This window comes from Bacillus sp. LBG-1-113, from assembly GCF_020708615.1.
GTDB lineage: Bacteria > Bacillota > Bacilli > Bacillales > Bacillaceae > Bacillus > Bacillus mojavensis.
The window spans coordinates 115344-230686 of record NZ_JAJFDG010000004.1; the positions used below are offsets into that span (position 1 = coordinate 115344).

99 protein-coding genes and 6 pseudogenes (2 of these 105 cut by a window edge) are annotated in these 115343 nt (G+C 45.5%); 74 read left to right on the top strand and 31 right to left on the bottom strand.

Going from position 1 to position 115343, the window contains the following annotated elements; all coding sequences use genetic code 11:
* Both LJF29_RS12245 and opuE read right to left on the bottom strand, forming a co-directional pair.
* Nucleotides 1–502, bottom strand: partial view of an MgtC/SapB family protein gene (locus LJF29_RS12245; RefSeq protein ID WP_229148773.1) — the 5' portion only. Its footprint begins 197 nt before the window's first position; the window shows 502 of its 699 coding nt (coding positions 1–502); it begins with the start codon at nt 500–502; its stop codon lies off the left edge, out of view.
* 105 nt (nt 503–607) lie between these two features.
* A complete protein-coding gene (gene opuE, locus LJF29_RS12250; RefSeq protein ID WP_229148774.1) occupies nt 608–2086 on the bottom strand; it encodes a proline transporter OpuE in 1479 nt (492 codons plus the stop codon).
* 412 nt (nt 2087–2498) lie between these two features.
* On the opposite strand from opuE, the gene gatC reads away from it, so the two are divergent.
* From gatC to gatB, 3 genes are read left to right on the top strand one after another with little or no spacing between them, the layout of a single operon-like run.
* Nucleotides 2499–2789: an Asp-tRNA(Asn)/Glu-tRNA(Gln) amidotransferase subunit GatC gene (gatC, locus tag LJF29_RS12255; protein WP_003219442.1), complete on the top strand. Its 291-nt coding sequence runs from the start codon at nt 2499–2501 to the stop codon at nt 2787–2789.
* Between the two features lie 15 nt (nt 2790–2804).
* A complete protein-coding gene (gene gatA / locus LJF29_RS12260; protein WP_229148776.1) occupies nt 2805–4262 on the top strand; it encodes an Asp-tRNA(Asn)/Glu-tRNA(Gln) amidotransferase subunit GatA in 1458 nt (485 codons plus the stop codon).
* Nucleotides 4263–4275: 13 nt separating this feature from the next.
* Nucleotides 4276–5706, top strand: a complete 1431-nt coding sequence (gatB, locus tag LJF29_RS12265; protein ID WP_010333268.1) for an Asp-tRNA(Asn)/Glu-tRNA(Gln) amidotransferase subunit GatB — start codon at nt 4276–4278, stop codon at nt 5704–5706.
* On the opposite strand, the pseudogene LJF29_RS12270 reads toward gatB, so the two are convergent.
* Nucleotides 5693–6602 (bottom strand): annotated as a pseudogene (locus LJF29_RS12270) (TetR/AcrR family transcriptional regulator). The gene gatB and the pseudogene LJF29_RS12270 sit on opposite strands and share 14 nt — an antisense overlap.
* Before the next feature lie 130 nt (nt 6603–6732).
* On the opposite strand from LJF29_RS12270, the gene srfP reads away from it, so the two are divergent.
* From srfP to rlmD, 3 genes are all read left to right on the top strand, one after another.
* Nucleotides 6733–9885: a surfactin resistance protein SrfP gene (srfP, locus tag LJF29_RS12275; protein WP_229148778.1), complete on the top strand. Its 3153-nt coding sequence runs from the start codon at nt 6733–6735 to the stop codon at nt 9883–9885.
* Between the two features lie 152 nt (nt 9886–10037).
* Nucleotides 10038–10949, top strand: a complete 912-nt coding sequence (locus LJF29_RS12280) for a diacylglycerol kinase (RefSeq protein WP_010333270.1) — start codon at nt 10038–10040, stop codon at nt 10947–10949.
* 57 nt (nt 10950–11006) lie between these two features.
* On the top strand, nt 11007–12392 hold the full coding sequence (gene rlmD, locus LJF29_RS12285; protein WP_229148780.1) for a 23S rRNA (uracil(1939)-C(5))-methyltransferase RlmD: 1386 nt from the start codon (nt 11007–11009) through the stop codon (nt 12390–12392).
* A 180-nt stretch (nt 12393–12572) separates the two neighbouring features.
* Here the strand turns inward: rlmD and LJF29_RS12290 are convergent, their stop codons facing one another.
* The 6 genes and pseudogenes from LJF29_RS12290 to LJF29_RS12315 form a co-directional block, all read right to left on the bottom strand.
* A complete protein-coding gene (locus tag LJF29_RS12290) occupies nt 12573–12995 on the bottom strand; it encodes a hypothetical protein (protein WP_229148782.1) in 423 nt (140 codons plus the stop codon).
* 663 nt (nt 12996–13658) lie between these two features.
* Entirely contained in the window at nt 13659–13964 is a 306-nt protein-coding gene (locus tag LJF29_RS12295; RefSeq protein WP_229148784.1) for a hypothetical protein, read from the bottom strand.
* A gap of 177 nt (nt 13965–14141) precedes the next feature.
* A complete protein-coding gene (locus LJF29_RS12300; protein WP_229148787.1) occupies nt 14142–14537 on the bottom strand; it encodes an immunity 22 family protein in 396 nt (131 codons plus the stop codon).
* A gap of 73 nt (nt 14538–14610) precedes the next feature.
* A pseudogene (locus tag LJF29_RS12305) lies at nt 14611–15077 on the bottom strand (antitoxin YezG family protein).
* A 202-nt stretch (nt 15078–15279) separates the two neighbouring features.
* On the bottom strand, nt 15280–15486 hold the full coding sequence (locus tag LJF29_RS12310; protein ID WP_095714359.1) for a bacteriocin immunity protein: 207 nt from the start codon (nt 15484–15486) through the stop codon (nt 15280–15282).
* 24 nt (nt 15487–15510) lie between these two features.
* Complete coding sequence (locus LJF29_RS12315) at nt 15511–17379, bottom strand: T7SS effector LXG polymorphic toxin (RefSeq protein WP_229148788.1); 1869 nt, start codon at nt 17377–17379, stop codon at nt 15511–15513.
* A gap of 179 nt (nt 17380–17558) precedes the next feature.
* On the opposite strand from LJF29_RS12315, the gene LJF29_RS12320 reads away from it, so the two are divergent.
* The 8 genes from LJF29_RS12320 to LJF29_RS12355 all read left to right on the top strand — a co-directional run bounded on the left by LJF29_RS12320 (nt 17559) and on the right by LJF29_RS12355 (nt 23543).
* Entirely contained in the window at nt 17559–18581 is a 1023-nt protein-coding gene (locus LJF29_RS12320) for a hypothetical protein (RefSeq protein ID WP_229148790.1), read from the top strand.
* Nucleotides 18582–18745: 164 nt separating this feature from the next.
* Nucleotides 18746–19888, top strand: a complete 1143-nt coding sequence (locus LJF29_RS12325) for a tetratricopeptide repeat protein (protein ID WP_229148792.1) — start codon at nt 18746–18748, stop codon at nt 19886–19888.
* Nucleotides 19878–20057 (top strand): phosphatase RapH inhibitor, encoded by a 180-nt coding sequence (locus LJF29_RS12330; RefSeq protein WP_106021538.1) that lies wholly within the window; start codon nt 19878–19880, stop codon nt 20055–20057. The genes LJF29_RS12325 and LJF29_RS12330 overlap by 11 nt, the downstream gene beginning before the upstream one ends.
* Nucleotides 20058–20226: 169 nt before the next feature.
* A complete protein-coding gene (locus LJF29_RS12335) occupies nt 20227–20946 on the top strand; it encodes a YebC/PmpR family DNA-binding transcriptional regulator (RefSeq protein WP_010333282.1) in 720 nt (239 codons plus the stop codon).
* Nucleotides 20947–21082: 136 nt separating this feature from the next.
* On the top strand, nt 21083–21472 hold the full coding sequence (locus LJF29_RS12340) for a hypothetical protein (RefSeq protein WP_010333283.1): 390 nt from the start codon (nt 21083–21085) through the stop codon (nt 21470–21472).
* 111 nt (nt 21473–21583) lie between these two features.
* On the top strand, nt 21584–22165 hold the full coding sequence (locus LJF29_RS12345; RefSeq protein ID WP_229148794.1) for a TetR/AcrR family transcriptional regulator: 582 nt from the start codon (nt 21584–21586) through the stop codon (nt 22163–22165).
* Nucleotides 22166–22246: 81 nt separating this feature from the next.
* On the top strand, nt 22247–22771 hold the full coding sequence (locus LJF29_RS12350) for a nuclear transport factor 2 family protein (protein ID WP_229148796.1): 525 nt from the start codon (nt 22247–22249) through the stop codon (nt 22769–22771).
* Complete coding sequence (locus LJF29_RS12355; protein ID WP_229148798.1) at nt 22695–23543, top strand: NAD-dependent epimerase/dehydratase family protein; 849 nt, start codon at nt 22695–22697, stop codon at nt 23541–23543. The genes LJF29_RS12350 and LJF29_RS12355 overlap by 77 nt, the downstream gene beginning before the upstream one ends.
* A gap of 57 nt (nt 23544–23600) precedes the next feature.
* Here the strand turns inward: LJF29_RS12355 and LJF29_RS12360 are convergent, their stop codons facing one another.
* The gene (locus tag LJF29_RS12360; RefSeq protein WP_229148800.1) at nt 23601–24584 is read right to left on the bottom strand and encodes an amidohydrolase family protein; all 984 of its coding nucleotides are present in this window, start codon (nt 24582–24584) and stop codon (nt 23601–23603) included.
* Nucleotides 24585–24832: 248 nt separating this feature from the next.
* Between LJF29_RS12360 and LJF29_RS12365 the strand changes: the two genes are divergently transcribed.
* The 28 genes from LJF29_RS12365 to LJF29_RS12500 all read left to right on the top strand — a co-directional run bounded on the left by LJF29_RS12365 (nt 24833) and on the right by LJF29_RS12500 (nt 55596).
* Complete coding sequence (locus tag LJF29_RS12365) at nt 24833–25462, top strand: TetR/AcrR family transcriptional regulator (protein ID WP_229148802.1); 630 nt, start codon at nt 24833–24835, stop codon at nt 25460–25462.
* A gap of 73 nt (nt 25463–25535) precedes the next feature.
* Entirely contained in the window at nt 25536–25784 is a 249-nt protein-coding gene (gene cotJA, locus LJF29_RS12370; protein ID WP_229148803.1) for a spore coat-associated protein CotJA, read from the top strand.
* Nucleotides 25768–26031, top strand: a complete 264-nt coding sequence (gene cotJB / locus LJF29_RS12375; RefSeq protein WP_229148805.1) for a spore coat protein CotJB — start codon at nt 25768–25770, stop codon at nt 26029–26031. The genes cotJA and cotJB overlap by 17 nt, the downstream gene beginning before the upstream one ends.
* A 14-nt stretch (nt 26032–26045) precedes the next feature.
* The gene (cotJC, locus tag LJF29_RS12380) at nt 26046–26615 is read left to right on the top strand and encodes a spore coat protein CotJC (RefSeq protein ID WP_010333292.1); all 570 of its coding nucleotides are present in this window, start codon (nt 26046–26048) and stop codon (nt 26613–26615) included.
* A gap of 122 nt (nt 26616–26737) precedes the next feature.
* Nucleotides 26738–27283, top strand: coding sequence for a GNAT family N-acetyltransferase (locus tag LJF29_RS12385; protein ID WP_229148807.1), 546 nt, complete (start codon nt 26738–26740; stop codon nt 27281–27283).
* A gap of 52 nt (nt 27284–27335) precedes the next feature.
* Nucleotides 27336–27617 (top strand): YesK-like family protein, encoded by a 282-nt coding sequence (locus tag LJF29_RS12390; protein ID WP_229148808.1) that lies wholly within the window; start codon nt 27336–27338, stop codon nt 27615–27617.
* Nucleotides 27618–27731: 114 nt separating this feature from the next.
* Nucleotides 27732–28361, top strand: a complete 630-nt coding sequence (locus LJF29_RS12395) for a YesL family protein (RefSeq protein WP_229148810.1) — start codon at nt 27732–27734, stop codon at nt 28359–28361.
* A complete protein-coding gene (locus LJF29_RS12400) occupies nt 28358–30091 on the top strand; it encodes a cache domain-containing sensor histidine kinase (protein ID WP_229148811.1) in 1734 nt (577 codons plus the stop codon). Before LJF29_RS12395 ends, LJF29_RS12400 begins: the two co-directional genes overlap by 4 nt.
* Nucleotides 30091–31206, top strand: a complete 1116-nt coding sequence (locus LJF29_RS12405; protein ID WP_229148813.1) for a response regulator transcription factor — start codon at nt 30091–30093, stop codon at nt 31204–31206. Before LJF29_RS12400 ends, LJF29_RS12405 begins: the two co-directional genes overlap by 1 nt.
* A 103-nt stretch (nt 31207–31309) precedes the next feature.
* Complete coding sequence (locus LJF29_RS12410; protein WP_010333298.1) at nt 31310–32593, top strand: ABC transporter substrate-binding protein; 1284 nt, start codon at nt 31310–31312, stop codon at nt 32591–32593.
* A complete protein-coding gene (locus tag LJF29_RS12415; protein WP_168747145.1) occupies nt 32590–33519 on the top strand; it encodes a carbohydrate ABC transporter permease in 930 nt (309 codons plus the stop codon). The genes LJF29_RS12410 and LJF29_RS12415 overlap by 4 nt, the downstream gene beginning before the upstream one ends.
* Nucleotides 33520–33522: 3 nt before the next feature.
* Nucleotides 33523–34413, top strand: a complete 891-nt coding sequence (locus tag LJF29_RS12420) for a carbohydrate ABC transporter permease (protein ID WP_229148815.1) — start codon at nt 33523–33525, stop codon at nt 34411–34413.
* 15 nt (nt 34414–34428) lie between these two features.
* Entirely contained in the window at nt 34429–35463 is a 1035-nt protein-coding gene (yesR, locus tag LJF29_RS12425) for a rhamnogalacturonyl hydrolase YesR (protein ID WP_229148817.1), read from the top strand.
* Between the two features lie 22 nt (nt 35464–35485).
* Nucleotides 35486–37771 (top strand): AraC family transcriptional regulator, encoded by a 2286-nt coding sequence (locus LJF29_RS12430; protein WP_229148819.1) that lies wholly within the window; start codon nt 35486–35488, stop codon nt 37769–37771.
* A gap of 13 nt (nt 37772–37784) precedes the next feature.
* Nucleotides 37785–38483, top strand: coding sequence for a rhamnogalacturonan acetylesterase (locus LJF29_RS12435; protein WP_229148820.1), 699 nt, complete (start codon nt 37785–37787; stop codon nt 38481–38483).
* Entirely contained in the window at nt 38476–39138 is a 663-nt protein-coding gene (locus LJF29_RS12440) for a YesU family protein (protein ID WP_229148821.1), read from the top strand. The genes LJF29_RS12435 and LJF29_RS12440 overlap by 8 nt, the downstream gene beginning before the upstream one ends.
* Nucleotides 39135–39764 carry a YesL family protein gene (locus LJF29_RS12445; protein WP_229148822.1) on the top strand — a complete coding sequence of 210 codons (630 nt, stop codon included), beginning with the start codon at nt 39135–39137 and terminating at the stop codon, nt 39762–39764. The genes LJF29_RS12440 and LJF29_RS12445 overlap by 4 nt, the downstream gene beginning before the upstream one ends.
* 121 nt (nt 39765–39885) lie before the next feature.
* Entirely contained in the window at nt 39886–41748 is a 1863-nt protein-coding gene (locus tag LJF29_RS12450; protein WP_229148823.1) for a rhamnogalacturonan lyase, read from the top strand.
* A gap of 49 nt (nt 41749–41797) precedes the next feature.
* The gene (locus LJF29_RS12455) at nt 41798–43636 is read left to right on the top strand and encodes a rhamnogalacturonan lyase (protein WP_229148824.1); all 1839 of its coding nucleotides are present in this window, start codon (nt 41798–41800) and stop codon (nt 43634–43636) included.
* A 9-nt stretch (nt 43637–43645) separates the two neighbouring features.
* Complete coding sequence (mgrA, locus tag LJF29_RS12460; RefSeq protein ID WP_229148825.1) at nt 43646–44656, top strand: L-glyceraldehyde 3-phosphate reductase; 1011 nt, start codon at nt 43646–43648, stop codon at nt 44654–44656.
* A gap of 3 nt (nt 44657–44659) precedes the next feature.
* The gene (locus LJF29_RS12465; RefSeq protein ID WP_168747155.1) at nt 44660–45313 is read left to right on the top strand and encodes a rhamnogalacturonan acetylesterase; all 654 of its coding nucleotides are present in this window, start codon (nt 44660–44662) and stop codon (nt 45311–45313) included.
* Between the two features lie 5 nt (nt 45314–45318).
* Nucleotides 45319–47313, top strand: coding sequence for a beta-galactosidase (locus LJF29_RS12470; protein ID WP_229148827.1), 1995 nt, complete (start codon nt 45319–45321; stop codon nt 47311–47313).
* Between the two features lie 44 nt (nt 47314–47357).
* Complete coding sequence (locus tag LJF29_RS12475) at nt 47358–49931, top strand: hypothetical protein (protein ID WP_229148828.1); 2574 nt, start codon at nt 47358–47360, stop codon at nt 49929–49931.
* A 121-nt stretch (nt 49932–50052) separates the two neighbouring features.
* Nucleotides 50053–51561 (top strand): extracellular solute-binding protein, encoded by a 1509-nt coding sequence (locus tag LJF29_RS12480; protein WP_229148830.1) that lies wholly within the window; start codon nt 50053–50055, stop codon nt 51559–51561.
* Nucleotides 51562–51615: 54 nt separating this feature from the next.
* Complete coding sequence (locus LJF29_RS12485) at nt 51616–52572, top strand: ABC transporter permease (protein ID WP_010333313.1); 957 nt, start codon at nt 51616–51618, stop codon at nt 52570–52572.
* Nucleotides 52573–52584: 12 nt separating this feature from the next.
* A complete protein-coding gene (locus tag LJF29_RS12490) occupies nt 52585–53472 on the top strand; it encodes a carbohydrate ABC transporter permease (protein WP_010333314.1) in 888 nt (295 codons plus the stop codon).
* Between the two features lie 8 nt (nt 53473–53480).
* Nucleotides 53481–54824: an alpha-galacturonidase LplD gene (gene lplD / locus LJF29_RS12495; protein ID WP_229148835.1), complete on the top strand. Its 1344-nt coding sequence runs from the start codon at nt 53481–53483 to the stop codon at nt 54822–54824.
* Between the two features lie 76 nt (nt 54825–54900).
* Nucleotides 54901–55596, top strand: a complete 696-nt coding sequence (locus LJF29_RS12500; protein ID WP_010333316.1) for a DUF421 domain-containing protein — start codon at nt 54901–54903, stop codon at nt 55594–55596.
* A 38-nt stretch (nt 55597–55634) separates the two neighbouring features.
* Here the strand turns inward: LJF29_RS12500 and hmoA are convergent, their stop codons facing one another.
* The 3 genes and pseudogenes from hmoA to LJF29_RS12515 all read right to left on the bottom strand — a co-directional run bounded on the left by hmoA (nt 55635) and on the right by LJF29_RS12515 (nt 56922).
* Complete coding sequence (hmoA, locus tag LJF29_RS12505) at nt 55635–55958, bottom strand: heme-degrading oxygenase HmoA (protein ID WP_229148837.1); 324 nt, start codon at nt 55956–55958, stop codon at nt 55635–55637.
* A 115-nt stretch (nt 55959–56073) separates the two neighbouring features.
* Nucleotides 56074–56258 (bottom strand): annotated as a pseudogene (locus LJF29_RS21240) (VOC family protein); the annotation flags it as partial.
* A 109-nt stretch (nt 56259–56367) separates the two neighbouring features.
* A complete protein-coding gene (locus LJF29_RS12515; RefSeq protein WP_229148840.1) occupies nt 56368–56922 on the bottom strand; it encodes a hypothetical protein in 555 nt (184 codons plus the stop codon).
* Between the two features lie 196 nt (nt 56923–57118).
* On the opposite strand from LJF29_RS12515, the gene LJF29_RS12520 reads away from it, so the two are divergent.
* From LJF29_RS12520 to LJF29_RS12530, 3 genes are all read left to right on the top strand, one after another.
* Nucleotides 57119–57988, top strand: a complete 870-nt coding sequence (locus LJF29_RS12520; RefSeq protein WP_010333320.1) for an STAS domain-containing protein — start codon at nt 57119–57121, stop codon at nt 57986–57988.
* A gap of 155 nt (nt 57989–58143) precedes the next feature.
* Nucleotides 58144–58311, top strand: a complete 168-nt coding sequence (locus LJF29_RS12525) for a YezD family protein (protein WP_010333321.1) — start codon at nt 58144–58146, stop codon at nt 58309–58311.
* 115 nt (nt 58312–58426) lie between these two features.
* Nucleotides 58427–59071, top strand: coding sequence for a Bax inhibitor-1/YccA family protein (locus LJF29_RS12530; RefSeq protein ID WP_229148842.1), 645 nt, complete (start codon nt 58427–58429; stop codon nt 59069–59071).
* Between the two features lie 178 nt (nt 59072–59249).
* Here LJF29_RS12530 and LJF29_RS12535 read toward each other — a convergent pair whose 3' ends face one another.
* Nucleotides 59250–59753, bottom strand: a complete 504-nt coding sequence (locus LJF29_RS12535; RefSeq protein WP_229148844.1) for a MarR family winged helix-turn-helix transcriptional regulator — start codon at nt 59751–59753, stop codon at nt 59250–59252.
* Nucleotides 59754–59914: 161 nt separating this feature from the next.
* Here LJF29_RS12535 and LJF29_RS12540 point away from each other — a divergent pair, with 161 nt between their 5' ends.
* Nucleotides 59915–61024, top strand: coding sequence for an FAD-dependent oxidoreductase (locus LJF29_RS12540; RefSeq protein ID WP_229148845.1), 1110 nt, complete (start codon nt 59915–59917; stop codon nt 61022–61024).
* 33 nt (nt 61025–61057) lie between these two features.
* Here LJF29_RS12540 and LJF29_RS12545 read toward each other — a convergent pair whose 3' ends face one another.
* On the bottom strand, nt 61058–62128 hold the full coding sequence (locus LJF29_RS12545) for a DUF3900 domain-containing protein (protein ID WP_229148847.1): 1071 nt from the start codon (nt 62126–62128) through the stop codon (nt 61058–61060).
* A gap of 149 nt (nt 62129–62277) precedes the next feature.
* Here LJF29_RS12545 and LJF29_RS12550 point away from each other — a divergent pair, with 149 nt between their 5' ends.
* From LJF29_RS12550 to LJF29_RS12580, 7 genes are all read left to right on the top strand, one after another.
* Nucleotides 62278–65466, top strand: coding sequence for a bifunctional cytochrome P450/NADPH--P450 reductase (locus LJF29_RS12550; protein ID WP_229148849.1), 3189 nt, complete (start codon nt 62278–62280; stop codon nt 65464–65466).
* A 450-nt stretch (nt 65467–65916) separates the two neighbouring features.
* The gene (ltaS1, locus tag LJF29_RS12555; protein WP_024120525.1) at nt 65917–67836 is read left to right on the top strand and encodes a lipoteichoic acid synthase LtaS1; all 1920 of its coding nucleotides are present in this window, start codon (nt 65917–65919) and stop codon (nt 67834–67836) included.
* Nucleotides 67837–68076: 240 nt separating this feature from the next.
* Entirely contained in the window at nt 68077–68841 is a 765-nt protein-coding gene (locus LJF29_RS12560) for a glucose-1-phosphate cytidylyltransferase (protein WP_010333331.1), read from the top strand.
* A gap of 6 nt (nt 68842–68847) precedes the next feature.
* Nucleotides 68848–69816 (top strand): GDP-mannose 4,6-dehydratase, encoded by a 969-nt coding sequence (locus tag LJF29_RS12565; RefSeq protein ID WP_229148851.1) that lies wholly within the window; start codon nt 68848–68850, stop codon nt 69814–69816.
* 22 nt (nt 69817–69838) lie between these two features.
* Nucleotides 69839–70753 carry a putative nucleotide-diphospho-sugar transferase gene (locus LJF29_RS12570; RefSeq protein WP_229148852.1) on the top strand — a complete coding sequence of 305 codons (915 nt, stop codon included), beginning with the start codon at nt 69839–69841 and terminating at the stop codon, nt 70751–70753.
* A 28-nt stretch (nt 70754–70781) separates the two neighbouring features.
* Complete coding sequence (locus LJF29_RS12575) at nt 70782–71945, top strand: glycosyltransferase family 2 protein (protein ID WP_229148854.1); 1164 nt, start codon at nt 70782–70784, stop codon at nt 71943–71945.
* Nucleotides 71946–71959: 14 nt separating this feature from the next.
* Complete coding sequence (locus LJF29_RS12580; protein ID WP_229148855.1) at nt 71960–72895, top strand: putative nucleotide-diphospho-sugar transferase; 936 nt, start codon at nt 71960–71962, stop codon at nt 72893–72895.
* A gap of 29 nt (nt 72896–72924) precedes the next feature.
* Here the strand turns inward: LJF29_RS12580 and LJF29_RS12585 are convergent, their stop codons facing one another.
* The 3 genes from LJF29_RS12585 to LJF29_RS12595 form a co-directional block, all read right to left on the bottom strand.
* Nucleotides 72925–74157 carry an MFS transporter gene (locus LJF29_RS12585; protein WP_229148857.1) on the bottom strand — a complete coding sequence of 411 codons (1233 nt, stop codon included), beginning with the start codon at nt 74155–74157 and terminating at the stop codon, nt 72925–72927.
* 113 nt (nt 74158–74270) lie between these two features.
* Nucleotides 74271–74981: a YjjG family noncanonical pyrimidine nucleotidase gene (locus LJF29_RS12590; RefSeq protein ID WP_229148858.1), complete on the bottom strand. Its 711-nt coding sequence runs from the start codon at nt 74979–74981 to the stop codon at nt 74271–74273.
* Nucleotides 74982–75084: 103 nt separating this feature from the next.
* Nucleotides 75085–76470, bottom strand: coding sequence for an amino acid permease (locus tag LJF29_RS12595; protein ID WP_229148860.1), 1386 nt, complete (start codon nt 76468–76470; stop codon nt 75085–75087).
* Nucleotides 76471–76716: 246 nt separating this feature from the next.
* On the opposite strand from LJF29_RS12595, the gene yfmT reads away from it, so the two are divergent.
* The 9 genes and pseudogenes from yfmT (at nt 76717) to LJF29_RS12640 (ending at nt 86719) form a co-directional block, all read left to right on the top strand.
* The gene (yfmT, locus tag LJF29_RS12600) at nt 76717–78174 is read left to right on the top strand and encodes a benzaldehyde dehydrogenase (protein WP_151174825.1); all 1458 of its coding nucleotides are present in this window, start codon (nt 76717–76719) and stop codon (nt 78172–78174) included.
* 507 nt (nt 78175–78681) lie between these two features.
* A pseudogene (locus LJF29_RS21320) lies at nt 78682–79047 on the top strand (methyl-accepting chemotaxis protein); the annotation flags it as partial.
* A gap of 134 nt (nt 79048–79181) precedes the next feature.
* A pseudogene (locus tag LJF29_RS12610) lies at nt 79182–81070 on the top strand (ABC-F family ATP-binding cassette domain-containing protein).
* Between the two features lie 124 nt (nt 81071–81194).
* Nucleotides 81195–81641 (top strand): YfmQ family protein, encoded by a 447-nt coding sequence (locus LJF29_RS12615; protein WP_229148862.1) that lies wholly within the window; start codon nt 81195–81197, stop codon nt 81639–81641.
* Nucleotides 81642–81765: 124 nt separating this feature from the next.
* A complete protein-coding gene (locus LJF29_RS12620) occupies nt 81766–82188 on the top strand; it encodes a MerR family transcriptional regulator (RefSeq protein WP_229148863.1) in 423 nt (140 codons plus the stop codon).
* Nucleotides 82189–82253: 65 nt separating this feature from the next.
* Nucleotides 82254–83444 carry an MFS transporter gene (locus tag LJF29_RS12625; RefSeq protein WP_229148865.1) on the top strand — a complete coding sequence of 397 codons (1191 nt, stop codon included), beginning with the start codon at nt 82254–82256 and terminating at the stop codon, nt 83442–83444.
* Nucleotides 83445–84264: 820 nt separating this feature from the next.
* Nucleotides 84265–85221, top strand: a complete 957-nt coding sequence (locus LJF29_RS12630; protein WP_229148866.1) for a S8 family peptidase — start codon at nt 84265–84267, stop codon at nt 85219–85221.
* Nucleotides 85221–86153 carry an SAR2788 family putative toxin gene (locus tag LJF29_RS12635; RefSeq protein WP_229148868.1) on the top strand — a complete coding sequence of 311 codons (933 nt, stop codon included), beginning with the start codon at nt 85221–85223 and terminating at the stop codon, nt 86151–86153. Before LJF29_RS12630 ends, LJF29_RS12635 begins: the two co-directional genes overlap by 1 nt.
* Before the next feature lie 14 nt (nt 86154–86167).
* Complete coding sequence (locus LJF29_RS12640; protein WP_229148870.1) at nt 86168–86719, top strand: hypothetical protein; 552 nt, start codon at nt 86168–86170, stop codon at nt 86717–86719.
* A 46-nt stretch (nt 86720–86765) separates the two neighbouring features.
* On the opposite strand, the gene LJF29_RS12645 is transcribed toward LJF29_RS12640, so the two are convergent.
* Complete coding sequence (locus LJF29_RS12645; protein ID WP_229148871.1) at nt 86766–88322, bottom strand: ABC-F family ATP-binding cassette domain-containing protein; 1557 nt, start codon at nt 88320–88322, stop codon at nt 86766–86768.
* 172 nt (nt 88323–88494) lie between these two features.
* Here LJF29_RS12645 and LJF29_RS12650 point away from each other — a divergent pair, with 172 nt between their 5' ends.
* The gene (locus LJF29_RS12650) at nt 88495–89628 is read left to right on the top strand and encodes a DEAD/DEAH box helicase (RefSeq protein ID WP_229148873.1); all 1134 of its coding nucleotides are present in this window, start codon (nt 88495–88497) and stop codon (nt 89626–89628) included.
* Nucleotides 89629–89696: 68 nt separating this feature from the next.
* Complete coding sequence (locus LJF29_RS12655; protein ID WP_229148875.1) at nt 89697–90143, top strand: GNAT family N-acetyltransferase; 447 nt, start codon at nt 89697–89699, stop codon at nt 90141–90143.
* A 48-nt stretch (nt 90144–90191) separates the two neighbouring features.
* Here LJF29_RS12655 and LJF29_RS12660 read toward each other — a convergent pair whose 3' ends face one another.
* Entirely contained in the window at nt 90192–91211 is a 1020-nt protein-coding gene (locus tag LJF29_RS12660) for an NADP-dependent oxidoreductase (RefSeq protein ID WP_229148877.1), read from the bottom strand.
* Between the two features lie 484 nt (nt 91212–91695).
* Nucleotides 91696–92916 (bottom strand): MFS transporter, encoded by a 1221-nt coding sequence (locus tag LJF29_RS12665; RefSeq protein WP_229148883.1) that lies wholly within the window; start codon nt 92914–92916, stop codon nt 91696–91698.
* Nucleotides 92917–93253: 337 nt separating this feature from the next.
* On the opposite strand from LJF29_RS12665, the gene LJF29_RS12670 reads away from it, so the two are divergent.
* Nucleotides 93254–94717, top strand: a complete 1464-nt coding sequence (locus LJF29_RS12670; RefSeq protein ID WP_024120544.1) for a formylglycine-generating enzyme family protein — start codon at nt 93254–93256, stop codon at nt 94715–94717.
* Between the two features lie 600 nt (nt 94718–95317).
* Here LJF29_RS12670 and yfmF read toward each other — a convergent pair.
* The 5 genes from yfmF to LJF29_RS12695 form a co-directional block, all read right to left on the bottom strand.
* Nucleotides 95318–96115: a Fe(3+)-citrate ABC transporter ATP-binding protein YfmF gene (yfmF, locus tag LJF29_RS12675; protein ID WP_010333352.1), complete on the bottom strand. Its 798-nt coding sequence runs from the start codon at nt 96113–96115 to the stop codon at nt 95318–95320.
* A gap of 12 nt (nt 96116–96127) precedes the next feature.
* Nucleotides 96128–97129, bottom strand: coding sequence for a Fe(3+)-citrate ABC transporter permease YfmE (yfmE, locus tag LJF29_RS12680; protein WP_229148884.1), 1002 nt, complete (start codon nt 97127–97129; stop codon nt 96128–96130).
* Nucleotides 97126–98127: a Fe(3+) dicitrate ABC transporter permease FecD gene (gene fecD / locus LJF29_RS12685; protein ID WP_229148886.1), complete on the bottom strand. Its 1002-nt coding sequence runs from the start codon at nt 98125–98127 to the stop codon at nt 97126–97128. Before fecD ends, yfmE begins: the two co-directional genes overlap by 4 nt.
* 71 nt (nt 98128–98198) lie before the next feature.
* A complete protein-coding gene (locus tag LJF29_RS12690) occupies nt 98199–99149 on the bottom strand; it encodes an ABC transporter substrate-binding protein (protein WP_229148888.1) in 951 nt (316 codons plus the stop codon).
* Between the two features lie 118 nt (nt 99150–99267).
* Nucleotides 99268–99636, bottom strand: coding sequence for a DUF3212 family protein (locus LJF29_RS12695; protein ID WP_010333356.1), 369 nt, complete (start codon nt 99634–99636; stop codon nt 99268–99270).
* A gap of 236 nt (nt 99637–99872) precedes the next feature.
* Here LJF29_RS12695 and LJF29_RS12700 point away from each other — a divergent pair, with 236 nt between their 5' ends.
* From LJF29_RS12700 to LJF29_RS12710, 3 genes are all read left to right on the top strand, one after another.
* Nucleotides 99873–100220 (top strand): general stress protein, encoded by a 348-nt coding sequence (locus LJF29_RS12700; protein ID WP_229148889.1) that lies wholly within the window; start codon nt 99873–99875, stop codon nt 100218–100220.
* A 198-nt stretch (nt 100221–100418) separates the two neighbouring features.
* Complete coding sequence (locus LJF29_RS12705; protein WP_229148891.1) at nt 100419–101681, top strand: pectate lyase family protein; 1263 nt, start codon at nt 100419–100421, stop codon at nt 101679–101681.
* 127 nt (nt 101682–101808) lie between these two features.
* Nucleotides 101809–103245 (top strand): anion permease, encoded by a 1437-nt coding sequence (locus LJF29_RS12710; RefSeq protein WP_229148892.1) that lies wholly within the window; start codon nt 101809–101811, stop codon nt 103243–103245.
* Between the two features lie 1023 nt (nt 103246–104268).
* Here the strand turns inward: LJF29_RS12710 and LJF29_RS12715 are convergent.
* Genes LJF29_RS12715 through LJF29_RS12730 form a run of 4 tightly spaced genes read right to left on the bottom strand, consistent with a single transcriptional unit; the run spans nt 104269 to nt 108110 of the window.
* The gene (locus LJF29_RS12715; protein ID WP_229148900.1) at nt 104269–104940 is read right to left on the bottom strand and encodes a glycosyltransferase family protein; all 672 of its coding nucleotides are present in this window, start codon (nt 104938–104940) and stop codon (nt 104269–104271) included.
* Nucleotides 104937–105644: a class I SAM-dependent methyltransferase gene (locus tag LJF29_RS12720; protein WP_229148901.1), complete on the bottom strand. Its 708-nt coding sequence runs from the start codon at nt 105642–105644 to the stop codon at nt 104937–104939. Before LJF29_RS12720 ends, LJF29_RS12715 begins: the two co-directional genes overlap by 4 nt.
* On the bottom strand, nt 105631–106737 hold the full coding sequence (locus LJF29_RS12725) for a glycosyltransferase (RefSeq protein WP_229148903.1): 1107 nt from the start codon (nt 106735–106737) through the stop codon (nt 105631–105633). The genes LJF29_RS12720 and LJF29_RS12725 overlap by 14 nt, the downstream gene beginning before the upstream one ends.
* Nucleotides 106734–108110 (bottom strand): glycosyltransferase family 2 protein, encoded by a 1377-nt coding sequence (locus LJF29_RS12730; RefSeq protein WP_229148905.1) that lies wholly within the window; start codon nt 108108–108110, stop codon nt 106734–106736. The genes LJF29_RS12725 and LJF29_RS12730 overlap by 4 nt, the downstream gene beginning before the upstream one ends.
* 233 nt (nt 108111–108343) lie before the next feature.
* Here LJF29_RS12730 and LJF29_RS12735 point away from each other — a divergent pair.
* From LJF29_RS12735 to nosA, 6 genes and pseudogenes are all read left to right on the top strand, one after another.
* A pseudogene (locus LJF29_RS12735) lies at nt 108344–109976 on the top strand (ATP-binding protein).
* Nucleotides 109948–110628 carry a response regulator gene (locus LJF29_RS12740; RefSeq protein WP_229148906.1) on the top strand — a complete coding sequence of 227 codons (681 nt, stop codon included), beginning with the start codon at nt 109948–109950 and terminating at the stop codon, nt 110626–110628. The pseudogene LJF29_RS12735 and the gene LJF29_RS12740 overlap by 29 nt, the downstream one beginning before the upstream one ends.
* Nucleotides 110629–110630: 2 nt before the next feature.
* Nucleotides 110631–111590, top strand: coding sequence for a tripartite tricarboxylate transporter substrate binding protein (locus LJF29_RS12745; RefSeq protein WP_229148907.1), 960 nt, complete (start codon nt 110631–110633; stop codon nt 111588–111590).
* A 197-nt stretch (nt 111591–111787) separates the two neighbouring features.
* Nucleotides 111788–113089, top strand: a complete 1302-nt coding sequence (gene citM, locus LJF29_RS12750) for a citrate transporter CitM (protein WP_229148909.1) — start codon at nt 111788–111790, stop codon at nt 113087–113089.
* Nucleotides 113090–113144: 55 nt separating this feature from the next.
* Entirely contained in the window at nt 113145–113939 is a 795-nt protein-coding gene (locus LJF29_RS12755; protein ID WP_229148911.1) for an MBL fold metallo-hydrolase, read from the top strand.
* Between the two features lie 119 nt (nt 113940–114058).
* A complete protein-coding gene (nosA, locus tag LJF29_RS12760) occupies nt 114059–115150 on the top strand; it encodes a nitric oxide synthase (RefSeq protein ID WP_229148913.1) in 1092 nt (363 codons plus the stop codon).
* Here nosA and LJF29_RS12765 read toward each other — a convergent pair.
* Nucleotides 115141–115343: the 3' portion of an acylphosphatase gene (locus tag LJF29_RS12765; RefSeq protein WP_010333374.1), read on the bottom strand. Its footprint extends 73 nt past the window's final position; the window shows 203 of its 276 coding nt (coding positions 74–276); the start codon falls outside the window, past its right edge — the gene reads right to left on this strand; it ends in the stop codon at nt 115141–115143. The genes nosA and LJF29_RS12765 overlap by 10 nt on opposite strands.

Sequence of the window (115343 nt, forward strand, 5' to 3'; positions counted from 1 at the left end):
TGTTTTTATCGGAAAGTGACATTCTGATGCGGATATCTTTTTCCTGCAGACGGTCTGGACCGATTTTTCTGACCGCCCACGGCAGAAATTCAACGCTGATCAGGATGAACAGAAGGCTGGCAAAGGCTTCTTTATAAAATCCCGCTCCGGTTGCAAGTCCGAGCCCGGCCGCACCCCAAATCATAGCCGATGTGGTTAAGCCGGAAATAACATCGTTGCTCTTCCGCAAAATAACACCCGCTCCGATAAACCCGACACCGGAGATGATTTGCGCCGGCAAACGCAGCGGATCCATCATGATGCGGTAGTATTTAGGGAAATGATATGCCGCGTTAATACTGACGATCGTCAGCATGCATGAGCTGACGGCGATAACAATGCAGGTTTTTAACCCGAGCGGCTTATTCTTCAGCTCGCGCTCCAGCCCGATGACCATGCCAATTAAAGTGGCAATGCCCAATTTTAATAAAATATCAGGATCAATATACCAGCTCAACAGCAACTTCCCCCTTATCTATGGTGTTTTTAAATAAATATGATTTTCTCACAGTATTTATCGCAAAACAAGGGCACAAAAGCCACCAAGCAGCGCTTGATGGCTTTTTGATTATTTTTTGCGCTTTAACAGTTTTTCCATAACACCGAATAATCGGTAAGAGGCTTTTGCAGGCCGCTTTGTGATCATGCTGACGGTGATGCCGGCAATCATACTGAGGATAAACCCAGGGATGATTTCGTATACGCCGGTTGATTTTGCCAGGCCGGTTGTAATCCAAATCAACACGGTCGCAGCCCCGACAATCATCGCAGCAAGAGCGCCCCATTCGTTCATCCGCTTCCAATACAGGCTGAGCAGAATCGCAGGCCCGAAAGCTGAACCGAAGCCGGCCCACGCGTATCCGACTAAATCAAGAATGGAGCTGCTCGGATTCAATGATAAGAATACCGCAATAATGGCAATCACTAAGACGGACAGACGCCCGACCATTACTAATTCTTTATCGGAAGCTTTTCGTCTGAAAAACGTCCGGTATAAATCCTCTGTTACAGCACTTGCTGTTACCAAGAGCTGTGAGGAGATGGAACTCATGATGGCAGCCAAAATAGCTGACAACAAGAAACCAGTGATTAAAGGGTGGAACAAGATTTTAGAGAAGATAATGAATATCATCTCCGGATCCTTTACAGCAACACCGAATTTATGGGCATAAGCAACACCGATTAAACCGGTCATCACGGAACCGAGCACTGAAATAACCATCCAGCTCATGCCGATTCGGCGTGCAGGCTTTAAATCTTTAATGTTTTTAATCGCCATAAATCGGACGATAATATGAGGCTGGCCGTAGTAACCCAAGCCCCAGGCTAAATAGGAAATAATGCTAATGACGCTCGCGCCTTTAAAGATATCCAACAGATTTGGGTTAACAGCGCTGATTTCATGGAAAGTCGGAGCAACGCCGCCCACATGGGTAAAAGCAACGATCGGCACAAGCACTAGTGCTGCAAACATGATCGCACCCTGCACGAAGTCAGTCAGACTGACAGCAAGGAAACCGCCAAACAGTGTGTACAATACGACAACACCGGTAGTCAGAAGCAAGCCTAATTTGTAATCCGCGCCAAAAGCAGATTCAAACAGCCGCCCGCCAGATACCATACCGGAAGAGGTATACAATGTGAAAAAGATCATAATGACCAAAGCAGATACGATTTTCAGCAGTGATGAAGAATGCTGGAACCGTTTATCAAAGAAATCAGGAATCGTAATCGCGTCATCCGCCGCTTCCGTATAAGCACGCAGCCTTGGAGCCAGCAGCAAGTAGTTTGAGTACGCCCCGATGGTAAGACCTAAAGCAAGCCATAAGGTTGACAGCCCTGTCGCGAACATCGCGCCGGGAACACCCATCAGCATCCATCCGCTCATATCCGCCGCTCCGGCAGACAAAGCAGTAACAAACGGCCCGAGACCTCTTCCTCCAAGCATGTAATCGTTAATATCAGTGGTTTTCTTAAATGCATACCAGCCGATTAACAGCATGGCAATAAAGTAAATTGCTAAAGAAATAATAATTTCAATACTCACGTTTTACCCTCTCTTCATTTCTAATAATTTTGCATCACCTCTCAAATTGATGGTGCCAGTTAAGCAGCCTGGCGCAAGTGCGACACAAAAGACATTCTTTTGCAGGTGCACTTGGTAACTTAACCTAACAAAGTATTCCCACCCATTCAAGCGATGAAACATGGCCGCCCAGCGGGAAATATCGGGGCAAACCAAGAAGGGAATAGAGATTAAAACGCTTTCAAAAATAATTAAAGTAAAAATTTTCAGAAAAATATTTCGTTTCTCCTCCGGCTCTTTTTAGTATAAAATATATAGGGTATTGTCTCGAAAACACAGGCCCGCCCTAAGGCGTTTTGTTGCTTTAAAGGGCTTGTTTTTGATATGATCAGTATTATATGACTTAACGGAGAAATATGTGGAGGTGGATCATATGTCACGAATTTCAATAGAAGAAGTAAAGCACGTTGCGCATCTTGCGAGACTTGCGATTACGGAAGAAGAAGCAAAAATGTTCACTGAACAGCTTGACAGCATCATTTCATTTGCCGAGGAGCTGAACGAGGTCAACACAGACAATGTGGAGCCTACAACTCACGTGCTGAAAATGAAAAATGTCATGAGAGAAGATGAAGCGGGTAAAGGTCTTCCGGTTGAGGATGTCATGAAAAATGCGCCTGACCACAAAGACGGCTATATTCGTGTGCCATCAATTCTGGACTAAAGGAGGGACACAAGAATGTCATTATTTGATCACAAAATCACAGAATTAAAACAGCTCATACATAAAAAAGAGATTAAGATTTCCGACCTGGTCGATGAATCTTATAAACGCATTCAAGCGGTTGATGATAAGGTACAAGCCTTTTTGGCATTAGATGAAGAAAAAGCGCGCGCGTATGCGAAGGAACTCGATGAGGCGGTTGACGGCCGTTCTGAGCATGGTCTTCTCTTTGGGATGCCGATCGGCGTAAAAGATAATATCGTAACAAAAGGGCTGCGCACAACTTGCTCCAGCAAAATTCTCGAAAACTTTGACCCGATCTACGACGCAACTGTCGTTCAGCGCCTTCAAGATGCTGAAGCGGTCACAATCGGAAAATTGAACATGGACGAGTTCGCCATGGGATCATCAACAGAAAACTCAGCTTACAAGCTGACGAAAAACCCTTGGAACTTAGATACGGTTCCCGGCGGTTCAAGCGGCGGATCTGCGGCTGCGGTTGCTGCGGGAGAAGTTCCGTTTTCTCTTGGCTCTGATACAGGAGGTTCCATCCGCCAGCCGGCCTCTTTCTGCGGCGTTGTCGGATTAAAGCCTACATACGGACGCGTATCCCGTTACGGATTGGTCGCATTTGCGTCTTCTTTAGACCAAATTGGGCCGATTACACGTACGGTTGAGGACAACGCATTCTTGCTGCAGGCCATTTCAGGCGTTGATAAAATGGACTCTACAAGCGCAAATGTAGACGTTCCAGATTTTCTTTCTTCATTAACTGGCGATATCAAAGGATTGAAAATCGCTGTTCCAAAAGAATATCTTGGCGAAGGCGTCGGCAAAGAAGCGAGAGAATCTGTTCTTGCAGCGCTCAACGTTCTAGAAGGCCTTGGGGCTACATGGGAAGAAGTATCTCTTCCGCACAGTAAATACGCGCTTGCGACGTATTACCTGCTGTCATCTTCTGAAGCGTCTGCGAACCTTGCACGCTTTGACGGCATCCGCTACGGATACCGCACAGACAACGCGGAAAACCTGATCGACCTATACAAGCAAACGCGCGCTGAAGGCTTCGGAAATGAAGTGAAACGCCGCATCATGCTTGGAACATTCGCTTTAAGCTCAGGCTACTATGACGCGTACTATAAAAAGGCGCAAAAAGTGCGTACTTTAATTAAGAAAGATTTCGAAGACGTATTTGAGAAATATGATGTCATTGTTGGACCAACTACACCGACACCTGCATTTAAAATCGGTGAAAACACGAAAGACCCGCTCACAATGTACGCTAACGATATCCTAACAATTCCGGTCAACCTTGCCGGCGTTCCGGGAATCAGCGTGCCATGCGGATTTGCAGACGGACTTCCGCTCGGCCTGCAAATCATCGGAAAACACTTTGACGAAAGCACTGTATACCGCGTCGCTCATGCATTTGAACAAGCGACAGACCATCATAAAGCAAAACCTGAATTGTAAGGGGTGAAATGAATTGAACTTTGAAACGGTAATCGGACTTGAAGTCCACGTTGAATTAAAAACAAATTCAAAAATTTTCTCAAGCTCTCCGACGCCATTCGGCGCGGAGGCGAATACACAGACAAGCGTCATCGACCTCGGGTATCCGGGTGTCCTGCCTGTACTAAACAAAGAAGCCGTGGAATTCGCAATGAAAGCGGCAATGGCGCTGAACTGTGAAATCGCGACGGATACGAAGTTTGACCGCAAAAACTATTTCTATCCGGACAACCCGAAAGCGTATCAGATTTCTCAATTTGATAAGCCGATCGGCGAAAACGGCTGGATCGAAATTGAAGTCGGCGGAAAAACGAAGCGTATCGGCATCACACGTCTTCACCTTGAAGAAGATGCCGGAAAACTGACGCATACAGGCGACGGCTATTCTCTTGTTGACTTCAACCGCCAGGGAACGCCGCTTGTCGAGATTGTATCAGAGCCGGATATCCGCACGCCGGAAGAAGCGTATGCGTATCTTGAAAAGCTGAAGTCCATCATTCAATATACAGGCGTGTCTGACTGTAAAATGGAAGAAGGTTCACTTCGCTGTGACGCCAATATCTCTCTTCGTCCGATCGGCCAAGAGGAATTCGGCACAAAAACGGAATTGAAAAACTTGAACTCCTTTGCGTTTGTTCAAAAAGGCCTTGAGCATGAAGAAAAACGCCAGGAGCAGGTTCTTCTGTCCGGCGGTGTGATCCAGCAGGAAACTCGCCGTTACGATGAAGCAACGAAGAAAACCATTCTTATGCGTGTCAAAGAGGGTTCTGACGATTATCGTTATTTTCCTGAGCCTGACCTTGTCGAGCTTTACATTGACGATGAATGGAAGCAGCGCGTAAAAGCAAGCATTCCTGAGCTTCCGGATGAACGCCGCAAGCGTTATATCGATGAGCTTGGCTTGCCTGCATATGATGCGATGGTTCTGACACTGACAAAAGAAATGGCAGACTTCTTCGAAGAAACAGTTCAAAAAGGTGCTGAAGCAAAACAAGCATCAAACTGGCTCATGGGTGAGGTGTCAGCTTATCTGAACGCTGAGCAAAAAGAGCTTTCTGATGTGGCGCTGACACCGGAAGGCCTTGCCGGCATGATTCAATTGATTGAAAAAGGAACAATTTCTTCTAAAATCGCGAAGAAAGTGTTCAAGGAATTAATTGAAAAAGGCGGCGACGCTGAGAAGATTGTGAAAGAAAAAGGCCTTGTGCAGATTTCCGACGAAGGTGTGCTTCTGAAGCTTGTCACAGAGGCGCTTGACAACAATCCTCAGTCAATTGAAGACTTTAAAAACGGGAAAGACCGCGCGATCGGCTTCCTTGTCGGACAAATTATGAAAGCGTCCAAAGGACAAGCCAACCCGCCGATGGTTAACAAAATCCTGCTTGAAGAAATTAAAAAACGCTAATGAAAAAGCAGCTCTCCTCATTGCAGAGGGAGCTGCTTTTTTTATGATCAAATAGAAATAAATATAGAGATCAAAGCGCGGAGCTTTTCAACTTCTTCGAAATCACTTCCGGTCAAATTTGACAGCAGGCCTTTGATAATCGGCTTGCGTGGCTTTTCCTGCGACAGCTCCTCCTCGATCACATCGAGCGAAACGATGATGTCCTCAGGCAATGCGCTGTTTTCTTTCACTTTTTGAATGTCCTGAAGGATCTGACCTTTATTCGCGGGCATTAGGCTGTAAATATCTTTTGGCATGAGCGGACTCAGGCTGGAACGGCTTAGCCCCTGTACAAGATCATCCAGTCTTTCCATGATAAATTCAGATATTTTGTCTGCATCAATTTTGATTTCTTCATTAAACACCATCACATTCATATAGGAGTGCACAATGCCTCTTGCCATGATGGAGAGGTCTGAGAGGTAATTCTCAGTTTCCTTGCCATAAGTCGCAAGCAAAGCGTTCCGATACAGTTTATCTGTCTCGGCTGTGACTTTGTAAAAGTATTGCTTCACTTCCTGGTTTTCCGGGATGATATTTTCAGTAAGCAACAGAACAATAAAATCCTTATGATCGCGAAAATCCTCAAACTGAGCGCTGATTTGTTTTTTCAGCACATCCTTAGGCGGCTGTCCGGCGAGATTCTCTTCTATTTGTTGCATTTTTTTCATAGACATGCCAATGTAATATTCACAGGCAGACAATAGCAGCGCTTCTTTTGATTTGAAATGCAGATAAAAAGCGCCTTTTGAGATACCGCATTCGCTGGCGATTTCCTGGATGGTCGTCGAAGCGTATCCTTTTTTCGCAAATAAACGAATGCTTGTTTTTATGATTCTCTCTTTTTTCTCATTCATGATGTGCTTCCCCTTAATCCTTGAAAAATTTAGAAAAATTTTCTGGTATATGAGTTGACGATGTTGCGTTATACCGTTTAGTATTATATAGAATGACCAGTCAGTCAATAAAAACACAATGGAGGATATGATGAATCACGTTATTAATTTCGTTCTGAAAAACAAATTCGCCGTATGGCTGATGACGATTATTGTAACGGCAGCCGGCTTGTACGCGGGTATGAATATGAAGCAAGAATCCATTCCTGATGTAAACATGCCCTACCTGACAATCAGCACGACATATCCGGGAGCGACGCCTAGCCAAGTCGCTGATGAAGTAACAAAACCGGTTGAACAAGCGGTGCAGAATTTGGACGGCGTGAGCGTTGTTACGTCGACGTCCTATGAAAATGCATCGTCGGTTATGATTGAATATGATTATGAGAAAGATATGGACAAAGCGAAAACAGAAGCGGCTGAAGCATTAGAAAACGTCAGCCTGCCTGATGACGCGAAAGACCCGGACATTTCACGCTACAGTTTGAACTCCTTCCCAATTCTGACGCTGAGCGTGTCCAGTGATTCAGATAATCTGCAAAAGCTGACAAAACAAGTGGAGGACAGCCTCGTTTCTAAGCTTGAAGGAATAGAAGGCGTTGCTTCAGTCCAAGTATCAGGCCAGCAGGTGGAAGAGGTTGAATTCTCTTTCAAAGAAGACAAACTGAAAGAATACGGCCTTGATGAAGATACAGTTAAGCAAGTGATTCAGGGGTCAGATGTGACAACGCCGCTTGGATTGTACACATTCGGAAATAAAGAAAAATCTGTCGTCGTCAGCGGCGATATTGAAACCATTAAAGATTTGAAGAATATGAGAATTCCAACGGCATCTGCTTCTAGTGCAGGCAGCAACGCCGCAGCAGCAGCACAAAGTGCACAAGCGGCTCAAAGCCCGCAAGCAGCAGCACAGGCGCAGCAAAGCGTAAGCACAGACGTGCCGACGGTCAAGCTATCTGACATTGCAACGATTAAAGATGTCAAAAAAGCTGAATCAATTTCCCGCACAAATGGAAAAGACAGCATCGGCATCAACATCATCAAAGCAAACGATGCCAACACGGTAGAGGTTGCCGACAATGTCAAAGATGAACTGAAGCAGTTCAAAGAAGACCATAAAGGCTTCAACTACAGCGCAACACTCGACATGGCAGAGCCGATCACACAGTCAGTTGAAACAATGTTAAGCAAAGCCATCTTCGGTGCTATTTTTGCGATTGTGATTATTCTCTTATTCTTAAGAGATATCAAATCAACATTAATTTCAATTATTTCTATTCCATTATCATTGCTGATCGCACTCTTCGTGCTGCAACAGCTTGATATCACACTGAATATCATGACGCTCGGTGCAATGACCGTTGCCATCGGACGGGTTGTTGATGACTCCATTGTTGTGATCGAAAACATTTACCGCCGCATGAGACTGAAAGATGAACCGCTGCGCGGAAAAGCCTTGGTCCGTGAAGCAACGAAGGAAATGTTTAAACCGATCCTGTCATCCACTATTGTGACGATCGCGGTATTCCTGCCGCTCGCACTGGTAGGCGGACAAATTGGTGAATTGTTTATTCCTTTCGCCTTAACGATTGTATTCGCGCTTGCCGCATCCCTGTTGATTTCGATCACGCTCGTGCCAATGCTCGCACACAGCCTGTTCAAAAAATCATTAACGGGAGCGCCTGTAAAAGCGAAAGAACACAAACCTGGCAGACTCGCAAACATCTATAAAAAAGTATTGAACTGGGCGCTGAGCCACAAATGGATCACGTCTATCATCGCCGTTCTGATGCTGCTCGGAAGCTTGTTCCTTGTACCGTTAATCGGTGCCAGCTACCTTCCGTCAGAGGAAGAAAAAACGATGCAGATCACATACAGCCCTGAACCGGGTGAAACGAAAAAAGAAGCGGAAGATGAAGCTGAAAAAGCAGAAAAAATCCTGCTTGACCGCAAGCATGTCGATACGGTTCAGTATTCATTAGGCTCTGGCAGCCCGCTTGCCGGAGGAGATTCAAACAGCGCATTGTTCTATATCAAATATGACAGCGACACGCCGAACTTTGATAAAGAAAAAGACAACGTGCTGAAAGAAATCAAAAAGCAGTCTGACCGCGGAGAATGGAAGTCACAGGACTTCAGCTCTTCAGGCAATAACAATGAATTGACATACTATGTGTATGGCGATTCAGAAAATGACATTAAAGACACTGTCAAAGACATTGAGAAGGTCATGAAGGATGAAAAGGATCTGAAGAACGTAAACTCAGGCCTTTCCAGCACATATGATGAGTACACATTTGTGGCTGACCAAGAAAAGTTGAGCAAACTCGGTTTAACAGCTTCTCAAATTTCTAAGGCCTTAATGTCAGAGACAGCACAGGACCCGCTCACAACCGTGAAAAAAGACGGCAAAGAGCTTGACGTGAACATTAAAACCGAAAAAGACGAGTATAAGAGTGTCAAAGATTTAGAGAACAAAAAGATCACATCAGCGACCGGCAAAGAAGTCAAAATCGGTGATGTGGCAAAAGTAAAAGAAGGCACAACATCTGATACGGTGTCTAAACGTGACGGAAAAGTGTATGCTGATGTCACAGGTGAGGTTACATCAGACAACGTCACAGCTGTATCCGTTGATGTACAGAAGAAAATTGATAAGCTTGACATGCCTGACAATGTAACGATCGATACAGGCGGTGTTTCCGCAGATATCGCGGATTCCTTTACGAAGCTTGGATTAGCGATGCTTGCGGCGATTGCGATCGTCTACCTCGTGCTTGTGATTACATTCGGCGGAGCATTAGCGCCATTTGCGATTCTGTTCTCACTGCCGTTTACAATCATCGGTGCCCTTGTCGGACTTTACGTATCAGGTGAGACAATCAGTCTGAACGCGATGATCGGTATGCTGATGCTGATCGGTATCGTTGTTACAAACGCCATTGTCTTAATTGACCGCGTGATTCATAAGGAAGCGGAAGGACTGTCTACGAGAGAAGCGCTCTTAGAAGCCGGCTCCACACGACTCCGTCCAATCCTGATGACAGCCATCGCGACAATCGGCGCCTTGATTCCATTAGCACTCGGCTTCGAAGGCGGAAGCCAGGTCATTTCAAAAGGACTCGGCGTAACGGTTATCGGCGGTTTAATCAGTTCGACGCTTCTGACACTTTTAATCGTGCCAATCGTATACGAAGTATTGGCGAAGTTCCGCAAGAAAAAACCGGGAACAGAAGAAGAGTAAAAATGACAAAAAGCCTCAGCTATGCTGGGGCTTTTCTGTGTTTCCTTCTGTAAGATTATGTACATTTTGTTGCGATTTTTTTAACTCATAGTATAATTAAAGGTTGTTAGTGTAAAAATGGATCGGATACTCTTAAGTAGGATGATGAGATAATGAAACGTGCACGCATAATATACAATCCGACTTCGGGACGGGAGGTCTTTAAAAAGCATCTTGCCCAGGTCCTGCAAAAATTTGAACAAGCCGGTTATGAAACCTCCACCCATGCCACAACATGCGCGGGAGACGCAACGCACGCTGCCAAGGAAGCGGCATTGCGTGAGTTTGACCTGATCATTGCGGCAGGCGGAGACGGAACGATCAACGAGGTCGTCAACGGGCTTGCCCCATTAGACAATCGTCCGACACTCGGCGTGATTCCTGTCGGCACAACAAATGACTTCGCCAGAGCGCTCGGCATTCCGCGAGAGGATATTTTAAAAGCGGCGGATACGGTGATTAACGGCGTTGCCCGCCCGATCGACATCGGACAGGTCAACGGCCAGTATTTTATCAATATCGCCGGCGGAGGCCGCCTGACGGAGCTGACGTACGACGTCCCAAGCAAACTCAAAACGATGCTCGGCCAGCTTGCTTATTATTTAAAGGGTATGGAAATGCTGCCTTCACTTCGTCCGACAGAAGTCGAGATTGAATATGACGGCAAGCTGTTTCAAGGTGAAATCATGCTGTTTTTGGTCACGCTGACAAATTCCGTCGGCGGGTTCGAAAAACTCGCGCCGGATTCCAGCCTGAATGACGGCATGTTTGATTTGATGATATTAAAGAAAGCAAACCTTGCTGAATTTATCAGAGTCGCATCGATGGCGCTCCGCGGCGAACACATCAACGACCAGCACATTATTTATACAAAAGCGAACCGCGTGAAAGTCAATGTATCAGAAAAGATGCAGCTGAACCTGGACGGCGAGTACGGCGGCATGCTGCCGGGCGAATTCGTGAATCTGTATCGACACATTCACGTTGTCATGCCGAAGGAGAAAGCGGAACAGCTGGATGACTAAAAACTTGGCTTTAATGAGCCAAGTTTTTCTTTCGCTTAAAACAAGAGGTGAACATACATGAAAATGAAACCCCCAGTAGAAAAAAACGAATACTACGACGTGACATTTGAGGATTTGACTCACGAAGGAGCAGGCGTCGCGAAGGTGCAGGGCTTCCCGATCTTCGTGCCGAACGCTCTGCCGGAAGAAAAAGCCCAAATCAAAGTCACACGTGTCAAAAAAGGCTATGCCTTCGGCCGCCTGATTGAGCTAAAAGAAGAAAGCCCGCATAGAACGGACGCTCCATGCCCAATTTACAAGCAATGCGGAGGCTGCCAGCTTCAGCACATGACCTACGAAGGCCAGCTCTTGTTTAAACAAAAACAAGTCAAAGATGTCTTAGAACGGATCGGCAAGCTGGACCTGTCCAACGTCACCGTGCACCCGACACTCGGCATGCAAGACCCTTGGAACTACCGAAACAAAGCACAGGTGCCGGTAGGAGAACGGGAAGGCGGACTCGTCGCCGGATTCTATCAGCAAAGAAGCCATGACATCATCGACATGAGGGCCTGCCTGATCCAGCAATCCAAAAACGACGAAGCCGTCCAAGCCGTCAAAGACATTTGCGCCACATACGGTGTCAAAGCCTACAACGAAGAACGCCACAAAGGCTGGCTCCGCCACATCATGGTCAGATACGGCGTCGTTACAGGTGAAATGATGATCGTCTTCATCACAAGAACAAACGACTTCCCGCACAAAGCGAAGATCATTGAAGACATCACAGCGCAATTCCCGCACGTCAAATCCATCGTGCAAAACATCAACCCAAACAAAACAAACGTCATCTTTGGGAACGAAACAAATGTCATCTGGGGCGAAGAATACATCTACGACCTCATCGGAGACGTCAAATTTGCCATCTCCGCCAGATCGTTTTATCAGGTTAACCCGGAGCAAACAAAAGTGCTCTACGACAAAGCGCTGGAGTACGCGAAGCTTCAAGGGGAAGAAACCGTCATCGACGCCTACTGCGGCATCGGTACAATTTCTCTATTTCTGGCGAAGCAGGCGAAAAAAGTGTACGGTGTAGAGATTGTGCCGGAAGCGATTGAGGATGCGAAGCGAAACGCAGAATTAAACGGCATCACAAACGCAGAGTTCGCGGTCGGAGAAGCGGAAACCGTGATACTAAAATGGTATGAAGAAGGCATCATGGCCGATACGCTAGTCGTCGACCCGCCGAGAAAAGGCTGCGACGAAGCCCTCCTGCGGACGATTGTGGAGATGAAACCGAAGCGGGTGGTGTATGTGTCCTGTAATCCGGGTACGCTTGCGAGAGACTTGCGGGTGCTTGAGGATGGCGGATATGCGACGCGCGAAGTGCAGCCTGTGGATATGTTTCCGCATACGAATCATGTGGAGTGTGTGGCTGTTTTGGAACTTAGAAAAGGCAACTAACCCTTTGGGGCGTAGCCTTTTTATATTTAAAACACTAAAAAGTTAAAACGTATGCTTGTTTTTGTTAATATTTAGATGATGAATACGATCATTCCGAATAAAGAAGGGTTTCAAGGCGCATAACAAATAGGGTTCATTTCTTGGAACCCTATTTTATTATCTATTTTAGAGGAACAGCCTTTAATATACTTTCATATCTTGCTTTTTCTCCTTGCTAATCATTACTTTTTCTAAGTAACTTTTAAGAAATACATTATCTATCCTTTCCGGAATGTAACCCAGCCGTTTATTTAATATATTCTCTAATACGTACATTTTCTTTGTGAAAAATTGATAATTTTCCATTGTAATTTGAACACTCTGTGATTCATTTACCCCTTCTGATTCAACTCGGGCTTTATGTAGCTGATCATATTTCTTTTTGCGTATTTTCCTTGAGAGTCGTAATAAATAAAATAATTCAATTGTTGGCAAAGTCATTAGTTCTGGTGTAGACTTATCCAAATCTAATTCAGAAGTACGCTCACGATATTCTATGATTTCACGTTTTCCATCTTTTTGCACATTATGTATATACATTAAGCAAAAATTACAGTAATACAAATGGTCTTTTTCCTTCTGAATTATACTTGCACAGTAGGGACATGTTTTCATTAGTTATCCTTTCTTAAGTACTAACATAATTTGTATTTCGGTTTTAAATAGAAAATTAGAATAGATGAACAAATATTGAATGACAAATAAATTACATTAATTATTTAAATATTATTCTTATACTTCTTAAAGAGCTATATTCATATCACTAGTTTCTGAAATATGCTATTCAAGTGATGTCATCATTTTGTGGATTTCGAGCAGAAGTTTATCAACATCTTGAACATTGGTAAGATCAATGAGCTTATCTTTTTTAGAAGTTTATCCATTTGTTCTTTGAATTTCAAATTATTCAACAGAAAGTATAAAGTATATTTGTGTGACCATGGTTATTTATCTTTTTTAAGAGGTTTACAATTTCTTTTAATCGGTCAAACATTGCTATCACCTATCTAGTTTTTTAAGTCTTTGATTTTGTTTATTTTGTATTGATAGTTACAATTGTAGACTTTGCTCATTGATTCAAAAGACGCCAGAGCCCCTGTTAGTTAAGCAATGTAAAATGCTTGTTTAAGCCATACAATTTTATTGTGGCAGTTTGGATGTTTCGCGTTATATTTGGTTTTGTGTGGGTTAGTGCAATCTCACTTTTTGAATTTTGGATTGCGGTTATTACGACTGGGCAGTTTCGCCATACTCTTTTAGCAGTTTTTCTGTCTTATGCATTTCTCTGAGCATCGGATTCATGTAGTCGTTAGCTGATTCAAGATATGCTCTTGTCAGAGTATCTAGTTTATTTTTAACTTTAGAGAGACCTTCTTCGAATTGTTCCTCTGATGAATGTTGGATAAATTCTTTTGCCTCTTCGTATCTTTTTAATATGTTTTTAACCATTGTAGTTGAATTCTTTTGATTAGTTGTTTTTATTGATGTAATTGTTAAATTGATTTGTTCTATTAATTTTTTTCTTACTGTCAAGGTGATGCTCCTTTTATAAAGTGAGATGAGATAAATTTAAAACCCTCAAATAAGAGGGCTTTAGATTTATTAAACAGAGCTGAACGAATATGAAATAGTATCTACTACATTATATTTTTTCTAATATTTTTCCTTTTTTTCATCTGTTTAGAAATCTTTTTCTGTTTGAAATTTTACTCAAACATAGGGTACTGCACCAATAAATTTAAATGAATAGTTTCTTTCGTTTATTTCTTTCTCCCTACCATCATATTCAAAATTATATAAAAGAACAGCAGCATTGATTTGTTCAGGAATTATGGTACCTACCATGTTCTCAAATCGAGGTAAGATTGCACTATCGTACGAACAGCCGCCAATTAGTGTAGTTAAATTATTACAACTATTTTCATGTGCGACTTTTTCTATAAAGTCTTCATCTAAATCATCGATATCTATATCAAAGTCAATTAAAAATTGAGAAGGGAGAAAATCGCCTTCATCTTCATTGTATTTTAGGTTAACGTAATCATTTAAAGAGGATGAATTTTTTATGTACCCTATCCAAAGCGATACAAAACTTTGTTTTTCCAATTTTTCACTCCTTACTCAAGCATAATGGTTCAAAAGAGGGTAATGGAAATTGCATCAGATGTAAACGTTATCACTAATTCAGATAGTTCTTTATAAATTCCTCATCCTCTTTGTCCATAGGGGAAATAACCAAGTTAGTGTATTCCCAGATCATTTGTCTTTGGTAGTCGTCTAACGTAGATTCAATAACATTTTCATAATCATAGTCTATTGAAAATTTTCCAGTGTAATCTAGCTTGAGCGTAAGGTTAGTCCACACATCTGAGTTATTCGCTTTCCATTCATCCCTTAGTTCATCAAATAAATCTTGTAGTTCGATTAACAAGTTATCAAAATTTGTGCACTTACTTGATAATATTCGGGAATGTCATGCGAATAAATGAACTCTTCACTATTTTTTGTATTAAAGAAAAAGTATACTTCTCTAGAGTCATCTAAAATCTCTGCGTATAGAGAAACTTTATTCCATTCTGATGGAATCATTTCATTAATTTGTTCCGCTATTTTTTGATATAATACGCCCATTTTTTCTGTTTCCATAAAAGTACCTCTAGAATCAAAAATAGCCCAGTATAGAAGAGCTATCTTGGATTTATAGATCCTCATACCACTGGGCGTTGAGGGTACCTTTTAAGTCCATCGGTATAAGCATAATAATATGAAAACTTTAAAATGTCCCTATTGAGGTTCTAATTGGACAAAACATCTTGATTATTATTGAAGGTTACGGATTATAGTGTGATTACTCTTCTTTATAGTTAAGAGCAATTTCCACAATTTGCTCGGCTGTGTATTCTTCTTCGCTCCAAAAAATTAAATCACTTGGTGCAGGATGAGGGACATTTTCTTCTAATAAATCGATGTATTTACCAATAACCTCATCTTCTAATTCAGGATTCATAATTTTTTTCACCAATGAGACTAATTCTTCTTTTGACATTTTATTCAAGGGTTTATTCTCCTTTTCTTTACTTTAGTTTTTACTTCCTTTTTTTCCGAAATGATAAGCTGGATCTAGTATCTCCTGATGCATTTTTGGAGAAGTAATAATTAGGTTATCTAAATTATACACATCTCCACCTTTATCAATAGGTTGTTTATGGTGTAAAATATATGACTTATGTTTACCATAATGCTCTTTTTTAGGTGCGATAGGGGAGTTCCCATTTTTCATTCTAGCTATATTATTTTTATTAAATTCATTTGCATATTCAGTGTTGGCTACAGATTTCCAGAATTCTTTTCTAAACTCATCAAATGATTTGAACTCCTTCCCAAGAAGTTGTTTGCGTACTTCTTGAGGAATAACCCCTAATTTACCATTATTGTACATCAGTCTTTCTTGAAGCTGCAGCCCTCTACTTGGAGTTACTTTACCAGTTGCTACACCTGGGATGTTTCTTTTGGTGAATAGAATGCTAGATTCTTTAGTTTCTTCTATAATCTTCTTTAATAAGGGGGTATTCTTAACATTGTGAGTATTACCAATGTCTTGCGCTATTCCTATAAGGGCAGGTTCATATTCATTTTTAGGAAAAGAATTGATGTAGTTTTTTCCTTTTTCTATTCCTGTCTTTACATGTTTAGTAGTAGCTTTTTCTCCAGCTTCAAGCACTTTGTCGACTTTGACAGCACCTGCTTTACCAAGCTTGCCTGTTACTTTTACAGCAGAGCCAGCGCCTTTTAGTCCAACTAGGCTTCCGACCGCATAGGTAATATAATGCGATCGTGAGTATGCATCACCATTAACCATTTTATCATTCCATGAATCAGCTATGTTTGTCCATATGATTTTTGCATAGGAAGGTGTGTTTAATATTGTTGAGACAGTTTTGGCGAGCTTTTGTTCATCGGACAGCTGGTAGAAGTCCCATGCGCCAACAGCTAAATCTTTGACGCCTGTTACCGTATCTTTCCCGATATCATAAAGAGCAACTCCGCCCCCTTTTAAAATTTCCCAAGTGGTTTCCCCAACTTTTTCAAGCTGTTTTGCTTGTTCAAGCTGCACCACATACTGTAACTGTGCAGGCTCAAGGTTCTCATACCCAATCTTCTTCGCAATTTCTAAATACTCATCAGGATCAGATACACCATCCGCAAGCTTTTTCTTCAATTCATTGATCTCGCGTTCCTTCGCTTCCTCTTTCTTAATTTTCAAGTAAGCCTCAGTCCGCTTTTCAATGTCGCTTTTTTTCTTATGTATGTCACTCTCACGGTACGCCTTGGCGTTGTAGTGGATGGGTGTGGCGTTTTTGCCTTTGCCCGTTGCTTCTTGGAGCTTTTGGAAGTCGGATTTGATGAATTGTTCGTTTGGTTCTGACAGGGCGTATTCTGTCTTCAGGTCTTCGTCCAAGGCGTCCAATTTTTCCAGTGTTTTTTTGCGTTTGTCGTTGGCATCGGCCAGCTCGTCTTTGAAGGTTTCTGTTGAAAACAGGTCGAGCGGGAGGATGTTGTCGATATCGTTCAAGATGTCTTTCATCGCTTTTTTCTGTTCGGACATAATGGATTTCGATTTTTGGTGGGCGTTTGCCAGCTCGTGTTCCAGAAAGGATTCTTCGATGTATGCGTCAGAGAGGGCTTTATCCTCGACGGCTCCGGCGATGCTGTTGAAAAATGCGATTTTCATGTCGATGTAGTCGATCCATTGGTCGGTGACGCCGACGTGGTCATGGTAGAAGGCTTTGATGTTGCTGGCGCCTTTTCCTGAGAATTCGCTGTCACTGAGATCAGCGACGCTTTTTAAGGCTTTTCTCAAATTGACCATTTGCGTTCTTAGTTCTTTATACTCTTTTGTACGGTCTGTCGCTTCCGAAAGCAGTGTTTTCGCTTCAAGTACTTTCATGACCATTTCCCTTCTTTTGTTCGCTCAATATCAAAATTTTACCACGGCGCGGGATGAGAATGGCTGTGGAAACTTGTTTCGATGGAAAAATGAGTCGTTTGGCATGTGTCTTTATTCACGAAGGGATTGTGTAAACATAGTCGAAATGATTATTGATAGACAGTTAAAGGAGCATTTTGATGAAGAAAAAACGCATTATATTCGGTTTATTAGGGTTTATGATATGCATCATCCTGTTTGCTCTGTATCTTCAGTTACATAATAAAAGCAATATTCCTGTCAAAACTTCCGCCATTCATCCCGAAGAAGACCGCATCTTTTTTATCTATTCCAACCCTCTCATAAAAGAAAGCACGCTGCTTTCAACCTCAACAGGCGAACGGTTTAATAGGCGCACGTTCAAGGTGGCGGATGTGCCGTACATCCAAACGAAGTCTTACGCATCAACAGACATTGTATTATTAGCGGAACATGAGTCCTTTTATTACACGCTGGAGAAGGATGCTATAAAAAAGCATCCGCTATCAAATCCATTTTCGTTTTGGTATGAGGGGAAGGATGTTTTTGTTAAGGCCTATAACGTTGATACGACGGGGAATGACGTGCATATAAATGACAAAAAAACGAAAAAGGAATATAGCCTCACCTTGCCTTCACTTGTCACGATGGGGGCGAGTGACGAGAATAATATTTATGTCATTCAAGGCATGGCTATTTACGTGATCAACAGAAACACAGAGGGAATCATAGAAACCCTGAGCTTAGCCTCATACGCTGATAAATTCGCAGACTCGGAGGAAGTTATTGTCGCAAGCTCGCAGCATGAACTGACTGTGATTGAAAAAGGGACATGGAAGACGAAGTATATTTCTTATCCTGATGATCTTGAATATGCTGATACCGTGTACTATGACAAAGAAAGCGGCAGTTTTTATGTGACGTACGAAGACAAAGAGGGGGAAGCGAACCTGCTTGAGTATGGGAAGGACTTTTCTTTTCACACATACGGCTTAAAATTCCCTTATATGGATGCAAAGTTTAAGGGGAGTCAACTGTATGTTGTTGCTCAGGAAGAGCATAAAAAAGGCATTGGCGGGTATGTGGGTGTGTTTGATATCCATTCCAAGAAGATGCTTTATCAGTTTGATTTGCCTGAGGAACTAGTGAAAGTTCAGGATATTGTTGTGGTTGACAATAAGTGAGTGCGTAAATGAAATAGAATGATATTGGACCCTTGCATAAAGGGTCTTTTTTTTGCCGAGAAAACAAATTGACAGGATGAAAAAACAATTTCTTCCTTTCATATTGTTTTCAAAATTTGGGATTGATAGAATATGACATATCTCACAGAGAAGGAGGGAAGCCGTTGAGTCAAGCCATACCGTCTTCGCGTGTTGGTGTTAAGATTAATGAATGGTACAAGATGATTCGCCAGTTCAGTGTTCCGGATGCTGAGGTTCTCAAAGCGGAGGTGGAGCAGGACATTCAGCAGATGGAAGAGGATCAGGATTTGCTGATCTATTATTCTCTCATGTGTTTTCGGCACCAGCTGATGCTGGATTATTTGGAGCCGGGACAAACATATGGGAATCGCCCTACAGTGACAGAGCTTCTGGAAACGATTGAAACTCCTCAGAAAAAACTCACAGGCCTTTTGAAATACTACTCTTTGTTTTTTCGCGGCATGTATGAATTTGATCAAAAAGAATATGTGGAAGCGATCGGTTTTTATCGCGAGGCGGAGAAGGAACTGCCGTTTTTGTCAGATGAAATTGAGAAAGCCGAATTCCATTTTAAAGTGGCAGAAGCGTATTACCATATGAAGCAAACCCATGTGTCGATGCATCATATCCTTCAAGCCTTAGACATTTATCAAGATCATCCGTTATATAGCATGAGAAGAATACAAAGCTTGTTTGTCATAGCGGGAAATTATGATGACTTCAGATGCTATGATAAAGCGCTCCCGCATTTAAGAAAGGCGCTGGAGCTGGCAATGGATATTCAAAACGACCGGTTCATTGGCATCTCTTTATTGAACATCGCCAACAGTTATGACAGGTCAGGAAGATATGATTTGGCCATTGAGCACTTCCAAAAAGCGGCGAAAGTAAGCAGAGAAACGGTTCCTGATTTGCTGCCGAAAGTCTTGTTTGGGTTAAGCTGGACATTATGCAAAGCTGGACAAAAACAGCAGGCGTTTCAGCTAATAGAAGAAGGATTAGAACATATCACAACCCATCCAAATGCGGGGGCCCATAAATTTTATAAAGAATTGTATCTGTTCTTGCAGGCAGTGTACAAAGAGATTGTTGACGAACGCAAAATTCATGACCTTTTAAGCTATTTCGAAAAAAAGAACTTGCACGCTTACATTGAAGCATGTGCCCGCAGCGCTGCCGCTGTTTTTGAAAGCCGCTGTCATTTTGAGCACGCTGCTGCGTTTTATCGGAAAGTGCTGCAAGCGCAAGAGGATATTCAAAAAGGAGAGTGTTTATATGCTTATTAAGAAAAAAGTGATGATGTGTCTTGCTGTTCCCCTTATTTGCGGAAGTATTGCAGTTCCTTTCTTGACACAGTCCGGCGGTTTTAAGGAATCAACGGATCGAAACACGACGTATATCGATCATTCCCCTCATCATGTCATGACTGATCAGGATAAGAAAGCCCTTAGTTAGGGCTTTTTTTCTTGCTTTATTGGAAGTTTGTGCCGTCTCGTACTTTTAAACTACCGCCTTCCTTCTATTTCTAACGCAAGACACTCGAAACAACCAAACCATTTGAGGTATAATGGTTAAAGTGAATAACAGTATTTAGATTGATATATATGAAAGAGAGTGGAGCATCATGGGCCGTAAGTGGAACAATATTAAAGAAAAGAAGGCGTCTAAGGACGCAAATACGAGTCGGGTTTACGCAAAGTTTGGCCGTGAGATTTACGTGGCGGCGAAGCAGGGCGAGCCTGATCCGGAATCCAACCAGGCGCTGAAGGTTGTGCTTGAGCGCGCGAAGACTTACAGCGTGCCGAAAAATATCATTGAACGTGCGATCGAGAAGGCGAAGGGCGGAGCGGAAGAAAATTATGATGAGCTTCGTTATGAGGGCTTCGGGCCGAACGGATCAATGATTATCGTTGATGCGCTGACGAATAATGTGAACCGTACGGCGCCGGAAGTGCGTGCGGCGTTCGGAAAAAATGGCGGGAACATGGGTGTGAGCGGATCTGTCGCTTATATGTTTGACGCGACGGCTGTTATCGGTGTGGAAGGCAAAACGGCTGATGAAGCGCTTGAAATTCTCATGGAAGCGGATGTCGATGTCCGCGATATTTTAGAAGAGGATGACAGCGTGATCGTCTATGCGGAGCCGGATCAATTCCATGCGGTGCAGGAGGCGTTTAAAAACGCAGGTGTTGAGGAATTTACGGTAGCGGAGCTGACTATGCTTGCACAGAGCGAAGTGACACTTCCTGAGGATGCAAAGGAACAGTTCGAAAAGCTGATTGACGCGTTAGAGGACTTGGAAGACGTTCAGCAGGTGTATCATAACGTAGATCTTGGTGAATAAAAAATGAGCAGACTGTCATGGTCTGCTTTTTTTATTGTCCGGGAAATTGTTTTAGCAGTTTATAGGCGGGTGTCTATACGCGCTGTAAGACCTTCTCATACGCTGGACTGTAACCTATGTGAAGGAGAGATTGGATATGACTGATACAAGACACTTCTGCTGCGGACCCGGCTTTGGCGCTTACCCAGGCTATGGTGCAGGCGGTCCGGGATTCGGCATGTACGGAGGCGCGGGCTATCCGGGCCATGGCATGTATACAGGGATGGGCCATCCAGGTTATGGAGGCGCAGGCAGCCCGGGTTATGGCATGTCTGGAGGATTCGGCGGCTACCCAAGCGGAGGCTATCCGAGCTCAATGGGTTATCCGAGCTACGGAATGCATTATGATAATGATGGACATCACCACCATTACCCTGATGGACATTACGGACACCATCAGGATGGAAATTATGGCCATCATGATGGTAATAACTACGGACACCATCACCACCAAATGGGACACTGGGGAAAAGACGGCCATAAATAAAAAGCGTGAAGAACGGACACTCTTGCTGATCAAGGGTGTTTTTTTGTTTTTCTTTTTCTTGACTGTTCAGTCTGGAAAAGGTAATATCTTCTTGTAGGAGGTGATATTCGTTTGGGTAGAAATAAAGAATTCGATACCGCGCTTGTTTTGCACAGAGCGATAGAGGTTTTTGGAGAGTATGGCTACGAAGGCACGTCGCTGCAAGAGCTGCTTTCTCATTTAGGCATTGCGCGCCAGAGTTTGTATGATACGTATGGAACAAAGCGGGATTTGTTTTTGTCCGCTGTGAAAACGTATCTTGAAGGAAAAAACGCGGCTGTTGTGGAAAGGCTCGAGACGCCGGGATCTGTCAAAGAAGCCATTCGTGATATTTTTCAGGAGGGTGTGAATGCCCTGAAAGATCCTGAACGTTCAAAGGCGTGTTTTATCATCAACAGCGCTATTGAACAAATCCCGCATGATTCAGACCTTGCCCAGTACTTTGAAGGGCAGACGAAACAGCTTGAGGCGGCCTTTTATCAGGCACTGAGAAGGGCACAGACTGAAGGAGAATTGAAGGAACATCTTGATATATCGGCGCTTGCCCGATATTTAAACCAGAGCAGGCTGTCTCTGACGTTTATCGCTAAGGTTTCTGCTGATTTTGACCAGCTTCAGGATTATGTTGAAGTGAGTTTATCTGTCCTTGATTGACTTTTTTTGATAAAGGGTGCTTAGCCCTTTGACGCATTTTCTGGACTGAATGGTCTAAAATAAAATACGAGGTGATGATCCATGATGATGACGGAATACGAAAAAGCATGTGACACACTGAATAAATTTATGCAATATATGCTTGAAAAGGATATGGAGAGCTGGACAGAGCTGTGGGATGAACATGCCGTATTGGAGTTTCCCTATGCGCCAGAGGGATTTCCGGAAAGAATTGAGGGGAAGGCGGCCATTTACGATTATATTAAGGATTTTCCTGATAACATTCATATTTCTGCGTTTACTGCTCCGACAGTGTATCGTTCGGCTGATACAAACACGATCATTGCGGAGTTTCAATGTGAAGGCTATGCGATTGCGACTGGGCTACCTTACCGGCAAACCTATATCAGTGTGATTGAAACGAAGGACGGCAGCATTTTGCATTATAAGGATTATTGGAATCCGCTTGTCGTCAATAAGACGTTTGGAGAAACCATTGAAACATTTATACAAACAGAGGAGGAGGAAAATGTTGAGTCACGATCAGATTCTGATTACGGGAGGAACCGGCACGACAGGAAGCCGGATTGCGCAACGGTTAATTGAGCAGGGTTACAGCGTTCGCATCGCGAGCAGAAATAAGGGCAAAATGAGCAAGGCGGAGTATGTATATTTTGATTGGAAGGATGAGTCCAGCTTTACGCCTGCTTTGGAGCGGGTGAAGCGGATTTACCTCGTTGCGCCGGTTGGTGTGTTTGACCCGTCTCCTTATGTGCTTCCATTTTTAAAGGAAGCGAAGCGGCTCGGTGCTGAACGTGTGGTGATGCTCAGTGCGTCCGCTGTTCCTGAGGATGGTCCTGTGTTTGGCGCATTGCATCGTGCAGTACACGGGTTTCCGGAATGGGCGGTGCTGCGGCCGTCATACTTCATGCAAAACTTCAGCAATGTCCAGCATCGCATGTCCATTCAAACTGAGGGGCACATTATCACGGCGGCGGGTGAGGGAAAACTTGGTTTTATTGATGCCGATGATATTGCGGAAACAGCAGTGCGTGCTTTGATTGACATTGTGCCTCATAATACTCATCATATTCTGACGGGACCTGAGGTGCTGAATTACGCTGAGGCGGCGGAGATCATCGGAGCCATGGCGGGACGTCCGGTGACGCATGTCAGCATTTCTTCTTCCGAGCTGAAAAATAGGATGGAAACAGCGGGTTTGCCTGCGGATTACGCGCGCTTTATGGCGGAATTAGATGAAGCGATCAGCCATGGTGCGGAACATCGGGTAACGGATACAGTAAAGCGTGTGACAGGAAAAGAACCCCGTTCGCTGACTGAGTTTGCGGCTGCTCATGCTGCATACTGGAAACGCTGATCTTATTTTGGACTGATCGATCTAGAAAGACCTTCGGCTCTGCCGAAGGTCTTCTTTTTAGCTATTGAGTTTAAAAAGGCTTGCCGCGTTTTCGGTGCCGATTTTCATTCGGTCCGTTTCACTGATTGGACACTGGTCAAACCAGGAAGAGATTTCTTCCATCGATTCATACGGATAGTCCACCGAGAATAAGATGCGGTCTGAGCCGACCTCTAACAATGTATCAATTAATGCCTGTGTTCTGAATACGCCGCTTGTTGTGAGATAAAAGTTTTTGCGAAGGTATTCAGTCGGCGCTTTTTTATGGTTTCCATGGGTCTCAGGACGCTGATGGCGCAGTCTGTGCTCGACACGCGGCAGCGTAAACGGCAGACCCTCGCCTAAGTGTCCGAGAATTACGGTCAAATCAGGATATTCGTCAAACAGGCCGCTGAGAATCAGGCGGATGGCGTGTGTTCCTGTTTCAACGCCAAAGCCCCATGCTGAGCCGAGGAGGCCTTCGTAGCCTTCATAGATACGCTGCTGATTTGGCAGCGGAATACGCGGATGCAGATAGACGGGAACCTGAAGTTGTGCAGCTTTCTCCCAGAAAGGGCGTACCTGTGGCTCGTCTAAATATTGAGCGGTATTTTCGTCTCCGATATTACTGTAGCCGTTGACCAGGGCACCGACAAAACCGAGTTCTTTTACAGCCCGCTCCAGCTCCTTCGCTGCTTCTTCAGGATCTTGAAGCGGAACCGCCGCAAATGCTTTAAAACGGTCTGGATGTTTGGAAACGAAGAATTCCGCAGCGTGATCGTTCATTTGCTTTGCGAGTTTTACAGCTCTGTCAGGATCGGTGATTCCTTCAATCCCCGGCTGGGTTAATGAGAGAATCGACGTTTGGATGCCGTTTTTATCCATGTCTTCGATCCGTTTTTCGAATTCCTGCAAGCGTTGTTGGACAGCGCTGAAATATTCATCGTCAGTAAAATTGTGACTTCCTGTTGCCGGAAAATCAGGAGATTCCCAGTGCTCTTCTAATGCGATTTTTCCATTCATGTCAAAGGCTCCTCTCTATCATGTCTGGTGTAGATCAGATGGAGTGCACTCATTTTACGTCACGAAGCTTCGTTTCAATAGGTAATGAACAAAGTGTTTATTACTTTACATCGTGTACAAGATGTAAGTTCATGGTACAGTAGATTTTGGGAAAAGGTCAATAAACAGAGAACGTGCAAACGTTTAGAAGAAGACATCAGCAGATGATTTGTCCAGAAGAAAATAAAAGTTAGACAAGGAGGTAAAAAATGTCTAAAAAAAATAAAGTAGATCCGAGAGTCAAAAGAACGAACAAATTTTTAAGAGACGCATTGATCGCACTGTTGAAAGAAAAAGAAGCCAATTCGATTACGATTCAGGAAATTACTGAAAAAGCGGATCTGACCCGCGGCACTTTTTATTTGCACTATCGGGATAAACAGGATTTTCTGTTTCAAAGCATGACGGAGGTTCTCGATGATTTAATTCGGCAGGTTAAACCAGAGACGCCGGTGGAACCGGTCATTATTAATGAGGATCATCCGCCTGTTTCATTTGTGAAGCTCTTTGAGTACATTCATGAACACGCCGAGTACTTTCAAGTGATGCTGAGTGACAGAGGGCTTCCTCAATTCAGAAGTTTGATGGCGGAATTCGTTCAGAAACGAATTTACGAGGAATTGCTTTCATCTATTGAAGAATCTGAGAAACAGCTTCAGATCCCGAAAGAGATACTGGTCAGCTATATCACTTCCGCCCATATCGGGGTGATTTGTTCCTGGCTGGAGAGCGGCATGAAGTACAGTCCTTTATTTATGGCGAATCAATTAACACGTTTAACGCTCTTGGGACCGCTCCGGATAGCGGGGATAGATAAACAAATCAAGCTTCCTTATTAAGAATGACAGTCATAATGACGCCTCCTGCCTCATACCTATTAAGGTCATTGTTATTGAGAAAGGAGGAGCCAGAATGAAGGAGATGCAGCCATTTACACCTGTTAAATCATACACGCCCTTTCACAGCCGTTTTGATCCCTGTCCGCCCATAGGGAAGAAATATTACAGAACGCCCCCTAACCTCTATATGACCTTTCAGCCTGAGCATATGGAGCAGTTTTCGCCGATGGAGGCTTTAAGGAAAGGCACCCTTTGGAAGGATCTCTATGATTTTTATGAAAATCCTTATCGAGGGGGAGACACACATGACAAAAAAGGTTGATGCGGAATATTACCGCCAGCTTGAGCAGATTCAAGCAGCGGATTTTGTGCTTGTTGAGCTGAGCCTGTATTTAGATACACATCCTGATGATGAAGACGCGCTGAAGCAATTCAATCAATATTCCGGCTATGCAAGGCACTTAAAAAGGCAATTCGAATCATCTTACGGACCGCTTTTGCAGTACGGCAAAAGCCCCGCGGGCGAGGAGTGGGATTGGAATCAAGGGCCTTGGCCGTGGCAAGTATAAGGAGGAATGCCTGAATGTGGGTGTATGAAAAGAAGCTGCAATATCCTGTCAAGGTCAGCACGTGCAATCCGACACTGGCGAAATATTTGATTGAACAGTATGGCGGAGCGGACGGCGAGCTGGCCGCGGCTCTCCGGTATTTGAACCAGCGGTATACCATTCCTGATAAGGTCATCGGCCTTTTAACAGATATCGGCACGGAGGAGTTTGCCCATCTGGAAATGATTGCGACGATGGTGTATAAGCTGACGAAAGATGCGACGCCGGAGCAGCTGCGAGAAGCCGGGCTTGGTGATCATTACGCGAATCATGATGGCGCGCTTTTTTATCATAATGCGGCGGGGGTGCCTTTTACGGCAAGCTATATTCAGGCGAAGGGCGATCCGATTGCGGATTTGTATGAAGATATCGCAGCAGAAGAAAAAGCAAGGGCGACGTATCAGTGGCTGATTGATATTTCGGATGATCCTGATTTGAACGATTCCCTGCGGTTTTTGCGTGAACGTGAAATTATACATTCTATGCGCTTTAGGGAAGCGGTTGAGATTTTAAAAGAAGAACGGGATAAGAAGAAACTCTTTTAACAGCAGCGGGGGCTCCCTTTCATGCGTCCTTTTACATACAGACAAAATATTCTGTTTTTTTGTCGTTTGCTTGCATTATAATGGAGGTATGCATGTAAGTTAGTTTTGATCGGGGGGCCTTTATGTCATCTTTTAAGATTACGAAAGAAACAGTTGCAAATGAATTTTACGCCGGCCTGGCAGACCGTGAGGATGCAGAGCAAATAACGGGACTGCTCGTCCGTACGGCTGAATGGCTGCGGGACCGGGGCTCTGACCAGTGGAGCGGGCTGCTGGAGGGACATGACTCACATGATATTGTTGGCTCGATTGAAAGCGGACATGTGTTTGTTTTTCAGAAAGATCAAGAGTTGGCCGGTGTAGTGATGCTTCTGCCTGAGCCAAGCGAATGGGACAGAACGCTTTGGGGAGACGAGGGGCACGAAGAGTCCATTTATTTGCACCGTCTGGCGGTCAGCCGCCGGTTTGCGGGAAATGGGCTTGGGGCCGAGATTCTCACATGGACGGAGACGGGTGTTGAGTATCCGGGGAAGAAGCGGATTCGTCTTGATTGTGTTGCTGATAACGACGCCTTGCATTCCTTTTACAGGCGAATGGGATATGAATTCAAGGGATCAGATGCCTCGGGGTTTCATTTGTTTGAGAAAGAACTGAACAAGTCAGAATAAGCGTCCTTTTTAGGGGGCTTTTTTGCCTTTTTGAAAAGGGAGGACAGGGCGGATGTTCTTTTTTTATGTGATGGCCATTGCGACGGCTTGTATTTCTGCTTGTGTATCTATTTTTCTGCGCTTGAGGATGCCGCAAAGAAAATGGCCGGAATGCATACTGGCCGTGCTGATTGTTCTCGGTGTGATCACAATTTGGTGCAGCATCTTTTTTGTCGGCGGCTGGGATGGCATGGCGCTGGGCATGCTTGGGATTCATGTGATAGTCGGAGCGTTTGCCGGGTACTTGATCGAGACGGTGTTCCGGCTGTTGAAAAGACAAATTAGGAGAAGGTAAGGCATTTGCCGTCTCAAATGATGTCGAATTTTTTACGGGGCGGCAGGAATTTTCTTTTGAGTGGAGAAATACATATTACTTTACAATGAAAGCGTTTTCTGTAGTAGGAAGGTGATGTCGATGATACATAGCCTGACAAATGGGCTGAATCGTTTTTGTACATGGGTGATGAGACTGGCTTATGTCAATGTGCTGTGGATCTTGTTTTCTCTTGCCGGGCTCGTTGTGTTTGGGTTGATGCCTGCTACGGCCGCGATGTTTTCGGTGGCGAGAGAGTGGGCGAAGGGGAACACGGATGTCCCAGTGTTTTCTGTGTTTATCCGGACGTTTAAGAAGGAGTGGGGGGCAGCTCAGCTGTTGGGGCTCATTCTGGTGACGGCCGGCTTGTTTTTGTTTGCGGATATACGGATTGCCGCTCAGATGAATCAGCCTGTGCTGGTGAATGTGTTTATGAGCATCGGATTGATTTTCGCGTTTGTGCTGTTATATGTGTTTCCGGTCTTTTCGCATTTTGACGTAAAGCTCAGACAGGTGCTGAGCATCAGCTTTTTGATTGCCTTCAGCCGGCCATTGGTGACGCTGATGATGGCAGCGGGTGCAGTCGGAATGTTGTTTCTTGTGCTGTTTCATGTGACGTTTTTGCTGTTTTTCAGCGGCAGTGCGCTGAGCTTGTTGTTAACGAAGCTGTCCTTTAAAGCATTTATGTCAATAGATCAGCGTCAGGAGAAAGAAAAGGCGGCATGAAAGGAAGAGTCGCGGGCTGGTACAGGCGGATGAAGATTAAGGATAAGCTGTTTGTGTTTCTGTCATTGATTATGGCCGTGTCCTTTTTGTTTGTATACAGCGGGGTGCAGTACGCTTTTCATGTCTATGATGAACAGATTTACCGCAAATCCTCGGAGGTGCTGCGGATGTCTTCTGAACGGATTGAAGACGAGCTGAAGAAAATTGAAGATGTATCGTATGAAATCATTACCGATGAACACATTCAGCGCATTCTCAGCATGCAAAACCGTGATGATACGTATGACCAGTATCAAATGAAGCAGGAGCTGTGGGATCAGCTTGCGCAATATGCCGGCGATGAAAAGTACATTGATTCGATTCATTTGATTGATGCCCGCGGCTCAGAGTATTCCGCCGGAAGCAGTTCATCGGACCTTATGAAGCAGCAGCAGGAAGAGGTATTTGAACGGGCGAAAGCGCAAAAAGGCAGAAATCTTTGGATGACCCTAGGCAGTTCAGATCCTGTCCTGATTTCAGCGCGGCAAATCAGATCGTTTCATCAGCTGAGTTTAAATGGCTTGGGGATGGTGCTGATTCAAGTGAATGTGAAACAGATGATTCGTGATTTGCCGAAGGATTGGGGCGATTCGGTCGGAGATATGATGATCGCAGACAAGGACGGCAATCTGGTATATTCGGCCCGTGCATCGGTGCTTACGCCTGAGATGACAAAGCAGACGCTGCGGCATCCTGGTTATGACTTGGTAAAAAAGAATGGCAAACGTTATTTTATTTCTTTCCTTCAATCATCCTATCAAAACTGGAGCTACTACAATGTCATCCCCTTTGATCAGATGTTCGCGAAAATTTCCTTTATGAAAACGGTGATCGGTACGTGCTTTCTTTTGTTTTTCAGTGTGGTTTTGCTTTTCGGGCGGAAGATTGCCAACAGCATCACAGAGCCGATCGAGCAGCTTGTATCCGCAATGAAATCGGTGCAGCACGGCGGGATTGAGGCGGGCGTGTCGCTGTCACTGCCGGAACACACACAGGATGAGGCGGGAACGCTGAACCGTCATTTTACCGTAATGATGAAGCGGATCAATGAGCTGATGGAAGAAAATGTGGAAAAGCAGCTTATTATTAAAGAAACAGAATTGAAGGCGCTGCAAGCCCAGATTAACCCGCATTTTTTGTATAACACGCTTGAGTCCATCAATTGGCTGGCGAAAGCGAATCAGCAGAAGCAAATTTCTCGAATGGTAGAGTCGCTCGGTTTTCTCCTGCGAAACAGCATTCATATCAAAGAAGTTACAGTGACCCTTCAGGAGGAGGCGGATATTGTGCTTCACTATATGACGATTCAGCGGTTCCGGTTTGAAGAGCGCTTGAACTTCACACTGGACATCGCCGAAGAGGTAAAGCATTGCCGAATTCCGAAGCTGACACTCCAGCCGCTGGCGGAGAATGCGATTCAGTACGCGCTTGAGCCTTTTACTCGGCCATGCGCCATCCGCATTCAAGCGAAAAAAACGGAGGACTGCGTCTGTATTACTGTCGAAGATAACGGGCCTGGCATGAACGAACGTATTCTTGAAAAAACGGGCGGAAGAGGGATCGGGCTCTGGAATATTCATGAACGCATCCGACTGATGTTCGGGGAGCCGTATGGCTTACGCATTCAAAGTGAGAAAGGGAAGGGAACGGCGATTTTGCTGACAATACCGTGTCGAAATGAGGTGGTGTGATGTACAAAATACTGCTTGCTGATGATGAGAGGATCATTCTTGACGGAATGGCAGGGATCATTGAGTGGGAGGCGCTTGGCGCTTCTTTAGTCGGCAAAGCGCAGAACGGAATTGAAGCGTATGAGAAGATCGTAAACAAGCAGCCGCATATCGTTATCACTGATGTAAAAATGCCCGGTATGGACGGACTTGAGCTGATCAAAAAGGTGTCAGCCGTCTGCCCGTCTGTGCAATTTATCGTCCTGTCTGGTTTTGGGGAGTTTGAGTACGCGAAGGAAGCGATGAAATACGGGGTAAGGCATTATTTGCTGAAGCCCTGCAATGAACAGCAGATTATCCGTTCATTAGAGGAGATCATCGCCGAACTGAAGCTGCATGATGTGCGGAAGAAGAAAGCCGCCCACCTGAAACATGAGCTGAATCATATCCGGTCCTTTGCAGCTGATCAATACCTGGAAGGTTTGATAGCCGGTGTCACCCAACTGTCTCCGCCGCCTTCGCTTGCAGGAAAGATGATTCGCCTTATCATCGCGGAGACCACTCAGCCTGGAGATTCTGCCGCCAGAGAGGCGTTTGGTTCCGCGCTGACAGCTTTTTGCTGCAGCGGAGGACGTGCGGTGTTTGCCGTGGAGGAGGGCACGCCCGATCTGGAGAAAAAGGCCGAAGACGGCTTGGCAGGCTGCCGGGTGATCATAAGCCGGACGGGGGAGCTGCGGGACGCAGGACAGCTGTTCCGGGAAGCAACTGAAACGGCCGGTGACCAAAAGCGGAGTGATTTGATTTCTAAAATCACCAGGCTTGTCGCCGACGAGCTCGGCAATCCGAATCTCTCTCTGAAATGGGCAGCAAAAGATATGCTGTTTATGAACCCTGATTATTTGGGGAAAATCTTTAAGCAGGAGACAGGGGAAAAGTTTTCCCGGTATGTTACGCGGGTGCGTCTTGAGCATGCGATGAAGCAGATGAAGCTGAGGCGTGATGTGAGTGTATCAGAAATCGCGGAAGAAATCGGATTCGGTGATAATCCGAAGTATTTCAGTCTTGTCTTTAAAAAATATACCGGTCTGACACCGTCAGAATTCAGAAGAAAACAGGGAGGCGCTTCCGCAGGATAGCCATCTCTGTTTTTTTTACTTTCGCCACTGTTTTTTGAGTGTTTCGCCCCGTCACAACCCTTTAAAATAAAATGTAAGCACTTACATTAAAGGGGGGATTGATTTGAAGAAGGTTTATTACGTGCTGCTGTCACTTGTATGCGTCTTTTTCTTCAGCGGATGTTCTGCGGGTGAAGAGGCGTCAGGGAAAAATGAGGACATGACGCTCAGAATCGCATGGTGGGGCGGACAGCCGCGGCATGACTATACAACAAAGGTCATTGAATTATATGAGAAAAAGAATCCGCATGTCCATATTGAAGCGGAATTTGCGAACTGGGATGACTATTGGAAGAAGCTTGCGCCAATGTCTGCCGCGGGCCAGCTGCCTGATGTCATTCAAATGGATACGGCATATTTGGCGCAATACGGAAAGAAAAATCAGCTTGAGGATTTAACGCCATATATGAAGGACGGAACAATTGACGTCAGTTCAATCGATGAGAATATGCTGTCCGGCGGAAAGATTGACGGAAAGCTTTACGGATTTACACTAGGGGTCAACGTGCTTTCAGTAATTGCGAATGAGGATCTGCTGAAGAAAGCCGGTGTTTCAATTCATCAGGAAAACTGGACGTGGAAGGATTATGAGAAGCTGGCGTATGAGCTGCAGGAAAAAGCCGGCGTATACGGATCTAACGGAATGCATCCGCCTGATATTTTCTTCCCGTATTATTTGCGCACGAAGGGTGAGCGTTTTTATAAAGAGGACGGCACGGGCCTTGCGTATCAGGATGACAAGCTGTTTGTCGACTATTTTGAGCGGCAGCTGAGGCTGGTCAAAGCAAAAACATCGCCAACGCCGGACGAAAGCGCCCAAATTAAAGGGATGGAAGATGACTTTATTGTCAAAGGCAAATCAGCCATTACATGGAACTACTCCAATCAATATTTGGGCTTTGCCCGGCTGACAGACTCACCGCTGTCTCTCTATCTGCCGCCTGAACAAATGAAGGAAAAGGCACTGACGCTGAAGCCGAGTATGCTGTTTTCCATTCCGAAAAGCTCTGAGCATAAAAAAGAGGCCGCGAAGTTCATAGATTTCTTCGTGAATAATAAAGAAGCGAACCAGCTGATTAAAGGCGAGCGGGGCGTTCCGGTATCCGACAAGGTGGCAGATGCGATAAAACCGGAGCTGAATGAGGAAGAGGCCAACATTGTGGAATATGTGGAAGCCGCGTCGAAAAACATCAGCAAAGCCGATCCGCCGGAGCCGGTGGGAAGCGCTGAGGTTATTAAGCTGCTGAAGGATACGTCTGATCAGATTCTGTATCAGAAGGTATCGCCGGAAAAAGCCGCCAAAACGTTCCGGAAGCAGGCCAACGACATTTTAGAGAGGAATAATTGACGGGAAATGGGGCTGACAGAATGAAAATAAGCCGGAGTAAGAGAAAAGACAATCTGGCGGGATATGCTTTTATTTCTCCGTTTATTATCGGCTTTTTCTGTTTTACGGTGATTCCAATGGGCGCGTCTCTGTTTCTGTCCTTTACAAGCTACGACCTGTTTACGGCGCCGAAGTGGATCGGGCTCGATAACTATAAGGAAATGTTTACGGGTGACGAAAAGTATTGGCAGTCGCTGAAGGTCACTTTCACGTATGTGCTTGCCGGGGTTCCGCTCCGCCTCGGCTTCGCGCTTTTTATTGCCGTCATTTTAAACAACGCGGCAAAGGGAACAGCCATCTACAGGACGCTGTTTTATCTGCCTTCGATCATCGGCGGAAGTGTGGCTGTTGCCATTATGTGGCGCAATATTTTCGGCAATGACGGGGTCATCAATGCGCTGCTGTTTTTTGTCGGGATCGATCAAAAAATTCTCTGGTACCAGGACCCGACAAGCGCGTTATGGACGCTGATTCTCTTGTCTGTCTGGCAGTTCGGGTCATCCATGCTGATTTTTCTGGCCGGGCTGAAAAACATTCCGGCATCGTATTTGGAGGCGGCCAGCGTGGACGGCGCAAACCGCGTGCAGCGCTTCTTTAAGATCACGCTGCCGATGCTGACGCCGATTATTTTCTTTAACCTGGTCATGCAGACGATTTCTGCTTTTATGACCTTTACCCCAGCCTATATCATCTCAAAAGGCGAGGGCGGGCCGCTTGACGGAACGCTATTGTATTCACTCTATTTGTTCCAGCGGGCGTTTAACTATTTTCAAATGGGCTACGCCTCGGCGATGGCGTGGATCATGCTGATCATTGTCGGGCTGATTACGCTGATTTTATTTAAAACATCATCATATTGGGTTCACTACGAATCAAAGGAGGAATAACGGATGGAGCCGGTCAACCAGCCTGTCAGGCAAGCCCCGGTGTTTGAAGGGAAAAAAGCCGGGCGCATTAAGCCAAAACGCATTCTGTTCCATGTTCTTACGGCGTCACTGGCGGTGTTATTGCTGTATCCCGTCATTTGGCTGTTTGTCAGTTCTTTTAAAGAAAGCTCCAGTATTTTCACAACCTCTCATTCTCTCATTCCAGATCCTTTTATTCTCAGCAACTATGCTGAAGGGTGGAAAGGCATTGCGGGTCAGCCGTTTTTGACCTTTATTAAAAACTCGGCGATCATTGTCGGGCTGTCTACAATCGGCGCCGTTCTGTCATCGGCTGTCATTGCCTACGGCTTCGCGCGCATCCCGTTTAAAGGAAAAGCATTTTGGTTCGCCTGCATGATGGGGACGTTAATGCTGCCGCATGAAGTGCTGATGATTCCGCAGTACATTATGTTTGCGAAATTAGACTGGCTGAATTCTTTTAAACCGATTGTCGTTCCGCAATTTTTCGGGCATGCGTTTTTTATCTTTCTGATGATCCAGTTTATCCGGTCGATCCCTGAGGAGCTGGATGAAGCAGCGAGAATCGACGGGTGCGGGCGCTTTGCCTGTTTTTGGCGGATCATTCTGCCGCTCATTGCACCGGCGCTTGCAACGTCTGCGATTTTTTCTTTCTATTGGAAGTGGGAGGAGCTGATTCAGCCGCTGCTCTATTTGAACAAGCCGGAGCTTTATCCTGTTTCTCTTGCGCTGAAGCTTTTCCTGGACACGGAATCAGCTTCAAACTGGGGCGCGATGTTTGCCATGTCGGCCGTCTCTTTACTGCCTGTGATTCTCGTATTCTTTCTGTTTCAAAAATATATCGTTCAGGGCATCAGTACGACCGGATTAAAATAAAAAGGAGTGTTGCAGATGGCACAGCTTATCTTTGATGAAGAAAAGGTCACATCCGTTATGGACAGAATTGTGAAACGGACATTTCAAATGGATTTTGCGTGGGATTGGCCGGGCGGCGTCGCGTTTTACGGCGTGGCAGAGGCGTATGAAGCGACGGAAAACGAGGAGTATATCAAACTGTTAAAAACGTGGGTGGATGAACAGCTTGAGGATGGGCTGCCGCCGCTGTCGATCAACGGTGTATCGATCGGGCATACGCTTTTGTTTCTGCATCAGGTGACGGGAGATAACGTCTATTTGGAAACGGCTGGCGAGATGGCGGAATATGTGCTGCATAAAGCGCCGCGCTTTGGAGAGGGCATTCTTCAGCATACGGTTAATTCGGCAGAGTACGTGTTTCCTGAGCAGGCATGGGCGGATACGCTGATGATGGCGGGATTGTTTATGCTGAGAATCGGCCGTGTGATGGAGCGGGAGGATTACTTTGAGGACGGCCTGCGCCAGTTTCATGGACATGAGGACGTGCTGCAGGACCCCGTGACCAATCTGTATTACCATGCCTGGGACAATAAAGCGCAAAACCACCTGTCGGGGATTTATTGGGGACGGGCGAATGGCTGGGCTGCGCTCACGATGGCAAAAGCGCTCCCGCTCATCGAGGTGACGCATCCTTCTTTTATGATCATTGACGGATCACTCAGAGACCAGTTAAGCGCGCTTGTCCGGCTGCAGGACGATTCAGGGCTGTGGCATACCATTTTGGATGATCCGGATTCGTATTTGGAGGTTTCCGCATCGGCGGGCATTGCCTCTGCTTTGCTGTCGAGCGGGAAGCTCTATACAAAATACGCGCAGAAATCACTTGCCGCCATTTTGGATGCGGTGGAAGAGGACGGTCGGGTCAGCAAAGTATCCGCGGGCACAGCCGTCATGAAAAATGCGGAAGGATACAAACAAGTGCCTTACAAACGAATACAAGGCTGGGGACAGGGACTTGCACTCACATTTCTCGCTGATGTGCTGAGAACGAAAAAACGCGTGTATCAGTAAAGACGGCGGCGGGGGGAAAGGGATGAAAAAACAGCCTCAACAGAAAGAACGGGTTTCACGCTGGAAGGGAACGTATTTCAAAAGAAACTTTGTTTTCATTTTGCTGATTGCCTGTATTCCCGGACTGCTGACAGGCGGGGCCATCTACTTTTTGTCTATCGATAAGGTGGAGAAAGAACTGCAAAAGTCGCATGAAACACAGGTGGCGCGTGAAGTCAGCCGGATGGATGAGAAGCTGGAAGGGCTTGAGCTGACGCTTGCCCAAATGGCATACGATTCCTCGCTGATGAACGGATTGGCCGAGAAGGATTTGGAGAAAGACTTTCCATTCTCCTATCAAATAACGAAGAAGCTGTTTCTTTTGCGGGATCAACAGCCGCTGATTCAGCAGGCTTCTATCTTTCTGAACAGCCCCCGGCCTCTTGTGCTGAGCCCCGAATACAGCGCACTGACAGAACAGGATATGCTTCACAAATACCGCTCGCTTCTCGACTCCGATCGGAGTATTTATTGGAGCCGATCGGGAAAAGACGCCGCGCTGATTCAGCTCATTCCGGGTGCGGCTGAGAAACCGTTTGGCGCGATCATGCTGACGGTAGATCCGAAAGAAATAGAGGCGCTCCTGCAAAGTTTGTCTCCTTACCCTGAAGGCAGCGCGCTACTTCTTGATCAAAAGCGGGAGGTGCTTTTCCATGGAGGAGAAAAGGATTTTGAAAATGCTTTAATGAATGAGGTGAAAAAACAGCCTCGCCAGAAAGGCCATTTTCAGATGGATTGGAACGGCACGGTGTATTCCGTCTCCTATGGAGAAATGAAGCGAATGCACCAGAAGTGGACCTTTGTTTCTGCGGCGCCTCTTTCAGCTATCACAGCGCCGATGGTGTTTTTATCAAAGGTGATTATTGTGATGCTTGTCGTTTGTATCGGCTTGGCTGTGTGCATGACGTGGTACGCTTCGAGGAAAATCTATCGCCCGATTCAGCATCTGCTCGGACTGTTTACGGGAGGAGAGAAACAAGCATGGCAGGCGTCAGGTCAGGACGAATTTAAGTGGATTGAAAAGAGATGGAATGATCTTTCCCTTGAGAGCCGGAGGCTTCATGAGCAGCTGCTCCGGCAGACGCCCCATATGAAAAAGAGTTTTTTGCAGCACCTGCTTCAGGGTGACTTTTACTATGACACAGAGGACAGCCTCAGATCGCGGATGGAGGATGCGGGATGGGACATCGGGGAAAACGTATTTCACGTGCTTGATCTTCAGGTGACAGGGCTTCGCTGTGATAATAGCATGTTCTATGCCGACGATGAACAGCTTGCTGTGTTTACACTGACCAATTTACATGAGGAGCTCGCGGCAAACCGGCGTTTTCAACCTTTAATTCTTGATATTGGCCGCCTTTCCGTCACCGTGCTTGTGATGAAAACGAGCGGCTCGGATCTGAAGGCCTATGTTTCAGAGCTGGCCCACATATTTGGTGCTGTCACGGGACTAAGCCTGACCGGGACAATGAGCAGGCAATCGGCCCGTATTAAGGATATCCCATCTTTGTTTAAGGATGTGAAAAGCGGCAAGTCCCGCAGATGTTTTGCCAATCGCCATCAGATCATCGATTTGCAGGATGATGTTTTTCAGGCTGAGCCATCCGCACCCTACTATCCTTTTGAACTTGAAAAACAAATCGTTCAGGCCATTCGGCTGGAAAGAAAAGCGGAAGCAGAGGAGCTGATTCGTTTATGTATGAATGAAATGGCTGAAAAGGCGGTCAGCGACAGACAAGTGCATTCTGCGCTGATACAGCTGTTTTCCCGCATCCAGGAGGATATTCTGCATTCCGGCCTTCACCCGAGCGAGCTGTTCGGCAACAGGGATATGCTTCGCGAAATATCTGAGCTGCATGAGCCTGTCCAAGCGGCTGCCTGGCTGATGGATGCGGTTGTCACCCCGTACCTCGCCAAGCTTGAAGGCAGGAAAAACAAACAGCAAAAACAGGTGGCGGAACGTGTGATTGCGATGATTCATGAGCAGTATATGGCGGATCTTTCTCTTGAAAGCTGCGCGGATGCGCTGGGCATGAATTCTTACACCTTGAGCAAGGCCTTTAAACAAGTGACGGGCGTTAATTTTATTGATTATGTGACCCGCATCAGAATCGAAAAAGCAAAAGAACTGCTGGTCAATACAAATAAAAAAATTCATGATGTGTCAGAAGAAGTCGGCTATCGCCACAATTATTTCAACCGGATTTTTAAAAAGCAGGTCGGCATGCCGCCGGGAGTCTTCAGGCAAATGTATCAGGAAACGCCGTGAAAGGAGAGGACATGTGATGGAAAGTACGATTCAGGTATTTTTAGCAGGGGATTCCACCGTAAGCGACTGCCCGCCGCATGAAGCGCCGATGGCAGGCTGGGGGCAGGTTTTCGGTCAATTGTTCACTGAACAGGTGAAGGTGTGCAATCACGCCAAAGGGGGAGCAAGCACCAATTCATTTGTTGAGGAAGGAAGGCTTCAGACGATTGCTGAGCATATATCCCAAGGCGATTATTTGTTTATCCAATTCGGCCACAATGACCAGAAACCGCGGGGAACGAAACCATACTCGACGTATCAGCAATTTCTCACTTTGTTTGCGGACACAGCGCGTGAAAAAGGCGCGCAGCCTGTGTTCGTTACATCGGTGCAGCGGCGCCGCTTTGATCAAAACGGAAGGATTGAGCACACGCTCGGTGAGTATCCTGATGCGATGAAAGCGTTAGCGAAGGAGCTTGATGTGCCGGTCATTGATTTGCTAACGAAAACGAAGGCGCTTTATGAAGCATACGGCCCGGAGGAGTCAAAGCGTTTGTTCATGTGGTTTCAGCCGGATGAACATCCGAATTATCCAGACGGCATTGAGGATAATACGCATTTTTCAGAAGAAGGGGCCATGGAGGTTGCGAAGCTCGTTGCCGAGGGCATCGAAGAAATCGGCTTTCCGCTGAAGGATCATCTCGTAAGCCGGGAGGGGAAAAAACATGTATAAAGAAGGCGCGTGCCTGTACCGCAATCCGCTCCGTTCAGCAAGCGATGTGAAAGACTGGCGGATGGAGGGAGGCGGGCACATTTCATTCGAAGAGCACCGTATGCACCTGTCACATGTAGAGGACGAAGCGCACTTTGTTTATTGGTGCCCGGAAACATTTCCCGACGGCATCATTGTGAAGTGGGATTTTTACCCGATTGAACAGCCGGGGCTGTGTATGCTGTTTTTCGCGGCTGCCGGCATCGGAGGCGAGGACTTATTTGACTCGCGACTCAAGAAAAGAACAGGAAAGTACCCCGAATACCATTCCGGAGACATCAATGCGCTCCATCTGTCGTATTTCCGCAGAAAATACCCGGAGGAAAGAGCGTTTCGCACCTGCAATCTAAGAAAAAGCCGCGGTTTCCACCTCGCTGCACTGGGAGCTGATCCGCTGCCTTCTCCGGACGACGCTGTTTCCCCGTATCATATGAAGCTCATTAAGGATAAAGGATATGTGCATTTTTCCATCAATGATCTGCCCATTCTGGAGTGGCAGGATGACGGAAGCACATTAGGGCCTGTGTTAACGAAAGGAAAAATCGGGCTGAGGCAAATGGCGCCGATGAAAGCCGCTTATCGTGATTTGTCTGTGCACCAAGCGGTGAGAGGATGAAGACGACTGTGACGGATGCGCTTTATGCAGGCTGTGAAGCGGTTGTGAAAATCGCGTGGCTGAACGGGCTGTGGCTGTTGTTTACGCTTTTGGGCGGCGTTCTTTTCGGATGGGCGCCGAGCACAGCCGCGATGTGTGCCGTCATACGGAAATGGCTGATGGGGCATAAAGATGTCCCGGTATTTGCGTTATTTCTGGATACCTACAAAAAAGAGTTTCTGAAGGTTAATGTAATTGGACTTGCGTTTATTGCTCTTTTGCTTATGTTGTCCGCCAATTATTATTATTTTTCGGCAAGTGCGGATTGGCTGTCCTTTACTGTGACGAGCTGCACACTCTTGGCGGGGCTTTTGTACACTGTCGCGCTCATGTATGTGTTTCCTCTTTATGTGCATTACGAGCTTCCGCTTCGCCAATATATTCCGCAAGCGCTGCTGTTCGGCGCCATGCGGCCGCTGACCACCGGCTGCATGCTGATCGGCTGCGGATTTGTGCTTTACTTGCTGTATACGCTTCCGGGACTGATCCCATTTTACGGCCCAAGTTTATTTGGGCTCGTGTCGATGTTTTTTGCTTACAGAGGGTTTCAAAAAACAGAGGCCCAGAACCGTCATCAGGCCGGGTAAACAAAAAAATGACAAACCGGCAAAAAAGTGCAGCCAACCAAAAACGTTTATGCAAAAAAGTGACATTGAAGACAGCTTCTTAAGCGCATAAAATCCAATTTAAGTAAGCGCTTACAGATCAATGATAAGGAGCTGTCTGATGATTAGACGAAGAAAAAGCATGTTTACCACTCTCACACTGTTGGTGTTGTTGATGATGGGGGGTTCTGTGTTTCCTGTCAAAGCAGAAGGAGCGGCGCGGCAGATGGAAGCGCTGAACCGGGGCCTTGTGGCAGTCAAGACGGAAGGCGGCATTTTTGTCAGCTGGCGGTTTCTTGGGACAGAAAACGCATCCGTGGCGTTTAATGTGTACAGAGACGGACAAAAGCTGAATGCTTCGCCTGTCAAATCCACGAATTATATCGATAAAAACGGATCTGCGGGCTCAACGTATTCCATTCGGGCTGTTGTAAACGGTACCGAGCAGGCAGCTTCTGAAAAAGCCTCTGTATGGGCACAGCCGTATCACTCCGTTCCACTTGATAAACCGGCTGGCGGCACGACGCCAAAGGGCGAAGCCTATACCTACAGTGCCAATGATGCCAGTACGGGTGATGTGGATGGCGATGGGCAGTATGAGCTGATTCTCAAATGGGACCCGTCCAATTCAAAGGATAATTCACAGGACGGCTATACGGGTGAAGTGTTTATTGATGCGTATAAGCTGGACGGAACAAGATTATGGCGAATCGGTCTCGGCAAAAACATCAGAGCAGGCGCACACTACACTCAGTTTATGGTGTATGACCTGGATGGTGACGGAAAAGCGGAAGTGGCGATGAAGACCGCTGACGGAACAAAAGACGGCACGGGAAAAGTGATCGGAAATGCGAATGCCGATTACAGAAATGAGCAGGGGCGTGTGCTTTCTGGTCCTGAGTACCTGACTGTCTTTCAAGGTGAAACGGGGAAAGAGCTTGTCACTTCAAACTTTGAACCGGCACGAGGGAACGTATCGGATTGGGGCGACAGCTACGGCAACCGGGTCGATCGTTTTCTTGCGGGCATTGCGTATCTCGACGGGCAGCGGCCGAGTCTGATTATGACTAGAGGCTATTATGCCAAAACCATGCTTGTTGCGTATAACTTCAGAGACGGAAAATTGTCAAAACTCTGGACGCTGGATTCCTCTAAGTCGGGCAATCAAGCGTTCGCCGGACAGGGCAATCACAATCTAAGCATTGCGGATGTTGACGGAGACGGAAAGGATGAAATCATCTTCGGCTCAATGGCTGTTGACCATGACGGAAAAGGCATGTACTCGACAGGCTTAGGCCACGGAGACGCGCTGCATGCCGGGGATCTTGATCCGAGCCGGCCGGGTCTTGAGGTGTTTCAAGTTCATGAGGACAAAAACGCGCAATATGGCTTATCCTTCCGGGATGCCGCGACAGGAAAAATCATTTGGGGTGTTCACGCCGGCAAGGATGTAGGCCGGGGGATGGCCGCTGATATTGATCCGCGTTATCCGGGACAGGAGGTTTGGGCGAACGGTTCTCTTTACACATCGAAAGGCGCCAAAATCGGCAGCAGTGTGCCGTCGTCAACCAATTTCGGCATCTGGTGGGACGGTGACCTGCTGCGGGAACAGCTGGACAGCAACCGAATTGATAAGTGGGATTATCAAAACGGCGCATCGAGAAATATGCTGACTGCTTCAGGCGTGGCCGCCAACAATGGCACAAAAGCAACACCGGCGCTTCAGGCTGATCTGCTCGGTGACTGGCGGGAGGAGGCTGTGTGGAGAACCGAGGACAGCAGTGCGCTCCGCATCTACACCACCACCATCCCGACCGAGCACAGGCTGTATACGCTGATGCATGATCCTGTGTACCGGCTCGGCATCGCCTGGCAAAATGTCGCGTATAATCAGCCGCCGCATACAAGCTTCTTTTTAGGAGACGGCATGGCGGCACAGTCTAAACCGAATATGTATACGCCTTAACAGAAGGGGGGAAGGAACGGGCCGCACGCTTGGCCCGTTCCCATTTAAAATGAAACCAAAAAAGAGGCAGATGGAGTACTTGACCAGAGGCTTAATTGCGGTCAAGACGGAGCAGGGCGTGTTTGTCAGCTGGCGTTTTCTCGGAACGGATCATGAGACTGTAGCTTTTCATATTTATCGGGACGGAGATCGGATCACTGGCAAACCGATTGCAGACAGTACCAATTTTCTGGATGAAAAGGGAACGGAGGACTCTCTCTATCAAGTGGCGGCTGTTTATAAAGGCCGTGAAGAAAGGCTTTCGAAGGAAGCCCCCGTTTGGCGGGAAAACGTTCTCGAGATCCCGCTTAACAAACCGGAAGGCGGCGTGACGCCGGACGGAAAACCGTATACCTACAGTGCCAATGATGCGAGCGTCGGAGATGTGGATGGGGACGGAGAATATGAAATCATCCTGAAATGGGACCCGTCCAACTCAAAAGACAACGCTCACCATGGATATACCGGAGACGTTCTCATTGACGCCTATAAACTGGACGGCACTTTTCTGTGGCGCATCAACCTCGGCAGAAACATCAGAGCGGGTGCCCATTATACGCAGTTTATGGTCTACGACTTAGACGGTGACGGAAAAGCAGAAATCGCTATGAAAACAGCCGACGGCACAATAGACGGCAAAGGAAACATCATCGGTGACGAGCATGCAGATTTCAGAAATGAGCAGGGCCGAATCCTGTCAGGTCCGGAATATTTGACAGTGTTTAAAGGGGAAACCGGTGAAGCGCTCACGACTGTCGATTATGAACCGCCCCGGGGAAAACTGGAGGATTGGGGAGACGGCTACGGCAACCGCATGGACCGTTTTCTCGCCGGAATCGCTTATTTGGATGGAGAGCGGCCGAGCCTGGTGATGGCACGGGGCTATTATACGAGAACAGTACTCGTCGCTTATGATTTCCGGAACGGCAGGCTGAAAAAACGCTGGACGTTTGATTCAAATCAGCCGGGGCATGAAGCATACGCGGGACAGGGAAACCACAGCTTGAGCGTTGCCGATGTTGATGGAGATGGAAAAGATGAAATTATTTACGGCGCCATGGCGGTCGATCATGACGGAACCGGTCTGTACACGACGGAACTCGGACACGGAGACGCCATGCACGTCGGCGATCTTGATCCGTCACGCAAAGGGCTTGAAGTGTTTCAGGTTCATGAGGACGCAAGCAAGCCGTATGGGTTGTCGCTGCGTGATGCCGGAACGGGTGAGGTGTTATGGGGCGTCCATGCCGGGACAGATGTCGGCAGAGGAATGGCTGCTCATATTGACCCTCGGTATAAGGGATCGCTTGTCTGGGGAATCGATCCGCCGGGCAATGATGGAATGTCATATGGGCTCTATACGAGCAAAGGAGAAAAAATCAGCAATAAAGCGCCTGCTTCAGCCAATTTCGCCATCTGGTGGGACGGAGACTTAGTCAGGGAGCTTTTGGATCATGAATGGAACGGAACGTTCGGCAAACCAAAGATTGAAAAGTGGGATACTGAAAACCGCTGTTTAAAAACGATTTTTCAGCCGGAAGGTGTGCTGTCCAACAACGGGACAAAAGGAAACCCGGTTCTTCAGGCCAACCTGTTCGGAGACTGGCGGGAAGAGGTCATTTGGAGAACCGAAGACAGCAGCGCGCTCCGTATCTATACAACGACACATTTTACCCATCACCGTATTTACACTCTGATGCACGATCCGATTTACAGGCTTGGGATCGCTTGGCAGAATACCGCGTACAACCAGCCGCCGCACACAAGCTTTTATCTCGGAACAGGGATGAAAAAACCGCCGAAGCCCGCTCTGTACATAGCGGGAAACAAAGCGGAGACGCCGCTTTAGGAGGAATGTATGGGATACGAAGCAAAGGCTGAACGCTATGACAAAATGACCTATCACAAAGCCGGGCGAAGCGGATTAAGACTTCCCACTATTTCTCTCGGCCTCTGGCATCAGTTCGGCGATGCCTATTCTCCGGAAAACGCGCGGTCCATGCTGAGAGCTGCATTTGATGCAGGCATTGTCCATTTTGATCTGGCCAACAATTACGGCCCACCGCCCGGCTCCGCTGAGGAGATGCTCGGGCGCATGCTGAAAACGGATTTTGCGCCTTACCGTGATGAACTCATCATCAGCACTAAAGCCGGCTATGACATGTGGAAAGGGCCGTACGGTAATGGCGGATCGAAAAAACATTTGACTGCCAGTTTGAATCAAAGCTTAAAGCGGCTGGGGCTTGATTATGTGGATCTCTTCTATTCGCACCGTCCTGATCCTGAAACGCCGCTTGAGGAAACGATGGAGACGCTGGCGGGCTTTGTGCGTCAAGGAAAAGCTTTGTATGTCGGACTGTCAAACTACAGCCCGCAAGAGACAGAGCGAGCAGCCGATCTTTTACAACAACTCGGCGTTCGGCTCGCCATTCATCAGACGCAATATTCAATGTTTCACCGCGATCCGGAAAAAGGGCTGCTTGATGTGCTGGACAAAAAGGGAGCCGGCTGCATCGCGTTTGCGCCGCTTGCTCAAGGGCTTCTCACGACAAAGTACGTTTCAGGCATCCCGGAAACATCAAGAGCTAAAGATGCGAACAGCCCTTTCCTGCAGACGGAGCACATAACCGAAAGGGCGGTCAATAAGGCGCAAAGGCTGAATAAGATTGCGAAAGAACGGGGACAATCGCTCCCGCAAATGGCGCTCTCATGGCTTTTAAAGGATGCCCGGATGACCTCTGTTTTAATTGGAGCAAGCCGGCCGCAACAAATAGAGGAAAACGTTCAAGCCTTGCAATCAGCGGACTTTTCAAACGAAGAGCTTTCTGCCATTGAGTTTATATTAAGTGAAAAAAACGAGGGGGAATGAGACATGGCAAATCATATTTATCTTGCTGGTGATTCGACTGTCCAAACGTATGGAGAAAGGACAAATCAAGGGGGCTGGGGGCAGTTTCTCGGTTCGCATCTGCCGGAGCATATTCAGGTGATCAATAAAGCGATCGGCGGCAGAAGCTCAAAAACCTTTGTGGAGGAAGGCAGGCTTCAGGCGATCCTTGATGTGATCGAGCCGGATGATTGGCTGTTTGTGCAGATGGGCCATAATGACGCGTCGAAAAACAAACCTGAGCGCTACACTGAGCCCTATACCACCTATAAACAATATTTAAAGCAATATATCGCAGGCGCGCGGGAAAAAGGCGCGCATCCGCTTCTCATTACCCCAGTAGCCCGCTTTCATTATGAAAACGGTGTGTTTTTGAACGACTTTCCTGATTATTGCATTGCCATGAAGCAGACGGCTGCTGAGGAGAATGTCCAGCTTATTGATCTAATGGAAAAAAGCCTCGCTTTCTTTACTGAGAAGGGCGAAGAAAAAGTATACACCTATTTTATGGTTTCTGAGGGGATTGACGATTACACGCACTTTACAAAAAAAGGCGCAAATGAAATGGCAAAACTCGTAGCGAAAGGCATGAAGGAGCTCGGCCTGCCATTAACAGAATCTATCGTCAAAGAAGGGTGAAGGACTTGGGGAAAAAACTATATCACGGCGCATGCTATTATCCGGAATTATGGGATGAAGACACGATTCAGCAGGACATTGACAGGATGCGGGAGGTCGGCATCAATGTTGTGCGAATTGGTGAATTCGCCTGGTCTGTGATCGAGCCGGAAGAAGGAAACATTGACGTGAGCTTTTTTAAGGAAATGATCAAAAGGATGTATGATAACGGCATCGAAACGATTATGTGCACACCGACGCCGACACCGCCTATTTGGCTCTCGCACGGACGGCCGGAGCGAATGCACATTAACGAAAAAAGAGAGGTGATGGGGCACGGCTCCCGTCAGCATGCGTGTACAAATAACCCATATTTCCGAAAAAGAGCCGCCATCATCACCACAAGCATCGCCAAAGAGCTGGGACACCTGCCGGGGCTGATCGGCTGGCAGCTCGATAATGAATTTAAATGTCATGTGGCTGAATGCATGTGTGAGACGTGCCTAAGCTTATGGCATGAATGGCTCAGAAACCGTTACGGTGTGATTGAACGGTTAAATGAAGCGTGGGGGACCGATGTGTGGAGCGAAACCTATCAAACCTTTGAGCAGGTGCCGCAGCCGGGTCCGGCCCCGTTTTTGCATCACGCTTCATTGCGCACGATGTATCAGCTGTTTTCGATGGAGATGATCGCTCATTTTGCGGATGAACAGGCGAAAATCATTCGCAGTTATTCGGATGCGCCGATCACTCATAACGGCTCGGTCATGTTCAGCACAGACAATGAGCGGATGTTTCAGAATCTCGATTTTGCTTCCTATGATACGTACGCTTCCCAGGATAATGCATCTGCATTTTTATTAAATTGTGATATTTGGAGGCATTTCAAAAAAGACCGCCCGTTTTGGATTCTGGAAACTAGTCCGTCGTATGCAGCCTCTCTCGAAAGCTGTGCCATGCCGCACGCCGATGGGTATTTACAAGCTGAAGCCGTGTCTTCTTACGCCTTGGGGAGCGAGGGATTTTGCTACTGGCTGTGGCGCCAGCAGCGTTCCGGCAGCGAGATTTCACATGGTTCCGTCCTTAGTGCATGGGGAGAGCCGACGATCGGTTATCAAAACGTTTTGGCGGTTGAGCGGGCAAGAAAGAAAATCGAACCGATCATTCTTTCTACTGTGCCCGTGCAGGCTGATGTTGCGATGACCTATTCCGACAGGGCGAAAGCGTTTCTGAAAACAGAACCTCACCGGGGACTCCAGCACCGAACGCTTATCACACACTTTTACGAGCGCATCCTCAACACGGGCATTCATCGTGATCTCGTTCCGGAAGGCTTTCCGCTGGAGGGCTATCGTGTGCTGTTTACGCCATTTGTGCCTTATCTGTCCTCTGCTTTTATCAAAAAAGCTTCCGCATTTGCTGAAGAGGGCGGCATATGGATTGCCGGGCCGCTGACGGGAGGGCGTACGGGCGAGCATACGGTTCATACCGATTATGGCCTTGGAGAACTGGAGAAAACAGCCGGAATCAAAACACTGTTCACGTTCCCGATGAACGAGGATGCACATACAGGAAAAGCGTTTGGCATGACGGCGCCGCTCGGACTGTGGAGCGCGGTGTTTGATGCAGGCAGCGGAAATACTCTCGGCACAGTTGAATCCGGGCCTGGTGCCGGCCATGCCTTTCTGTCAGAACGAGAGCACGGCAAAGGGAAAATCGTCTTGCTCGGCTCGCTTCCATCAGGCAAAAAAGGAGATGCGATGCTGGAAGCACTCGTCAGGCATTATGCGGGAGAAGCAGCAGTTTCTGTCAGATCCGATGTCACCCCCGGCACGATTGTTGCCCCGAGAAAAGGAGAAAACGGCCTCGTATGGGTCATCGTTAATATGAATGGAAAAGGCGGAAGTGTGACGCTTCCAAAAGAGGGGACCGACCTTTTGGCCAATCGTTCAGTCGGAGCCGGGAGACTGTCAGTCGGACCACACGAATACCATGTGATTCAGTTTGATAATCGCAGCTGATTCTTTGCATTGAATCAGCTTTTTTATATGGAAGGAGAGAACCGATGAAAAAGATCAAATGGCTATCAGAACAGCCTCAGCTGAAAAGCGGTGTAACGTGGGGGGTGCCTTGGAAAAAAGGAGAATTGAAAAAGGGAGACTGTTTGGCGCTTATCAATGCAAAGGGTGAAAGCGGCTATGTGCAAAGCGAGCCGTCGGCCTATTGGCCGGACGGGAGCATCAAATGGACGAAGCACGCGGCTGTGTTCAGTCAACAAACCGATACAAGCTTTACCCTGCAAAAAGAAGAGACCCAGCCGCCAGCGAAAAAGCTCATGATCCACGAGTCAAAGGATGCAATCCAAGTGGATACCGGAGCGCTTGTCTGCACTGTGAATAAAACGGGCTCCGACATCATTCAATCGCTGGTGATGAACGGGAAGCCGATCGCCGCAGGCGGGCGGCTGATCGCAATAAAGGAAACGAGAAAGGAGATGGCGGCAGAAAAGGTTTTTTTTCATGAAACATCGGTCAGTCTTATCAAACGTGTGGTCATTGAACAGAGAGGTCCTATAAAAGCAGTCATCAAGATGGAGGGGGTTCATGTACTCCGAAAGACAAAAGAAGAGTGGCTGCCCTTTATCATCAGATTCACATTTTATGCCGGGCTTTCAGAGATGAATATCATGCACACTCAGCTGATCGACAGGAATTTCAAACGAGAGTTCATCAAAGGGCTTGGCATGCAGTTTGACCTCTTTTTACAGGGAGAGCCGTACAACCGCCATTTCCGTTTTGCGGGGAACAAAAGCGTTTATAAAGAACCCGCCCAGCTGTTTGGCACCCGCAAATGGAGTGAACGGTATCCTCTTTATCAGCGGCACATCAATGGCGAACCGATTTCTCCAAGTGAAGAGCACAAGGAATGGTTCGCACACGGCGTGCAGAACGCAGTTTGGAATGATATGAAACTCGTTCAGGACTCCAGCGATCATTACCGTCTGGCAAAACGGACCGGCAAGGAATATTCGTGGGTTGACATGCTTCATGGCAAGCGGGCGAAGGGGCTTTGCTATGCGGGCGGCGAAAATGGAGGGGTAGCGCTCGGTCTGCGGTATTTTTTTGAAAAATATCCGTCATCACTTGAGATAACAGGTCTTGCCGGTGATCAACCGAACATGACCGTCTGGCTCTGGCCGCCAGACGCGGAAGCAATGGATTTCAGGCATTATACAGGGAACACCCATGTCGTCAGCGCGTACGAAGGGTTTGATGAGATGCGTTCTGATCCGACAGGCATTGCCAACACAAATGACATCAGCTTGTCATGCTTCTCTCAGATGCCGTCAGATGACGTGCTGAATGCGTTAGCGGACAAATGGCAGGCACCGCCATTGCTCATTTGTGAGCCGGACGTTTATTACGAGTCAAAAGCGCTTGGCGTTTGGAGTGTGATCGATACGGCCGATCCGGTCAAAAAAGAGCTGGAAGAACAGCTGGACGCCGCCTTCTTGTTTTATCAAAAAGAAGTGGAGCAGCGCAGATGGTACGGGTTCTGGAACTATGGGGACGTCATGCATACGTATGACCCGATCCGGCATATGTGGCGGTATGATCTCGGCGGATACGCGTGGCAAAATAATGAACTCGTTCCGACCTTGTGGCTGTGGCAGGCGTTTTTCCGCTCCGGCAGAGAAGATCTGTTCCGAATGGCTGAAGCAATGACCCGCCATACAAGTGAAACCGACTGTTTTCATCTCGGAGAATATGCGGGGCTTGGCTCCCGGCATAACGTGGTGCACTGGGGATGCGGCTGCAAGGAAGCGAGAATCAGCATGGCCGGCCTTTATAAATTCTACTATTATCTGACGGGAGATGAGCGCACGGGAGATCTTTTGACAGAAGTGAAGGACGCCGATGCCGCCCTAGTGAACACCGATCCGATGCGTGCCTTCTACGAGAAAGGAGAGCACCCGACTCACGTCAGAACGGGGCCGGATTGGGCGGCGTTTTGCTCGAACTGGCTGGCGGAATGGGAGCGGACTGAGAATCCTGAATATCTGAGGAAAATCCAAACGGGCATCAGCTGTCTGAAACGCCTGCCGCTTCGTTTATTATCAGGTCCGACGTTTGAATATGATCCGGCGACGTCTATGCTTCATCACATGGGAGACGGCATCGCGGGCGGTTATCATATGATCATTGCGTTTGGCGCGCCGCAAGTGTGGATGGAGCTGGCTGAGCTTCTCGATGACCGCGAATGGGAGGAAATGCTGAGTGAATTTGGCGAGTTTTACACATTCAGTGATGAAGAAAAACGCAAAAAAAGCGGAGGTGTGCTCCATGACGGGCACTTTCACTGGCCAATGTTTGCGGCTGGTATGACAGCCTATGCTGCGAGAAAAAAACAAGACCATCATCTCGCCGAAAAAGCGTGGAATCTTTTGCTCGACCATAAACTGAGCCATACGCCGCTTCCGATCAAACCCGTGCCAATCGAGACATGGACTCAGCTTGAAGAGCTTCCGTGGGTAACGACAAACACTATATCTCAATGGTGTTTAAATGTCATTGCGGCACTTGAATTAATAGGTGAATACCTCCCTGCAAAAAAAGATACATCCTGCAAAAAAGGATAACAGCCTTCATTCTATAGGAAAAATGATGCAAAAAATGAAGATTGCAGGAATTTATGTAAGCGCTTTATATTAGGGGTGGCAAAGGTGAAATGAAAAGGAGAAAAAGGGGGACTGACGCATCATGAAAAAAAGAATACGAAAAAAATGGCTCGCTCTACCGCTCGCTGCCATGATGATAGCCGGGTGCAGCAATTCAGAAACATCCAATTCAGCGAGCGATTCAAAAAACACGATCAACATCATGGCGCCGCTGCTGTCACCGGAAAGCCCGAGTGATAAAAGCCCATCATTAAAAGCGTTAGAGAAATACACAGGCAAAAATATTAAGGTCACATGGGTGCCTGATTCATCCTACAACGATAAATTTAACATCGTCATGGCCTCTGGAGAGATGCCTCATGCGATTGTGATTAAAGATAAGTCAGCCGGCTTTATCAAGTCTGTCAAAGCGGGCGCTTTTTGGGAGCTGTCTCCTTATTTAAAAGACTACAAGAATGTAAGCCAGGCTGATGAAAAGATACTTAAGAACAGCTCAATAAATGGCGAGGTCTACGGGGTTTACAGATCGAGAGACTTGATCAGAGCCTGTATGATCATCAGAACCGACTGGCTTAAAAACGTCGGGCTCGATATGCCGGAAACGCTTGATGATTTTTATGAAGTGCTGAAAGCCTTTAAGGAAAAAGATCCTGACGGAAACGGCAAGGACGATACGTACGGCATGGTCGTGCCGAAATGGATGGGGCTTGGCAACGGAAGCCCGTGGGATGTTCTGCAAATTTGGTTCGGCGCCCCGAATCGCTACGGCGTTGAAAACGGGAAGCTCGTGCCTGATTTTACAACGAAGGAATATATGGAGGCGCTCACCTTCTTTAATAAGCTGTATGATGAAGGGTTGATCAACAAGGATTTTGCTGTTATGGATTCGGCGAAGTGGAATGACCCGGTTGTAAAAGGAAAAGCGGGTGTCATCGTTGATACAGGCTCCAGAGCGTCGCAAATTCAAAGTGCCATGGAAGAAGCGGATGAGTCGAACAAGGATGTCATTGATATCGTCGGCACAGTAGAAGGACCAAAAGGCAAGCGCACCTTCCCGACATCAGGATATTCAGGCATGATTGCGATACCAAAATCAAGCGTGAAAACGGAAAAAGAGCTGAAAGAGGTACTGTCCTTCCTTGATAGGCTGAACGATAAGGAAGCACAGATTCTGACCAACAACGGAGTGGAGGACCGAAATTATGAGCTGAAGGACGGCGTATTCACCTCTCTTGAAAAAAACAACAAATCCCTCCTGTATGAGCATGAAGGCTTAGCCCAGTTCAGCATGTCCATCCCGAAAAGCGAGTACTACATCGAAGATCAGAAAACAAAGCTCTTCCAGCATCGCAAGGACATCATCACGAAAGGAGAAAAAATAGCCGTCTTTAACCCGGCGGAGTCGCTTGTCTCCGATGTCTATACCCAAAAAGGAGCCCAGCTTGACAACATCATTCTTGATGCGAGAACGCAATTTATTATCGGAGAAATCGATGAAAAAGGCTTCAAGGATGCGGTGAAGCTTTGGGAAAACAGCGGCGGCAATGAACTGATGAAGGACTTAAACAAATTGTATCAAACGTCAAAATAAACCGATGCGCCTGCCGTTCGGCGGGCGCGCCGGTATCACGAAAGGAGAACAGATATGGAAACGGTGCCGAAGAAGGGAAACGCACCTGTTCTCACTGCTGAGAAAGGCATCAGCTGGATGGCTGCGCTCAAAAGAGACAAATGGCTTTATCTTCTTCTTATTCCCGGTCTGCTTTATTTTTTGGTTTTCAAATACCTGCCGATGTGGGGCGTTCTCATTGCATTTAAGGATTATTCGCCATATCTAGGCTTCTGGAAAAGCGAATGGGTCGGTCTTGATTATTTTAAGGACTTTTTTATGAATCCGGATTTTTTCCGGCTGCTGCGCAACACGCTCATGCTGGCAAGCCTTGATCTGCTCTTTGCCTTTCCCGCGCCGCTCATTTTGGCTTTGCTGTTGAATGAGCTGAGGAAGGCTGTGTATAAAAGGTGCGTTCAGACCCTTATTTACGTGCCCCATTTTGTCTCATGGACAATCGTGGTCAGCATTACCTTTGTTTTCTTTACAGTCGATACAGGCGTCATCAACAAAATGGTCATGAGCCTGACGGGGAATCAGGTCTCTTTCTTATCAGACGCTGACTGGTTCCGGCCGATGATTGTCATGCAAAGCATCTGGAAGGAGACAGGCTGGGGAACGATTTTATTTCTCGCCGCTTTGGCAACGGTGGATCAGGAGCAATATGAAGCGGCGATCATGGATGGGGCCGGCCGGTTCAGGCGGATGTGGCATATTACGCTGCCGGCAATCAGGAGCACCATCATTGTACTTTTAATTTTACGGATTGGAAGCTTTTTAAATATCGGTTTTGAACAGGTGTATTTGATGACAAACTCGCTCAACCGCAGCGTGGCTGACATTTTTGACACGTATGTATACATGATGGGGATTACCCAAGGCGCGTACAGCTACAGCACGGCTGTCGGTTTGTTTAAATCGGTTGTCGGGATTATCTTAATTTTCGGTGCCAACTACATCGCGAAAAAGTTTGATCAGGAAGGATTGTTTTAGAGGAGGGAGAGTATGGCTGACATACACACGATGCACAACACAAAAGCCGGACGGGTATTTGACGTCTGCAACATTCTGTTTCTCGGCGGCGTCGGCGCGATTACCATTTTGCCGTTTTTGTATATTATCGCAGGTTCCTTTGCGACAGAAGCTGAGCTGGCTCAGCGCAGTTTCTTTATTTTCCCGGAAACCTTTACCCTTGACGCTTATCGGTACGTGTTTTCGACACCGACGTTTATCAGAAGTATGGGCGTATCCATCTTCATCACTGTTGTCGGGACAGCCGTGCAATTGTTTTTCACTTTTACGATGGCGTATCCGCTGGCGAAGCGGCATGTGAAGGGGCGGAATCTGCTGTTGAACCTGGTGATTTTCTCGATGCTGTTTTCCGGTGGGATGATTCCGACGTACCTTGTCGTCAAATCACTTGGGTTGCTGGATTCCTATTGGGCGCTGATTCTGCCGATGGCGATCAATCCGTTTAACCTCATAATTATCAAAAACTTCTTTCAGCAGCTGCCGCGGGAGCTTGAGGAATCAGCAAAAATTGACGGCTGTTCGGAAATCGGCGTCTTTTGGCGGATCGCCTTGCCGCTGTCAAAGCCGGTCATTGCCACTTTTGCGCTGTTTTATGCGGTCGGGATTTGGAATGATTTCTTCCATGCTCTCTTATATATCAATGACAGTGCAAAATGGCCGCTGCAAATGGTGCTTCGCCAGGTCACGATTTTATCGGACTTAACGGCGACCAATGGCGATACGATGCAAAATACAATTCCGCCGGAGCAGGGCATTAAGCTTGCTGTCATCGTCATCGCGACCATACCGATACTGGCGGTTTATCCATTTTTACAAAAACATTTTGCCAAAGGCATGCTGATCGGTTCTGTGAAAGGCTGAGAAAGGGAGTGTTTCATATCAGTACGTTAGATCAGGTCAAAATCGCGTATATCGGCGGAGGTTCCCAAGGCTGGGTCCGAAGCTTGATGAGCGATTTGTCCCTTGATGAACGAATGTCAGGCACGGTGGCGCTCTATGATCTGAATTTTGAAGCGGCAAAGAAAAATGAAATCATCGGCAATCACAGCGGAGACGGCAGATGGAGGTATGAGGCGGTTTCTACTTTGAAAAAGGTATTATCCGGTGCAGATATCATCATTATTTCGATTTTGCCGGGTACCTTGGATGACATGGAAACGGACGTTCATCTGCCTGAGCGATACGGCATCTATCAATCGGTTGGTGATACTGTCGGACCTGGGGGAATCATGAGAGGTTTGCGGGCCGTTCCGATGTTTGCAGAAATTGCCCGGGCAATAAGAGACTATGCCCCCGAATCATGGGTCATCAATTATACAAACCCAATGTCTGTGTGCACGAGAACGCTGTATAAAGTGTTTCCCGGTATAAAAGCGTTCGGCTGCTGCCACGAAGTATTCGGCACGCAAAAACTGCTGGCGGAGATGGTTACAAATAGGCTTGGACTAGAGGTGAAGCGGCGTGAAGACATTCATGTTCATGTGCTGGGCATTAACCATTTTACATGGGTGACAGCAGCTTCTTACCGGCATATTGATCTGCTGCCTGTTTTCCATGATTTCTGTGCGCATTATGCCGAATCCGGCTATGAGCTGGAGGGGGAAAGCTGGAAGGACAGCGTATTTCGCTCTGCACACCGTATTGCATTTGATTTATTTGAAACGTACGGTGCCATCCCCGCTGCGGGTGACAGGCATCTGGCTGAGTTTTTCCCCGGTTGTTATCTCAAACAGCCTGAGACATGGAAGTTTCACCTCACACCCATATCCTTCAGAAAACAGGACAGAGACCTGAAACAAAAAGAAACGGATTACATGGCACAGCAAAAACGAGGTGTTGAGAGGAAAGCATCAGGAGAAGAGGGCGTGAACATCATGGCGGCACTCCTCGGGCTGGGCGAACTTGTAACAAATGTGAATCTGCCGAATCAAGGCCAGGTCGCTCATCTGCCATTAGATGCGATCGTGGAAACAAACGCATTTATTACCCGCAACCGTGTCCAGCCGATTGTTTCCGGAGCGCTGCCGAAGGGTGTGGAACTGCTGGCTGCACGACACGTATCCAATCAGGAGGCAGTGGCGGAAGCGGGACTAACAAAGGACCGCGGCCTCGCTTTTCAAGCGTTTCTCAATGACCCGCTTGTCACACTCGACCGCCAGGATGCGGAGCAGCTTTTTGACGACATGCTGTCAAAGCACCAGGCGTTTTTATAATAGCGAACAGTGACCGTTTAGAAATAATGCAGTTGACCATAATGATAGTAGCTTTTAAGAAGTAGGTGCTATCAACATGGGAGATTATCTCAGTGTAGCGGCAGAATTAGTTTGCGGTTTGGGTATTTTATTTGTCATTTTGAAGTTTCTCGGAAAAACCCAATTCTCTCAAATCACTCCGTTTGACTTTATTTCTGCTTTGATTTTAGGGGAACTGGTCGGAAATGCAGTGTATGATCATGAAATTAAGATCAAAGAGATCATTTTTGCTTCGCTGCTGTGGGGATTGCTGATTTATCTGATTGAATTCATTACCCAAAAAATAAAGGGCTCCAGAAAGTTCCTGGAAGGCGAACCGAGTATCGTTATTCATAGAGGAAAGCTGAAATATGAGATGCTGAAGAAAAACAAGCTCGACATTAATCAGCTGCAGAGCCTTTTAAGGCAGGCAGGCTGCTTTTCCATACAGGAAGTGGAATATGCCATATTAGAAACAAACGGGATGGTCAGCGTTCTTCAGAAATCCGATTTTGGCAATCCGACGAGAAAAGATATGAATCTTCCGCCGCAAGATGTGTCTTTGCCCACCACGTTAATTCTTGATGGAGAGATTGTGTATGACAACCTGCAAGAAGCGGGGGTAGACGAACAATGGCTGCGGCAAACGCTGAAAAAGCAGGGAATTGAAAAGACTGAGGATGTGTTATTTGCTGAATGGCATGCTAATAAACCGCTGTACGCCGTCACATTTGAAGAAAGCAGATTTTCATGAAAAAAAGAGCTTGCGGCACAGCCCAAGCTCTTTTTCCGTTATTGATGAGTCCCTTGTTTGACAGCTCTCACGTGATACATGCTCACTTCAGTGCTAATCATATAGTCAGGCTTTGGCTTGCCTTTGTTCGCTTTATGTCCGGCGATATGCGCATCGCTTTTTTCCCACTGCTTCCAGTGATCCTCGGATTCCCAGCGAATCATAACAACGACTTCCTCATCGCCGCGGCGGACGTTTTTCTCAAGCACGGTCACATCAATTAAGCCTTCCTGTTTTTCAATGATTCCTTCAGCGCTGAAACGTTCAATCACCTGATCAGCATGGCCCTCTTTTACCGTCATTTTTCTCAACTGAACAAACATTTATCTCTCCCCAATCACACTCATATATATCCGTTATTGTAAATGAAATTCATTCTCAATGTCAAAAAAAGAGCACGGCGGAGCATTTTCTCCGCCGCCGCACTTATGCTTTCAATCAAAACTCATTGCCGTCCTCGTCCTGAATTTGAACTAAGGTGCTCCACTCCATTTGGTTCGGCTCACTGAGAAATTCTACATCGTTTGCCTTCATTCTATCATATATACTAAAGATCTTTTCACACTCAAAGAGACCTCCAGCCAGCTTGCGTTTGGTCCCATCGGTTGGTCCGCCACAATGTCAATTTGTTTGATCATAGGGAGACCTCCAATTCAATAGATATGTATATCTTAACCTGTTAAAGCTAAAGGAACACAGAAAAATCAGCCGGAAGAACCGGCTGATTGACCATTAATATGAACAGCTTACGACATCTATATGTTTTGTGTCCAAGGCGTAATAAAACCAGCGATGGTGTGAGGCATCCCAATAAAAGCCGCCGACGGATTCTCTTCCAAGAATGATTGGGAAGAACCAAAATGAGCTGCCGTTGGTTAACCAAACATAGGTAAATCGGAAGAGACAAGGCTGAATGAGAACGGGTTCAACTAAATAAGCTGCCCCATGCAAGCCCTGAGGCTTTTTCGGTTTTGCCGGCTTTTTATGAGGCGGAGGCCCTTGCGGCGCTCCTCCGCCAACACCTGGCACGGCGCCTCCGCCGATACCAGGCACGGCACCTCCGCCAATTCCCGGCACGGCGCCTCCGCCGATACCAGGAACAGCACCTCCGCCAATTCCCGGCACGGCGCCTCCGCCGATACCAGGAACAGCACCTCCGCCAAATCCAGGTACGGCGCCTCCGCCAATACTAGGCCCTGGATATCCAACTGGGTAGCGGTAATCATATTCTACTGGGGACCATGGATCATAGATCGGCCCATCATACATATATGGATCATAATACATATCATAACGTCCTTTCTCAAGTAAACTGTACATTTGACAGGATATGAAAGTGGGCTTATATTGGTGAATCTGCCTATGGATATAATTGGCATGCGCTCAGTGTGCAGAATCAATCTATTTTTCCCTAGTCCCATTCACAATTTCGATTTATAATTTTATAATATAAGAGCTTCTATTACGAAAAAGGAGACAGACCGTGAATATCGATCAAAAACTATATCAATATATCATAGACCATACGGCTGACATTACTGAGAAATGGTTCAGTTTACGGAGACAGCTGCAGGGCGAATTATATTCCGCCGAGCATTTAAGTGAAGATACGAAAAAGCTTTTGACTGAGCAACATACGTTTACTAATATAACAATCGCAAGTGCATTCCTGGAGGAACAAACTGAATTTCAAGACAATATGGCAAAATGGGCGCTGAATGTTGCGAAAAAAAGAGTAGAGCAAGATGTTCCGGTGCATGAGGTCGTTGAAGCCATATCAAATTCAAGAATTGCATTCTGGGATGCTGTTGTTACGTTTATAAAAGAGCATCGGGATATCGTCACAAATGAGGATGCTGACCGCTGGAACCGTATTGTGAATCAGTCTTTCGATAAGCTGATTATTGAGTTTTCCGAGCAGTATCAAAAATTTATGCTGATGAGGCTCACTTCTCAGCAGGAATTAATCAGTGAATTAGGCTGTCCGGTGATTTCCATTGCGGATGGAATCGGCATATTGCCGCTGATTGGCTCTGTCGACACAAAACGTGCGCAGGTGATTTTAGAGACAGTGCCGGTACGATGCATTGAGAGAAAAATTACAAGCCTTGTAGTCGATCTTTCCGGCGTCCCGATTGTGGATACAATGGTTGCGCAGCAATTGTACAACCTGTCGAAAACACTTTTCTTACTTGGCGTCAAAGCCGTTTTTTCAGGTATTCGGCCGGATGTCGCCCAAACATCAATTCAATTAGGGCTTGATTTCAGTGAATATGAAACATACGGCTCGTTGAAGCAGGCGCTTGAAAACATGGGCGTCCGCTGTATTGTTGAGGAATTGGAAGAAAACTAAGATGAAATCTGATGAGGCATATGACCGTCCCTTGATTGGGTGATCATATGCCTTTTTGATTTGAATGGAAATCACCATTGATTTATTGGAAAAAACATAATATTATAATTCTTATAAGAATACTATGAATTAAAACTGAACAGGGGGGAAGGTCATTGCTTTCAAAAACAACCGTTGATCCGAAAGTGATTGAAAAAATCATCAGCTCGTTGGAAACACTGGATTTCGGCACCGTTCAAATCACCGTACATGATTCCCAGGTCACCCAGATTGAGAAGGTGGAAAAACACCGTTTCTCACTGAAAAGCAAAGAATCGAAGTAAAAGAGGTGTTTTAAAGGTTTTTGTTCGACATTAAATTCTCCTTAAAACATATACATATTTCATCCATTTTTTATATAATAGACCTTTAAGATCATTTCTTAGGAGGATTTTTGACATGCAAGCTACAGTTCATGAGAGTAAGCATTCGATCATGCAGCGCATTTTGACAGTGTTTATCTTTACACTGCTGATCGCAACCGTCGGGCTGTACATCGGCCAGTATATTCCTGTCGCTTTGATGCTGCCGCTTTCGATCCTTGAAGTGGCGATGATCATTATCGCCTTCTGGATGCGCAGAAGAAAAGCGGTCGGGTATGCGTTTGTTTATACATTCGCCTTCGTTTCCGGCATTACCCTATTTCCGATTGTCAGCCACTACGCTTCCATTGCCGGTGCCTATGTGGTACTTGAAGCGTTCGGATCTACATTTTTAATTTTTGCCGTGCTCGGTACAATCGGCGCAAAAATGAAGAAGGATTTATCGTTCCTGTCATCGTTTCTGCTCGTAGCGCTCATCGCACTAATTGCGGTTGGCATTTTCAGCATCTTCAGCCCGCTGAATTCCGCGGCGATGATGGCGTATTCCGTTATTGGAACCATCGTCTTTTCCCTTTACATCTTGTATGATTTGAACCAAATCAAACACCGCGATATTACGGAGGACTTAATTCCGGTTATGGCATTATCGCTGTACCTTGACTTTATCAACTTGTTCATCAACCTGCTTCGCTTCTTTGGCATTTTAAGCAGTGATGATTAATCAGAAAGCGCCTGTCATTGAGATAGGCGCTTTTTGTGACGGTTGGCGTTTTATTATGTACCAGTGGTGTCCGGCATTTTTACATCTGTTCTGAGCAGCATTGTGTTTGTGATCAGCGGCATATTTGTCACCGTGCTTAAAAAAAAGTACTGTAGCCTGTCCAGATCGGACGGGTTTTTTAGTCTTTAAACACGCTTAGCTTTTCAAACATATCACTCAGCATATTTACGAACATGTCTTTTTCCTCATTGCTGTAGTTCTCCATTACTGCGGAAATCCTGCTGAAATGGCCGGGCAGAAATTGCTCCAGCCGTTCTTTGCCTTCCTTTGTCAGCTCAATGCTGATTTTTCGTTTATCCTCGTTGTGATGCCTGCGGCGGACAAATCCGTCCCTCGTCAGTCCGTCAATCAGGCCGGTAATCGTTGCCTTCGTGACGTTTGATTGCTTGGCGAGCTCCGTCGGGCTTAACATGTGGTCCTTTGCGTCGAACAAAAGCATCAGGATTTTAAATTTTCCTTCAGACAATCCGCGTCTGGCGAAATAATGCTCCATCACATGATTCATTTTTTTCGAGATATCAAACAAAGATAAAAACAATTCAAGAGAGCCGGCGTCCACGTTGGAATACGTCTCGGCGTGTTCTGTTATATGTTTGTATTTCGGTAAATGTTTTAATTCCATCACAATATGCTCCCGTACGTTTGTCGTGACACGATTATAATGGAGGGAAAATCAGAACGCAACCTGTGTTGGAGGTGATTGACAGCTGTTTGCCGGACATAGTAAGGTAATGTAGTTAGGTGCCTAACTACATACAGCGAACTGAAAAGGTGGTTATCAACATGAAACATATACTGATAGCGGGAGGCGGAATTGGCGGGCTGTCGGCAGCCATTTCTCTCAGGAAAGCAGGTTTTTCCGTCACCTTATGTGAAGCGGCTGCAGAAAACCGCAAGACCGGCGCGGGGATTCTCCAGCCGCAAAACGCACTGGCGGTGTTAAAGGAGCTGGGCGTATTTGAAGAGTGCTGCGAGCATGGATTTCAAACAGCGTGGTTTAAAACATTCGATAAGCAGGGGAATCTGTTATTCAAAGTCAGTGAGTCTTTCTTAGATGATAAGCTTCCGGGCCGCAATAATATCCTGCGAAAAACGTTAAATGACATTCTCATCAAGCATGCCGAAGCTTCGGGTGCAAGGATTTTGTGGGGGAAAAAGATTGTGGCTTATGAAGAAACGCCTGATGCGGTTACTGCCGTATGTAATGATGGAGAAAAGATGCAGGTTGACATTCTGGCGGGCTTTGACGGCATTCATTCCATTGTACGGGATGCCATGTTGCAAAAAGAAATAGAAAAAGAGTTCCTCGGCATGGGGGCGTGGCGCTTTTATATCGAGCTTCCCGATTACACATTTGAGGACGCGACATTGATGTACAGAAGCGGAGAGACACAAATTGGCGTCGTGCCATTGGCGGAACACGCCGGCTATGTCTTCGTCCTCCAGCCTTGCACGAGCGATTACTGGGATGAGGAAGAGACCCGGTTTGATAGAGTCAAAGAGATCCTCTCAGGCTTCCCGGGGCTTGATTTTGTCACAAAGCATATGTCAAAAGAACACCCCGTCATTTTTAATAAACTGGAGCAGGTCGCCGTGCAGGAGCCATGGTACAAAGGCCGCGTCGTCATCGGGGGAGACGCCGCCCACGCCGGAGCGCCGACCTTGGCGCAAGGAGCGGCCATGGCCATTGAAGATGCGATTGTGCTTTCCGAAGAGCTCAAAAAGCATGACGACCTCGAAACCGCGTTTCAGGCATACGACGAAAGAAGAGCACCAAGAGCGCTCAAAGTGCAGGACTTATCTTCAGAAATCGTCCGCCGCGGGCTGAAAGGAGAGCCGGGAGCGGAAGAGCTTATTGGGGAGTGCTATGCGGTGTTGAGGGAAGGGTATTAAAAAGGAAAAGTCCAGAATTGAATTCTGGACTTTTTATTCTTGCTCTGTTTTATTCCGTATCCGCTCAATCACCTCATGCAGCCCCTCAGGCTTATAAAACTCCACCGGCGAACTGCCCTTCTCAAACGAAATCGTCTCCGCTTCAATCAGCGCGACATAGCGCCCGTTCACCTTCGCGAGATGAATCGATTCGCCAAAATCAGCTAGCAATCCTTTAATCTCGGTTTCTCCGACTTTCATTTTCAGCTCGGCTTCCGGCGTGTGCTCAATGATCTGGGCGGAGGCTTCGATCACTTGATGTGTGTCGAGGCGTTCTTGGATTTCCCGCTTTTCGCTCGCTTCCCAGATTTCGATGTCTTGTTCAAACTGCTTGAGCTCTTCGCTGTTGTCCTCAAATGTCTCATAGACGTGTTCCTGCACCATGTTCATGACCTGGGTTTTCATGATTTCCGGCATTGATTCACCGTACTCAACGAATTTCAGGAAATCCTCGAAATAGCGGGCGTGCGAGGCCTGGTGGATTTTCAGCTCGCCTTCCTCGATCATTCCTTCCTCCGGCATGAACGGGTATTGGATGCTCTTCATGTTTTTTGTCGTGATGGCCATTTCGACTTTTTTAATGAGGGAAGACGCGTCTGAGATGCGGGCGACCTTCGGCTCAAAATCACATTTCATAATGAAGACAAATGACTCATCGAAGTATTTTCTCGGCACAGCGGAAGCGACTAAGAACACACCGCCGCGGACCGCGCTCGTGTCGAGGTACGTGCGGACGAACTGTTCGCTCAGCTCGTTAAAGTCCTCTTTTGTTTCCGCCAAGCGTGCGCGATTGAACAAGTTGTAGTTCGGGTTGGAATCCAGCTCGTGGCCGGGCTCGACGATAAAATGGCCGATTTTCGTCGGCACCTGCTCGGATGGCGGATGGCGGTCGGCTTTCCGTTTGACGATTTTTTTCAGCTCTCCGTCAAGAAAGTCCTTCAGCTCGCTTTCTTCAAACTCCTCTGTATCAAGGGTCTGGAAGTGCTTGAATTGCTTGTTTGCCTGCTCATCCTTGCCTTCCACCTGTATGACATAAAAGGATAAAAATCGAATTTCAAAATCCATATGTGAACTCACCTTATTTGCGTATTGTACAGCTTCTCAAGTATAGAAAAAACAACGATCAGGCGTCAATCAGAGAAATGGAATAATCGTCACCATGAAAGGGAAATGTAGTCAGATAGAAAGCATTACATACGGAAAGGAATGGTTCGATGAAGGAAACAAGTCCGATTCCTCAGCCGAAGACGTTTGGACCGCTCGGCAATCTTCCTTTAATTGATAAAGATAAACCGACTCTGTCACTGATCAAATTGGCGGAAGAGCAAGGCCCCATTTTTCAAATTCACACACCGGCGGGTACGACAATTGTGGTGTCCGGCCATGAATTCGTGAAAGAAGTTTGTGATGAAGAGCGTTTCGATAAAAGCATTGAAGGCGCTTTGGAAAAGGTTCGCGCGTTTTCGGGTGACGGATTGTTTACAAGCTGGACGCATGAGCCCAACTGGAGAAAAGCGCACAACATTCTCATGCCGACGTTCAGCCAGCGGGCCATGAAGGATTATCATGAAAAAATGGTTGACATCGCTGTTCAGCTGATTCAGAAGTGGGCCAGGCTCAATCCGAATGAAGCAGTCGATGTCCCCGCTGATATGACCCGGCTGACATTGGACACGATTGGGTTATGCGGATTTAACTATCGTTTTAACAGCTACTACAGAGAAACGCCTCATCCGTTTATCAACAGCATGGTGCGCGCGCTGGATGAAGCGATGCACCAGATGCAGCGGCTCGATGTTCAAGATAAACTCATGGTCAGAACAAAGCGTCAATTCCACCACGATATTCAAACGATGTTTTCGTTAGTCGACAGCATTATTGCGGAGCGCAAGGCGGATGGAGATCAGGATGAAAAAGATTTGCTTGCACGGATGCTGAAGGTGGAAGATCCGGAGACCGGGGAGAAGCTTGATGATGAAAATATCCGTTTTCAGATCATTACATTTTTAATTGCCGGGCATGAAACAACGAGCGGCCTGCTGTCGTTTGCGATCTACTTTTTATTGAAGCATCCTGACAAACTGAAAAAGGCGTATGAAGAGGTCGACCGGGTGCTGACGGGTGCAGCGCCGACCTATAAACAAGTGCTCGAGCTGAAATACATACGGATGATTTTAAATGAATCACTGCGCTTATGGCCGACGGCTCCAGCTTTCAGTCTTTATCCGAAGGAAGATACGGTCATTGGCGGAAAATATCCGATCACAACCAAGGACAGAATTTCTGTCTTGATTCCGCAGCTTCACCGCGATCAAGACGCATGGGGTGAGGATGCTGAAGAATTTCGTCCAGAACGGTTCGAACATCAGGACCAAGTGCCTCATCATGCCTACAAGCCGTTCGGGAATGGACAGAGAGCCTGTATTGGCATGCAGTTTGCCCTGCATGAAGCTACACTTGTGCTGGGCATGGTATTAAAATATTTCACTTTGATTGATCACGAGAATTATGAGCTTGATATCAAACAAACGCTGACACTTAAGCCCGGTGATTTTCACATCCGAGTTCAAACGCGAAATCAGGAAGCGATTCATGCCGGCGTTCCGTCGGAGGAAAAAGCGGCGCGCGATGATGAACAAAAGAGCAAACAGGAAAAGAAGAGTGCTTCGGTTATCGGTCTCAACAACCGGCCGTTACTCGTACTGTATGGCTCTGATACCGGCACCGCGGAAGGCGTCGCCCGGGAGCTTGCCGATACAGCGAGTCTTCACGGCGTAAGGACTGAGGTGGCGCCCTTGAACGATCAGATTGGAAAGCTGCCGAAAGAGGGAGCCGTTGTGATCGTCACCTCTTCCTATAATGGAAAACCGCCAAGCAATGCGGGTCAGTTTGTGCAGTGGCTTGACGAAATACAGCCAGGTGAGCTGGAGGGTTTCCATTATGCGGTGTTTGGCTGTGGAGATCATAACTGGGCAAGCACGTATCAGTACGTTCCGCGAACCATTGACGAGCAGCTAGCGGAAAAAGGGGCGACCCGTTTTTCTGCACGCGGAGAGGGCGATGTCAGCGGTGATTTTGAAGGACAGCTTGACCAGTGGAAAAAAAGCATGTGGTCGGACGCCATCAAAGCCTTCGGACTCGAGCTTAATGAAAACGCTGATAAGGAGCGAAGCACGCTGAGCCTTCAGTTTGTCAGGGGGCTGGGAGAATCCCCATTAGCCCGGTCGTATGAAGCGGTTCACGCATCCATTGCGGAAAATCGAGAACTCCAGTCCGCAGACAGTGGCCGCAGCACCCGCCATATCGAAATTGCGCTGCCTTCTGGCGTCGAATATCGGGAGGGCGATCACCTTGGCATTCTTCCAAGGAACAGCCGGACAAATGTCAGCCGGATTCTTCACAGATTCGGCTTAAAAGGAACGGACCAAGTTACACTGACGGCAAGCGGGCGCAGTTCCGGGCACCTGCCTTTGGATCGGCCTGTCAGCCTGCATGATCTGCTCAGCTACAGCGTTGAGGTGCAGGAAGCGGCAACCAGGGCGCAAATACGCGAGCTGGCCGCATTTACCGTCTGTCCGCCTCATAAACGTGAATTGGAAGATATGACGGAAGAGGGCGTTTATCAGGAACAAATTTTGAAAAAACGGATTTCCATGCTGGATCTGCTTGAACAATATGAATCATGTGAAATGCCGTTTGAACGGTTTTTAGAGCTTTTACGCCCGTTAAAACCGCGGTATTATTCGATTTCAAGCTCCCCGCGGGTGAATCCGGAACAAGCCTCGATAACTGTAGGCGTTGTGCGCGGGCCGGCTTGGAGCGGCCGCGGCGAATATCGCGGAGTGGCATCGAATGACTTGGCGGAGCGGAAGGCGGGAGATGATGTCGTGATGTTTGTCCGCACGCCGGAATCCCGATTTCAGCTTCCGGAAGACCCTGAAACACCAATCATCATGGTGGGGCCGGGAACAGGAGTTGCGCCATTCCGCGGATTCCTGCAAGCCCGGTCAGCTTTAAAACGCGAGGGAAAAACGCTCGGCGAAGCCCATCTTTATTTTGGCTGCAGAAACGATCGCGATTTTATTTACCGAGATGAGCTTAAGCAGTTTGAACAAGACGGAATTGTTGCTGTGCACACGGCTTTTTCCCGTAAAGAAGGCATACCGAAAACGTACGTTCAGCACCTTATGGAGGAGCATGCGGAAACCTTAATTTCGATCCTCGACCGCGGCGGCCGTCTTTATGTATGTGGTGACGGCAGCAGGATGGCGCCTGATGTGGAGGCCGCGCTGCAAAACGCGTATCAATCTGTTCATGGCACCAGTGAAGAAGAAGCGCAAAACTGGCTCAGACATCTGCAGGAAACAGGCATGTATGCAAAGGATGTCTGGTCGGGGATTTGATTATTTTTACACAGGACTGGAGAGATCCAGTCCTTTTGTTATGTCCTTTTTAAAAAATGTGATCTCGCTAAACGTCTGTGCATACAATAACCACAGTCCGCCTGAAGGGCGGGCTGTCCTTAAGACCTATTTTTCGTTTTTGCTAGTTTATGTTATTCTTATACTCGGTATCTATTTCTTTTTTTCCAAAAGCGGGCAGGACAAAAGAAACCTTTTTTATTTCCGAGAAAAAAGTGAAACGAATTGAGGGCTTCTTTCGTCCAGTGTTTGGTTTGAAATAGGTGTAATAGAAATGGTATGTGCAAAACGTAAATATCCCGGTATAGCGCGGTATATTTATTTGTTGTGTGATGCCTTGATTTTGTTTGGAAAGAAGGAATTGGAAGACAGGATAAAAGAGAAAGTAAAAGTAAATAAAGACTTAACGTGTTTAAGAAAGTAGAGGTTGCCATGAAGAAACTTTTTTCTTACAAACTTAGCTTTTTTGTGTTGGCTGTTATACTGTTTTGGGCAAAAACGTATTTATCCTACAAAACAGAGTTTAACCTTGGGGTAAAAGGCACAACCCAAGAAATCCTTTTGGTGTTTAACCCGTTCTCAAGCGCCGTCTTCTTTTTAGGACTGGCATTGCTTGCGAAAGGGCGAAAATCGGCTATTATCATGCTGATTATTGATTTTGTGATGACGTTCATTTTATATGCAAATATTTTATTCTATCGTTTCTTTGATGATTTCTTAACGTTCCCGAACATTAAACAGTCCGGCAACGTCGGAAACATGGGCGACGGTATTTTCAGCATCATGGCCGGTCATGATATTTTCTATTTCTTAGATATTATCATCTTGATTGCGGTATTGATCTGGAGACCTGAATTCAAAGGATTCAAAATGAAAAAACGTTTTGCGTCTTTGGTGATTCTTTCCGGGGTCGCACTGTTTTTCATCAACCTGCATTTTGCGGAAAAAGACCGCCCGCAGCTGCTGACAAGAACGTTTGACCGCAATTATATCGTAAAATACTTAGGTCTTTACAATTACACCATTTATGACGGTGTGCAGACGGCTCAAACAGAAACGCAAAGAGCGTATGCAAGCAGCGATGATCTGACAAGTGTCGAGAATTACACGACGTCTCATTACGCGAAGCCGAACGCTGAGTACTTTGGTTCTGCCAAAGGCAAAAACATCATTAAGATTCACCTGGAAAGCTTCCAGTCGTTCCTGATTGATTACAAGCTGAACGGTGAAGAAGTTACGCCATTCTTAAATAAACTGGCCCACGGCGGCGAAGACGTCACGTACTTCGATAACTTCTTCCATCAGACAGGACAGGGGAAAACATCTGATGCCGAGCTGACAATGGATAACTCGATCTTCGGTCTTCCAGAAGGCTCCGCATTTGTAACAAAAGGCGAAAACACATACCAGTCGCTTCCTGCGATTTTGGATCAGAAGGAAGGCTATACTAGCGCCGTCCTGCATGGTGACTACAAATCGTTCTGGAACCGCGACCAGATTTACAAACATATCGGCTATGACAAATTTTTCGACGCAAGCACGTATGACATGTCAGAAGAAAACATCATTAATATGGGGCTCAAGGATAAGCCGTTCTTTACAGAATCAATTCCAAAACTTGAATCTCTGAAAAAGCCGTTTTACGCACATTTGATTACCTTGACAAACCATTATCCGTTTAACTTGGATGAAAAAGACGCGACGATTAAGAAAGCGACGACTGGCGATAATACAGTCGACAGCTATTTCCAGACTGCCCGTTACCTTGACGAGTCCCTTGAGCAATTCTTCAAGGAACTGAAGGAAGCAGGTCTGTATGACAACTCAGTCATCATGATTTACGGTGACCACAATGGTATCTCTGAAAACCATAACCGCGCGATGAAAGAAATTCTCGGAAAAGAGATCACAGATTATCAAAACGCGCAAAACCAGCGCGTGCCTCTGATGATCCGCATCCCTGGCAAAAAAGGCGGAGTGAACCATACGTATGGCGGCGAAATTGACGTCATGCCGACACTTCTTCACTTGCAAGGTATTGATTCTGAGAAATATATCAACTTCGGTACCGATTTATTCTCTAAAGACCACGACGACACAGTGGCGTTTAGAAACGGCGACTTTGTAACGCCGAAGTACACATCTGTCGACAATATCATCTATGATACGAAGACAGGTAAAGAAGTAAAAGCGAATGAAGATACGAAGAACCTGAAAACAAGAGTGACACAGCAGCTGAAGCTTTCTGACAGTGTCCTTTACAAAGACCTGCTGAGATTCCACAAACTCAGTGACTTTAAAGCCGTTGATCCGTCTGATTATCATTACGGCAAGGAAAAAGATATCGAATAAGACAAAGAAGAGCCTTGAGCGGGCGTATTGCCGCGCTCAGGGCTCTTTTTTTGTGTGGTTACATAACCAAGTTGAAAAAATAGATTCCATTTGGTCACCAAGGCCGCCTCTCTCTCATATCATTACAGTAGATTTTGAAACCGGTATTGGAATCGGACAAATTATCGGGGAAATGCCTTGATAGATTGTAAGGAGGTACCAAGGTTTCGAACTCAATATTCATAGAGATGAGGGGTAGAGATGAAAGCGGTCATTCTCTGCGGCGGAAAAGGAACGAGAATGAGTGAGGTCACGAATGAACTTCCTAAACCGCTCGCCATGATAGGCGGAAAACCGATTCTATGGCATATTATGAAAATCTATCAGTACTACGGAGTGAACGAGTTTATTCTGCTTTTAGGCTACAAAGGAGAAAAAATCAAAGAATATTTTCTGAATTACGAATGGAAGCACAACAGCCTCACGCTCGACAGCTCTACAGGAGAGGTGCAGATGCTGGGACAGCCTGAAACGTGGAAAATTACGTTTTTGGAGACAGGGGAAGATACGCTGACAGCCGGAAGAATCTTGCAGGCGAAGGACTATATCGGCAATGAAACGTTTATGCTCACCTATGGGGACGGGCTGGCCAATATCAATCTTTTTCATCTCATCAGCTATCATCAGACAAAAGGTGCTGCTGCGACTGTCACCGGCATTGATAAAGTCTCGCAGTTCGGCACCTTGACGGTTGAGGATGGCATAGCGAAAACATTTTCTGAAAAGACATCGAGTGACGGCATCATCAATGGCGGATTTTTCGTTCTCGATCCAAAGGTTTTCGATTATTTGCCGAAGGACGGGAACGCCATGTTCGAAGATGAACCGCTGAAAAACCTTGCGAAAGACGGTGAACTTGCCGTGTATCGCCATTACGGATTTTGGACGGCAATCGATACGTATAAAAATCTTTTGGAAGTCAACAAGATGTGGGATCAAGGACAACATGTATGGAAGGTATGGTGAACTGATTTGAGTTTCTGGAAAAATAAAAACGTATTTGTCACGGGTTGTACAGGTCTTTTAGGAAGCTATTTGGTGAAAGAGCTGATCGAACAGGGCGCAAACGTGACGGGGCTTGTCAGAGATCATGTGCCTCAGTCCAATCTTTATCAGGGAGAACATGTGAAGAAAATGAACATCGTGCAGGGCGCTCTTGAAGATTTGCCCGTGATTGAACGCGCGCTTGGAGAGTATGAAATCGATACGGTGTTTCACCTCGCTGCACAAGCGATTGTCGGCGTTGCGAACCGCAACCCGGTTTCCACCTTTGAGGCGAATATTCTCGGCACGTGGAATGTTCTTGAGGCCTGCCGGAAGCACCCGTTAATCAAGCGTGTCATTGTCGCGTCAAGCGATAAGGCATACGGCGATCAAGAAAACCTTCCGTACGATGAAGATATGCCGCTGCAAGGCAAGCATCCGTACGACGTATCGAAAAGCTGCGCGGATCTGATCAGCCATACGTATTTTCACACCTATGGCCTGCCGGTCTGTATTACGCGCTGCGGAAATCTATACGGCGGAGGAGATTTGAACTTCAACCGCATCATTCCGCAGACGATTCAGCTTGTGCTGAACGGGGAAGCTCCCGAAATCCGCAGCGACGGCACCTTTGTCCGCGACTATTTCTATATTGAAGATGCCGTTCAGGCTTACCTGCTTCTGGCGGAGAAAATGGAGGAACTCAATCTCGCCGGGGAAGCCTTTAACTTCAGCAATGAGATTCAGCTGACTGTGCTTGAATTAGTCGAAAAAATATTAAAGAAAATGAACAGCAATCTGAAGCCAAAGGTGCTGAACCAGGGAAGCAATGAAATCAAACACCAATATTTATCCGCGGAAAAAGCGAGAAAGCTGCTGAATTGGACACCTGCTTACACCATTGATGAAGGACTTGAAAAAACCATTGGGTGGTATACAGAATTCTTCAAAAAGTAACGCGAAATGAGGTGAACATACCATGACGAGCGCCTATTGCACCGTTTTATCAAAAGGAAGATTATATCAGGCAGTCGCCTTATTTAAGTCTTTAGCGCAAGTCGATCAAGACAGCCCCATTTTTACGCTTTGTATGGATGATGACACGCACCGCGTATTGCAGAAATTGAATATGAAGCAGCTGACTCTTGTGCCGGTGGCAGCGCTTGAAAATGAAACGCTCCTGAAGCTGAAGGATACACGGGATCAAAGCGAGTACTGCTGGACGATGAAGCCGATCTTCTTGCAAGCTGTGCTGAACAGCAATCCCGAGCTGGAACGGGTGACGTATATTGACGGAGATTTATTTTTCTACACCGATCCGTCACCGATATTTACGAATCAGCCGGACTGCTCGGTGCTGCTTTCCCGGGGCGATATCATTATCCCTTCGTTTGAAAGAGAGCAAATTGATATGCTGCAGCGTCTGTTAGGCAGATATAACTCGGGCTTTATCAGCTTTAAACATGATAAAGCAGGGACGGATTGTTTGGAGTGGTGGAAGGAGCGCTGTCTTGAGGAATGTAAAAATGCGCCGGGTGAAGGGAAATTCGGGGATCAGGGCTATTTGGATTATATGTCTGAGCTGTTTCCGAAGAATGTGTGTGACATTACGACACCAGGTGTGAACATCGGCCATTGGAATTACGGACAGCACACCTTTTCCTGGAAGGATGGCCGGATTGTATTGGAAGATGGAAACCCGCTGATCTTCTATCATTTCAGCGGATATCGAATCGTCAGCATCAATGAAATCAAACAGATTCACGAAACAACACGCACAGACCTGCCGTTTGTGCATGAGCTGTACCAGCAGACCCTGCCGCATATCATTCAGCATATCAAAGCGCTAGACCCTGAATTTAACGGTTTTGCTTCAAAAGATGATAACAAATAAATGATTAAATACAGGAAGTGAAAATGAAGTGAAAGCAAGCGTTATTATTCCTGCATATAATTCAAAGGAGCGCCTCTATAACAGTCTTCTGTCCTTAAACCAGCAGGAGTGCGATGAAGAGTTTGAGGTCATCGTAGCGGATAATGGCTCTGAGGACGGGACACTCTCGATGCTCAAATCGTTTCAAGCGGACTTTCCGCTGATTTTTGTACGGATTAAAGAAAACAGGGGCATTGCCTACGGAAGAAATCAGGCAGTCCGCAATGCCAGAGGAGATATTCTGATATTCCATGACAGCGATATGCTTGCTGCCAAGGATCTTGTGGCAAAGCATATCAAAGCCCATGAAAACGAAGAGAATCTTGTCGTGTGCGGTTTGTTTTGGAAAAGGATCTACAGCTATTATTATGAGCGCTTTGAAGATGAACATAAGAAGCAGCTCGCAAAGTTATATGATGAAATGCCGAAAAAAGACAAACAAAAGCTTCTGTCAGAGGCGGATATCAAAAACGAAAGCTTCCTAAATCAAAGCTTTGACCTTGATACCGATTTTATTGACGTGCTGAAGCGGATACTGGATGAATACGGCGATGACTTAAAGGGCTACCATATGCCGTGGCGTTTTTTTATCACAAACAATTCATCAGTAAAACGAAAGCATGTGGCTGATCTCGGTTTGTTTGACGAAGGCATTGTACGGTACGGGTTCGAGGATTATGATCTTGGGATCAGGCTCCATCAGGCCGGACTGACGTTCAGACTGCATCGCGATATTGTCAGCGTTCATCAGGAGCACCCAAGCAATTGTCAGTCAGTAGACGATATCAGAACAAACATTGCCTATATGTGCGACAAATATAACAACATTCAGTCATTAGATGTTCATCTTGCCTTTAACGGCCCATTCCCTCCAGACATGACCAACAGGATCATGTCTGATATACACAAGCTGCTGGACTCGAAGAAATACGACATGCTGCTGCATCTGTTTCTTGAGCTGCTCCATGTCGTGAAGGATCGCAATCTGGACCCTGATTGGCAGAAAAAAACACCGAGGGTGACTGCGAAAAACTTTGATTTGCAAGCCGTTAAAAAGCTTCTGCCAAAAGCGAAGAAGAAGCTTGGCGTGAACGATTTTTCTAATGCACTGTATGCGCTTGTCAATGATTTACTGCACGTGGATCTTAGATAAATGGATGTGGTATGGTGAGTCAATTTCATTTTTCAACAATAGTGTCAAGGACGCACATCTTTAAACTGATGCCTATGATTCATTCCCTCCATGAGCATTGTGATGATTTTCATTTATATGTGCTATGTGTTGATCAGAAGGCATATGAATTGCTTCAGCACGTGCCATGGGAGTATGTCACCTTTGTGCAGCTTCATGAAATGGAAGATCCGGAGCTATTGGAAGCGAAAAGCAACAGAACGTTCCATGAGTATTGCTGGACACTGAAGCCCGCATTTTTGTTCCATGTCATGAGCCAGTGGGATGACGCCGAATATTATGCCCATATGGATACCGATTTGTTTTTCTTTTCTGATCCAGCGCGTATTTTTGCCGAAAACCCGGCGGCTGCTCTGTATTTGACCGATCACCGCAACTCGCCGCGGTTCATGTCTTATTATGAGCGGACCGGACGTTTTAACACAGGCTTTGTCGGCGCCCGGAATACAGAAGAAGCTTATAAAGCGGTATGGCAATGGAGACAGGAATGCATTGAATATTGCACGGTGGAAATGAATACGGAAAGAAAGACGTACGGAGATCAAAGGTATGTGGAGAAGTGGCCGGCGCAGTATCAGGGTGTGCATGTTGTCAAATCAACCGGAGTCAATACGGCGCTTTGGAATATAGAAAATTATAAGGTGACTCAAAAGAACGGCAGTGTTTATCTAGATGAAACGCCGCTGATTTTCTATCATTTCTCCGGGTTTACGTTGGTGACGGAGAACGAATTTAATCTTTGCTGGTATTACCGCATTGAAGACGAAGCGGCCATTGAAATGATTTATATGCCGTATGTGTTAAATCTGAAAAGGTGGATTGACGAAATACAGACGGCATTTCCGGACTTTGCAGACGGCTTTATCCCGAAACACGCGGTGCCGGACACTCATTTTATACAGCTTGATTAAAAAACCCCTGCCGCCCGGCAGGGGTTTTTTCAGCTATGCCATTCTCTCAGTTTCTGGTCACTCGGCAAAAGAAACGCGAGGATGCCAAGAATCGGGAGAAACGCGATGGCAATCATGGTCGGGGTCAGTCCCGCGGCGTCAATTAGAGCACCAAGCGCCACAGCGCCGATTGCTCCCATACCGAAGGCAAGGCCGACGGTTAAACCGGACATCGTGCCGATTTTTCCGGGGACAAGTTCCTGTGCATACACAACCGTTACGGAAAAGCTCGACATGAGAACCAAGCCGATCAAAGCGAGAACGCCATAGGCCAGAACCGGGCCGGCAAATGGAAGCAGAATCGCCAGAGGCACAGAGCACAGCAGCGAGCAGAGAATGACGAATCGTTTTCCGAAACGGTCTGCGAGCGGGCCGCCGAGAAAGGTTCCGACAGCGCCAAACAGCAAAAAGACGAAAATATAGCTCTGTGCCTGCTGAATGCTTACGTGATATGTATTCATCGCATAAAACGTGTAAAAGTTGCCGATCGCACTCGTATACCAAGAACGCGCGAAAATCAAAAAGATAATAATAATAAGAGCAGATATAACGGACTTGGTGACAGACGAGTTTTGTACAGCGGCTCTCTTTTGGGTGCCCTGCTTCTGTGCAAGACTGCCGAGCCGAGCGGCGTACCATTTTGCAATATAAAGCAGAAACATAACTGCGAGCGCGGCAACAAGTGTAAACCAGACAGCACCGAATTGTCCGAGCGGAACAAGGATCAGCGCGGTAATCAGGGGCGCCATCGCTTGGCCTGAGTTTCCTCCGACCTGATAAATGGACTGGGCAAGCCCGCGTTTTGTGCCGGCGGCCATATAAGCCACACGGGAGCCTTCCGGGTGAAAAATAGCGGAGCCTAATCCGATGAAAAACACACAGCACAAGATCGTCACAAATGACGGGGCAAATGCAAGGCCCAATATGCCGAGCATGCTGGCAGTCAGGCCGATCGGCAGGGCGTACGGCCGCGGCCGTTTATCCGTATACCAGCCGACAACAGGCTGCATGACGGATGACACCATGTTTAACGTGAAAGCGATGATGCCGAGCTGTGTGAACGTCAAGCTCATGGAGCGTTCCAATATCGGAAACATGGCCGGAATCACAGCTTGCAGCGAATCGTTGAGCATGTGGCAGATTCCGATGATCATCAAGATCGGATACACGGTGGTGCCGGGTTTTTGAACAGGTTTTTCTTTAAGCGGGGCGGCAATAGCCAAATGATTCTCCTCCTAACATATATAACCAGTGCATACCACCATATTATTCATAAGGTGAAGGATTTATCAACAGGAAAAAAGACTCCTTCTGGAAGGGAAGCAGCACTTGCCGCTTAACAGTTGATGATTGTGTTTTCGATTTTTAGAATATGATATAGCTCTTCAAGCTTACGGATGTGATACGTCGGCACAACCTCTGTTTCATTGACATTCATGCCAGGGTTAAGCCAGCACGTATCAATTCCGGCGAGCTGTCCGCCTTTGATGTCCGCTGTCAGCGAATCGCCGATGAGTAAGGTGTGCTCCGCTGAAAAATGGGGAATCCGTTCGAACACATAGTCGAAGTACTCTTTCATCGGTTTTTGAAAACCTGTGTCTTCAGAAACGAAAATGTCCTTGAAGAACGGAAATAATCCTGAATCTCTGAGACGCTTATATTGAGTTCTGGAAACGCCGTTTGTCACGATATACAAATCAAAATGCTGTTCCAGTTTTGCGATGAGATCAAAGGCCCCGTCCATAAGCTGGTGCCCTTCTTCAAGAAAGCTGCGATATTTCTGGTCTAGCAGCACTCCGTCTGCTTCATAGCCATATTCCTTGAACAAAGCGGAAAAGCGGGTGGTCATCACTTCATCGCGAGTCATGTTTCCTCCTTCAAAGGCTCTCCAGAGGCCTTGATTAATTGTTCGATAACGGGACTCCATTTCATCGGTAAGAGGAATGTTCTGATCTTCAAACAGCAGGCGCAGCGCTGATTTTTCTGCTGCTGTAAAATCCAAAATGGTATTATCTACATCAAATAATAAAGTGCGGTATGGTTTCAAGGCTTGTCTTCCTTTCTGTATGTGTACTCAAAGTATAGCACACGCCAAAACGAAAAAAGCCGGCGGATTGGACGTTTAAAATGTCCGCACCGACGGCTTATAATTATTTGTTTAATAAGCTGTGTTTTTTTGCATAAAGGAAATAAACGAGCGTTCCGACGGCGATCCAGATAACAAATGAAAGCCATGTGATGCCTGGAAGGCTGTACATAAACCAAAGGCATATTCCAGCACTGATGATCGGCACAACCGGAACGAACGGCACCCTGAAGGAGGCTTTGATTTCCGGATGTTTCTTTCTTAACACAATAACAGCGATCGAAATGACTGTAAATGCCGCAAGCGTCCCCATGTTTACAAGGTGCGCAAGTGTGCCGAGATTAATGAACCCTGCAATTCCCGCCGCGACGATTCCTGTCAGCCATGTGTTTCGGAACGGCGTTTTGAATGACGGATGAATTTTTGCGAACAAACCCGGCAATAGACCGTCTCTGCTCATGGCAAAGGTTAAACGGACCTGGGCGTACAGCAATGCGAGCATCACTGTTGTAATTCCGATGATGGCACCGACAGAAATAATTCCCGCAACCGCATCCTGGCCGACGAATTTAAGCGCAAAGGAAACCGGATCACCGACATTTAATTTGGCATAAGGCATCATCCCTGTCAAAACAAGCGATACTGTGATGTACAAAATGGTACAGACGGCCAGAGCTGAAATAATACCGATCGGCATGTTTTTTTGCGGATGCTTCACTTCTTCTGAAGCGTTGGAAACCGCGTCAAAACCGAGATACGCGAAGAAAACCGTTGCCGCGCTGACAATGACGCCTTTCATTCCAAACGGCATAAAAGGCGTCCAGTTATCAGGTTTGACATAACCGAAGCCGACAATAATGAACAATAAAATGATTCCAATTTTCATCAGCACAATCACGTTGTTGAAGCGTGTGCTTTCTTTGACGCCTCTGCTGACAATTGCAGTGATGATGAGAATAATGACCGCAGCCGGAAGGTTAAACACGGCACCCGGCGTACTTCCCGGAGCTCCTGCCAGCGCAGCCGGAATATCATAGTTGAAGCCGGCGAGCAGCGATTGAAAGTATGACGACCAGCCCGTGGCAACCGCCGACAGCGCAATGACATATTCAAGCATGAGATCCCAACCGATCAAAAAGGCGAGCAGCTCTCCAAGTGTGATATAGGAGTATGAGTACACGCTTCCCGAGATTGGTATCGAAGACGAAAACTCAGCATAACAGAAGGCGGCAAGCGCACAGGCAAGACCCGCTAAAATAAACGATAAGATCAGGGCGGGACCGGCACCGGTCGCGGCCACTGTTCCTGTAATAACGAAGATCCCAGTGCCGATGACACACCCGATACCGAGAAGTGTTAAATCAAATGCGCTTAAAGTACGAGCGAGGCTGTTGGATTGGCTCTGCGCATTTAATGTTTCAAGCGGTTTTTTTCTAAATAATGAACTCATGAAAAGTTCCTCCTGAAGATTTCAAAATATTCTAATCATTATATACATTTCTTGTTGTATTATATTGTCGAAATTTGACACAGTCAATCATATATTTTTCTGCTTTAAACGATAGAAGCTAAAAAGCGTTGTCGTATCATAATATAGTAATTTTTACAAAGAGATATTGAATTTTGCTGATGGTGAACCGATAGAAATGATAGATTGGCCATATTTTGATTTGCTGGTAAAAAGGAGATGCTGACCATGTTTCAATATGAAGAATTAAACAAACAATTTATTGGCGGAAAATGGCAGGAGGGCAGCAGCCCAAATGTATTGGAAAACAAAAATCCTTATACTCAAAAAACAATCACATCCTTTCAAAAAGCGACTGCTGATGATGTAGATGAAGCGTACCGGGCGGCGGCTTTGGCAAAGAAAAAATGGGATGCGGTCAACCCATTCGAGAAAAGAGCAATCTTAGAAAAAGCCGTTACGTATATTGAAGAGAATGAAGAAGCCATCATTTATTTGATTATGGAAGAGCTGGGCGGAACAAGGCTGAAAGCAGCTTTTGAAATCGGACTCGTGAAAAACATCATCAAAGAAGCGGCGACGTTCCCTGTCCGCATGGAAGGAAAAATCCTTCCTTCTACAATAGACGGCAAGGAAAACAGATTATATCGCGTGCCGGCAGGCGTTGTCGGTGTCATCAGTCCTTTTAACTTCCCATTCTTTTTATCTATGAAATCAGTAGCCCCGGCACTCGGAGCAGGCAATGGCGTCGTTTTGAAGCCGCACGAAGAAACACCGATTTGCGGCGGTACGCTGATTGCGAAGATTTTTGAAAATGCGGGCGTTCCGGAAGGACTGCTGAATGTTGTTGTCACTGACATCGCAGAAATCGGTGACAGCTTTGTCGAACACCCGGTGCCGCGGATCATCTCATTTACAGGCTCTACGAAAGTGGGCAGCTACATCGGCCAGCTTGCGATGAAGCACTTTAAAAAGCCGCTTCTTGAGCTGGGCGGAAACAGCGCCTTTATCGTGCTTGAAGATGCGGATATCGAATATGCAGTCAATGCGGCAGTGTTCAGCAGATTTACCCATCAAGGACAGATCTGTATGTCAGCCAATCGCGTACTGGTTCACTCATCAATTTATGATCAATTCCTTGAGCTGTATCAGGCAAAAGTGGAATCGCTGAAAGTCGGCGATCCGATGGACCCTGATACGATTATCGGACCTTTAATCAACAGCAGGCAGACTGACGGTTTAATGAAATCTGTTGAGAAAGCGATTGAAGAAGGGGCTGTTCCGGTGAAGCTAGGCGGATTTAACGGAACGATCGTGGAGCCGACCATCTTAAAAGACGTGAAACCGTTTATGAGCATTGCCAAGGAAGAGCTGTTCGGGCCAGTCGTCTCCTTCATGACATTTGATTCAGAAGACGAAGCGGTGGATATTGCAAACGATACCCCGTTTGGCTTAAGCGGAGCCGTACATACCTCCAACCTTGAACGCGGTGTGGCTTTTGCGAAACGCATTGAAACAGGCATGATTCACGTGAATGACACGACGATTAATGATGAACCGAATGTGGCATTCGGCGGTGAAAAGCAATCTGGCCTCGGCCGATTAAATGGCGAATGGAGTCTTGAAGAATTTACGACACTGAAATGGATTTCAGTTCAGCACGAAAAACGCAGCTTCCCTTACTAATAAAAGGAGTGATTGGAATTGAGCATAAGAACGGAAAATGAAACAGCAGATCTTCTAGACGCATTTGTAAAAGTAGCCCCTTATTTAAACAGCCTGGTTCAGGATGATATTACAATCGGCATTTATGATACGGAGAAATTGCTGGTCAATATTCCGGCAAAAACCTTCTCCCTTAACGTAAAAGCCGGAGATCCGCTGCAAGAAGGAGATATCATCACAGACGCGATCCGCAGCAATCAGAAAAAAACGAGCATGGTGCCGAAGGAATTGTTCGGTTTCCCATTGATCGCACGCGCCATCCCGCTTCATGACCAGAACGGAAGAGTGATTGGAGGAGTGGGCCTCGGCACGAGCCTTGAGGAGTCCTCTAAGCTTCATGATGTAGCGGAAAGCTTATCGGCTGTCGTTGAACAAACGGCTGCGGCCATTTCCGATATTTCTGACTCCATTAACGGATTCTCATCGCAAATGTCGGGCATTTCCTCACAAGCGAAAAAGGTAAGCGAAAGCGCGGGAGAAATCGCCGATATTTCAGTAACCGTGAAAGGCATTTCTGATCAGAGCAATCTTCTCGGTTTAAATGCTGCGATTGAAGCGGCACGAGCGGGAGAGTCCGGAAAAGGCTTTTCTGTCGTAGCAGATGAAATCAGAAAGCTTGCGACGCATTCGAAAGAAAATGTCGGCCAGATCGATCAGATCACGAAAAAAATCCACAGCCTGTTAAAAGGGCTAGAAGAATCGATTGAATCGATTAATCAGCATACTGACGGACAAGCTGCGGCTGTTGAACAGATTTCCGCCACGATGCAGGAGATCTCAGGCAGTGCGCAGCATCTCGCTAAAATGGCAGAAAAAGCGCTTGAAGAAGAGTAAGAGACTGGGGACAGAGTCCCCGGTCTTTTTTTCTGTCCGGTATTTCCATGAAATTTGTCTGCTCTTTTACTAGTTTTATTCCAACGGCTGATTTAAAATGTACACATGAACTTACGTGAGGATTGATAGGAACCATGAGCATATTAAAAGCGGAGAACCTTTACAAAACATACGGAGATAAGACGTTATTTGACCATATCTCCTTTCATATTGAAGAGAATGAGAGAATCGGATTAATCGGGCCGAACGGCACCGGAAAATCAACGCTGCTGAAAGTGATTGCCGGCTTGGAATCTGTTGAAGAAGGCGACATCGCCAAATCCGGCAGCGTGCATGTTGAATTTCTTCATCAGGACCCGCAGCTGCCTGCTGGACAAACTATTCTGGAGCATATTTATTCCGGCGAATCGGCTGTCATGAGAACGCTCCGTGAATACGAAAAGGCGCTCTATGAGCTGGGAGAAGACCCGGAAGATGAAAAACGCCAGAAACACCTGCTGGCGGCGCAGGCGAAAATGGATGCAAACAACGCGTGGGATGCGATACCTTGGCGAAAACGGTGTTATCGAAGCTGGGAGTAACTGACGTGACAAAGCCTGTGAACGAGCTCTCAGGCGGACAGAAAAAACGGGTGGCGATTGCGAAAAACTTAATTCAACCCGCTGATCTTCTGATTTTAGACGAGCCGACGAACCATTTGGATAATGAAACGATTGAATGGCTTGAAGGGTATTTGGCGCAATATCCAGGCGCCGTCATGCTGGTAACGCACGACAGGTACTTCTTAAACCGCGTGACAAACCGCATTTATGAGCTTGAACGGGGCAGTCTTTATACCTACAAAGGCAACTATGAAGTCTTTTTGGAAAAGCGCGCGGAACGGGAAGCGCAGGCTGAGCAAAAAGAAACGAAGCGGCAAAATCTGCTGCGCCGTGAACTGGCCTGGCTCAGACGCGGAGCGAAAGCACGCTCCACAAAACAAAAGGCGAGAATCGGCAGGGTAGAGTCGCTTAAGGAGCAGAAAGGCCCTCAGTCAGCCGGATCGCTCGACTTTGCGATTGGCTCCCACCGCCTTGGAAAGCAAGTAATCGAAGCGGAGAACGTGATGATCGCTTACGGAGGAAACGTACTCGTCGATCGATTCAATGAACTGGTCATACCGGGTGAACGAATTGGGATCATCGGGCCGAACGGCATCGGAAAAACAACGCTGTTAAACAGCCTTGCCGGACGAATCACTCCTGACGGCGGCCATATTACGATCGGCCAGACAGTACGAATCGGCTACTATACCCAGGATCACAGTGAAATGAACGGTGAGCTGAAGGTGATTGAATATATGAAAGAAACAGCGGAAGTCGTGAAAACAGAGGACGGCGATATCGTCACCGCTGAACAAATGCTTGAGCGCTTCCTCTTCCCGCGCTCCATGCAGCAAACCTATATCCGCAAGCTGTCCGGCGGAGAAAAGCGGCGCTTATACTTGCTTCAGGTTCTAATGCAGGAGCCGAATGTGCTGTTTCTCGATGAGCCGACAAACGACTTGGATACAGAAACGTTAAGCGTGCTTGAGGATTATATTGAACAGTTCCCTGGCGTTGTCATCACCGTATCCCATGACCGCTACTTCCTTGACCGCGTCGTAGACCGTTTGATTGTATTTGAAGGGAATGGTGTGATTTCTCGCTTCCAAGGCTCCTACAGTGACTATATGGAGCAGGCCAAAGCAAGAAAAATGGCTGAAAAACCCGCAGCTGAAGTCAAAACAGCTGAAGCGGAACCGAAGAAAAAACGGAAAAAGCTTTCTTACAAAGATCAGCTTGAGTGGGACGGCATTGAAGATAAAATTGCCGAGCTTGAAGAAAAGCATGAACAGCTCGAAGCGGATATCGCCGCGGCGGGCAGTGATTTCGAGAAAATTCAAGAGCTGATGGCCGAGCAGGCAAAAACAGCGGAAGAGCTTGAGGCAGCGATGGATCGCTGGACAGAATTGTCCCTTATGATAGAAGAGCTGGAAAGCTAAAAAAGTGCGGCCTGCTGCAGGCCGCACTTTTTTTCACATAATGTACAAAAACGAAACGGCCAGCTTATGATAGGATGGAATTGTGTGTCAGCGGCACATGGAAAACTAATGGAGATGATGAAGTATGACATGGGCTATCGTGATGTTAATCCTCATGAGTCTGGTGAAAATCGTATTAACCTGCCTTCCAACAGGCGTCATAGAATGGCTGCTCAGCAAATTCGAAGTTCACGCCAAGCTGAACGACGAAGATGCTGTTCTCTCTATAGATGGAAAACGTCTCGAGGGTGAAGAAAAAAGGAACATGATTGATCAATTTAACGAAGCTGTCTTCCTGGAAAAATATTATATTTATCCAGGCGACGAAGAGCGTTATTTATACCCTGAAAACGGCGGAACACCTCTCGTGATAGATACGAAAAAAGGCAAAAAAGATGTAAAGCTGTTTGTGTACAGCTACGATGACCACATCGATGTCGTGAAACAGTACAAGAATAAGGTTATCGCGTATCGACTGCTTTCTGAAAGCATGCAAAAGCAGTCTTTGTCAGTGACAGGGAGCTTAGCTTAAAATAGGCTAATGAAGGACGGGTGCTTTACGTACTCGTCTTTTTTATTGCATTTCAAAACTTAACGTTTACGTTAAGGTGTAAAAGGTGTATAATGGTTACAGAAACGGCGAAGGGGGATTTACCTTGGAATGGATGAAGATTGATCAAGTTGCCAAAAGAAGCGGGCTGACAAAGCGGACCATTCGGTTTTATGAAGAAATCGGCTTAATTCCAGCGCCGAAACGGACGGAAGGCGGCGTTAGACTTTATTCAGAGGATGATATGGAGGAGCTTGAGAAAGTGATCAGCACAAAGGAAGTGCTTGGCTTTTCCCTTCAGGAGCTTCAGCATTTCATGGAAACCAGCCGCCAGCTAGAGTTAAACAAAGAGGGGTATTTGTTGTCACTGGATCCAAAGGAACGGAAAGAGAAACTGGAGGAAATTCAGGAAACGCTGAATCACCAGCTGAATTTGATTGATGAAAAAATCCGCACATTCCAAAGCTTTAAGGAACGTCTGCACGGCATGAAAGATAAAGCGGAGCGTGCCATTCAATCAATCGAATGAAAAGTTTGCCAAACGCTATTTTTGTAGCGTTTCTTTTAATGGAATAAAGATGGAGGTCAGGTCAAATGGATAAGACAAAACAAGTAAATCAGAAAACGGGCTTGCTCAGTCAGCCGAAAGCTGTATGGGCTGTCGCGTTTGCCTGTGTGATTTCCTTTATGGGAATCGGGCTGGTCGATCCTATTCTTCCGGCGATTGCCGCACAATTACATGCTTCACCTAGTGAAGTATCACTCTTATTTACAAGTTATTTGCTCGTTACCGGATTTATGATGTTTTTCTCAGGAGCCATTTCCAGCAGGATCGGCGCAAAATGGACGTTAATTCTCGGACTTATTTTTATTATTATCTTTGCAGCGCTTGGCGGAAGTTCAAGCTCAATTGCTCAGCTTGTTGGCTATCGCGGCGGCTGGGGACTAGGTAATGCTTTATTTATTTCAACAGCGCTTGCGGTCATTGTCGGCGTTTCTGTCGGCGGCAGCGCTCAAGCAATTATTTTGTATGAGGCAGCGCTCGGACTCGGGATTTCAGTCGGACCGCTTGCAGGCGGAGAGCTTGGAAGCATCTCATGGCGCGCGCCGTTCTTCGGGGTATCGGTCCTGATGTTTATTGCGTTAATCGCGATTTCTTTCATGCTGCCGAAATTGCCGAAACCGGCGAAACGCGTTGGGGTATTTGACGCCATGAAGGCACTCAAATATAAAGGCCTGCTGACAATGGCGGTATCGGCTTTCTTATACAACTTTGGATTTTTTATTTTGCTCGCTTATTCTCCGTTCGTTTTGGATTTAGATGAGCACGGCCTTGGATATGTCTTCTTCGGCTGGGGCCTTCTGCTGGCCATTACATCAGTCTTTACCGCGCCGCTCGTGCACAAAGCGCTGGGCACAGTGCATTCCTTGGTTGTTCTCTTTATCGCCTTTGCGGTCATTCTCATCATCATGGGGATCTGGACAGACCATCAGACTTTGATTATTACATGTATCGTTGTCGCTGGTGCTGTCCTTGGTATGGTCAACACGATCATGACAACCGCTGTGATGGGGGCTGCGCCTGTTGAACGATCAATCGCGTCTTCAGCCTACAGCTCAGTCCGCTTCATCGGCGGCGCGCTCGCTCCATGGATTGCGGGAATGCTGTCAGAACACTTCACCGCAAGCACGCCGTATACAGTTGGCGGGATCGTCGTTTTTGTCGGCATGCTTGTCCTTCTCATGGGACGTAAACATCTTGCTGGAATTAAGGCGGGGCATTAAAAAGGAATAGTTATTCCTGTCAAGTAGACAGGAATAAAAAGGTTTTAAACGACCTGAGTCCTATATGTACATGGGCTCAGGTTATTTAATTTCTATTGGGATCACGATATTATAGAAACGAAAGTACCTTTTACACGTCTGAAACTATTGCTTCCTTTCAGTTTCCGAGGGCATCGTTCAGGATATTTTTAATCCTGGTCTTCTCCGAAAAGGCATTCCAATCTTTCTGCCGCTTATAAAAGCCACCTCTTGAGATTTTCGACCTCGCATATTCCCCAGCGGCCATCTCTTGTATAATGCTAAAATCTCACACCCTCCAGTATCGTCTCCATTCCCCCGTTTACTGTTTAATAGCTTTTTTAAGGCTTGATCTTTTCCCATGGAACTTCAGGATTTACCTACAGGTCTTGCCTTAGGGGATCCTTGGCTTACCTCTTCTTTCCTCTAAAGCAACTTTTACCTAACACAGCCCATGGAGGCATTGAATTCCTGCGACGATGTTTGTACCTTTCTCTTCATTCAAAATCTCTGTGCTAATCTTTCTCTTAAACGATGATTTTCACCATAAGGTTATATCCTTTTTATTAAAAACACATTAAAAGATTTTTAAATCAATCTATCTGAAGAAGAGAATTATATCGATCGTGAGGTTCTTTTTAAATTTTATAACAAGAGAACGTTTTGTTGGTTTAATGAGTCTATTTGACTATTTTCTTCTTTTGTTTTTTTATATTTATGGGAAATATATATTGAGGGAGATTACATTTTGTAGTAGAATACTATTGGAAAAAGGAGGTGTAATTAACTGAAAAGATATATCTTGATTTTTATTTCCATATTATCCATTATAATATTACTTTTTTTCGTTGATTTAAATCAATCCCAAGGGAGTAAAGAGCTAAGAAAAAAGGGGCAAGAATCAAAAGAATATAAGACTCACCAAGTCGAGTCTTGGGGATTAAGGCTAATTGGGAAGAATAAAAAAATAGAGAAAAAATCCAACATATCTATAGCCATTCTTGATAGTGGAATAGATTCAAATCATGAAGATTTAAAAGGTGTAGTAAAGAAAGAATATAATGCTCTTGAACCTAGTGAAGGTGTTATCGAGGATAAGTTTGGCCACGGAACTGCAGTAGCTGGAATCATAGCTTCTAATGATAATAAGATTGGTACATTAGGAATAGCTCCCTATGCAGATATTTATTCGGTCAAAGTATTGGATGATAAAGGACGAGGTAGCGCTGAGTCTATTGTTAAAGGGATTGAATGGTCAATAGATAATAATGTAGATATTGTTAACATTAGTGTTGGATTGAAAAAAAGTGATCAAAATTTAAAAAGAGTTATAGATGAGGCTAACGAAAAGGGAGTTATTGTAGTAGCTGCTGCTGGAAATAATTATGGATTAAATGCTGATTATCCTGCAAGATATCAAAATGTAATTTCAGTTGGAGCTATAAATAAAAAAATGAAAAGAGCAAAATACTCTGCAAGGGGAAAAATAGATTTTGTTGCTCCAGGTGAAGATTTACATACAACTTCTCCTAAAAATAAATATACTAATGTTAGTGGCACTTCTATGGCAACTCCATTTGTTAGTGGAACTGTTGCAAACATAATAATGGAGGAGCCAGATAAATATAACAAAAATAAAAGTAGATATTCTAGGATTTATAATAAATTAAAAGAGTACTCAACATATAATTTTTCTAAATATTCAGATATAAAATCCTTAGGAAATGGAGTTATAAGTTTTAAAGAAGGAGATAAATAATGAAAAAATCATTAAAAATAATAGCTGTTTTACTAGTCTTTGCTATAATTATATCAATCATTCCAGAGAAGAATGTTGCAAGTGCGAATGATGAGAATGCAATTGAGGTTACTAATGAGGACTTACAAAAAGCTTTAGAAAACGATGGAGATATTGTTGATCCTGATTCAGTTGAGATAGTTGAAAATAACAAGGATACTATCAAAGCAGAAGTCAAAGTGCAATCAGACGAATTTGAAATAGATGAAGACATGGTTGGAAGTGATACAGAATCATTAACTGATGAAGATTTAGAAGAAAGTTATTCTGAAACAGTAACTGCAGAAGTTGATAAAGAGGATGCTACAGCTATTGTAACTTCTGTAGAAAAAGATGAAAATGGCAAAGATATCGAAAAAAAATATGAAGTGGATATCGAAGAGGCCAACGGCAACGATATTGTGGCTACTTTCAGAGATATTGATACTGATCAGGTTTATAATGTAAATACTAAAGAAGCACAAGCATCTTTTGCTTTTTTAGCACCTATTGCAGTTGTAGTAGGCGGAGCTTTAGTTGAGCATTTAGTAGCAGCATCCCTGGCAATGGTTATAGCAGGAGTTACTTATACTGTTTATTCTGAAGTATCCAAAAAAATCAAAAAACAAAAGAAGTATTATCATTATGCCGCAACATTAAATAAAGGGAATGGTAAATTATATATAGGTCCTGCACTTTCACAAACTCAAGCAGTAAAAAGACTCAAATCAGGTGATGTTTACTCACTCTCAAAATCTAAGGCTTACACTGTTGCTAAGAAAGCTGGACATGGAAAAAAGCCGGTAGGACCGGAGAATCATCGTATCAATCCAAAAACGGGAAAGAAAAGAAAAGGAGATTATTATTGGCATTATCATGCCTATAAAAGAAAGGGCGGACACTCATTTTATTAAATTGAGGTGTAAGTATGAAAGAACTTGATAAAAAAAGGTATGAAAGTTTACATAAAAGGTTTATAAAGAGGAACTTTCCCTTATCACATACACTTGAAGAAATATGTACTGTCTTAAAACAAAAATATAATGCTTGTGAATTTGATAAAGTAAAGGTATCTGATTTAAGAAATGATCCAATGGTTCATTATAAAAGCATATCAAAGTGCTTAGAGATAACCGACTTAAATGTGTTAAGAGATTTGAGAACAAGAGAAGAACAGATAGAATTAGAAGAAATGCTGCCGATTCTTGAAGAAGACCCTGTAGAAAGAAATCTTTATGACAGTGAAGAGGAATATCAAACAGCTTTATTATGGGATGATATCCAAAAAGGAGAAAGAGTTCATATTATACTAGAGAGTAAGAATGGTAAAGAAATCAGTAATATTACATTTCAAGGAATGTACGAGAGGTTAGAAAAGGAATTGTCTGTTTTAATAGGTGTCAAAAAGAAGGATGCATCGATTGAAAAAGAAGATTTTCGTGACTTCTTGGATCTATTGGCAGAATTACAATACATCTAAATACATTTAAAAACCCGCCTGGTGAAGGGCGGGTTTTTTCGTAACATTAAAGCACTTTCGTCGTCCAAGACTCGCAGTTCCATGTTTCTGTCGCGATGTCCATATAGAAATCAGACTCGTGAGAAATAAGAAGAATGGAGCCTTTGTATTCTTTGAGGGCGCGCTTGAGTTCTTCCTTGGCGTCAACATCCAAGTGGTTTGTCGGCTCATCGAGCACCAGCAGGTTGGTTTCCGAATTGATTAGCTTGCACAGTCTGACCTTCGCTTTTTCGCCTCCGCTTAAGACAGAGACGCGGCTTTCGATATGCTTTGTCGTCAGTCCGCATTTTGCCAAAGCGGCGCGGATTTCATACTGGGTATACGAAGGGAATTCGCTCCAAACTTCTTCAATACACGTATTGTTGTTTGTTTCCTTGACCTCTTGCTCGAAATAGCCGGTAAAGAGGTGCTCGCCTCGCTCAACAGAGCCTTCGAGCGGCTGAATCTCACCAAGCAGGCTTTTCAGCAATGTCGTTTTCCCAATCCCGTTTGCGCCGTAGAGGGCAATTTTTTGGCCGCGCTCCATGCGGAGGTTCAGCGGACGGGAGAGCGGGGAATCGTAACCGATCACGAGATCCTTCGTTTCGAAAATCAGCTTGCCTGACGTTCTCGCCGGCTTGAAGTGGAATTCCGGTTTTGGCTTTTCTGCCGCAAGCTCGATCATATCCATCTTATCGAGTTTCTTTTGGCGGGACATCGCCATGTTTCTCGTGCTGACGCGGGCTTTGTTGCGGGCAACAAAATCCTTCAGCTCTGCGACTTCCTGCTGCTGCTTTTTGTAGGCCGCTTCAAGCTGCTGTTTCTTCACCTCGTAGACTTCCATAAACTGATGATAGTCACCAACGTAGCGTGTCAGCTCCTGATTTTCTACATGATAAATCAGGTTGATGACACTGTTTAAGAACGGAATGTCATGGGAAATCAAGATGAACGCATTCTCGTACTCCTGAAGGTAGCGTTTCAGCCATTCGATATGCTGCTCATCAAGGTAGTTGGTCGGCTCATCGAGAAGCAGGATTTCCGGTTTTTCCAGAAGCAGCTTGGCGAGAAGCACTTTTGTGCGCTGCCCCCCGCTCAGATCAGTAACGTCACGGTCAAGTCCAATATCACTCAAGCCAAGTCCGCGGGCGATTTCTTCTACCTTGGAATCAATCACATAAAAATCATTATTTGTCAGCGCGTCTTGAATCACACCGACGTCTTCAAGAAGCTTTTCAAGCTCGTCAGGATCAGCTTCACCCATTTTGTTATAAATCTCATTCATTTCTTCTTCCATTGCAAATAAGTAATGGAATGCGTCTTTCAGCACATCACGGATGGATTTTCCTTTTTCCAGCACGGTATGCTGATCCAGATAGCCGACACGGACATTTTTTGACCATTCGACTTTTCCTTCATCAGGTTCAAGCTTTCCGGTAATAATATTCATGAAGGTCGATTTTCCTTCACCGTTTGCGCCGATCAGACCGACGTGCTCGCCTTTTAAAAGACGGAAAGATACATTATTAAAAATGGCCCGGTCACCGAAGCCGTGGCTTAAGTCCTTTACAGATAAAATACTCATGTTTACACCTCTATCGTTATCAAACACGCACAATCGGCGTGTAATATTCACCCTTTTGATTATAAAGGAGGAAGGCGATTGTTGAAAGGCATAGGAAAGAAAAAGAAAAATTGCGTTCCGCGCGCTGTTTTGAGATACTATGGAATAGATTTTAAGAATCGAGGAGAACAAAATGACGCAAACTTGGCCATTTTTACATAATGCACAATCATTTATCAAAGAAAATTGGAACGCTTCAGGCTTCCAAGAGCCGACTCCTGTACAGGAGCAGGCAGCCGAACTCATCATGGAAGGTAAGGATGTCATCGCTGAATCGCCGACAGGAACGGGGAAGACGCTTGCCTACGCACTGCCGGTATTGGAGCGCATCAAACCTGATCAGAAGCATCCGCAGGCTGTGATTTTAGCACCTTCACGTGAGCTGGTGATGCAGATTTTTCAGGTGATCCAGGACTGGAAAATGGGATCAGAATTACGTGCAGTTTCCTTAATCGGCGGGGCGAATGTGAAGAAGCAGGTCGAAAAGCTGAAGAAAAATCATCCGCATTTGATCGTCGGGACGCCGGGCAGGGTGTTTGAGCTGATTCAAGCGAAAAAGCTCAAGATGCATGAAGTAAAAACGATCGTACTTGATGAAACCGATCAGCTTGTTCTGCCGGAGCATCGTGAAACGATCAAGCAAATCATTAAAACGACATTAAGAGACCGCCAGCTTCTTTGTTTTTCTGCCACACTGAAGAAAGAAACAGAAGATGTGCTCCGCGACATGACGAAAGAGCCTGAGGTTCTGAAGGTAGAACGCAGCAAGGCGGAAGCGGGAAAAGTGAAGCATCAATACATCATCTGTGACCAGCGCGACAAAGTGAAGCTGCTGCAAAAGCTTTCAAGGCTTCAAGGCATGCAGGCGCTTGTGTTTGTGAGAGATATCGGCAACCTGAGTGTGTACGCGGAAAAGCTGGCGTACCATCATGTCGACCTTGGCATCCTTCACAGTGAGGCGAAAAAAATGGAGCGTGCGAAAATCATTAAAGCGTTTGAGCAGGGCGAGTTCCCGCTGCTTTTGGCAACTGACATTGCCGCGCGCGGTTTGGATATTGAAAACCTGCCGTATGTGATCCACGCCGATATTCCTGATGAAGACAGCTATGTTCACAGATCAGGGAGAACAGGCCGTGCCGGAAAAGAGGGCAACGTGCTGAGTCTCGTTACAAAACTGGAGGAATCAAAGCTGAAGAAAATGGCGAAGAAGCTTGGCGTGGAGGTGAGTGAAGCTGTGTATGCCGGCGGAAAATTGAAGACGAAATAAAAAGGAGGGCAAAAGCCCTTCTTTTTTGTTGTAAAATAATAGAAAAGGTTTCGCGCGGGGGTGGGAAGATGGTTTCAATAGACAGATTTCAAGTAGTGAAGGAGCCAGAGCTGAAAATCCTTGAACACTGGTTTGAACATGAAGATACCAGGCGGAGAATGGATGGCATGCTGCCATTAGATGAGTGGTATGCACGGGTAAATAAAGATGAACAGGATACTGTCATCATGGCATATGATGGACAGCTGCCAGCAGGGATGGCCGTTATTGAGTTCGGGGAGGAGCGGACGTATATTGGATTGATCGTTAATCCTATGTACCGGCTTCAAGGGTACGGAAAACGGATATTGCAAAAACTGCTGACCGAACCTGATTTTACTAGCGTGCGGGAATGGGTGGCATGCATTGAAGAAGACAATCAAATCAGTTTAGCTTGCTTTCAAGCAGCAGGTTTCACTTTGGAGGATACGGAACCAGATGAAGATGGTTTTCTTACGCTAATTTTTCGTAGCTGACCTCATATAAACCCAAAAGGAGGGCAAAAAGCCCTCCCATTTTCATCTTCAGCTCGGATCGCTGACCTTGATCAGCTGTTTTCCTTTATTTTCTCCCTTAAATAAGCCGAGAAACGCGTCAGGAATGTTTTCGAAGCCTTCAGTGATGGTTTCCTCATAATGTAGCTTTCCATCTCTCAGCCATTCCGCCAGCTGTTTTGCGCCTTCAGGAAAACGGTCGGCGTAGTCGCTTACGATAAACCCTTGCATCAGCGCCTTCGTTTTGATTAGCTTGGATTGGACGCGAGGGCCCATGTCATCCGCTTCGTTTTCCGCGTTGTAGGAAGAAATGGCACCGCACACCGGAATGCGTGCAAACTCATTAAGGAGGTTCATGACAGCGTCTGAAATCGGTCCGCCTACATTGTCAAAATACACATCGACACCGTCAGGACAAGCGTCAGCGAGCGCTTTTTGAATATCATCTGCGGTTTTGTAATTAATCGCTTCGTCAAAATGCAGTTCATTCTTTAAGTAGTCAATTTTATCATCAGAGCCTGCGATACCGACGACGTGTGCGCCTTTGATTTTGGCGATCTGTCCGACAGCGGAACCGACAGCCCCTGCAGCTCCGGAGACAACCACGGTTTCGCCTTCCTTCGGGCGGCCGATGTCCAGCAATCCAAAGTATGCCGTCAAGCCGGTCATTCCCAAAATGCCGAGATAGGCCGAAGCGGGAGCAAGGCTTGTATCAATTTTTCGTAAGGCAGACTCGCTTACCGCAGAAAATTCTTGCCAGCTGAGGTTTCCGATGACGATATCGCCTTTTTTCAGATGATTCCCGGCTGATATAACTTCAGCGATGACCCCGCCAGAAAGCGCTTCATTCAAGGCGAACGGCTCAACATATGACTTCGTATCCTGCATACGGCCGCGCATATAAGGGTCAACCGATACATAAAGCGTTTTGACAAGCACTTCCCCTTGCTTCGGTTCAGGAACCGGAATGGTTTCAAAGCGAAAGTCTTCATGAACGGGAACACCTTGCGGACGTCTTGCTAATTGAATTTGCTGCTGAGATGCTTTCATTTTCATCCTCCTATCACTTGGTTGACACCACTGTAACATGGACAGAAGAGGAATTACAAAAGGTATGCTGGCATACAAAAAAGGTTATAGAGGAACTTATGCTTTCTACAAGCTCTTTTGTTTTTAAAAAGTTGTCTTTAGTCATTTATCATTATTAGAAAACAGAACAGAAAAAGAGCTTGTGTACACCTAGCTAAGATTAGCTAGTGTGTATGTCGATTCTTCTTCATATTCTTGCAAGCATCTGCGAGGGGGGAGCTTAGTCGTTCACATTTTGCTTTCCCATCAATCTGCCATAGCAAAGTCTATGCAATTGTTTTGCTTCTGCAAAGCTTTTCTCAATTTTTTCACTTTTATGCTGAGTTTTTCTGAAACAGACAATCGATTGTAATCGACCATTTTCTTTTGGGCAATTAAGTAATGTTTACTTTTTAATAAAACCGCGAAAAAGCAAACGAAAACATAATTAAATTTTAGATATTTATTAAAAGCTAATATGTTTATTTACCTTTTTCTTGAATTGCAATTGAGAAAATCCATATATTGCGGACACTAATAAAAGAATACCTGCTGAAACATAAACTAAACGAACTCCAAGGAAATCTGAAATAGCCCCTATAGCCAGAATTGAAAACATAAAAATGAACTGTACTAAAGAAGACCTTGCAGACATTATATTAATTCGAGTTTGCTCGGTTGTTATGTTCTGAATAAATGTTTCTTGTGTAAGATCTCTTAATATATAAGCCGGCCCCATAAAGAGAACCAATATTAGAGCTAAGTACGAATTACTTATAAATCCATATATTAAAGTTAAACTTCCATATGAGACAGCACCAATTAACATAAAATTAATTAACTTATTTTGAAATCTCTCCGACAGCTTATATATTATAAATCCCCCTATCATCGAACCTAAATAGTATGCTCCATTAATAAATCCCCACCATGATTCTCCTTTATGCAAGACTTCGTTAACGAAAGCTAAAGAGACAGAACCTATCCAAATCATTCCTGCCCATGACTCAATTAAATCCATAATAATAATTGTTCTAAGTTTCTTTTGGCTAAATAAATACCGCCAATCACTTACTATACTCTTATTGGGAGAATTTTTTTCGCGTATGACAGGATTAGCGTGGCCGTGTGGTAGACAAAATAAAAGAGAAATAAGAGATGTAAACAACAAAAAGGTAGTAAGTATAATGGTATATCCCTCACCTAAAAATGCAATTATGAGACCACCTAAAGACCAGCCTACAAATTGAAAAGTTTGGTCCACTGTAGATAATAATCCATTTGCCTTTACTCTTTTATCAGGAGAGATTATTTCCCCTATAATTGCACTTTTTAAAGGTGAGAACCATCCATTAAAAAAGGAAATACAGCTAATAATAATAAAGACTAAAATGAGAGTTTGATTAGAGTAAGTTCTTAATAAAGAAAAGAACAAACATATTAACAACAGCATTTGTATCAATTGAGAAATAATTATTGTAAGATGCAGTTTTAATCGAATTGTTATTAACGGTAATATAGCACTTCCAAAAATACGAAAAATAATACTTATTAATGTCACCATAGAGGCGATGGTTGTCGAATTGGTCATTTTAAACAAAAACGAAATCACTACCATAGTATATAGAGAAAAACCTAAATTTGTAGTGGTCTGGCTAAATAAAATAGAATAATAACCTTTACTCATATGTATCCTCCCTTGGAATAACTTTTCTCGGTAAAGAGCTTAAACATATTTAAACACCTTAAAACAACAAAAGTAAAGAAAAAATCTCCTTGTAAACTATTTACTTTTATTCTATTTATTGTTATTGTTTATTTAAGTTCTCTGACTATTCTATCAATAGGGTGGGGAACCACATATCTTATTAAAGGGGGGGATACCATGAAAAAATTAAGAAAAAACTGGAGAAAATCGATTGTTAGCCCGGTTCTTTATACTAATGAAAAATGGTAAACACTTAGGGAATAGCATTTAAATGCTATTCCTTATTTCAACAAACAAATCGGGAGGTTATCGTAAATTGACACTATTAATGCAAGATCATAAATCAATTTACAATAAAGATATAGAAATATTAATTGAAGTTGAAGAACTTATTACTTCTGTTCCAGAAAATAAAAAAAATGATTTTAAGAGTTTAATCGATAATAGAATTATGACTCTACTAAATAAAATTCAACACCCTGTAGCAGCTGAAAATGTGTTTGGTATGTGTATTGCTTACCCGAATACTTACATAAGGTATAGATTAATTGATTTCGTTGAAAAATGGGTACCTTATTTCTCTGCTGTAGAAACTATAATCAATCTAACCCAGGATCCGGATGATTTAGTTTCTTTTAAAGCTATGGATGTGTGTGCAAATCATAAAATTGAAGAATCGTTAGCATATTTGTCTTCAATCATTGATGATGTCCGGGAGAGTATAAGCTACCCTAAAAAACCTGTGGGACTAGGGGCCCAAAAAGTATTATCTACATTATTAGATATATTCGGTGTTGAAAAATATGAAGAGCTAGTAATGCTAAAAAATTATTTTGATCAAAATGGTATCCTTCCTAATAACTTTGACTTTGAAGAAAAAATTCCTCAAAGTCTAATAGAGGAATTCGAAAAAACAGAAGAAGATGGGATGATATTAATTCCGGGTGGCTTTTTTGAATTCGGTTTAAATGAAAATGAAATTCCTGACAAAACATTTAATTGGAAAGATGCTGTTCCTAGACAAAAAGTATGGTTACCTCCCTTTTTTATTGATAAGTATCCTGTTACAAATAAAGATTATGATATCTTTACCGAGTTCACAGAGGAAAATGGGCATATATTCTGTCATCCTAATGAACCACAGAATAAACAACATAGAAGAAATACATATTGGGATGATAGGTATTTAGATAATCATCCCGTTACAGGTATAGATTTTTATGATGCATTTGCTTACGCAAGATATAAGGGGAAAGAATTGCCAACCGAGTTTCAATGGGAAAAAGCTGCTCGAGGCGAAAAAGGTAATATCTGGCCTTGGGGAGATAAATTTGATCCTGCAAAGGTTCAATATGCTGGAAGTCTTTATAATGAACCCATTACTTCTTTAAAGTCCTGGAGAGAAAATTTATTAAAAGCTCATGCTGATAAAGAATTAAATCATTTAACAAGTGATATTTTTGAACAAAATGGTGAAAGTCCCTATGGAGTATGCGGTATGATCGGCGGAACATGGGAGTGGACTAGAAGTGAGCTTAAAACAAAGAGAGCTTTCCACCCTATTTTTGAGAATGTACCATTTAATAGTGTTAACTCATTTGCCGTTCTTAAAGGAGGATCATTCTTCTCTCATCCAGGCTTAATGTTCCCTTCCTTTAGAGCAAAAGATATTCCTTTCTGTCGACACAATGAAATGGGAATTAGGTGCGTAAAGAATATTCCAGTATATAAAATTAGAGAATCAATTAATGGGCCAATTACTAATAAAGCAATTTATTAATCATTCTAGATTAGAGACTTGATAAAAGTATACTAACATTGTGTGATAATGTTCGGCTTGTACAAAAAACAATGTTTTTTCTGCAAGCTTTTATTTTAAATGTTTTTAATAATTATCAGGATTGAGAATCAGAAAAAGAGACATTAAGCCCAAGCTCCGTTGAATATTTAAATCTTCAATATATTTTTGTGATAAATATATATTATTCTGTCAATTTGCATTTCGATTTTTAATTGAACCTGCAATAGCAAAGCCCCTTACCACTGTTTTGATTCTTTCTTTTTCTGATACACAATCTAATTTTGTCACTTTTTTTGGTCTTTCCACACATTTCGAGGGATGACTTACTATAATTCTTTCGGTCTTTTCTATGTATGAGATAAAGTTTATGTCTTGTTGAGAATCGAAGAGATATACAACTTTAACAAGTTGGTCAATAAGAACAAATTTAACTTTATATTAAGAGTTTCTCGTGTGGAACATGAGAAGAATAACATGTTTTTTTAGTTAAACATCAATTAAATGTGAGAATGAAATATTATAAGGGAAAATGAAGGCTGTCAAGTTTCTCGACAGCCTAGGGTATCCTCTCCTTTTTCATCACGTCCGTAGTTTCGGGCACAGTCCCATCGGCAGGCACATCGGCTTCTGGTCGATCGGGCTTCTCATGATGCAGCATTCCAAGCCGAAGACTTCCCGGAAAAACGGCTGGGTAAAGACGTCTTCCGGTGTTCCGGCATTGTAGATTTTTCCGTCCAGTACGCTGATCAGATAGTCAGCATATTGAGCGGCTTGGTTTAAGTCGTGAAGCACCATGACAACTGTTCGTCCATGATCCCGGTTCAGCTTTTTCAGCAGCTCCAGCACTTCAATTTGGTGAGAAATGTCCAAGTAAGTGGTCGGTTCATCGAGCAAAAGCAAATCAGTGCCTTGTGCAAGCGCCATGGAAATCCAGGCTCTTTGTCTTTGACCACCTGAAAGGGCATCAAGTGTCCGATCCTTCAGTTCATTCATCCCGGTTGCGTCAAGCGCCCACTCTACCATATCGTGATCCTCTTGCGTATGCTTGGATAACAGTTTTTTATGAGGATGTCTGCCGAAATAGCATAGTTCCTGTACCGTCAATCCTTCTGGCGCCTGAGGAGACTGAGGAAGAATCGCCAGCTTTTTAGCCACTTCTTTGGACGGCTGGCGATGAATATCTTTTCCTTCTAATAGAACCGTGCCGCTTTTTGGAGCCATCAGCCTGGCAAGCGATTTGAGGATTGTTGATTTTCCGCAGCCGTTGGCGCCGATGAGCACAGTGATCTTTCCTTCTTCAATCTTTAAATCGACTCCGTCAATAATCACTGTGCTGTCATATGAAAGAGTGAGCTGGTCTGCAGCCAGTTTTCCCATGGTATCCTCTCCCTACTGTTTCCTCGCTTCGAATTTCAATAAATATAAAAAATAAGGCGCGCCGATCACAGCTGTCAATATGCCGGCTGGTATCTCAACCGGAGGCATGATGCCGCGTCCTAATGTATCTGCGATTAGTAATATAATAGCACCGATTAATGCCGATGCAGGCAGTAAATATTTAGCTTTTTCTCCGGCAAGCCTTCTGGCGATATGCGGAGCGAGCAGCCCGATAAAACCGATTGATCCGACGACGGCTACACAGCTCCCAGCCAGCGCAACTGCGGTGAAAATCAGAATGAATCTCAGCCTGTTTGCGTTTTCGCCGAGACCCTGCGCTAGCTCATCTCCGAGTGACATCAGATCCAGCTTCGGAATGAGGATGCAGACAATCGGCAAAAGGACAAGAAGCCATGGCGCAAGGAGCTTGACTTCTTCCCAGTTTCTCCCCCAGAGGCTGCCTGTCAGCCAAATGAGCGCTGCATTGACGTCCCCCGGAAATTTGACCATCATATATTGCATGCCGGCGTGGCAGACCGCGCCTAAGGCAATGCCTGATAAAGCCAAGGAAGAAGGCTGAATGCTTTTTTTGCGGGCTATCATTAATAATATTACCGCAATAATGGCTGCTCCGGCAAATGCGGAGAACGGCAGCACGTAGACCGGAGACTCAGGAAAAATGAGAATCACGGCCATGGCAGCCAGTCCGGACCCTTTTGAAATTCCGACAACGTCCGGAGACGCAAGGGGATTTCGGATGACACCCTGCAAAATGGCTCCGGCAGCGGCCAGTCCGGCGCCTGCCAAAATCGCCAGTATAATGCGGGGGAGCCGGTACTGCTGAATAATAAACTCGAAGGAATGATCCATCCCTAACAGATTCGTAACCACCGCATCAGGTGAAATATACAATGCCCCGAAGCCGATGCTGATCACGGACAGCACTAGCAAGATGACAGCCAATATGAGGATGGCCAGCAAGGGGCGTTTTTGTTTTCTGGTTGATTTCTTCATTTCAGATTTCGCCCTTTCCTTGCTAAATATAAGAAAAATGGTGTGCCGATAATGGCGGTGACAATGCCGACCGGGGATTCATAAGGGAATGCAATCCATCTGGCCAGGACATCTGCGTACACCAATAAGATGGCGCCGAACAGCGCCGAAAACGGCAGCACATATTTGTAATTTTCTCCGATCAGCTTGCGGACGATATGCGGGACGAGCAGCCCGACAAAGCCGATTGGGCCGGCAACCGCCACAGAAGCGCCGGAAAGAAGTAAAATGATAAAGCTGATCAGAATCCGCATGCCGTTCATGTTTTGCCCGAGTCCTTTTGCCGTTTCATCACCGAGTCCGAGAACAGAAACGGGACCTGAAAACACAAGGGCAAGCCCGATGCCGATGACAGATAACGGGGCAATGGTCATGACGTCCTGCCAGTTGCTGCCGTCAATCGCACCCGTCATCCAATACAGCACATCCTCTCCCGACTCATTTAAAATAATAATCGCCTGTGTCATGGAGGACAGGAACAAATGCACCGCCATTCCTGACAACGCCAGTTTGACAGGTGTCATTCCACCGGAAGAGGCAATCATATACACAATTGCGCCGCCTGCCGCCGCACCTGCAAAAGCAAACACAACCGATGAGTAGGACGACGCCGGCAGAATGACGAGAGAAGCAACGACAAACAGCGATGCACCCGCATTCACACCGAAAATTTGAGGTGAAGCCAGAGGGTTTCTTGTCATGGCCTGCATCAGCGCCCCAGCTACAGCCAGGCTGGCGCCGACGAAAACACCGATTAATGTGCGGGGGAGGCGAAGAGTAGAGATGATAAGCTGTTCTTTTGATCCGTCCCATACAAAAAGATATGTCAAAGCATCAATGATGCCGATGTCTGAGGCGCCTACTGAGAGATTCAGCCCAAGCCCGAAAATAAGGATGATCAGTGCAATGATAAAAACCATTAATCTTGATGATGAGCGCCGTTTGGCTGAGTAATACAACAGTCTCACTTCCTTACTGCGTCTGTTTGCAAAAACGAAGAAGCAAGGATTCTCCTCGCTTCTCTTTTGTCCTACTTATTATACACTTTTTTGAGCACGTCTTTGGCGCTTGTTTCACTGGATTTGATTCCTCTGAATCTTGTCCAAATGTCGCGGTCTGCATCGTAGATTTGTCCGTTTTTCACCGCTTTTAGGTTTTTCCAGAGCGGATTCTTTTTCCACTCATCTACGATTGTTTTACCCTCGTTGGCTGAAATAAACAAAATATCAGGATCGATTTTGCTTAACTGCTCGAGGCTGACCTCTTGATACGCGTTATCTGACTTCACGGCGTGCGTAAAGCCGAGCATGCTGAAGATTTCTCCGTCATAAGAAGATGACGTATGAAGCTGGAAGGAATCGGCTCTTGCCACTCCGAGAACGATGCTGCGGTCTTCATCTTTCGGAAGCTCCGCTTTCAGACCGTTAATGACCTTTGTATGATCGGCGAGTTTTTCTTTTCCTTCTTTTTCTTTATTTAATGCTTTAGAAATGGTTTTGAAGCTGTCCATTGTTTCATCATAAGTCGCTTCCCGGCTTTTTAATTCAACGGTCGGCGCAATTTGTTTCAGCTGTTTGTAAATGTTTTTATGGCGTTCAGCGTCAGCGATGATTAAATCAGGCTTCAAGGAGCTGATGACCTCAAGATTCGGTTCGCTTCGCGTGCCTACTGATGTATAATCAATCGAGCTGCCAACCAGCTTTTGAATCATGTCTTTTTTGTTGTCATCGGCGATGCCGACCGGCGTGATGCCGAGATTGTAGACAGCATCCAGGAATGAAAGCTCAAGCACAACGACTCTTTTAGGTGTGCCGGTCACTGTTGTTTTCCCGTCTTCGTGCTGAATGACTCTTGAATCCTTAGATTTGCTTCCGGCTTTGCTGCCGCTGTTATCCTGACTTGATGAACAGCCGGATATAAGGAAACAAGCGATTAATAAAACACTGATGATGGCAATAAACTTATTAGGATAGGTGCGCATTTGTTTTCTTCCTTTTTTTCTGAATTTAATAATGAGAATCATTATCACAAATAAACACTATAATAGTATGGCTTTCTATGTCAATATTTTTTAAATAAAGAAACAGAAGCCCTCTGTTTTATGTTTTTTTGATGTAAGCGTCATCTGGCACAAATAAATCGTACACAGCATCGCCATGTCTGTGGGATAAAAACGAACTGGCGTTGGCTTTAGAGGCTTCAAGCATATCTCTGCTGACATGGGGAAGGAGAACGCTGAGATAGCCGGACAATTTTTTTTCTATTTCTTCAGAGATCGCAAATTCAATGTCTCCGATATTCATAACAATAGAGAAAACAAAGTCAATATCGATGTGAAATGTTTTCTCGGCGAAGATGGCAAGCTGATGAATGCCTGCTGAATAGCCGACACGCTGATGGAAGACCTGTTTTACTAAATCACTCACAACCCACGCATTGTATTGCTGTTTTGGTGAAAAGTATTGCATTGGACATACCTCCTGCTTGTACGGATAAAGATGGCGATTCAAAATCGGACACTCCGTGCAGCGGTTTTGATTTAAGACTATTCTGAAAATACTATGTTCCTATCACTTTACCATGATCAGAAAATAAATATCTACTACCATTCTTCCTGTTTTTATGCCTAATGCTCTGGATGCTGTTTCATAGAAACAGGATCGGGTATAACCATAACATAGAAATGATGAAGGAGGAATTAGAAATGAAACCAGTTGTAAGAGAATATACAAACGACGAACAGCTCATGAAGGATGTAGAAAAACTACAGCAAATGGGTGTCGCAAAAGAGGATGTATACGTCTTAACTCACGACGATGACAGAACGGAACGACTGGCAGACAACACCAATGCCAACACGATCGGAGCCAAAGAAACAGGTTTCAAACACGCGGTAGGGAACATGTTTAACAAAAAAGGGGACGAGCTTCGCAATAAAATTCATGAAATCGGTTTTTCAGAAGACGAAGCGGCTCAGTTTGAAAAACGGCTCGATGAAGGGAAAGTCCTTCTCTTTGTGACAGACAACGAAAAAGTAAAATCTTGGGTGTGACGCAGGATTGTAACCCCAAAAGGCGATTATCGTCCTTTTGGGGTTTTTTATTTTTGCGGTCTTTGCGGTGTTTTTTTGCAGGATACCGCAATAATAGGCGGTACATTTTCGGTTATGGATGTCCATGAATTTGCTATTATATTTTTGTGAGAAAATGGAACAAATTCTCATAAAATAGAAAATGGGGGTTCATACTGAATGAAAAAAGTGATGTTAGCTACGGCTTTGCTATTAGGCTTGACTCCGGTTGGGGCGAACGCAGCGGATTTGGGCCATCAGACGTTAGGATCGAATGATGGCTGGGGAGCCTACTCGACCGGCACAACAGGCGGATCAAAAGCCTCGTCATCCCACGTATATACAGTCAGCAACAGGAATCAGCTCGTTTCGGCTTTGGGCAAGGACACAAACACAACGCGAAAAATCATTTATATCAAGGGAACGATTGACATGAATGTTGATGACAATTTGAAGCCGCTTGGTCTGAATGATTATAAAGATCCAGAGTACGATCTGAACAAATATTTGAAGGCTTATGACCCAGGCACATGGGGCAAAAAAGAACCATCCGGAGCACAGGAAGAGGCCAGAGCACGCTCACAGAAAAACCAAAAAGCACGCGTGATGGTGGATATCCCTGCAAATACGACGATCGTCGGTTCAGGGTCAAATGCTAAAATTCTGGGCGGAAACTTCCAGATCAAGAGCGATAACGTCATTATCCGCAATATCGAATTCCAAGACGCATATGACTATTTTCCGCAATGGGATCCGACTGACGGAAGTTCAGGAAACTGGAACTCACAATATGACAACATCACAATAAACGGCGGTACACATGTATGGGTCGATCACTGTACATTTAATGACGGTTCCCGTCCAGACAGCACCTCTCCAAAATATTTTGGAAGAGAATATCAGCACCATGACGGCCAAACTGATGCCTCTAACGGCGCTAACTACATTACAATGTCTTATAACTTCTATCATGATCATGATAAAAGCTCCATTTTTGGATCAAGCGACAGCAAAACTTCTGATGACGGCAAATTAAAAATCACACTGCATCACAACCGCTACAAAAATATCGTTCAGCGCGCACCGAGAGTCCGTTTTGGACAGGTACACGTTTACAACAACTATTATGAAGGCAGTACAAGCTCTTCCAGTTATGCTTTCAGCTATGCCTGGGGAATTGGAAAATCATCTAAAATTTACGCACAAAACAATGCCATTGACGTTCCGGGATTGACCGCTGCTAAAACGATCAGCGTATTCAGCGGAGGAACGGCCTTATATGATTCCGGCACATTGCTGAACGGTACGCAGATCAACGCATCGGCTGCAAACGGGCTGAGCTCCTCTGTCGGATGGACGCCATCTCTGCACGGAACAATTGATGCTTCCGCGAATGTGAAATCGAATGTTACATCTCAAGCGGGCGCGGGTAAACTAAATTAAGTAGAAAAAAACACAAAGGGTGCTCACCTTTGTGTTTTTTTTAATTAATTAAAATGTTTATTAACTTAGTTAAGGAGTAGAATGGGAAAGGGGATCGGAAAACAAGTATATAGGAGGAGACCTATTTATGGCTTCAGAAAAAGACGCAGGAAAACAGTCATCAGTAAAGCTTGTTCCATTGCTTATTACTGTCGCTGTGGGACTAATCATCTGGTTTATTCCCGCTCCGTCCGGACTTGAACCTAAAGCATGGCATTTGTTTGCGATTTTCGTCGCGACAATTATCGGCTTTATCTCCAAGCCCTTGCCAATGGGTGCAATTGCAATTTTTGCATTGGCGGTTACTGCACTAACTGGAACATTATCAATTGAGGATACATTAAGCGGATTCGGGAATAAGACCATCTGGCTTATCGTCATCGCATTCTTTATTTCCCGGGGATTTATCAAGACCGGGCTAGGTGCGAGAATTTCGTATGTATTCGTTCAGAAATTCGGGAAGAAAACCCTTGGACTTTCTTATTCACTGCTGTTCAGTGATTTAATATTATCACCTGCTATTCCAAGTAATACGGCGCGTGCAGGAGGCATTATATTTCCTATTATCAGATCATTATCCGAAACATTCGGATCAAGCCCGGCAGATGGAACAGAAAGAAAAATCGGTGCTTTCTTATTAAAAACCGGTTTTCAGGGAAACTTGATTACATCTGCTATGTTCCTGACGGCGATGGCGGCAAACCCGCTGATTGCCAAGCTGGCCCATGATGTCGCAGGGGTGGACTTAACATGGACAAGCTGGGCAATTGCCGCGATTGTTCCGGGACTTGTAAGTTTAATCATCACGCCGCTTGTGATTTACAAGCTGTATCCGCCGGAAATTAAAGAAACACCGGACGCAGCGAAAATCGCAACCGAAAAACTGAAAGAAATGGGACCATTTAAAAAATCAGAGCTTTCCATGGTTATTGTGTTTCTTTTAGTGCTTGTTCTTTGGATTTTTGGCGGCAGCTTCAACATCGACGCAACTACAACCGCATTGATTGGGTTGTCAGTTCTTTTATTATCACAGGTTCTGACTTGGGATGATATCAAGAAAGAACAGGGCGCTTGGGATACGCTCACTTGGTTTGCGGCGCTCGTTATGCTGGCCAACTTCCTGAATGAATTAGGCATGGTTTCTTGGTTCAGCAACGCCATGAAATCATCTGTATCAGGATTCTCTTGGATTGTGGCATTTTTAATTTTAATTGTTGTGTATTATTACTCTCACTACTTCTTTGCAAGTGCGACGGCTCACATCAGTGCGATGTATTCAGCATTTTTGGCTGTGGTCGTGGCAGCGGGCGCACCGCCACTTTTAGCAGCGCTGAGCCTCGCATTCTTCAGCAATCTGTTCGGGTCAACAACCCACTATGGTTCTGGAGCGGCTCCGGTCTTCTTCGGAGCAGGCTACATTTCGCAAGGCAAATGGTGGTCTATCGGATTTATCCTGTCGATCGTTCATATTGTCACCTGGCTTGTGATCGGCGGGTTATGGTGGAAATTATTAGGAATATGGTAAAGTCTAAACTTGAAGAGAAGAATATAGTTTCTCTTCAAGTTTTTTATTATGAAACAAAAAATAACAGAATATTTACAAAAATATTAAAAAAGAGAAATTTAAAGTATTTACCCAGATTTCAACTCATGATATTATTTACTCAATTAGTTCACATAAACCTTTGTTGTAATTTTATAGAAGGGTTCTAGTAGAGTTATTATCTTGAAATATCGCTTTTCAAATTAAGTAAACAATGAAAAAAATTAATAATATTTATTTGAATATTCCGTGTATTTGAAGGAGGTGATTTTATGTTGGAATTTCTTTTGGACTTGTTTGTCTCTATCTCAATTGGTTAATGGCATTAAAACATGATTTGTTAATGCATGAAAGGAGGAGATAACATGTTGGAACTTCTTTTAGACTTGTTTGTCTCTATCTCAATTGGTTAATTGCATTAAAACGATTTCATTAATGCATGAAAGGAGGAGATAACATGTTGGAACTTCTTTTAGACTTGTTTGTCTCTATCTCAATTGGTTAATTGCATTAAAACGATTTCATTAATGCATGAAAGGAGGAGATAACATGTTGGAGCTTCTTTTAGACTTGTTTGTCTCTATCTCAATTGGTTAATTGCATTAAAACGATTTCATTAATGCATGAAAGGAGGAGATAACATGTTGGAACTTCTTTTAAATCTACTTATCTCAATTAACTAAACCCTTAATTGATTACATAATGGCTTCAATTTACACTGATAAAAGTTAGAATTCCTATGCACCAAGGCGCAATAGAACTTATTTTTATTAATATTATTAGCAGAAAAATTTAGCAACCCAAAAAGGTAATAGGCCTCACAAAGATTGTAGAAAAAACACTTATTTTCTACAATCTTTTTTCATTTTGAAGGTTTCCTAAGTAGCCTATTTGGGCTTGAAATCGAAAAAAAACCACTTAAAAACTTTTCACTAACTTCGGCTTTTTCAATTGCAAAAGCTAAATGAGACCAGCAGCGCATTGGATGTGCCTATTAAAGCCTCCTCATGATTTAAAATACTCCCTCAAAAATTTTTCAAGGTAATCAGAATACTGGTCAGAATCAAACTCATTGCCGCATGCATGTATGACCCATGGCTCTTTCTGATGGGGGATGCCGACCAAATACCCCTTTTTTCTGAACTCAAAGCATTGCGAAGTATCATACAAATGCCAGCCGTCAAAGATCTCTTTCCGCCACGGGAGATCGTACTGGGTGGCCAGCAATAAACCGTCTAATGCTTCAACTGTTTTCACGGTTCCGTCTATCTCATCAAACGACAAATAGCTATACGTACTGCGGTATTCAATGACTTTTCCCGCTTTTTTAGATGCCTCCCACCAAATCCCGCTTTGCGGCACTTCTTCAGCTCCTATGACGCCTATCATGCCAAGCGCATCGTTCTGCTGAAAGACATGCAGGATATCGTAAATAAATGAACGATTGATGATAAATGTATCCTGATGTACATACACTTTATATTTTGCGTCTGACTGATGCATTGCCGCCTGGTAGCCGGAGGCCATACTGTCAGCCTTTCGGATATCGATTAACTCAACCTCCATATGAGGCGGCACTGAAAGAGACTGGATATGCCTCAGGCAGAGGTCATAAAGGGTGTCATCATTGACACATGTAATGAAGCAAATGGAATTTTCATTTACATGCTGTTTCATCTTTTTTGCGCCTTTATGACATATTGATAGGCCCTAGCTTCCTCCTCAAAATTTGCATGGTGAATCCCCATGTTTGCTCTGACATGTCCCAGTCCGCTGATCATTTTTTCATAATAGTGAGTCGTAAAGGAAATAGGCTCAATTTGGCTGACCTTGTAACCCGTTTCATGAAACATTTTCTTCATTTCCTGCAAGGTGAAGAAACGGAAGTGTGTTTTATCGAGCAGCCCAGCCTGTGTATACGTCCATTTGCCGGACAGCAGACTTTCAAAAATTGAGATATGCCCGATATTCGGAATGCTTGCCAAAATGCTCCCTGTTTCGTTTACGTAAGGCTTCATGTTAGCTAACACTGCCCAAGGGTCTATTAAGTGCTCCAATACATCCCCGAAGATGACGTGATCAAATGTGTTTTTTTCAAAAGGCAGCTTAAGTGTTTCGATGTCTCCTGTTATCACTTCGTCAATGTGATGAGCGGCTTTTTCGGCAGCGGGCGGATATGATTCAATCCCATAATAGGAGCATTTCGTTTTTTTCTTAACAGCTGCGCCAAACAGGCCTTCAGCACAACCGACTTCAAGAATGGTTTTCGCATGGGGTTCTACCAGGTCAAACAGCTGCCGGTTGATGCCTTTGTAATATTCTTTATCTTTTCGCTCATATTCTTTCATAGAATCAGCAAGTGACCTTTTATTGATTTCCATGATGTTCACCTCCGGAGCCAGCCTGCTGCTGCAGGACCTCTTCAATGTATGTTTTGTTGGCAAGCATTCTTGAATCATGAGGACGGTATTGTAAAGCCGATTCATTATGCTGATAGGCAAGCTGATGCTGGCCAAGCTTATCGTAGCAGACAGCTAATTGTAAATGAGGCAGCCAGGTGGCGCAGGCGCGGTTTTGAAAAGCCAAGCTTTCTGAGCCTCTATTTTCAATTGCTTTTTCATACCAATAGACCGCGCTTTGGACATCGTTTTTTTCTAAAAAAGAGAACCCCAATCTGCAGCACGTTTCCGCTCTGGGAGGCCCGTAAACGAGCGTGTGGAGCACCCAGCTTAATTCTTTTTCCTTCAATCCCAATGAATGATAGCAATCTGCTAATTTATTGCATGCTCTGATATTATCCTCGACCCACCCCTGCTTGGTTTTCAAAAAACGCAAATAGTATTCTATCGCTTTTTCTATTTTTCCGTGATCACACAGCTCGTTTGCATAGTAAAATAAATCTCTTGGCGAAAAATCCTTCCCTGACGAGGCCATGTTTTCATAAATCCGCAGATTTCGGTCAGCGTCATGGCTAAGCGGCACATGAGAAACCGCTGCGTCACTGTGTTGGAGATTTCCGTACACCTCTAAATATTCATGGACCGCGCCGATCCACTTAAAGCCCCTTTCCCGTTTTACGAGCCGGTATCTTCGTAAGCTGGATGTGACGTTGCCTTCTTCATCAAACGCCAGGTGATAGTTCATTGATACCGCGTCAATATGCGGATCAAGCGTTCTTTTTACATCCAAGAACAGTTCTTGATCCTTCTCGGTAAACACATCATCGGCATCAAGCCATAAAATATAGTCAGCTGTTGCCTGCTGAAACGAAAAATTTCGAGCGGCCGCAAAATCGTCTATCCATTCAAAATCAAAGATGCGGTCTGTATAGCGGGCAGCGATGTCTTTCGTCTGATCAACTGAGCCGGTATCCACGATGTTCATTTCATCAGCAATCCCCTGCACAGAATCTAAGCAGCGGCCGATGACGGCTTCCTCATTTTTCACGATCATACATAGACTGATAGAAATCAAATCGCCACCTCCGCTTCAGGCTGTTTTTTCTTCATTGCATGGACAAACATGTAATCAATCTGAGCATGTTCTGACAAGTGATCCAAAGACAAACCAAATTGCCCGGCAAGATATTCGGCTTCTTGTATAAATAGCTGTATGTTCGATTCAGGAACGGCTGAATGAGAGGTGGTTGATTTTATGTCATAAAGGTGTTCGGGAAATAGTGTGTTTACGTTTTGAGGCGTGATGAAATGTGTGTGTGCCGGTGTTCCGCATAATAATGAGAAAAGCGTGTCTGCATAAGCTGTATTCGGGATGCTGCAAACCAATGAGCCTGAAGGCTTTAGATAAAGGGCAAGAGCCTCAATCGTTCGCGGGGGACACATCGCGCAGTTCAAAAGGTCTCCTATCAAAATGGCATCGAAAAAAGCTTCAGGATAAGGAAGGCGGCATGTTTCGGTATCGGCAGAAGTGACTTTTTCATAATAGGCGCTTGCTATTGTACGTAGCAATGTATCTTCTTCAATGCCGTGCAATGTACAGGTTTGCCGGTTCAACAGCTCTGCACCCGCAGCTCCTGCGCCGCAGCCGACATGCAGGATGGAGCGGGCTTTTGAAGGCACAAGGGCTGTCAGCTCTGGCTGGGGATCAATAAAAGCCGTCACATCCTGCTTCCATTTATCTACGAAGGCTTGGCGGTTGACCTGATATAGTCGGCTGATACTTACATCCGGATTGCCGGAAAACGTGGCATGCCCGTGATGATGCACGAACGAATCAAGGGCGATTTTCAGCTGATAACCGGCCTGCAGAGCGCGAAGGCACAAATCATCGTCCTCAAATGAACCGCCTCCAAAACGCTCGTCAAAGCCGCCGATTTTGTCCAGCACCTCTTTTTTGACAAGAAGGCAAAATCCGACCAGCCTTAAAACGCTTCTTGATTTGCCCCGGTGCCGCATGCAATGGCGCTGAGAAAAATCTTCAATTCCTTCTAAACTGGTGTAATCAACTGAAATTTGCTGAGGCCCGCTCACATAATTGCTTACAGGCCCGACCATGCCGATTTTATCATTATGATAAAGCAGCTTGATCATCGGCTCCAGCCAATGATTCGTCACAACAGTATCATTGTTTAAAAAAAGAACATTGTCTCCAGAAGCGGCCTCAAGGCCTTGATTGCAGGCTTTCGCGAACCCCTTGTTTGTTTCATTAAAAATCGTTTTGATTGCAGGAATCTGTTTGAGGTAGTCCTGTGTCCCGTCATGAGAGCCGTTATCTACAACAATCACTTCTATACAGTCATCATCGGTATGCGTCCATATGCTCTCCAAGCATTGTTTTGTCAGCGCCAATTGATTATAAGTCAGCACAATAATACTCGTTTTCACCATAACCACCGCCCTTCACCAAATCAATCAGATACTATATATATATCGAAATGTTCAGATGGAATGATTCCTTCCTGAAAAAAGGAGTGTTCAGCAAAACAGGCTGCTGGAAATCTGGAGAGGAAAAATCTTGATCTGAATCATAAACTCTGATCATCGATGAAATGGATTTTGAAAAATAAGAAAATTCGCGGGAGAAAAATGGTATGATCTAGGTAGAAAGGACGGCTGGTGCTGTGGTGAAAAAGCGTTTCCATTTTTCTCTGCAAACGAAAATAATGGGGTTGATTGCGGCGCTGCTGATCTTTGTGATTGGCGTGCTGACGGTCACGTTTGCCGTTCAGCAAACAAAAGAAGGGCGAAAACAGGCAGAGCAGCTGGCGGTGCAGACGGCAAGAACGATTTCCTATATGCCGCCGGCAAAGGGACTCATCGTGACGAAAGACGGGCAAGCTGCCGAGGCGCAGGAGGTCATTGAACAAATGAAAGAACAGACCGGCGCTTATGCTATTTATGTGCTTGATGAAAAAGGAATGGTCCGAATCGCCTCGGACAATAGCGAAAATAAGCATCTGACGAGAAGCAGAGAAATCCTGTTTGGAGGCTCTCACGTCTCAGAGACAAAAGCGGATGGACAAAGGGTGATTCGTGGCAGCGCACCGATTATCGAGGAACAAAAGGGGCGCAGCCAAGTGATCGGCAGCGTGTCCGTTGATTTTCTGCAAACGAAGACAGAGCAAGGCATTAAGAGACATCTGCGAGACTTAAGCTTCATGGCTGTACTCGTGCTGCTGCTTGGATTTGCCGGTGCCGCCGCGCTTGCCAAAAGCATCAGAAAGGATACGCTTGGCCTTGAGCCCCACGAAATTGCATCTCTTTATCGAGAGCGGAATGCGATGCTGCGGGCGATTAAGGAAGGGATCATCGCCACCAACCGTGAAGGCATTGTGACGATGATGAACGTATCAGCGGCTGAGATGCTTAAGCTTTCCGAGCCTGTGATGAACGTGCCTATTGATGACGTGATGCCGGGAGCAGAACTGATGTCTGTGCTTGAGCAGGAAGAAATGCAATCGAATCAGGAGGTATGTGTCAACGACCAAGTCTTTATTATCAATACAAAAGTCATGATACAAGGCGGACAGAGGTACGGAATCGTTATCAGCTTCAGAGAAAAAACAGAACTGAAAAAGCTGATTGACACGCTGACAGAGGTGCGGAAATACTCAGAGGACCTGCGCGCCCAGACTCATGAATTTTCCAATAAGCTCTACGCGATTTTAGGGCTGCTTGAGCTTGGCGAATACGAGGAAGCGATTGAACTGATTAAAGAGGAATACGCCATCCAAAATGAACAGCATGATATTTTATTCCAAAACATTCATTCGCAGCAGGTGCAGGCGATTTTGTTAGGAAAGATGAGCAAAGCATCGGAAAAAAAGGTGAAGCTGTCGATCGATGACAACAGCACACTAGGACCTCTTCCTCCTCATGTCGGCTTGTCTCATCTCATTACGATTATAGGCAACTTAATTGATAACGCTTTCGAAGCTGTAGCAGATCAAAGCGTACAGGAGGTCTCATGTTTTATTACAGATATCGGACGGGATGTTGTTATCGAAGTATCTGATACAGGGGCGGGAGTGCCGCCCGATAAGATGGAAGCGGTGTTTGAAAGAGGCTACTCTTCAAAGGGGATGAAGAGAGGCTACGGGCTCGCCAACGTAAAAGAGTCAGTGCGTGAGCTGGGAGGCTGGATCGAACTGACAAATCAAAAAAGCGGGGGAGCGGTATTTACTGTTTTTATACCGAAGGAGAAACAGACAAAGGGGGAATCCATTTGATTCACATCGTGATTGCGGAGGATGATTTTCGGGTTGCGCAAATCCATGAGAGATTGATTCAGCAGCTAGATGGATTCAGCATTATCGGCAAAGCGGGCAATGCCAAAGAGACAATGTTGCTTTTAAAGAGACACAAAACGGATTTGCTGTTATTGGATATTTATATGCCGGACGAGCTCGGAACAGCATTGATTCCAGAGATACGGAGACGGTTTCCGGACGTTGATATTATGATCATTACAGCCGCAACGGAAACCCGCCACTTACAGGAAGCGCTGCGGGCGGGAATCGCAAACTATTTGATAAAGCCCGTAACGGCTGATAAGTTCAAGCAGGTGCTGCTCCAGTATAAAGAAAAAAGGCAGGTGCTGCTGTCTCAGCCGGAGGTCAGCCAATCCATGATTGACCATATTTTCGGGGGCGCCCCTAAGGAAGCTGTCACTGCGGAGAATTTGCCGACAGGCATCAATCCGATCACACTGAAAAAAATCAAAGAGGCGCTGCGTACTGCGGCCGGAGGGATGACAGCGGAAGAACTCGGAGAAACAATGGGCGCGTCACGAACAACAGCCCGCCGTTATGCCGAGTATCTTGTGTCTAAGGAAGAAGCGCGGGCCGAGCTGGAGTACGGGATTATCGGCAGACCGGAGAGAAAATATTATTTGGCGGCTGAATAGTCATGAGAAAAATTGTGATCATATTCATTTGTCTATTAGTCTTCACACAAGGTGATATCCGGCAGGCGGCCGCTCCCCGACTGCCGGACGGGCCAGTTGAGATCGTTGTGCCTGCCGAGCCTTCCGGGGGCTGGGATGTAACGGCGCAGGCCATCCAATCCGTGCTCAGGCAAAAACAGCTGATGAAAGGCAGTATTCATATTGTGTATAAGCCCGGGAGCGGAGGCGACAAAGGCTGGAAATATGTCAACCAAAGCGGTAAGCAGACCATCAGTATGATGTCCAGTTTAATCCTGAGCAATTACCTGCTTGGACAAAGTAATTTAAAAACAGATGATTTTACGCCTCTGGCGATTCTCGCTAAGGAATGGCAGACTGTCGCTCTTCCGAAAGGATCGTCTATGAAAAGCGGGAAGGATGTGCTGAAGGAAATCAAGATGCATCCAGGCAAAGTCAAAATCGGTTTTTCTCCGGGCCTTGGCAATGACGATCAGCTCTCATTCGTCAGAGCCGCTGATATGTACGGGATTGATCCTTTTGACATTGAGTTTTTACAGTTTGACAGCAGTGAAGAATTGATTCAGGCGCTTATCAGGCATGAGATTGAAGCAGCTTCCATGACCGTTTCAGAAGCCAAGCCGTACGAGCGAAACGGCGAGATTACATTAGCCGCCGTCACGTCAGAGAAAAGGCTGCCCGGTTTTCCAAAAGTGCTGACGTGGAAAGAACAGGGCATTCCGTTTGTCTTCTCTCACTGGAGAGGGGTGCTGGGACCGAAAAACATGTCTGAGGAAGAGATCTCTTACTGGGACCAAGCATTAAAAAAGGTGACATCCTCGCCCGAATGGAAAAAGAAAATAAATGAGCAGGACTGGGAAAGCTTTTATTTAAACAGCAAGGAAACGACACGGTTTCTTGAAGAACAATCAGCGTTTTATCAAACCATCATGACAGGCAATTAAGCAAAAAGCATTCTGCCGTAGGAGGAATGCTTTTTTTGTTGGAGAAATGACCAAAAAGAACAAAACGGTTTTAAAAAATTAAAAATACATAAAAACCAAATTATTTACTTGAGAACGTTTTTCTCATACGATGACAAAAAGGCAAAAGGGGAATAGGGGATAAAATGTAAGCGGATTCATTTAAAGGGGGAATGAATGTGTTAGCAATCTTAGGATTTTTTATGATGCTTGTGTTTATGGTACTGATCATGACAAAACGGCTTTCTGTCCTGACAGCATTGGTTTTAACGCCGATTGTGTTTGCGCTGATAGCCGGTTTCGGGTTCACTGAAGTTGGCGATATGATGATCTCGGGGATTCAGCAGGTGGCGCCGACGGCTGTTATGATTATGTTTGCGATTTTATATTTTGGAATTATGATTGACACTGGGCTTTTTGATCCGATGGTTGCAAAAATATTAAATATGGTCAAAGGCGATCCGTTAAAAATTGTTGTCGGGACAGCGGTTCTTACGATGCTCGTTGCTTTGGATGGGGACGGTTCAACAACCTATATGATTACAACAAGCGCGATGCTCCCGCTCTATCTGCTGCTCGGCATCCGGCCAATTATATTGGCGGGAATCGCCGGAGTCGGCATGGGGATTATGAATACGATTCCATGGGGAGGCGCGACGCCGCGGGCGGCGAGCGCGCTCGGGGTTGATCCGGCTGAGCTGACCGGGCCGATGATCCCTGTGATCGCAAGCGGAATGCTTTGTATGGTCGCAGTTTCGTATGTTCTGGGTAAAGCGGAGCGCAAACGGCTCGGTGTGATTGAGCTGAAACAGCCGGCCGATGTCAACGAACCAGCCGCTGCGGTTGAAGATGAGTGGAAGCGGCCGAAGCTTTGGTGGTTCAATTTGTTGTTAACGCTTTCATTGATAGGGTTTTTAGTATCAGGCAAAGTCAGTTTAACGGTGCTGTTTGTCATCGCATTCTGTATTGCACTTATTGTGAATTATCCGAACCTCGATCATCAGAGACAGCGTATTTCAGCACATTCAAGCAACGTGCTGGCCATTGGCTCCATGATCTTTGCAGCAGGCGTTTTTACGGGAATTTTAACAGGCACCAAAATGGTTGACGAAATGGCGATTTCGCTTGTGTCGATGATTCCCGAACAAATGGGCGGGTTTATCCCGGCGATTGTAGCCTTAACTAGCGGCATTTTCACATATCTCATGCCAAATGACGCGTATTTTTACGGAGTGCTGCCGATTTTATCAGAAACGGCTGTCGCATACGGCGTGGATAAAGTGGAAATTGCCAGGGCTTCGATTATCGGCCAGCCGATTCATATGCTGAGCCCGCTTGTGCCATCAACACATTTGCTTGTCGGGCTTGTCGGAGTCTCCATTGACGATCATCAAAAATTCGCTTTGAAATGGGCGGTTCTCGCCGTGATTGTCATGACGGTTACCGCTTTATTGATCGGTGCCATTTCGATTTCTGCATGATAATTCGGGCGGAATGACATACACTAACGGCATACAACGTACCGGAGGTGTCTACATGAGTGATCCTTATATGCCGCTGACTTCAGTCAGAAGCGGGACTGGGTTCGAAGCCGCAAAGGGTGTACATGGTCTGACCGTGCAAATTGCGAATGTCTATTTTATTCAATATCCTTCTGAACCTCATTCATTTATTTTAATAGATGCCGGCATGCCTCAATCAGCCGGCATGATTCTACGCGAAGCAAAACAGAGATTCGGCGATGACTATCACTTGAAAGCCATTATTCTGACACACGGGCACTTTGATCATATCGGGGCCATTGAAGAGATCCTTGAGCATTGGGATGTTCCTGTTTATATTCATTCGCGGGAGATGCCTTTTGTAACCGGAAAAGAGGATTATCCGCCGGCGCGGCCAGACAGCAAAAGCGGGCTGGTCGCCAAGCTGTCGCCGCTGTTTCCGCGCCACTCAATCGATATTTCCGCTCATGTTCAAGCACTGCCTGAAGACGGCACTGTTCCGTTTCTGGACGAGTGGATCTGGATCGCCACACCTGGCCATACACCCGGCCATATTTCACTATTCCGCGAGGACGGCCATGTGCTTGTCGCAGGTGATGCGGTGATTACAGTTGAACAGGAAAAAATGGCGGACGTCTTCATTCAAAAACAGGAGCTTCACGGCCCGCCGGCTTATTTCACACCTGACACCGAGACGGCCGCCGAGTCCATTCAAAGACTTGCCGAACTAGAACCGGAAGCGCTGCTGACCGGGCACGGCATCCCAATGACAGGCAGAAACTTTCGCAGTGATTTAATGGAATTGGCCAATCATTTATCATCCCTTTGACACTCGCAAACGCGGGTGTTTTTTTATTTGTTTTTCCAAGAAGATGCAGAAAAATCATTTGTCTTCCCGCTCAAAAACGATACAATGAGAAGCATGAATGCGATTTGGAGGAGAGTTTGTTGGAAGATAAAGAAATACTATGGAATGAAGCGAAAGCGTTTATTGCCAATTGCTATCAGGAACTCGGAAAGGAGGATGAAGTGCAAGACCGTCTCGATGACATTAAAAGTGAGATTGACCGAACTGGAAGCTATGTACATACAAAGGAAGAGCTGGCGCACGGGGCGAAAATGGCTTGGAGAAACAGCAACCGCTGCATCGGGAGACTATTCTGGAATTCGCTGAATGTCATTGACAGACGTGACGTCCGGACAAAAGAAGAAGTACGGGACGCTTTATTTCATCACATTGAAACCGCAACAAATAACGGGAAAATCAGGCCGACGATTACGATTTTCCCTCCAGAAGAGAAGGGCGAAAAGCAGGTAGAGATCTGGAATCATCAGCTGATCCGGTACGCGGGATACGATTCCGACGGAGAAAGAATCGGCGATCCTGCTTCCCGTTCTCTTACCGCAGCCTGTGAGCAGCTTGGCTGGAGCGGAGAGCGGACTGATTTTGATTTGCTGCCGCTTATTTTCCGCATGAAGGGTGACCAACAGCCGGTCTGGTATGAGCTGCCCCGGTCACTGGTGATAGAAGTTCCGCTGACCCACCCGGAATTCGAAGCGTTTTCTGACCTGAAGCTGCAATGGTACGGCGTGCCGATTATTGCGGATATGAGGCTTGAGATCGGCGGCGTTCATTATAATGCCGCACCATTTAACGGCTGGTATATGGGAACGGAGATCGGTGCGAGAAACCTGGCTGATGAAAAGCGGTATGATAAGCTCAAAAAAGTGGCATCCGTTATCGGTATTGCCACTGATTACAATGCGGATTTATGGAAGGATCAGGCGCTTGTTGAATTGAATAAAGCTGTTTTGCATTCATATAAAACGCACGGCGTCAGCATCGTTGATCATCACACGGCTGCAAGCCAGTTTAAACGGTTTGAAGAGCAGGAGGAAGAAGCGGGCAGAAAGCTGACGGGTGACTGGACATGGCTGATTCCGCCGATTTCACCAGCTTCCACACATATTTTTCACAGGTCCTATGACAATTCAACCGTCAAGCCGAATTACTTTTATCAGGATAAGCCTTACGAATAGACTATTGAAAACCGATGATGGCCTTCAAGGCTGCTCGATTCAGTGACAGAGATGCCGGTAACTTTTGAAAAGGGGCTGCCTTTCTTCACGGCCTCAAGAAATGATTGCAAGGCGTTTTCCGGCCCTTCGGCCAAAATCTCGACACGCCCGTCATCACGGTTTTTGACCCAGCCGGTGAGTTTATGCTTATCGG

Coding starts and splice junctions, on each gene's coding strand:
- LJF29_RS12640 (WP_229148870.1), top strand. CDS start 86,168: ATGAAAGAACTTGATAAAAAAAGGTATGAAAGTTTACATAAAAGGTTT.
- rlmD (WP_229148780.1), top strand. CDS start 11,007: ATGAAAATGAAACCCCCAGTAGAAAAAAACGAATACTACGACGTGACA.
- LJF29_RS12350 (WP_229148796.1), top strand. CDS start 22,247: ATGATGATGACGGAATACGAAAAAGCATGTGACACACTGAATAAATTT.
- LJF29_RS12755 (WP_229148911.1), top strand. CDS start 113,145: ATGAGTGATCCTTATATGCCGCTGACTTCAGTCAGAAGCGGGACTGGG.
- LJF29_RS12315 (WP_229148788.1), bottom strand. CDS start 17,379: ATGAAAGTACTTGAAGCGAAAACACTGCTTTCGGAAGCGACAGACCGT.
- LJF29_RS12560 (WP_010333331.1), top strand. CDS start 68,077: ATGAAAGCGGTCATTCTCTGCGGCGGAAAAGGAACGAGAATGAGTGAG.
- LJF29_RS12430 (WP_229148819.1), top strand. CDS start 35,486: ATGAAAAAACAGCCTCAACAGAAAGAACGGGTTTCACGCTGGAAGGGA.
- yesR (WP_229148817.1), top strand. CDS start 34,429: ATGGCACAGCTTATCTTTGATGAAGAAAAGGTCACATCCGTTATGGAC.
- LJF29_RS12465 (WP_168747155.1), top strand. CDS start 44,660: ATGGCAAATCATATTTATCTTGCTGGTGATTCGACTGTCCAAACGTAT.
- LJF29_RS12405 (WP_229148813.1), top strand. CDS start 30,091: ATGTACAAAATACTGCTTGCTGATGATGAGAGGATCATTCTTGACGGA.
- LJF29_RS12705 (WP_229148891.1), top strand. CDS start 100,419: ATGAAAAAAGTGATGTTAGCTACGGCTTTGCTATTAGGCTTGACTCCG.
- LJF29_RS12690 (WP_229148888.1), bottom strand. CDS start 99,149: ATGCGCACCTATCCTAATAAGTTTATTGCCATCATCAGTGTTTTATTA.
- LJF29_RS12635 (WP_229148868.1), top strand. CDS start 85,221: ATGAAAAAATCATTAAAAATAATAGCTGTTTTACTAGTCTTTGCTATA.
- LJF29_RS12365 (WP_229148802.1), top strand. CDS start 24,833: ATGTCTAAAAAAAATAAAGTAGATCCGAGAGTCAAAAGAACGAACAAA.
- LJF29_RS12455 (WP_229148824.1), top strand. CDS start 41,798: ATGAAACCAAAAAAGAGGCAGATGGAGTACTTGACCAGAGGCTTAATT.
- LJF29_RS12390 (WP_229148808.1), top strand. CDS start 27,336: ATGTTCTTTTTTTATGTGATGGCCATTGCGACGGCTTGTATTTCTGCT.
- gatC (WP_003219442.1), top strand. CDS start 2,499: ATGTCACGAATTTCAATAGAAGAAGTAAAGCACGTTGCGCATCTTGCG.
- LJF29_RS12320 (WP_229148790.1), top strand. CDS start 17,559: ATGAAGAAAAAACGCATTATATTCGGTTTATTAGGGTTTATGATATGC.
- LJF29_RS12490 (WP_010333314.1), top strand. CDS start 52,585: ATGGCTGACATACACACGATGCACAACACAAAAGCCGGACGGGTATTT.
- LJF29_RS12330 (WP_106021538.1), top strand. CDS start 19,878: ATGCTTATTAAGAAAAAAGTGATGATGTGTCTTGCTGTTCCCCTTATT.
- LJF29_RS12280 (WP_010333270.1), top strand. CDS start 10,038: ATGAAACGTGCACGCATAATATACAATCCGACTTCGGGACGGGAGGTC.
- LJF29_RS12625 (WP_229148865.1), top strand. CDS start 82,254: ATGGATAAGACAAAACAAGTAAATCAGAAAACGGGCTTGCTCAGTCAG.
- LJF29_RS12515 (WP_229148840.1), bottom strand. CDS start 56,922: ATGTATTATGATCCATATATGTATGATGGGCCGATCTATGATCCATGG.
- LJF29_RS12535 (WP_229148844.1), bottom strand. CDS start 59,753: ATGGAATTAAAACATTTACCGAAATACAAACATATAACAGAACACGCC.
- LJF29_RS12650 (WP_229148873.1), top strand. CDS start 88,495: ATGACGCAAACTTGGCCATTTTTACATAATGCACAATCATTTATCAAA.
- LJF29_RS12480 (WP_229148830.1), top strand. CDS start 50,053: ATGAAAAAAAGAATACGAAAAAAATGGCTCGCTCTACCGCTCGCTGCC.
- LJF29_RS12530 (WP_229148842.1), top strand. CDS start 58,427: ATGCAAGCTACAGTTCATGAGAGTAAGCATTCGATCATGCAGCGCATT.
- LJF29_RS12395 (WP_229148810.1), top strand. CDS start 27,732: ATGTCGATGATACATAGCCTGACAAATGGGCTGAATCGTTTTTGTACA.
- LJF29_RS12665 (WP_229148883.1), bottom strand. CDS start 92,916: ATGAGTAAAGGTTATTATTCTATTTTATTTAGCCAGACCACTACAAAT.
- LJF29_RS12570 (WP_229148852.1), top strand. CDS start 69,839: ATGACGAGCGCCTATTGCACCGTTTTATCAAAAGGAAGATTATATCAG.
- ltaS1 (WP_024120525.1), top strand. CDS start 65,917: ATGAAGAAACTTTTTTCTTACAAACTTAGCTTTTTTGTGTTGGCTGTT.
- LJF29_RS12745 (WP_229148907.1), top strand. CDS start 110,631: ATGAGAAAAATTGTGATCATATTCATTTGTCTATTAGTCTTCACACAA.
- LJF29_RS12475 (WP_229148828.1), top strand. CDS start 47,358: ATGAAAAAGATCAAATGGCTATCAGAACAGCCTCAGCTGAAAAGCGGT.
- cotJA (WP_229148803.1), top strand. CDS start 25,536: ATGAAGGAGATGCAGCCATTTACACCTGTTAAATCATACACGCCCTTT.
- LJF29_RS12595 (WP_229148860.1), bottom strand. CDS start 76,470: ATGAGTTCATTATTTAGAAAAAAACCGCTTGAAACATTAAATGCGCAG.
- LJF29_RS12400 (WP_229148811.1), top strand. CDS start 28,358: ATGAAAGGAAGAGTCGCGGGCTGGTACAGGCGGATGAAGATTAAGGAT.
- LJF29_RS12615 (WP_229148862.1), top strand. CDS start 81,195: ATGACATGGGCTATCGTGATGTTAATCCTCATGAGTCTGGTGAAAATC.
- LJF29_RS12450 (WP_229148823.1), top strand. CDS start 39,886: ATGATAAGGAGCTGTCTGATGATTAGACGAAGAAAAAGCATGTTTACC.
- LJF29_RS12355 (WP_229148798.1), top strand. CDS start 22,695: ATGTTGAGTCACGATCAGATTCTGATTACGGGAGGAACCGGCACGACA.
- LJF29_RS12695 (WP_010333356.1), bottom strand. CDS start 99,636: ATGCAATACTTTTCACCAAAACAGCAATACAATGCGTGGGTTGTGAGT.
- LJF29_RS12720 (WP_229148901.1), bottom strand. CDS start 105,644: ATGGAAATCAATAAAAGGTCACTTGCTGATTCTATGAAAGAATATGAG.
- hmoA (WP_229148837.1), bottom strand. CDS start 55,958: ATGTTTGTTCAGTTGAGAAAAATGACGGTAAAAGAGGGCCATGCTGAT.
- gatA (WP_229148776.1), top strand. CDS start 2,805: ATGTCATTATTTGATCACAAAATCACAGAATTAAAACAGCTCATACAT.
- LJF29_RS12445 (WP_229148822.1), top strand. CDS start 39,135: ATGAAGACGACTGTGACGGATGCGCTTTATGCAGGCTGTGAAGCGGTT.
- yfmE (WP_229148884.1), bottom strand. CDS start 97,129: ATGAAGAAATCAACCAGAAAACAAAAACGCCCCTTGCTGGCCATCCTC.
- LJF29_RS12500 (WP_010333316.1), top strand. CDS start 54,901: ATGGGAGATTATCTCAGTGTAGCGGCAGAATTAGTTTGCGGTTTGGGT.
- LJF29_RS12340 (WP_010333283.1), top strand. CDS start 21,083: ATGACTGATACAAGACACTTCTGCTGCGGACCCGGCTTTGGCGCTTAC.
- yfmF (WP_010333352.1), bottom strand. CDS start 96,115: ATGGGAAAACTGGCTGCAGACCAGCTCACTCTTTCATATGACAGCACA.
- LJF29_RS12655 (WP_229148875.1), top strand. CDS start 89,697: ATGGTTTCAATAGACAGATTTCAAGTAGTGAAGGAGCCAGAGCTGAAA.
- LJF29_RS12550 (WP_229148849.1), top strand. CDS start 62,278: ATGAAGGAAACAAGTCCGATTCCTCAGCCGAAGACGTTTGGACCGCTC.
- LJF29_RS12645 (WP_229148871.1), bottom strand. CDS start 88,322: ATGAGTATTTTATCTGTAAAGGACTTAAGCCACGGCTTCGGTGACCGG.
- LJF29_RS12715 (WP_229148900.1), bottom strand. CDS start 104,940: ATGAAACAGCATGTAAATGAAAATTCCATTTGCTTCATTACATGTGTC.
- LJF29_RS12335 (WP_010333282.1), top strand. CDS start 20,227: ATGGGCCGTAAGTGGAACAATATTAAAGAAAAGAAGGCGTCTAAGGAC.
- yfmT (WP_151174825.1), top strand. CDS start 76,717: ATGTTTCAATATGAAGAATTAAACAAACAATTTATTGGCGGAAAATGG.
- LJF29_RS12485 (WP_010333313.1), top strand. CDS start 51,616: ATGGAAACGGTGCCGAAGAAGGGAAACGCACCTGTTCTCACTGCTGAG.
- mgrA (WP_229148825.1), top strand. CDS start 43,646: ATGGGATACGAAGCAAAGGCTGAACGCTATGACAAAATGACCTATCAC.
- cotJC (WP_010333292.1), top strand. CDS start 26,046: ATGTGGGTGTATGAAAAGAAGCTGCAATATCCTGTCAAGGTCAGCACG.
- LJF29_RS12540 (WP_229148845.1), top strand. CDS start 59,915: ATGAAACATATACTGATAGCGGGAGGCGGAATTGGCGGGCTGTCGGCA.
- LJF29_RS12385 (WP_229148807.1), top strand. CDS start 26,738: ATGTCATCTTTTAAGATTACGAAAGAAACAGTTGCAAATGAATTTTAC.
- LJF29_RS12420 (WP_229148815.1), top strand. CDS start 33,523: ATGGAGCCGGTCAACCAGCCTGTCAGGCAAGCCCCGGTGTTTGAAGGG.
- cotJB (WP_229148805.1), top strand. CDS start 25,768: ATGACAAAAAAGGTTGATGCGGAATATTACCGCCAGCTTGAGCAGATT.
- LJF29_RS12710 (WP_229148892.1), top strand. CDS start 101,809: ATGGCTTCAGAAAAAGACGCAGGAAAACAGTCATCAGTAAAGCTTGTT.
- LJF29_RS12545 (WP_229148847.1), bottom strand. CDS start 62,128: ATGGATTTTGAAATTCGATTTTTATCCTTTTATGTCATACAGGTGGAA.
- LJF29_RS12360 (WP_229148800.1), bottom strand. CDS start 24,584: ATGAATGGAAAAATCGCATTAGAAGAGCACTGGGAATCTCCTGATTTT.
- LJF29_RS12660 (WP_229148877.1), bottom strand. CDS start 91,211: ATGAAAGCATCTCAGCAGCAAATTCAATTAGCAAGACGTCCGCAAGGT.
- srfP (WP_229148778.1), top strand. CDS start 6,733: ATGAATCACGTTATTAATTTCGTTCTGAAAAACAAATTCGCCGTATGG.
- LJF29_RS12440 (WP_229148821.1), top strand. CDS start 38,476: ATGTATAAAGAAGGCGCGTGCCTGTACCGCAATCCGCTCCGTTCAGCA.
- LJF29_RS12730 (WP_229148905.1), bottom strand. CDS start 108,110: ATGGTGAAAACGAGTATTATTGTGCTGACTTATAATCAATTGGCGCTG.
- LJF29_RS12700 (WP_229148889.1), top strand. CDS start 99,873: ATGAAACCAGTTGTAAGAGAATATACAAACGACGAACAGCTCATGAAG.